The organism is Acinetobacter sp. 1000160 (genome assembly GCF_000588715.1).
Lineage (GTDB): Bacteria > Pseudomonadota > Gammaproteobacteria > Pseudomonadales > Moraxellaceae > Acinetobacter > Acinetobacter courvalinii.
The window spans coordinates 115,344-230,686 of record NZ_JFWP02000001.1; the positions used below are offsets into that span (position 1 = coordinate 115,344).

119 protein-coding genes, 2 pseudogenes and 1 riboswitch (2 of these 122 cut by a window edge) are annotated in these 115,343 nt (G+C 41.8%); of the genes and pseudogenes, 76 read left to right on the forward strand and 45 right to left on the reverse strand.

The genetic code is table 11. From position 1 onward, the window contains the following. From J699_RS17730 to J699_RS17665, 14 genes are all read left to right on the forward strand, one after another. A protein-coding gene (locus tag J699_RS17730) for a PP2C family serine/threonine-protein phosphatase (protein ID WP_032882664.1) crosses the window boundary here: on the forward strand, nucleotides 1–581 show its final stretch. Its footprint begins 1,228 nt before the window's first position; 581 of the gene's 1,809 nt are visible here — the last part of the coding sequence; its start codon lies beyond the left edge, outside the window; its stop codon occupies nucleotides 579–581. Beyond that, nucleotides 574–2,103: a helix-hairpin-helix domain-containing protein gene (locus tag J699_RS17725; RefSeq protein ID WP_032868985.1), complete on the forward strand. Its 1,530-nt coding sequence runs from the start codon at nucleotides 574–576 to the stop codon at nucleotides 2,101–2,103. Before J699_RS17730 ends, J699_RS17725 begins: the two co-directional genes overlap by 8 nt. Next, a complete protein-coding gene (locus J699_RS17720; protein WP_079281805.1) occupies nucleotides 2,100–3,152 on the forward strand; it encodes an ATP-grasp domain-containing protein in 1,053 nt (350 codons plus the stop codon). The genes J699_RS17725 and J699_RS17720 overlap by 4 nt, the downstream gene beginning before the upstream one ends. 42 nt (nucleotides 3,153–3,194) lie before the next feature. Further along, entirely contained in the window at nucleotides 3,195–4,334 is a 1,140-nt protein-coding gene (locus J699_RS17715) for a phosphoribosyltransferase domain-containing protein (protein ID WP_032868987.1), read from the forward strand. Continuing rightward, nucleotides 4,327–5,148 (forward strand): HAD hydrolase family protein, encoded by an 822-nt coding sequence (locus J699_RS17710; protein WP_032868988.1) that lies wholly within the window; start codon nucleotides 4,327–4,329, stop codon nucleotides 5,146–5,148. The genes J699_RS17715 and J699_RS17710 overlap by 8 nt, the downstream gene beginning before the upstream one ends. Then, nucleotides 5,132–6,283 (forward strand): cysteine protease StiP, encoded by a 1,152-nt coding sequence (gene stiP, locus J699_RS17705; protein WP_032868989.1) that lies wholly within the window; start codon nucleotides 5,132–5,134, stop codon nucleotides 6,281–6,283. Before J699_RS17710 ends, stiP begins: the two co-directional genes overlap by 17 nt. A 4-nt stretch (nucleotides 6,284–6,287) precedes the next feature. Beyond that, complete coding sequence (locus J699_RS17700; RefSeq protein ID WP_032868990.1) at nucleotides 6,288–7,169, forward strand: HpcH/HpaI aldolase/citrate lyase family protein; 882 nt, start codon at nucleotides 6,288–6,290, stop codon at nucleotides 7,167–7,169. 23 nt (nucleotides 7,170–7,192) lie between these two features. Beyond that, complete coding sequence (locus J699_RS17695) at nucleotides 7,193–8,392, forward strand: TerD family protein (RefSeq protein ID WP_032868991.1); 1,200 nt, start codon at nucleotides 7,193–7,195, stop codon at nucleotides 8,390–8,392. A gap of 103 nt (nucleotides 8,393–8,495) precedes the next feature. Beyond that, complete coding sequence (locus tag J699_RS17690) at nucleotides 8,496–9,074, forward strand: TerD family protein (protein ID WP_032868993.1); 579 nt, start codon at nucleotides 8,496–8,498, stop codon at nucleotides 9,072–9,074. Nucleotides 9,075–9,133: 59 nt separating this feature from the next. After that, nucleotides 9,134–10,204, forward strand: a complete 1,071-nt coding sequence (locus tag J699_RS17685; RefSeq protein WP_032868994.1) for a DUF475 domain-containing protein — start codon at nucleotides 9,134–9,136, stop codon at nucleotides 10,202–10,204. A gap of 87 nt (nucleotides 10,205–10,291) precedes the next feature. Then, nucleotides 10,292–10,867 (forward strand): TerD family protein, encoded by a 576-nt coding sequence (locus tag J699_RS17680; RefSeq protein WP_032868995.1) that lies wholly within the window; start codon nucleotides 10,292–10,294, stop codon nucleotides 10,865–10,867. 79 nt (nucleotides 10,868–10,946) lie between these two features. Then, nucleotides 10,947–12,242, forward strand: a complete 1,296-nt coding sequence (locus J699_RS17675; RefSeq protein WP_032868996.1) for a VWA domain-containing protein — start codon at nucleotides 10,947–10,949, stop codon at nucleotides 12,240–12,242. A 12-nt stretch (nucleotides 12,243–12,254) separates the two neighbouring features. Then, nucleotides 12,255–12,974, forward strand: a complete 720-nt coding sequence (locus J699_RS17670; RefSeq protein ID WP_032868998.1) for a TIGR00266 family protein — start codon at nucleotides 12,255–12,257, stop codon at nucleotides 12,972–12,974. Between the two features lie 32 nt (nucleotides 12,975–13,006). Beyond that, nucleotides 13,007–13,585, forward strand: a complete 579-nt coding sequence (locus tag J699_RS17665; protein ID WP_032869000.1) for a TerD family protein — start codon at nucleotides 13,007–13,009, stop codon at nucleotides 13,583–13,585. Between the two features lie 76 nt (nucleotides 13,586–13,661). Here the strand turns inward: J699_RS17665 and J699_RS17660 are convergent, their stop codons facing one another. The 3 genes from J699_RS17660 to J699_RS17650 form a co-directional block, all read right to left on the reverse strand. Continuing rightward, nucleotides 13,662–14,096, reverse strand: coding sequence for an acyl-CoA thioesterase (locus tag J699_RS17660; protein WP_032869001.1), 435 nt, complete (start codon nucleotides 14,094–14,096; stop codon nucleotides 13,662–13,664). After that, nucleotides 14,093–15,253, reverse strand: a complete 1,161-nt coding sequence (locus J699_RS17655) for an iron-containing alcohol dehydrogenase (protein ID WP_032869003.1) — start codon at nucleotides 15,251–15,253, stop codon at nucleotides 14,093–14,095. Before J699_RS17655 ends, J699_RS17660 begins: the two co-directional genes overlap by 4 nt. Before the next feature lie 315 nt (nucleotides 15,254–15,568). Next, nucleotides 15,569–15,826, reverse strand: coding sequence for a PAAR domain-containing protein (locus J699_RS17650; RefSeq protein WP_032869004.1), 258 nt, complete (start codon nucleotides 15,824–15,826; stop codon nucleotides 15,569–15,571). 295 nt (nucleotides 15,827–16,121) lie between these two features. Between J699_RS17650 and J699_RS0218295 the strand changes: the two genes are divergently transcribed. The 4 genes and pseudogenes from J699_RS0218295 (at nucleotide 16,122) to arsH (ending at nucleotide 18,685) form a co-directional block, all read left to right on the forward strand. After that, nucleotides 16,122–16,445 carry an ArsR/SmtB family transcription factor gene (locus J699_RS0218295; RefSeq protein WP_032869005.1) on the forward strand — a complete coding sequence of 108 codons (324 nt, stop codon included), beginning with the start codon at nucleotides 16,122–16,124 and terminating at the stop codon, nucleotides 16,443–16,445. A 5-nt stretch (nucleotides 16,446–16,450) separates the two neighbouring features. Further along, complete coding sequence (locus J699_RS17645; RefSeq protein WP_032869006.1) at nucleotides 16,451–16,924, forward strand: arsenate reductase ArsC; 474 nt, start codon at nucleotides 16,451–16,453, stop codon at nucleotides 16,922–16,924. Between the two features lie 7 nt (nucleotides 16,925–16,931). Continuing rightward, entirely contained in the window at nucleotides 16,932–17,969 is a 1,038-nt protein-coding gene (arsB, locus tag J699_RS17640) for an ACR3 family arsenite efflux transporter (protein WP_032882666.1), read from the forward strand. Nucleotides 17,970–17,980: 11 nt separating this feature from the next. After that, a pseudogene (arsH, locus tag J699_RS17635) lies at nucleotides 17,981–18,685 on the forward strand (arsenical resistance protein ArsH). A 221-nt stretch (nucleotides 18,686–18,906) separates the two neighbouring features. Here the strand turns inward: arsH and J699_RS19710 are convergent. Further along, entirely contained in the window at nucleotides 18,907–19,242 is a 336-nt protein-coding gene (locus J699_RS19710; RefSeq protein ID WP_032869228.1) for a hypothetical protein, read from the reverse strand. A gap of 547 nt (nucleotides 19,243–19,789) precedes the next feature. Here J699_RS19710 and J699_RS17630 point away from each other — a divergent pair. Together J699_RS17630 and J699_RS17625 are read left to right on the forward strand one after the other, a co-directional pair. After that, complete coding sequence (locus J699_RS17630; RefSeq protein ID WP_005285387.1) at nucleotides 19,790–20,239, forward strand: BLUF domain-containing protein; 450 nt, start codon at nucleotides 19,790–19,792, stop codon at nucleotides 20,237–20,239. 39 nt (nucleotides 20,240–20,278) lie between these two features. Next, complete coding sequence (locus J699_RS17625) at nucleotides 20,279–20,746, forward strand: BLUF domain-containing protein (protein WP_032869008.1); 468 nt, start codon at nucleotides 20,279–20,281, stop codon at nucleotides 20,744–20,746. A 46-nt stretch (nucleotides 20,747–20,792) separates the two neighbouring features. On the opposite strand, the gene J699_RS17620 is transcribed toward J699_RS17625, so the two are convergent. The 4 genes from J699_RS17620 to J699_RS19440 form a co-directional block, all read right to left on the reverse strand. Further along, on the reverse strand, nucleotides 20,793–21,053 hold the full coding sequence (locus J699_RS17620) for a hypothetical protein (protein WP_032869009.1): 261 nt from the start codon (nucleotides 21,051–21,053) through the stop codon (nucleotides 20,793–20,795). A 200-nt stretch (nucleotides 21,054–21,253) separates the two neighbouring features. Next, nucleotides 21,254–22,048 carry an alpha/beta fold hydrolase gene (locus J699_RS17615; protein WP_032869010.1) on the reverse strand — a complete coding sequence of 265 codons (795 nt, stop codon included), beginning with the start codon at nucleotides 22,046–22,048 and terminating at the stop codon, nucleotides 21,254–21,256. A gap of 142 nt (nucleotides 22,049–22,190) precedes the next feature. Then, on the reverse strand, nucleotides 22,191–22,316 hold the full coding sequence (locus J699_RS19880) for a hypothetical protein (protein ID WP_005285396.1): 126 nt from the start codon (nucleotides 22,314–22,316) through the stop codon (nucleotides 22,191–22,193). Nucleotides 22,317–22,536: 220 nt separating this feature from the next. Further along, nucleotides 22,537–22,707: a hypothetical protein gene (locus J699_RS19440; protein WP_165569266.1), complete on the reverse strand. Its 171-nt coding sequence runs from the start codon at nucleotides 22,705–22,707 to the stop codon at nucleotides 22,537–22,539. 421 nt (nucleotides 22,708–23,128) lie between these two features. Here J699_RS19440 and J699_RS17610 point away from each other — a divergent pair, with 421 nt between their 5' ends. The 7 genes from J699_RS17610 to J699_RS17580 all read left to right on the forward strand — a co-directional run bounded on the left by J699_RS17610 (nucleotide 23,129) and on the right by J699_RS17580 (nucleotide 28,898). Further along, the gene (locus J699_RS17610; RefSeq protein WP_032869011.1) at nucleotides 23,129–23,638 is read left to right on the forward strand and encodes a low molecular weight protein-tyrosine-phosphatase; all 510 of its coding nucleotides are present in this window, start codon (nucleotides 23,129–23,131) and stop codon (nucleotides 23,636–23,638) included. 13 nt (nucleotides 23,639–23,651) lie between these two features. Next, a complete protein-coding gene (gene murB, locus J699_RS17605) occupies nucleotides 23,652–24,686 on the forward strand; it encodes a UDP-N-acetylmuramate dehydrogenase (RefSeq protein WP_032869012.1) in 1,035 nt (344 codons plus the stop codon). Between the two features lie 8 nt (nucleotides 24,687–24,694). Further along, nucleotides 24,695–25,828 carry a YdcF family protein gene (locus J699_RS17600; protein ID WP_032882667.1) on the forward strand — a complete coding sequence of 378 codons (1,134 nt, stop codon included), beginning with the start codon at nucleotides 24,695–24,697 and terminating at the stop codon, nucleotides 25,826–25,828. Next, nucleotides 25,828–26,856 (forward strand): alpha/beta hydrolase, encoded by a 1,029-nt coding sequence (locus J699_RS17595; protein ID WP_005230055.1) that lies wholly within the window; start codon nucleotides 25,828–25,830, stop codon nucleotides 26,854–26,856. Before J699_RS17600 ends, J699_RS17595 begins: the two co-directional genes overlap by 1 nt. A gap of 81 nt (nucleotides 26,857–26,937) precedes the next feature. Continuing rightward, entirely contained in the window at nucleotides 26,938–27,456 is a 519-nt protein-coding gene (locus J699_RS17590) for a hypothetical protein (RefSeq protein ID WP_032869013.1), read from the forward strand. Nucleotides 27,457–27,515: 59 nt separating this feature from the next. Beyond that, complete coding sequence (locus J699_RS17585) at nucleotides 27,516–28,244, forward strand: hypothetical protein (protein WP_032869014.1); 729 nt, start codon at nucleotides 27,516–27,518, stop codon at nucleotides 28,242–28,244. Next, nucleotides 28,245–28,898 carry a hypothetical protein gene (locus tag J699_RS17580; RefSeq protein WP_032869015.1) on the forward strand — a complete coding sequence of 218 codons (654 nt, stop codon included), beginning with the start codon at nucleotides 28,245–28,247 and terminating at the stop codon, nucleotides 28,896–28,898. A gap of 56 nt (nucleotides 28,899–28,954) precedes the next feature. Here the strand turns inward: J699_RS17580 and J699_RS17575 are convergent, their stop codons facing one another. After that, on the reverse strand, nucleotides 28,955–30,625 hold the full coding sequence (locus tag J699_RS17575) for an FMN-binding glutamate synthase family protein (RefSeq protein WP_005230063.1): 1,671 nt from the start codon (nucleotides 30,623–30,625) through the stop codon (nucleotides 28,955–28,957). Nucleotides 30,626–30,919: 294 nt separating this feature from the next. Here J699_RS17575 and J699_RS17570 point away from each other — a divergent pair, with 294 nt between their 5' ends. From J699_RS17570 to J699_RS17560, 3 genes are all read left to right on the forward strand, one after another. Beyond that, the gene (locus J699_RS17570; RefSeq protein WP_009511604.1) at nucleotides 30,920–31,372 is read left to right on the forward strand and encodes a hypothetical protein; all 453 of its coding nucleotides are present in this window, start codon (nucleotides 30,920–30,922) and stop codon (nucleotides 31,370–31,372) included. Nucleotides 31,373–31,528: 156 nt separating this feature from the next. Continuing rightward, complete coding sequence (locus J699_RS17565) at nucleotides 31,529–32,008, forward strand: hemerythrin domain-containing protein (protein ID WP_032869016.1); 480 nt, start codon at nucleotides 31,529–31,531, stop codon at nucleotides 32,006–32,008. Nucleotides 32,009–32,248: 240 nt separating this feature from the next. Continuing rightward, nucleotides 32,249–32,794 (forward strand): glycine zipper domain-containing protein, encoded by a 546-nt coding sequence (locus tag J699_RS17560; RefSeq protein ID WP_005230070.1) that lies wholly within the window; start codon nucleotides 32,249–32,251, stop codon nucleotides 32,792–32,794. A gap of 163 nt (nucleotides 32,795–32,957) precedes the next feature. Here J699_RS17560 and J699_RS17555 read toward each other — a convergent pair whose 3' ends face one another. Further along, the gene (locus tag J699_RS17555; protein ID WP_032869017.1) at nucleotides 32,958–33,425 is read right to left on the reverse strand and encodes a hypothetical protein; all 468 of its coding nucleotides are present in this window, start codon (nucleotides 33,423–33,425) and stop codon (nucleotides 32,958–32,960) included. Nucleotides 33,426–33,671: 246 nt separating this feature from the next. Continuing rightward, nucleotides 33,672–33,854, reverse strand: a complete 183-nt coding sequence (locus tag J699_RS17550) for a hypothetical protein (RefSeq protein WP_032869018.1) — start codon at nucleotides 33,852–33,854, stop codon at nucleotides 33,672–33,674. A 324-nt stretch (nucleotides 33,855–34,178) separates the two neighbouring features. On the opposite strand from J699_RS17550, the gene J699_RS19445 reads away from it, so the two are divergent. From J699_RS19445 to J699_RS17530, 5 genes are all read left to right on the forward strand, one after another. Continuing rightward, on the forward strand, nucleotides 34,179–34,340 hold the full coding sequence (locus J699_RS19445) for a hypothetical protein (RefSeq protein WP_005230075.1): 162 nt from the start codon (nucleotides 34,179–34,181) through the stop codon (nucleotides 34,338–34,340). A 91-nt stretch (nucleotides 34,341–34,431) separates the two neighbouring features. Further along, on the forward strand, nucleotides 34,432–34,623 hold the full coding sequence (locus J699_RS17545; protein ID WP_032869019.1) for a hypothetical protein: 192 nt from the start codon (nucleotides 34,432–34,434) through the stop codon (nucleotides 34,621–34,623). A 58-nt stretch (nucleotides 34,624–34,681) separates the two neighbouring features. Next, nucleotides 34,682–34,948: a hypothetical protein gene (locus J699_RS17540; RefSeq protein WP_032869020.1), complete on the forward strand. Its 267-nt coding sequence runs from the start codon at nucleotides 34,682–34,684 to the stop codon at nucleotides 34,946–34,948. 273 nt (nucleotides 34,949–35,221) lie between these two features. Next, nucleotides 35,222–35,650 (forward strand): hypothetical protein, encoded by a 429-nt coding sequence (locus J699_RS17535; protein WP_032869021.1) that lies wholly within the window; start codon nucleotides 35,222–35,224, stop codon nucleotides 35,648–35,650. A 58-nt stretch (nucleotides 35,651–35,708) separates the two neighbouring features. Continuing rightward, a complete protein-coding gene (locus J699_RS17530) occupies nucleotides 35,709–35,936 on the forward strand; it encodes a hypothetical protein (RefSeq protein ID WP_005230079.1) in 228 nt (75 codons plus the stop codon). Between the two features lie 71 nt (nucleotides 35,937–36,007). On the opposite strand, the gene J699_RS17525 is transcribed toward J699_RS17530, so the two are convergent. From J699_RS17525 to J699_RS17510, 4 genes are all read right to left on the reverse strand, one after another. Further along, complete coding sequence (locus J699_RS17525) at nucleotides 36,008–36,685, reverse strand: DUF421 domain-containing protein (RefSeq protein ID WP_005230081.1); 678 nt, start codon at nucleotides 36,683–36,685, stop codon at nucleotides 36,008–36,010. 103 nt (nucleotides 36,686–36,788) lie between these two features. Beyond that, nucleotides 36,789–37,109 (reverse strand): hypothetical protein, encoded by a 321-nt coding sequence (locus J699_RS17520; protein WP_032869022.1) that lies wholly within the window; start codon nucleotides 37,107–37,109, stop codon nucleotides 36,789–36,791. A 94-nt stretch (nucleotides 37,110–37,203) separates the two neighbouring features. After that, nucleotides 37,204–37,401, reverse strand: a complete 198-nt coding sequence (locus J699_RS17515; protein WP_005285424.1) for a hypothetical protein — start codon at nucleotides 37,399–37,401, stop codon at nucleotides 37,204–37,206. Between the two features lie 242 nt (nucleotides 37,402–37,643). After that, nucleotides 37,644–38,120, reverse strand: a complete 477-nt coding sequence (locus J699_RS17510; protein ID WP_005285426.1) for a CinA family protein — start codon at nucleotides 38,118–38,120, stop codon at nucleotides 37,644–37,646. Between the two features lie 230 nt (nucleotides 38,121–38,350). Between J699_RS17510 and J699_RS17505 the strand changes: the two genes are divergently transcribed. Further along, complete coding sequence (locus J699_RS17505) at nucleotides 38,351–39,760, forward strand: iron-containing redox enzyme family protein (protein ID WP_032869229.1); 1,410 nt, start codon at nucleotides 38,351–38,353, stop codon at nucleotides 39,758–39,760. A 10-nt stretch (nucleotides 39,761–39,770) separates the two neighbouring features. Continuing rightward, nucleotides 39,771–41,960 (forward strand): catalase HPII, encoded by a 2,190-nt coding sequence (gene katE, locus J699_RS17500; protein WP_318533237.1) that lies wholly within the window; start codon nucleotides 39,771–39,773, stop codon nucleotides 41,958–41,960. 55 nt (nucleotides 41,961–42,015) lie between these two features. On the opposite strand, the gene J699_RS17495 is transcribed toward katE, so the two are convergent. The 3 genes from J699_RS17495 to J699_RS17485 form a co-directional block, all read right to left on the reverse strand. Then, nucleotides 42,016–42,984 (reverse strand): methyltransferase, encoded by a 969-nt coding sequence (locus J699_RS17495; protein WP_032869023.1) that lies wholly within the window; start codon nucleotides 42,982–42,984, stop codon nucleotides 42,016–42,018. Nucleotides 42,985–43,038: 54 nt separating this feature from the next. After that, nucleotides 43,039–43,917: an SDR family oxidoreductase gene (locus J699_RS17490; protein WP_009515456.1), complete on the reverse strand. Its 879-nt coding sequence runs from the start codon at nucleotides 43,915–43,917 to the stop codon at nucleotides 43,039–43,041. Between the two features lie 147 nt (nucleotides 43,918–44,064). Beyond that, the gene (locus tag J699_RS17485) at nucleotides 44,065–44,493 is read right to left on the reverse strand and encodes a hypothetical protein (RefSeq protein ID WP_032869025.1); all 429 of its coding nucleotides are present in this window, start codon (nucleotides 44,491–44,493) and stop codon (nucleotides 44,065–44,067) included. A gap of 378 nt (nucleotides 44,494–44,871) precedes the next feature. Here J699_RS17485 and J699_RS19885 point away from each other — a divergent pair, with 378 nt between their 5' ends. Beyond that, nucleotides 44,872–46,248, forward strand: a complete 1,377-nt coding sequence (locus J699_RS19885) for a KGG domain-containing protein (protein ID WP_032869027.1) — start codon at nucleotides 44,872–44,874, stop codon at nucleotides 46,246–46,248. 257 nt (nucleotides 46,249–46,505) lie between these two features. On the opposite strand, the gene J699_RS17475 is transcribed toward J699_RS19885, so the two are convergent. Continuing rightward, on the reverse strand, nucleotides 46,506–47,720 hold the full coding sequence (locus tag J699_RS17475; RefSeq protein WP_032869029.1) for an iron-containing alcohol dehydrogenase: 1,215 nt from the start codon (nucleotides 47,718–47,720) through the stop codon (nucleotides 46,506–46,508). 505 nt (nucleotides 47,721–48,225) lie between these two features. Here J699_RS17475 and J699_RS17470 point away from each other — a divergent pair. Next, nucleotides 48,226–48,468, forward strand: coding sequence for a hypothetical protein (locus J699_RS17470; RefSeq protein WP_032869030.1), 243 nt, complete (start codon nucleotides 48,226–48,228; stop codon nucleotides 48,466–48,468). A 46-nt stretch (nucleotides 48,469–48,514) separates the two neighbouring features. Here the strand turns inward: J699_RS17470 and J699_RS19685 are convergent, their stop codons facing one another. Continuing rightward, nucleotides 48,515–48,748, reverse strand: a complete 234-nt coding sequence (locus J699_RS19685) for a hypothetical protein (RefSeq protein WP_032869031.1) — start codon at nucleotides 48,746–48,748, stop codon at nucleotides 48,515–48,517. 187 nt (nucleotides 48,749–48,935) lie between these two features. On the opposite strand from J699_RS19685, the gene J699_RS17460 reads away from it, so the two are divergent. From J699_RS17460 to hppD, 3 genes are all read left to right on the forward strand, one after another. After that, nucleotides 48,936–49,901 (forward strand): 5'/3'-nucleotidase SurE, encoded by a 966-nt coding sequence (locus J699_RS17460; RefSeq protein WP_032869032.1) that lies wholly within the window; start codon nucleotides 48,936–48,938, stop codon nucleotides 49,899–49,901. 11 nt (nucleotides 49,902–49,912) lie between these two features. Next, complete coding sequence (locus J699_RS17455) at nucleotides 49,913–50,557, forward strand: hypothetical protein (RefSeq protein WP_032869033.1); 645 nt, start codon at nucleotides 49,913–49,915, stop codon at nucleotides 50,555–50,557. Nucleotides 50,558–51,091: 534 nt separating this feature from the next. Then, on the forward strand, nucleotides 51,092–52,147 hold the full coding sequence (hppD, locus tag J699_RS17450) for a 4-hydroxyphenylpyruvate dioxygenase (RefSeq protein WP_005230119.1): 1,056 nt from the start codon (nucleotides 51,092–51,094) through the stop codon (nucleotides 52,145–52,147). A 65-nt stretch (nucleotides 52,148–52,212) separates the two neighbouring features. Here hppD and J699_RS17445 read toward each other — a convergent pair whose 3' ends face one another. The 4 genes from J699_RS17445 to fahA all read right to left on the reverse strand — a co-directional run bounded on the left by J699_RS17445 (nucleotide 52,213) and on the right by fahA (nucleotide 55,753). Continuing rightward, complete coding sequence (locus J699_RS17445; protein WP_032869034.1) at nucleotides 52,213–52,992, reverse strand: IclR family transcriptional regulator; 780 nt, start codon at nucleotides 52,990–52,992, stop codon at nucleotides 52,213–52,215. Between the two features lie 269 nt (nucleotides 52,993–53,261). Then, a complete protein-coding gene (locus J699_RS17440) occupies nucleotides 53,262–53,810 on the reverse strand; it encodes a VOC family protein (protein WP_005230124.1) in 549 nt (182 codons plus the stop codon). Nucleotides 53,811–53,829: 19 nt separating this feature from the next. Next, a complete protein-coding gene (gene maiA, locus J699_RS17435) occupies nucleotides 53,830–54,462 on the reverse strand; it encodes a maleylacetoacetate isomerase (RefSeq protein ID WP_032882668.1) in 633 nt (210 codons plus the stop codon). After that, nucleotides 54,449–55,753, reverse strand: a complete 1,305-nt coding sequence (gene fahA / locus J699_RS17430; RefSeq protein WP_032882669.1) for a fumarylacetoacetase — start codon at nucleotides 55,751–55,753, stop codon at nucleotides 54,449–54,451. The genes maiA and fahA overlap by 14 nt, the downstream gene beginning before the upstream one ends. Before the next feature lie 353 nt (nucleotides 55,754–56,106). Between fahA and J699_RS17425 the strand changes: the two genes are divergently transcribed. Then, a complete protein-coding gene (locus J699_RS17425; RefSeq protein ID WP_032869037.1) occupies nucleotides 56,107–57,495 on the forward strand; it encodes an amino acid permease in 1,389 nt (462 codons plus the stop codon). A gap of 161 nt (nucleotides 57,496–57,656) precedes the next feature. Then, nucleotides 57,657–58,829: an MFS transporter gene (locus J699_RS17420; RefSeq protein WP_212771455.1), complete on the forward strand. Its 1,173-nt coding sequence runs from the start codon at nucleotides 57,657–57,659 to the stop codon at nucleotides 58,827–58,829. A gap of 1 nt (nucleotide 58,830) precedes the next feature. Here the strand turns inward: J699_RS17420 and J699_RS17415 are convergent, their stop codons facing one another. Beyond that, on the reverse strand, nucleotides 58,831–60,321 hold the full coding sequence (locus J699_RS17415) for an amidase (RefSeq protein ID WP_032869038.1): 1,491 nt from the start codon (nucleotides 60,319–60,321) through the stop codon (nucleotides 58,831–58,833). A gap of 202 nt (nucleotides 60,322–60,523) precedes the next feature. Here J699_RS17415 and J699_RS17410 point away from each other — a divergent pair, with 202 nt between their 5' ends. Continuing rightward, entirely contained in the window at nucleotides 60,524–61,003 is a 480-nt protein-coding gene (locus J699_RS17410) for a hypothetical protein (protein WP_032869232.1), read from the forward strand. Between the two features lie 47 nt (nucleotides 61,004–61,050). On the opposite strand, the gene accC is transcribed toward J699_RS17410, so the two are convergent. The 5 genes from accC to J699_RS17385 all read right to left on the reverse strand — a co-directional run bounded on the left by accC (nucleotide 61,051) and on the right by J699_RS17385 (nucleotide 65,671). Further along, the gene (accC, locus tag J699_RS17405; RefSeq protein WP_005285498.1) at nucleotides 61,051–62,415 is read right to left on the reverse strand and encodes an acetyl-CoA carboxylase biotin carboxylase subunit; all 1,365 of its coding nucleotides are present in this window, start codon (nucleotides 62,413–62,415) and stop codon (nucleotides 61,051–61,053) included. Between the two features lie 17 nt (nucleotides 62,416–62,432). Then, nucleotides 62,433–62,855, reverse strand: coding sequence for an acetyl-CoA carboxylase biotin carboxyl carrier protein (accB, locus tag J699_RS17400; protein ID WP_004771941.1), 423 nt, complete (start codon nucleotides 62,853–62,855; stop codon nucleotides 62,433–62,435). A gap of 27 nt (nucleotides 62,856–62,882) precedes the next feature. Next, the gene (gene aroQ, locus J699_RS17395) at nucleotides 62,883–63,332 is read right to left on the reverse strand and encodes a type II 3-dehydroquinate dehydratase (RefSeq protein WP_009515629.1); all 450 of its coding nucleotides are present in this window, start codon (nucleotides 63,330–63,332) and stop codon (nucleotides 62,883–62,885) included. 725 nt (nucleotides 63,333–64,057) lie between these two features. Then, nucleotides 64,058–65,080 (reverse strand): ABC transporter substrate-binding protein, encoded by a 1,023-nt coding sequence (locus J699_RS17390; RefSeq protein WP_032882670.1) that lies wholly within the window; start codon nucleotides 65,078–65,080, stop codon nucleotides 64,058–64,060. Next, nucleotides 65,081–65,671, reverse strand: a complete 591-nt coding sequence (locus J699_RS17385; RefSeq protein WP_032869040.1) for an ANTAR domain-containing response regulator — start codon at nucleotides 65,669–65,671, stop codon at nucleotides 65,081–65,083. Nucleotides 65,672–66,206: 535 nt separating this feature from the next. Here J699_RS17385 and J699_RS17380 point away from each other — a divergent pair. From J699_RS17380 to J699_RS17360, 5 genes are all read left to right on the forward strand, one after another. Beyond that, nucleotides 66,207–67,559: an MFS transporter gene (locus J699_RS17380; protein WP_032869233.1), complete on the forward strand. Its 1,353-nt coding sequence runs from the start codon at nucleotides 66,207–66,209 to the stop codon at nucleotides 67,557–67,559. 28 nt (nucleotides 67,560–67,587) lie between these two features. Next, the gene (gene nirB, locus J699_RS17375; protein WP_032869041.1) at nucleotides 67,588–70,134 is read left to right on the forward strand and encodes a nitrite reductase large subunit NirB; all 2,547 of its coding nucleotides are present in this window, start codon (nucleotides 67,588–67,590) and stop codon (nucleotides 70,132–70,134) included. A gap of 11 nt (nucleotides 70,135–70,145) precedes the next feature. Then, nucleotides 70,146–71,780: a nitrite reductase small subunit NirD gene (gene nirD / locus J699_RS17370; protein WP_032869042.1), complete on the forward strand. Its 1,635-nt coding sequence runs from the start codon at nucleotides 70,146–70,148 to the stop codon at nucleotides 71,778–71,780. A 270-nt stretch (nucleotides 71,781–72,050) separates the two neighbouring features. Beyond that, nucleotides 72,051–74,831, forward strand: coding sequence for a nitrate reductase (locus J699_RS17365; protein WP_032869043.1), 2,781 nt, complete (start codon nucleotides 72,051–72,053; stop codon nucleotides 74,829–74,831). Beyond that, a complete protein-coding gene (locus J699_RS17360) occupies nucleotides 74,828–75,436 on the forward strand; it encodes an NTP transferase domain-containing protein (RefSeq protein ID WP_032869044.1) in 609 nt (202 codons plus the stop codon). The genes J699_RS17365 and J699_RS17360 overlap by 4 nt, the downstream gene beginning before the upstream one ends. Nucleotides 75,437–75,451: 15 nt before the next feature. On the opposite strand, the gene J699_RS17355 is transcribed toward J699_RS17360, so the two are convergent. Further along, entirely contained in the window at nucleotides 75,452–76,606 is a 1,155-nt protein-coding gene (locus J699_RS17355) for a YbfB/YjiJ family MFS transporter (RefSeq protein ID WP_032869045.1), read from the reverse strand. Between the two features lie 258 nt (nucleotides 76,607–76,864). Between J699_RS17355 and J699_RS17350 the strand changes: the two genes are divergently transcribed. Next, a complete protein-coding gene (locus tag J699_RS17350; protein WP_079281806.1) occupies nucleotides 76,865–77,764 on the forward strand; it encodes a LysR family transcriptional regulator in 900 nt (299 codons plus the stop codon). Nucleotides 77,765–77,874: 110 nt separating this feature from the next. On the opposite strand, the gene J699_RS17345 is transcribed toward J699_RS17350, so the two are convergent. Beyond that, on the reverse strand, nucleotides 77,875–78,324 hold the full coding sequence (locus J699_RS17345) for a hypothetical protein (protein ID WP_032869046.1): 450 nt from the start codon (nucleotides 78,322–78,324) through the stop codon (nucleotides 77,875–77,877). A gap of 595 nt (nucleotides 78,325–78,919) precedes the next feature. Here J699_RS17345 and J699_RS17340 point away from each other — a divergent pair. The 4 genes from J699_RS17340 to J699_RS17325 all read left to right on the forward strand — a co-directional run bounded on the left by J699_RS17340 (nucleotide 78,920) and on the right by J699_RS17325 (nucleotide 83,186). Beyond that, nucleotides 78,920–79,135, forward strand: coding sequence for a hypothetical protein (locus J699_RS17340; protein ID WP_005285532.1), 216 nt, complete (start codon nucleotides 78,920–78,922; stop codon nucleotides 79,133–79,135). Between the two features lie 169 nt (nucleotides 79,136–79,304). Next, nucleotides 79,305–79,754, forward strand: coding sequence for a hypothetical protein (locus J699_RS17335; protein WP_005230167.1), 450 nt, complete (start codon nucleotides 79,305–79,307; stop codon nucleotides 79,752–79,754). A 344-nt stretch (nucleotides 79,755–80,098) separates the two neighbouring features. After that, the gene (locus J699_RS17330) at nucleotides 80,099–81,553 is read left to right on the forward strand and encodes a SulP family inorganic anion transporter (RefSeq protein ID WP_032869048.1); all 1,455 of its coding nucleotides are present in this window, start codon (nucleotides 80,099–80,101) and stop codon (nucleotides 81,551–81,553) included. Between the two features lie 442 nt (nucleotides 81,554–81,995). After that, nucleotides 81,996–83,186 (forward strand): MFS transporter, encoded by a 1,191-nt coding sequence (locus J699_RS17325; protein WP_032869049.1) that lies wholly within the window; start codon nucleotides 81,996–81,998, stop codon nucleotides 83,184–83,186. 60 nt (nucleotides 83,187–83,246) lie between these two features. On the opposite strand, the gene J699_RS17320 is transcribed toward J699_RS17325, so the two are convergent. Both J699_RS17320 and otsB read right to left on the reverse strand, forming a co-directional pair. Next, entirely contained in the window at nucleotides 83,247–84,683 is a 1,437-nt protein-coding gene (locus tag J699_RS17320; protein WP_032869050.1) for a trehalose-6-phosphate synthase, read from the reverse strand. Continuing rightward, nucleotides 84,671–85,532, reverse strand: a pseudogene (gene otsB / locus J699_RS0218305) (trehalose-phosphatase). Before otsB ends, J699_RS17320 begins: the two are co-directional and overlap by 13 nt. 253 nt (nucleotides 85,533–85,785) lie before the next feature. On the opposite strand from otsB, the gene J699_RS17315 reads away from it, so the two are divergent. The 9 genes from J699_RS17315 to J699_RS17275 all read left to right on the forward strand — a co-directional run bounded on the left by J699_RS17315 (nucleotide 85,786) and on the right by J699_RS17275 (nucleotide 94,843). Continuing rightward, nucleotides 85,786–85,974 carry a hypothetical protein gene (locus J699_RS17315; protein WP_005230176.1) on the forward strand — a complete coding sequence of 63 codons (189 nt, stop codon included), beginning with the start codon at nucleotides 85,786–85,788 and terminating at the stop codon, nucleotides 85,972–85,974. 475 nt (nucleotides 85,975–86,449) lie between these two features. Continuing rightward, nucleotides 86,450–87,325, forward strand: a complete 876-nt coding sequence (locus tag J699_RS17310; RefSeq protein WP_032869053.1) for a MaoC/PaaZ C-terminal domain-containing protein — start codon at nucleotides 86,450–86,452, stop codon at nucleotides 87,323–87,325. Nucleotides 87,326–87,351: 26 nt separating this feature from the next. After that, complete coding sequence (locus J699_RS17305) at nucleotides 87,352–89,628, forward strand: molybdopterin-dependent oxidoreductase (protein WP_032869055.1); 2,277 nt, start codon at nucleotides 87,352–87,354, stop codon at nucleotides 89,626–89,628. 289 nt (nucleotides 89,629–89,917) lie between these two features. After that, a complete protein-coding gene (moaA, locus tag J699_RS17300) occupies nucleotides 89,918–90,949 on the forward strand; it encodes a GTP 3',8-cyclase MoaA (RefSeq protein ID WP_032869057.1) in 1,032 nt (343 codons plus the stop codon). A 24-nt stretch (nucleotides 90,950–90,973) separates the two neighbouring features. After that, nucleotides 90,974–91,225 carry a MoaD/ThiS family protein gene (locus tag J699_RS17295; protein WP_032869058.1) on the forward strand — a complete coding sequence of 84 codons (252 nt, stop codon included), beginning with the start codon at nucleotides 90,974–90,976 and terminating at the stop codon, nucleotides 91,223–91,225. Nucleotides 91,226–91,227: 2 nt separating this feature from the next. Further along, entirely contained in the window at nucleotides 91,228–91,743 is a 516-nt protein-coding gene (locus tag J699_RS17290) for a molybdenum cofactor biosynthesis protein MoaE (protein WP_032869059.1), read from the forward strand. 17 nt (nucleotides 91,744–91,760) lie between these two features. After that, on the forward strand, nucleotides 91,761–92,684 hold the full coding sequence (gene moaCB, locus J699_RS17285) for a bifunctional molybdenum cofactor biosynthesis protein MoaC/MoaB (protein ID WP_032869060.1): 924 nt from the start codon (nucleotides 91,761–91,763) through the stop codon (nucleotides 92,682–92,684). Then, the gene (locus tag J699_RS17280) at nucleotides 92,684–93,913 is read left to right on the forward strand and encodes a molybdopterin molybdotransferase MoeA (RefSeq protein WP_032869061.1); all 1,230 of its coding nucleotides are present in this window, start codon (nucleotides 92,684–92,686) and stop codon (nucleotides 93,911–93,913) included. The genes moaCB and J699_RS17280 overlap by 1 nt, the downstream gene beginning before the upstream one ends. A 447-nt stretch (nucleotides 93,914–94,360) precedes the next feature. Continuing rightward, entirely contained in the window at nucleotides 94,361–94,843 is a 483-nt protein-coding gene (locus J699_RS17275; protein WP_009515465.1) for a winged helix-turn-helix transcriptional regulator, read from the forward strand. Here the strand turns inward: J699_RS17275 and J699_RS17270 are convergent, their stop codons facing one another. Beyond that, nucleotides 94,844–96,235 (reverse strand): PLP-dependent aminotransferase family protein, encoded by a 1,392-nt coding sequence (locus J699_RS17270; protein WP_032869062.1) that lies wholly within the window; start codon nucleotides 96,233–96,235, stop codon nucleotides 94,844–94,846. A gap of 122 nt (nucleotides 96,236–96,357) precedes the next feature. On the opposite strand from J699_RS17270, the gene J699_RS17265 reads away from it, so the two are divergent. Next, nucleotides 96,358–97,221: a DMT family transporter gene (locus tag J699_RS17265; RefSeq protein ID WP_032869064.1), complete on the forward strand. Its 864-nt coding sequence runs from the start codon at nucleotides 96,358–96,360 to the stop codon at nucleotides 97,219–97,221. Nucleotides 97,222–97,229: 8 nt separating this feature from the next. Here J699_RS17265 and J699_RS17260 read toward each other — a convergent pair whose 3' ends face one another. The 4 genes from J699_RS17260 to tusD are packed head-to-tail and all read right to left on the reverse strand — an operon-like array spanning nucleotide 97,230 to nucleotide 98,639. Further along, on the reverse strand, nucleotides 97,230–97,541 hold the full coding sequence (locus J699_RS17260; protein ID WP_005230193.1) for a TusE/DsrC/DsvC family sulfur relay protein: 312 nt from the start codon (nucleotides 97,539–97,541) through the stop codon (nucleotides 97,230–97,232). 39 nt (nucleotides 97,542–97,580) lie between these two features. Further along, complete coding sequence (locus J699_RS17255) at nucleotides 97,581–97,865, reverse strand: DsrH/TusB family sulfur metabolism protein (protein WP_032869065.1); 285 nt, start codon at nucleotides 97,863–97,865, stop codon at nucleotides 97,581–97,583. Nucleotides 97,866–97,876: 11 nt separating this feature from the next. Then, nucleotides 97,877–98,227, reverse strand: a complete 351-nt coding sequence (locus tag J699_RS0218310; protein ID WP_032869066.1) for a hypothetical protein — start codon at nucleotides 98,225–98,227, stop codon at nucleotides 97,877–97,879. Between the two features lie 43 nt (nucleotides 98,228–98,270). Beyond that, nucleotides 98,271–98,639 (reverse strand): sulfurtransferase complex subunit TusD, encoded by a 369-nt coding sequence (tusD, locus tag J699_RS17250; protein WP_005230196.1) that lies wholly within the window; start codon nucleotides 98,637–98,639, stop codon nucleotides 98,271–98,273. A 67-nt stretch (nucleotides 98,640–98,706) separates the two neighbouring features. On the opposite strand from tusD, the gene J699_RS17245 reads away from it, so the two are divergent. The 4 genes from J699_RS17245 (at nucleotide 98,707) to J699_RS17230 (ending at nucleotide 103,484) form a co-directional block, all read left to right on the forward strand. Further along, nucleotides 98,707–99,714 carry an SDR family NAD(P)-dependent oxidoreductase gene (locus J699_RS17245; protein ID WP_032869067.1) on the forward strand — a complete coding sequence of 336 codons (1,008 nt, stop codon included), beginning with the start codon at nucleotides 98,707–98,709 and terminating at the stop codon, nucleotides 99,712–99,714. A 114-nt stretch (nucleotides 99,715–99,828) separates the two neighbouring features. Continuing rightward, nucleotides 99,829–101,223, forward strand: coding sequence for a class II fumarate hydratase (gene fumC / locus J699_RS17240; RefSeq protein ID WP_005230200.1), 1,395 nt, complete (start codon nucleotides 99,829–99,831; stop codon nucleotides 101,221–101,223). Between the two features lie 118 nt (nucleotides 101,224–101,341). Beyond that, nucleotides 101,342–101,833, forward strand: coding sequence for a hypothetical protein (locus tag J699_RS17235; protein WP_165569276.1), 492 nt, complete (start codon nucleotides 101,342–101,344; stop codon nucleotides 101,831–101,833). Between the two features lie 137 nt (nucleotides 101,834–101,970). Further along, a riboswitch (glycine riboswitch) is annotated at nucleotides 101,971–102,060 on the forward strand. Nucleotides 102,061–102,239: 179 nt separating this feature from the next. Then, complete coding sequence (locus J699_RS17230; RefSeq protein ID WP_009515563.1) at nucleotides 102,240–103,484, forward strand: D-amino acid dehydrogenase; 1,245 nt, start codon at nucleotides 102,240–102,242, stop codon at nucleotides 103,482–103,484. Nucleotides 103,485–103,536: 52 nt separating this feature from the next. Here J699_RS17230 and J699_RS17225 read toward each other — a convergent pair whose 3' ends face one another. After that, the gene (locus J699_RS17225) at nucleotides 103,537–104,184 is read right to left on the reverse strand and encodes a hypothetical protein (protein WP_032869070.1); all 648 of its coding nucleotides are present in this window, start codon (nucleotides 104,182–104,184) and stop codon (nucleotides 103,537–103,539) included. Between the two features lie 98 nt (nucleotides 104,185–104,282). Between J699_RS17225 and ispF the strand changes: the two genes are divergently transcribed. Continuing rightward, nucleotides 104,283–104,774 carry a 2-C-methyl-D-erythritol 2,4-cyclodiphosphate synthase gene (gene ispF, locus J699_RS17220; protein ID WP_032869071.1) on the forward strand — a complete coding sequence of 164 codons (492 nt, stop codon included), beginning with the start codon at nucleotides 104,283–104,285 and terminating at the stop codon, nucleotides 104,772–104,774. Here ispF and J699_RS17215 read toward each other — a convergent pair. From J699_RS17215 to glnL, 5 genes are all read right to left on the reverse strand, one after another. Next, complete coding sequence (locus tag J699_RS17215; protein ID WP_032869073.1) at nucleotides 104,762–105,286, reverse strand: protein tyrosine phosphatase family protein; 525 nt, start codon at nucleotides 105,284–105,286, stop codon at nucleotides 104,762–104,764. The two genes, ispF and J699_RS17215, sit on opposite strands and share 13 nt — an antisense overlap. 145 nt (nucleotides 105,287–105,431) lie before the next feature. Then, entirely contained in the window at nucleotides 105,432–106,352 is a 921-nt protein-coding gene (gene argF / locus J699_RS17210; RefSeq protein WP_032869074.1) for an ornithine carbamoyltransferase, read from the reverse strand. Nucleotides 106,353–106,464: 112 nt separating this feature from the next. Next, nucleotides 106,465–107,106 carry a TetR/AcrR family transcriptional regulator gene (locus J699_RS17205; protein WP_005230212.1) on the reverse strand — a complete coding sequence of 214 codons (642 nt, stop codon included), beginning with the start codon at nucleotides 107,104–107,106 and terminating at the stop codon, nucleotides 106,465–106,467. Nucleotides 107,107–107,244: 138 nt separating this feature from the next. After that, entirely contained in the window at nucleotides 107,245–108,738 is a 1,494-nt protein-coding gene (glnG, locus tag J699_RS17200; RefSeq protein ID WP_032869075.1) for a nitrogen regulation protein NR(I), read from the reverse strand. After that, nucleotides 108,725–109,834, reverse strand: a complete 1,110-nt coding sequence (gene glnL / locus J699_RS17195; protein WP_032869076.1) for a nitrogen regulation protein NR(II) — start codon at nucleotides 109,832–109,834, stop codon at nucleotides 108,725–108,727. The genes glnG and glnL overlap by 14 nt, the downstream gene beginning before the upstream one ends. Nucleotides 109,835–110,162: 328 nt before the next feature. Between glnL and rimO the strand changes: the two genes are divergently transcribed. From rimO to ispC, 6 genes are all read left to right on the forward strand, one after another. Continuing rightward, nucleotides 110,163–111,506: a 30S ribosomal protein S12 methylthiotransferase RimO gene (gene rimO / locus J699_RS17190; protein ID WP_005230215.1), complete on the forward strand. Its 1,344-nt coding sequence runs from the start codon at nucleotides 110,163–110,165 to the stop codon at nucleotides 111,504–111,506. Nucleotides 111,507–111,558: 52 nt separating this feature from the next. Then, complete coding sequence (gene pyrH / locus J699_RS17185; protein ID WP_004772000.1) at nucleotides 111,559–112,287, forward strand: UMP kinase; 729 nt, start codon at nucleotides 111,559–111,561, stop codon at nucleotides 112,285–112,287. A gap of 77 nt (nucleotides 112,288–112,364) precedes the next feature. Then, complete coding sequence (gene frr / locus J699_RS17180; RefSeq protein ID WP_004653307.1) at nucleotides 112,365–112,919, forward strand: ribosome recycling factor; 555 nt, start codon at nucleotides 112,365–112,367, stop codon at nucleotides 112,917–112,919. 4 nt (nucleotides 112,920–112,923) lie between these two features. Next, nucleotides 112,924–113,673 carry a polyprenyl diphosphate synthase gene (gene uppS, locus J699_RS17175; RefSeq protein WP_005285589.1) on the forward strand — a complete coding sequence of 250 codons (750 nt, stop codon included), beginning with the start codon at nucleotides 112,924–112,926 and terminating at the stop codon, nucleotides 113,671–113,673. A gap of 2 nt (nucleotides 113,674–113,675) precedes the next feature. Next, nucleotides 113,676–114,500: a phosphatidate cytidylyltransferase gene (locus J699_RS17170; RefSeq protein ID WP_005230217.1), complete on the forward strand. Its 825-nt coding sequence runs from the start codon at nucleotides 113,676–113,678 to the stop codon at nucleotides 114,498–114,500. Then, nucleotides 114,501–115,343 carry the 5' portion of a 1-deoxy-D-xylulose-5-phosphate reductoisomerase gene (gene ispC / locus J699_RS17165; protein ID WP_032869078.1) on the forward strand. It continues 354 nt past the right edge of the window, so 843 of the gene's 1,197 nt are visible here — the first part of the coding sequence; the start codon lies at nucleotides 114,501–114,503; its stop codon lies beyond the right edge, outside the window.

The following is a 115,343-nucleotide window of genomic DNA, read 5'->3' on the forward strand; positions in this document are numbered from 1 at the left end:
CACAGCAGATTTATAAAGATTTTCACGATACCTTCTATAAAACAGCCCAAGTGGCGATTGAGACCATTGAGCAGGAAGCCAATTTAAAGCAGGTTGCAGCTAAGGCCTATGCTACGACTTTGTTGGTGGCTGTGGTTAAACAATGCGAGCAAAAAACCTTTATCAGTACTTTCTGGATCGGTGACGGTGCGATTGCTGTATATGCCAAAGATAAAGTGCGTTTAATGGGCAAACCTGATGGTGGAGAGTTTGCTGGACAGACACGTTTCTTAGATCGCAGTTTTGCACAGCAGTTTGCTAGTCGCGTCAATATTGGCTATTACGATGATTGTGAAGCTGTGATTTTAATGACAGATGGTATTTCCGATCCACGCTTTGAAACGGATGCTGGACTCGCGAATCATGAAAAATGGCAAGCATTATGGCAAGAAATTGAACCACAGTTACAGCAACTGCATCCAGATCAGGCTTTATTGGAATGGTCAAAGTTCTTTAGTGCAGGACATCATGATGATCGTACTTTGGCGATTTTATGGAATAAGCCTGTGATTACGGATGTGGAGGATGTTGTCCATGACTAAGATTATCCAATGTCAAACTTTAGATGGTCGGCCAGTCGCATTCGTTGATGAAGTCATTGGCTCAGGAGCAATGAAAGATGTCTATTTTTCACCGGATAAATCTTATGTGGTATGTTTTTTTAGCAAAGAAAAAAACCATTTTTATCAGTCGCATGCTGAGCTGGAAAGACAGAAGGACCGCTTAAAAGAAATTGTCGGCAATAAATGGCAAGGTATTTTCAACAGTGCAGGTGGGGATTACTGGAAAAATGTCTTTTGCTGGCCCGATGGTTTGATTGAATATAATGGTTTATTGGGTATTACAGCCCCAACATACCAAAAACAGTTTTTCTTTGAATATGGTTCTAAAAATAATGACTTTTTAGATATTAAAGGTAAGGAAAAAGAAGGGAAATGGTTTGCCAGTGCCAATAACCAAAATCGGTTTTTAGATGAAAAAGAAAAAGGCAATTGGTCGAATTATCTGCGTATTTGTATTTTGATTGCCCGTGCTGTGCGCCGTATGCATGCAGCTGGTTTGGCACATTCAGATTTATCCTATAAGAATATTTTGATTGACCCAGTAACTGGACGTGCTTGTGTAATTGATGTTGATGGTTTGGTTGTGCCAGGCAAATACCCACCGGATGTGGTGGGGACGCCTGATTTCATTGCGCCTGAAGTGGTGAAAACCAATTACTTTAAAAAGGATGATCCGCAGCGAAGTCTCCCGAATATCATGACTGATCGCCATGCCTTGGCGGTATTGATCTATATGTATTTGCTGTATCGGCATCCGTTGCGTGGTGGTAAAGTCCATGATGTGAATGATCCGCAGCGCGATGAAAATCTGGCAATGGGTGAAAATGCCTTATTCATTGAGCATCCAACTGATTTAAGTAATCGGGTAAAAGTCAGTCAGGTACGTCCAAGTGCTTTACCGTGGGCCGATCCAGAAAAAATTCCATTCACCGTGACAGGTCCTTATTTAAAAGAACTGTTTTTACAAAGCTTTGTAACGGGTTTGCACCAGCCACAACAACGACCTTCAGCCAATGATTGGGAAACGGCTTTAGTTAAAACGGTGGATTTGATTCAACCATGCTTAAATAGTGATTGCGGACAAAAATGGTATGTATTTGATAATACAACAAAACCGGTATGTCCATTTTGTGGCACAGCCTTTAAAGGCAAGCTACCTGTATTGAACCTCTATTCGGCACGTCGAGAAGGCAGCTTTAGACCCGATAACCACCGTTTAATGGTCTGGACCGGGCAATCGCTTTACTTGTGGCATGCCAATAATCTGATTGCGCCGAACGAGCGTCTAACCCCAGAGCAAACTAAACGTGTTGGCTACTTTATTTTTCACCAAAATCAGTGGTGGCTAGTCAATGAAAATCTGCCCGACCTCATGGATGTAGCAACCAAAACAATGATTCCAATTGGCGAAAAAATCGAATTGCTGGATGGAAAACAAATTTTACTTTCGCGTCAGGATGGAGGCCGCTTAGTGGTGGTACAAATGGTGGAATGTGTATGACACAACTAGTGAATGATCCTACTCAGGTTGGCATTGCAGAAAACTCAATCGGGATTTGGTTTACCCAAGCACATTCTTGTCAACGTGATTTAATTTTGGCAGCAAAAACCGCGCCTTTTGATACCCGAATTCATGTGGTGGCATCACATGCAGACGATCGTCCTGAAATTACGTCTGTTGCCGATATTGCTTTACAAGAACCACCTTTGTCAGAGCGAGTCGAGTGGGTTTTACAGCAAGCACAACGCTTAAACGTCAAATTGATCATCGCTGGGCATCATGCTGCAATGTATCTGGCTCAAAAACATCGCTTCGAGCAATTGGGTATTCGACTGATGGCGGGCTGTGATACGGTTGAGCAGATCGAGCAACTGAATGACAAATCCCTGTTCACTCAAATCTGTGTGACTCACGGCTTAGCGGTTGCACCGGCAACCATTGTTGAAAATGCCGAACAATTACAGGATGCATATCATGACTGGCTGCAAAAAGGTGATGTGTGCGTCAAGCCTGCCAAAGGAGTTTTTGCTTCAGGATTTTGGCATTTAGATCCTCATGCGGATGCTTTTGATGTTTTTGCCAATAGCATGAGATTCAAGGCAAATCCTGTAAGTTTTATTGAGAGTTATCGCCAGTTAGAACACCCTCCTGTGTATTTGGTCATGCCATTTCTTGCTGGACTAGAGTGCTCAGTGGATATGTTGTGCATACATGGTCAGGTGCAGGGTGCGATTGCGCGTTATAAACAAAACAATGGTTGTCAGAGTTTGACATTCGAAGATCCTGCGATTGAGTTGGCCTATCAGGTGGCTGCATTATTTGGTTGTGATGGGCTAGTGAATATGCAAGCTCGATATAATGATCAACAGCAGTTGTATATTTTGGAGGTCAACTCTCGGCCGTCAGGTGGCATTGCACATACCTTTATGAGCGGTATGAATTTGGTACATTTGGCGATTGCTCAAGCTTTAAAGCTCAATTATCAACCTGAAAAGATGCAAAGTTCGATTACTGTACGCAGCATAAGTCAGAGTATTTGTGTAATATAAAGACCATTATGTATATTATTTTAACCTAGATTTAAGAATTATATGATTGAGATTGAATTACAACGCGGTAAATTGGATTTACAGCCCGATGAAAATAGCCATTGGAAATGGCAGGATTTACTCGGTTTTGCTGAGCGAATAAATCCGAAAAGAGCTTTTTTATTTGTTTCAAAAGTCTTGGGAAGACATATTCCGGTTAGCCCTCAGGTGATGCGTCATGCGTTTACTGATTTAGCCCAACTGGTCCCGAGCGATTTACCAGAGCCAATCTTGGTGATTGGGATGGCAGAAACTGCGGTGGGTTTAGGTGCAGGTGTACATCAAGTCCTGCAAGAACGCTATCCAGATGCATTTTATGTCACCACGACGCGTCATCCGGTTGAAGGTGCACCGTTATTGGCGCGCTTTTTAGAAGAACATAGCCATGCGCAAGATCAATTGCTGTATGGATCTCCTGATACTGATATCCAAAAGAAAATTTTAGCCAGCAAAAGTATTGTATTGGTTGATGATGAAGCTTCTACAGGAAAAACTTTCATCAATTTAGTGTCTGCATTACAGGCAGCTGGTTTTGATCAAATTTCCCATATTGTGACGGCCACATTGGCAGATTGGTCATCAGGTATTCATATTGCTGGATTACATTGTCAGTCCGTGGCATTGATGACAGGTAAATGGCAGTGGCAGGATGCCGAAAATCCGCCACAGATCAACATGCCCAAAGTTGATACCGTGGCATTTGGTGAGTATGCAACCTTGTCTGAACCGACTTGGGGACGGTTACCGATTCAGGATACGTCTGCCTATATTCGTTTGAAGGTCGAACCTCAGCAACGGATTTTAGTGTTGGGAAGTGGTGAATATGTCTGGTCTTCATTCTTATTGGCTGAAGATTTGCAACGTCAGGGCGCAGAGGTAAAATTTAGTGCAATCACTCGCTCACCGATCGCCGTAGGCCATGCAATTCAGTCTGCTTTGGCTTTTTCAGATAACTATGGCTTGGGGATTCAGAACTTTGTTTACAATATCAATCCATTAGAGTATGACCGAATCTTGATTACAGTGGAAACCTGTGCTGATTCAGTTGCCAATAGCCTATTAGACGCAATTCCAAATGCTGAAGTCATCAGCGCAGTAGAATTTCCACATCAAACTTTTAATCTGTGTAGTGCAAATGACTAATTTCTTATTTGACGCGCAAAATATTGCAACGCCACTGATGCTGGTTGATCTGGATGATACTCTATTCCAGACCCATCGCCGTATTGTTCCCCAAGCTGACTTTAAAATGGTCACCACGGACAAACAGGGACAAGCATTGGCGTATATGAACCCAATTCAGCAGCATTTTGTGCAGTGGTTGTTGCATAGTACTCATCTGATTCCTGTCACGGCACGAAGTGCCGAAGCATTATCTCGGGTACACTTACCTTTTCAGTATGGGGCAGTCTGCTCTCATGGCGGCACCGTACTGAATGCAGATTTCAGTGTAAATCTGGATTGGCATGCACAGATGCAACATGCATTGGCCCCTTATCAAGCACGACAACAGGCTTTGATTGAGGTGGTACAACAACAGGCAACCCATTTTGGTTCTATCCGTACTTGGGTGGTCGAAGAGCAAGGTTTGGGCTTATACGTGGTGGCCAAGCAAAATACCGAAAATGATAATCCTTATGCACCGAATTTCTTACCAGAACTATTAAATAGCTTAAGCCCAGATGTATTGGATGGGTTCTATTTTCATTTAAATGGCAATAATTTGGCTTTGATTCCAGAACCGGTAAGTAAAGCCAATGCAGCTCGTTTTTTATTGCAACAGTTTGCGTCTCAACAACGCCCGATTCTCGGTTTTGGCGATAGTCTGTCCGATGTAGAGTTTTTAAATCTTTGTCATTGGTGGGGCATGCCAAACCACAGTCAATTGAATCGTTGGGTAAAACATAATTTGACGCAGCAATATAAACAAGAAGGATATTATGGCGATTATCAATAAAGATAAAGCAAATGAATTAATTTTAAAACAAGGGTTTAGCGGTAGTTACCAATCGGAACAAGTGACTTTTTTACTTAAAAGGACGCATATTGAACCAACCGATACCATCGAAAAAGAACGCCTGATTCAATCTGGCGAGAAGCATTATTCGCAAATGATCAGTTTGGAGAGTGCACCGACCGAACGTCATTTACAGTTGTTTGAACAGGCCATGCAGCAAGGGCAACTGCGTTTGGCCCAAGAAGTTCAGCAATTGGCACAAAGCTTGATTGCACAATTCAAGGAGCCAATTGTATTGGTGAGCTTTGTACGTGCAGGCGTACCCTTAGGTGTACTGCTTTATCATGCAATACAGGATTTAGGCTGTGACTGTGTACATTATGGCATCAGCATTATTCGAGATCGTGGCATCGATTTTGCGGCATTGGAAACCATTATTGCTAAACATGGACACGAATCGATTGTATTTGTGGATGGTTGGACGGGTAAAGGCGCAATTCGTCAGGAATTACAGCGTAGTCTAGGCAATGATGCTCGTTTTGCAAGTCGACCTTTACCGTTGGTGGTGTTATCTGATATTGCTGGTTGTGCATGGTTGGCGGCCAGTGGTGAGGACTGGCTGATTCCATCTGGTATTTTGGGTTCGACTATTTCAGGTCTTATTTCCCGCAGTATTTGTGAAGGCGAAACCTTGAGTGCCGAGGAAATCACTGCCGAGAATATCGATCAATGGCATCGTTGTATCGAATATAGCCATTTAAAAGAATTTGATATTTCACAACAGTTTATTCAGCGAATTAACCAGATTCGCACACAGCTTAATCCACAACCTAATGCAGTCTGGGCGGAAACACAACAACAGGCACAACAAGATCAAAGCCAGCAGGTGGTACAGAAACTGGCCCAAGAATACGACATTCAAAATATTAATCGGATAAAACCGAGTATTGCTGAAGCAACCCGAGCAATTTTAAGACGGGTGCCTGATCTGGTGTTACTTCGCGATGCCGATGATGTAGATACCCGCTTATTACGTCATTTAACTCAAATCACAGACACGCCAGTACAAGTGGTGGGTGATCAAATTGCGCCGTATAGAGCGATTACATTGATTCAAAAATTGGGGAAAGGATAATTTTATGTTATCTGCATTATCTTTAGGGGCAACATTATATATGCCTGCCACACGTCCAGATTTATGGGCTGTGGTGAAGGGTGAAAAATATCCAGAGCTACGTTCCTTGGTGATTTGTCTAGAAGATGCCATTACTGAGCCGGAAATAGAATTTGCCAAACAAAATCTCAAACAGCTATTACAGCAAATTCAGCAGCAACAGCGCCTTGAACACCATCCGAGAGTTTTTATCCGACCACGTCATATTGCAATGGCCGCGGAGTTGGCCGAATGGAATGAAATTACGGCCCTAGATGGAATGGTCTTACCTAAGTTCGGCTTAGCCAGTTTTAAGCAATGGCTTAGCGTTCTTCCGCCAGATCTTCATTATATGCCTACGCTTGAAACTGCTGATAGTTTTGATATGGGGCAAATGAAAGAGCTGAGACAAGCCTTGCCAGAATTCCATAACGTATTGGTACTTCGGGTCGGAGGGAATGACTTATTGAATTGTTTGGCTTTGCGTCGCCCAACTGATATGACCTTATATCAAACTCCAGTCGGCACACTCATTGCGAATCTGGCAGGTCAGTTTTTACCTTATGGTTTTGCACTGAGCGCGCCTGTGTGTGAGCATTTTAGTCAGGTGAAATTGTTGCAGGATGAATTATATCTGGATTTACAGCATGGTTTATCGGGTAAAACCGTGATTCATCCTGCACAGATCTCGATTGTACATCAGGCTTATCAGGTCAATGAAATCGAGTTAAAACAAGCGCAAGGTATTTTACTCGATGGCAGCAAGGCGGTATTTGCCTGTCATGGCAGTATGCTTGAACCCGCAACCCATCGTCGTTGGGCGGAAAGGATTTTAGAACGGGCAAGAGTGTTTGGTCTAAAAGTATAAAATCAAAAATATAGGAGTAATCGATGCAACAACTGATTACAGGGGCCAATCTGGCATTAAGCCAGTCACAGTGCCAAGTGAAAATTAAAACCACGTTAGCCGCTCATATTGGTTTAGATGTCACCGCTTATGTCTTGAATGCTCAGGCGAAGGTTCGTGGTGATGCAGACATGATCTTTTATGGGCAAAAGCAGACACCGAACCGTAGTGTAGAATTGGTTGAGGCGACAACAAAAGCACCGTATATCGCGCAATTTAATCTGAACACACAATTGTTTGATGCGGATATCAGCAAACTTGCAATGTGTGCAACGATTGATGGACAAGGTGCAATTAATGCGATTCAAGATATTCAAATTGAATTATGGGAACATGGACAGCTCACGGCTACAGCAACGGTAAAAAGTGCTGAAAAGACTGAAAAAGCACTGATTTTGGCCGAAGTTTATCGTCATAAAGACCAGTGGAAATTCCGCTTCGTTAATCAAGGCTTTAATGGTGGTTTACAACCGCTAGCTGAACATTTTGGGGTAGAAGTTAGTGATCAAGCTACGATGCCTGAGCCTGTACCTCAACCTGTACCTGCACCAGCCCCTCAGCCTAAAATTAATTTAAGCAAAATTACCCTAGACAAACGCAACAGCCAGATTAATTTACAGAAACAGGCTCAAGGTTTTGGTGAGATTAAAATTAATCTCAACTGGAATCAGCGGACTCAACCGGCACAATCAGGTGGTTTCTTTAAAAAATTGCTTAACCAGAATCAAGGTATTGATTTGGACTTAGGTTGCCTATTCGAGATGCAAGATGGTAGCAAGTCGGTGATTCAGGCCTTAGGAGGGAAATTTGGTGATTTTAATGATTTTCCCTTTATCCAGCTTTCTGCCGATGACCGTACTGGTGCATTAAAAGAAGGTGAGTGGCTCAGAATTAATGGCCAACATTGGCAGCAGATTCGCCGTGTGGTGTTATTTGCCTTTATTTATGAAGGCGTGCCGAACTGGGCTGAAACTGATGCCGTGGTCACGATTTATGTTCCCGATCAGCCACCGATTGAAATCCGCTTGACCGAAGGACAACCTTTGGGAATGTGTGGCATTGTTGAGTTGGTGAATCAAGGCGGCAGTATTCAAGTACAACGTCATGTGCGTTATGTGCCTGGCCATCGTGAATTGGATCAAGCCTTTGGCTTTGGTCTACGCTGGGTTGCAGGCAGTAAATAAAGTTGATATTTGAGTATAGATTAGATAACAACAATTTTGATACCTAAGTAGACATCATTGAAACTATTGAATTTTAAGTGTTCAAACGAGGAGAAAAAACAAAATGGCAATTAGTTTAAATAAAGGTGGAAATTTATCCCTAAGCAAGACAGATCCAAATTTAGTTCGCATTTTAATTGGATTGGGCTGGGATGAACGTGCAACTGATGGCGCAGCATTTGACTTGGATGCGAGTGCATTCTTATTAACCGCAACAGGTAAAGTACGTGGTGATCATGACTTTATTTTCTATAACCAACTGAAATCTCAAGATGGTTCTGTAGAGCACACAGGTGATAACCGTTCGGGTCAAGGTGATGGCGATGATGAAACCTTATTGGTTGATCTGTCAAGAGTTTCTGCTGAAATTGAAAAAATTGCGATTACCGTGACGATTCATGATGCGCAAACACGTGGTCAGAATTTTGGACAGATTGCCAATGCCTTTATTCGTGTCGTAAATCAAGACACCAATGTAGAAGTGGTTCGTTTTGATTTGGCAGAAGATTATTCAACTGAGACAGCCATGGTGTTTGGCGAGGTCTATCGACACAATGGTGAGTGGAAATTTAAAGCTGTTGGTCAGGGCTATTCTGGTGGGCTTGCTGCAATGTGCCAACAATATGGTATTCAGGTCGGCTAAGGTTCTCATTTCAACATATAAATGATGAATAGCTTCATGCTGTTTAAAAAAGGAAAAAAATGAAACACTTTCGTTTCTCAATTATTTTTACCGTAATCTGTCTCGGGTTATCGGCATGGTGGGGCTTTACGCATGGCCCGAATGCTGGTTTCTCGATGATGCTCAAAGTATTGGTGATTACGACTGTACTGGCAGTTATGGAAGTTTCCTTGTCTTTCGATAATGCTGTTGTGAATGCATCAGTACTCAGAAACTGGGATGAGTTCTGGAAAAAACTATTCCTTACTGTCGGGATTTTAGTTGCTGTATTTGGTATGCGTTTGATCTTCCCACTTTTGATTGTTGGCGTAACTGCTGACATGGGCATGATTGAAGTGGCAAAACTGGCACTGAATGATCCAAAAACCTATTCAGAAAAGTTACTTGCTCACCATGCTGAAATTGCAGCCTTTGGTGGAATGTTCTTACTTTTAGTGTTCTTAAACTTCTTGTTTGATGACGGTAAAGATACTCACTGGTTCCATTGGCTGGAAACACATTTATCCAATCTTGCCAATATTCCTGCCATGTCAGTATTCGTAGCACTGATTGCTTTATTGATCATGGCTGCATTTGTTCCTGAGCAGCAAAAGCTAATCGTAATTGTCGCTGGGATCTGGGGCATTGTGGTCTATATCGGCGTGCAAGTGCTGGGTCATTTACTTGAGGGTAGCAGTGAAGAGGATGAAGCTGACGAAAAACAGGCTTCTGGTGCTTCAACTAATATCATAAAGGCTGGTATTGGTGGTTTCCTCTATCTCGAAGTATTAGATGCTTCGTTTAGTTTTGATGGCGTGATTGGTGCGTTTGCGATTACAAGTGATGTGGTTGTGATTATGTTAGGTCTGGCAATTGGGGCAATGTTTGTACGTTCGATGACGATTTATCTGGTTGAGAAAGGCACATTGGAGGCTTTTATCTATCTAGAGCATGGCGCACATTATGCGATTGGTGCTTTGGCAGCAATTATGCTTTATACCGGAACAGGTGGTCATGTGCCTGAAGTGGTCACAGGCTTGATTGGTATTGCATTTATCATTTGGGCTGTATTGTCTTCGATCGCTTACAGTAAACAACAAACACAAGCTTGATAAAAATGCATGGATACATCATTTATATGATATCCATGATCTAAATGAAATAAACAATGAGTTGAAATTTAATAAGGAGAAACTCAAATGGCAATTAGTTTAACCAAAGGTGGTAACGTTAGCTTAACTAAAGAAGCGCCTGGTATTACCAAAACAACTGTTGGTTTAGGTTGGAATCCACGCGTGACTGATGGTGCTGCATTTGACTTAGATGCAATTGCATTCTTAGTCAATGAAAGTGGTAAGGTTCGTGCCGATAATGACTTTATTTTCTTTAATAACTTAAAGTCATCTGATGGTTCTGTGGTTCACAATGGTGATAACCGTACAGGTGAAGGCGATGGTGATGACGAAACCCTAAGTATCGATTTAAGCAAAGTTCCTGCTGACGTTGCAAAAGTGATCTTTGCGGTTACGATTTACGAGGGGCAAACCCGTAACCAAAACTTTGGACAAGTTGCGAATGCCTACATTCGTGTAATTAACGATGCGGGTGGTACTGAAATTGCACGTTATGACTTGTCTGAAGACAGCAGCACTGAAACTGCAATGATCTTTGGCGAACTTTATAAACACGGTAGCGAGTGGAAATTCCGCGCAATCGGTCAAGGTTTTGCTGGTGGCTTAGGGCCATTAGCGGCTTCTTATGGTGTTTCTGTTTAAGATGCCTGTGGAAGATAGTGTTTAGGCACTATCTTCTTTTTCGATATTTATAAATGATAAAAATAGGTTATTCCTTAATATGTTGAATTTAGTTCGCGGACAAAAAATAAAACTAACTGATGTTTTACAGGGGCAATCCTCTTTTTATATCCAGATTCAATACCAAGCAGCTTTTGATTTAGATATCGCCAGCTTTGGACTTGATCCGCAGTATCGTTTAAGTGATGAGCGATATATGACCTTTTACAATCAGCCTGAAACGCCATGTCAAGCTGTTAGGCTGATTGAAAACCAAAATAAATGCAGTCGCTTTTTAGTTGATTCTGCAAAATTACCTGCAAGTATTCAACATTTGGTTTTGACCGCTGCAATTGATGGCCAGAATGTCATGTCGCAATTACAGCAAGCCACGATTCAAATTCTTAACTTGCAGTTACAGCCGATTGCTGAACTGAAGTTAGATGGCGGATTCTTTGATCAAGAACGTGCCACCATGCTGATCGAGATTTATCGAAAAGACGGTATTTGGCGTTTGGCTGCAATCGGGCAAGGTTTTAATGCCGGACTTGCTGCTTTAATTCAACATTTTGGTGGAGAAGTTGCTGAAGAGCCAGCAACACAGACTGCACCAGCAGACCCGCAATCGAATATAGATTTAAAGAAAAAATTATCTTTACAAAAAGCTGAAAAAACGGGCAATGCTTCCATTATCGATCTGACCAAAAAGTCACTGGTTCAGTTGGAAAAGAAAAACTTGCTGGGCGTGACTGCACGTGTTGCGCTGGTCTTGGATGCCTCTGGATCAATGGATGGCCAATATCGCCGTGGCGATGTACAAAAGGTGGTAAATCGCTTAATGCCACTGGCTATTCATTTTGATGACGATGGCAGTTTCGAATGCTGGGCTTTTGCCGCTAAGACGACACAACTGGATGATGTTACTCTTAACAATGTCAATGATTTCATTAATACCACCCAACGCGGTTGGAAGAACTGGCAAGTTGGGGCTCGTTATAATGAGGAGATTCCAGCGATTGAAGCTGTGATTAACTATTTCCAGAAATTCAAAGATCAAATCCCGACCTATGTTTTATTCATTTCAGATGGTGGCGTGGGTAGCCGTCGACAAATGCAGAAAATATTATCGCAAGCGGCCAAACTCCCAATTTTCTGGCAATTTGTCGGCATTGGTGGACGAGACTACGGTGCGTTAGAAAAACTAGATGAAATGTCGGGACGGATTGTCGATAACTGTAATTTCTTTAGTCTGGATCGGATTGATAGTGTTTCAGATGAACGTCTATATGAATTGTTATTACAAGAATTTCCTGATTGGTTAAAGGCTGCGAAGCAACATCAGATTGTTAGAAATTAAAAGGAACAAACAATGGCACAGTTTAGCTTAGTCGGTTCACCCGAACCGTTCCTGCATGTATCCATGCGTCGTGGCGACAAAATCTATTGCGAAAGTAATGCCATGGTGATGATGGAAGCTCCTCTGGAGTTAAAAGGACGTTTGCAGGGTGGTTTGATGCAATCCTTATTACGTCGTTTCGCCAATGATGAATCGTTGTTTCAGCAACATATTGAAGCAGTACGCGGTGATGGCGACTGTCTGTTATCGGCAGCGTTGGATGGCGATATGCAGATTCTGGATGTGGGAGCGACTCAGTATGTACTCAGCGATGGTGCTTTCGTAGCAGCGCATGATTCAGTTGAAGTCAAAGCGCGTTTAAACAGTAGTATTGGCGGTGCATTTTTTGGTAATACAGGCGGTTTTCTAGTAATGGAAACCAGCGGGCAAGGCCAAGTGGTGGTCTCTGGCTGTGGCACCTTGTTTGAACTAGAAGTTGAACCAAACAAAGAAGTCATTATTGATAATGGCCATGTGGTTTGTTGGGATGCGCGTCTAAATTATAATTTATCTGTATCCACCTCACAAAATAGCGGTTTTCTTGGCAATTTGGTCAATAGCGTGACCAGTGGCGAAGGCATGGTGTTACGTTTCTCAGGTCAGGGTAAAGTGGTGATTTGTTCTCGAAATCGCAATAATTTCCTGCAGTGGTTAACATCAAAGTTAAACTTAAACCGTAGTCAATCCAATTAAAAACAATCATTTTATCCAGAGGAGTAAAAAGTATGGGAATCAATTTAGAAAAAGGTCAGAAAATCAGTTTGCAAAAAGCTGATGGCAGCAGCTTACAACAGATCTTTTTAGGTGTGGGATGGGACGTTGCAAAAAGCAAAGGCTTTTTCGGTTTTGGTGGTGGCGGAGATATTGACCTTGATGCTTCTGTAATTTTGTTTGATGATAATAAACAAGTCGTAGATGTGGTTTATTTTGGTCAGTTACGAAGTAAAGATGGCAGTATCCAACATTCAGGTGACAATCTGACTGGCGATGGTGAGGGCGATGATGAGGTGATTCGTGTTAACCTCAACCAGATTCCTGCACAAGTAAAATCTTTAGTATTTACCGTAAGTAGCTTCCGTGGCCAGACCTTCGAGAAAGTTGAAAATGCATTCTGCCGTTTGGTTGATCAATCAAACAATCAGGAAATTGCCAGTTATAAACTATCTTCACAAGGTGCCCATACAGGCTTGATCATTGCCAAAATTTATCGCCATAACGATGCATGGAAAATGCATGCGATTGGTGAAAATGTACATGGTCGTACTTTCCAGGATATCGTGCCTTATGCTTTACCACATATCTAATGATTTAGATTGATCAGGGCATGCCTCAACATTGTTTTGAACGATGTTGAGGCATGCTTATTTCTACGATCTGAAATTAAAATACATAGTGCTTTAAAACTTCCCGCATTTTCTCTGGAATGGCGGTACTTTTTCGATTTTTACGATCAACGAAGACATGCACAAAATGACCTTGTGCCGCTGCTTGCGGCTGACCTTGTTTAAAAATCGCCAGCTCATAGCGAAGTGATGAATTGCCAATTTTGCCAATCGCCACACCCACTTCAATCATTTCCGGAAATGACAGTTCCTGTAAAAAGCTACAAGCCGAATCTACCACCAGACCAATAATTTCACTGTTGTGAATATCAAATCCGGTTTTTTGAATCAGCAATGAATTGGCAGCGGTATCGAAATAACTATAGTAAGTGACATTATTGACGTGACCATAGATATCATTATCAGCCCAACGGGTCTGGATCGGAAAAAAGAATTTAAATTGTTTTCGTGTTTTTAAAACGGGTTTACTCATGCGTAGATCGCCTGATAAATCTGTAAAGCATCTTGTTCGGTCATTTCTCTTGGATTATTTTGCAAGAGGCGGGTTTGTAGCATGGCATCTTTCGCCAATTGGACCAGTTTGGCCTCTGGAACATCCAGATCTTTTAATTTCAGAGTCAGGCCACTTTGATCCAGATGGTTTTGCATATGATCAATAAACAGGTCACATAAGCCATCGGTACATCCCGTACTGCGTGGGTCCAGAAGTTGCATGAGCTCGGCATAATGCTGTTTGGCTTTGGGCGCATTGAATTTTAACACTTCTACCAGAACCAACGCATTGGTATGCCCATGCGAAAGATGAAAATGTCCACCTAATGGATAAGCAAGCGCATGCACTGCGCCAACGGGTGCATTGGCAAAAGCCTGACCTGCCAGCATTGAACCTAGCAGCATATTCTGGCGTGCTTCCAGATCGGCACCATTCTTGAGGACTTTTGCCAGATTCTGATTCAGTAATTTGAGTGCATTCTTCGCCAGCATATCGGCATAAAAGTTTTTCTTAATATTCGAGGTATACGCTTCAATCGCATGCACCATGGCATCGATACCCGTTGCCGCCGTGATATGGGCAGGGAGTCCTTGTGTGAAAGTAGCATCTAAAATGGCAACATCGGCATAGAGAATCGAAGAAACCACGCCCATTTTGGTAGTGGCTCCTGTGGTAACAATCGAGATAGGAGTCACTTCTGAACCGGTACCTGCCGTGGTTGGAATCAAGATAAGAGGTAAGCGCGGTGCTTTTGCCTGGTTCACGCCATAGATTTCACTCAGCTGCTGTTGCTGCGCTGGATGTGCAAGCAAAGCGATGATCTTGGCCACATCCATGGAACTACCGCCACCAAAACCTATGATGACATCGATCTTTTCCTGTTTGGCAAAATCCACGGCTTCCAGAACAATATGTTCAGGGGGATCGGCCTGAATATCTGAATAGATGAGATGTGCCAGATCAATTTCTTTTAAAATCTCAAGAATAGGTTGATGCAACTGATGCTGAATCATGCCGGCATCGGTCACGATCAGGGCGTTATGATAGTTGTGTTGGGTTAAAATATTTTTAAGTTCTTGTATCGAACCTAGCCCCGCAATGATGTTGGGAACGGTTTGAAATTGAAACGGGTTCATACATACATCCTTATTTTTTCATCATACATACATCATTTTTTATAATGTGACTTTAGGTCATTGCTCCAATAAATTAACATAAGATGCGTTTGAACAGTGTAATTTTAAACGCTACCTGTCTTCCCGAATAAGGAATGTATTCTATAAATTTAGGGTTTTAAATAATTGAAAAATATTTATTTTTAAGATTTTTGTGACTGAGAAACTGACTGGTTCGAATAAAGAGTAGTCTATTCGATAAATGAGAGTGATAAGCGCATCTTGTTCAGGATCTTGCTTGGTCGTGAAATTGAGAGAGGTATCAGCGCCTTTACATCAAGATGAGGCATTTTCAAGCTGTAGCAATTTACAACCGCAAGAGAGTGAGTCATGAATACGAGCAACCGATCGACCACCAAGCTGAGTTGTGGCGTCACCTGTAATAATGATAGATACACAACTGTGTTTGGGGCAGGTTGCCTCATCGCCAATACAGGCAATCGCTTGGCCATTGATTGAAAAGTTTTGATTGCCTGTGATGACTTTACCGCCACCAGTTGTAGGACACCCTACAACGATATATCGCGTTGGCATAATAAACTTTACTCACAGTAGCAATTTTCCACGGCATATTATCAAATAAGTATAGACAGTTCTGTCTATTGACCAGCCAGTCTAGAACATTCTGATGCGAGTAGGTTTGAGGTTGATAGACTGTAATCGGGTAAATAGCTGAGATTTAATCATTTAACTTTTTAAAAGAAGATAAATTTAAAAAATTAATGTTAAGCAGTGGGCATTTTATGAAAGCAAAATATTTAGCTTAAATGAGTTGTTTGTATATATGGATATGCGTATATTTATATGAAAGTATGTATTGAGCTTGAAAATGAATCAAACTGATTTTTTTAAATGTCTTTCAGATCAAACCCGCTTGGATATTTTGAGGTTAGTTGTCGCTAAAAACAGTATTTGTGTCTGTGAACTCACAGAACAACTTGAACTGAGTCAACCGAAAATTTCTCGACACTTAGCCCTATTAAGAAACCTTTCCATATTACTAGACGAAAGAAAAGGGCAGTGGGTGTATTACAGCTTAAATCCGGATCTGCCTGAATGGGCACTGTCTGTTCTAAGCGTTATTGCGAATCAGGATGACGAGAAAATAATAAATGCAAACGTTAATTCGACTCAGTTAATTCAATGTGAGTAAACACAATGAAATTTTTATTCCTATGTACCGGTAACAGTTGCAGAAGTATCCTTTCAGAAGTTTTATTTAACCACCGCGCAGCTGATGGCTGGAAGGCATTTAGTGCTGGCAGTAAACCATCCGGACAAGTTCATCCCCTAACAATCGAAACGCTTGAGAATATGGGGATTTCCACACAGGGATTGTGGAGTAAAACCGTAGATGACTGTGAGCAATATCAAGCTGATGTGGTCATCACAGTTTGCGACGCAGCAGCACAGGAAGCTTGTCCGCTTTATTTGGAGGGGGCAATCAAAGCTCATTGGGGCCTAGCTGATCCTTCACATTTGGATTTACCGAAAGAACAAAAGCTAAAAGCATTCCAAGTGACTGTGGATCATATCAATCGTCGTTTAGATGCTTTATTCGCACTGGACACAGTAAATATGACACGCCCTGAATTGATTTCCGCAATCAATCACATCTCAGATATTGAATGAGAAGCTCATGGCTCAACCCAGATTATCATTTTTAGATCGCAATCTTACGCTATGGATTTTCATTGCCATGGCCTTAGGGATTGCGATAGGTGGGTTGTTCCCACAAGCTTCCGTTACTTTGGATCAAATGAGTGTGGATTCAGTCAATATCCCGATTGCAATAGGGTTAATTCTGATGATGTATCCACCTTTGGCCAAAGTGGACTATGCGGCTCTACCACAGGTCTTTAAAGACAAGAAAACATTGACACTTTCCTTAGTGCAAAACTGGGTGATTGCACCTGTTTTAATGTTTTTATTGGCTGTCATTTTTTTGCATAGTTATCCTGAATATATGACCGGCTTAATTCTTATTGGATTGGCACGCTGTATCGCCATGGTTCTGGTATGGAACGGTTTGGCCTGTGGTGATCATCAATACGTTGCTGCCTTGGTCGCTTTTAATAGTCTCTTCCAGATTTTATTTTTTAGTACATATGCTTGGTTGTTCTTGACGTTGTTACCACCTTTTTTTGGTGTGGCAGGGCAAGTGATCAATGTTGATTTCTGGACAGTCACCCATGCGGTACTGGTTTATCTAGGTACCCCTTTTTTCCTTGGCTTTATAACACGATTGACTATGGTTCGAGCTAAGGGCTTAGATTGGTACCAAAATGTCTTTTTGCCTAAAATCAGTCCACTGAGTTTATTGGCTTTATTGTTTACGATTGTGGCGATGTTTAGCTTGAAAGGTGGGGAAGTTGTGAGTCTGCCTTTAGATGTCATTCGTATTGCGATCCCGCTCACAATCTACTTTGTGATGATGTTTTTTATCAGCTTTTTTATGAGCAGGGGGATGGGGAATGACTATGCTAAAACCACAGCAATTTCTTTTACGGCCACAGGGAATAATTTTGAGTTGGCGCTGGCAGTAGCGATTGCAACCTTTGGCTTAGCTTCGCCAGTTGCTTTTACCACAGTGATTGGTCCATTGGTTGAAGTGCCTGTTTTGATTGCTTTAGTCAGTGTGTCTTTGTGGCTTAGAAAAAAGTTTTTTAAAGAATAGGTGTAATTTTTATGACTCTCCCAAATGTAGATATGAATCTTCTTGATTAACCTACTTTAGAAAATGTACAAGCTAAAAAGCTTGATCATCCACCACGTATTTTGCTGTTGTATGGATCTAACCGCGAACGTTCATACAGCCGATTAGCGGTGTTGGAAGCAGGACGGATTCTGGAGCAGTTTGGTGCTGAAGTAGAAATCTTTCATCCTAAAGGCTTGCCTTTACCTGAAGATGCGGACACTGAGCATCCAAAGGTTAAAGAGTTACATGAGCTATTGGCTTGGTCAGAAGGTATGGTGTGGTGTTCACCTGAACGGCATGGTTCTATGAGCTCAATTTTTAAATCACAAATTGACTGGATTCCGCTTGCTGGCGGTTCGATTCGTGCAACTCAAGGCAAAACGTTGGCATTGATGCAAGTCAGTGGAGGGTCTCAGTCGTTTAATAGCGTGAATCAGATGCATATTTTGGGGCGCTGGATGCGCATGATTACGATTCCAAACCAATCTTCGATTCCTAAAGCATTTTTGGAATTTGAAGAGGATGGACGTATGAAAGCTTCTTCTTACTACGACCGCATTGTGGATGTGATGGAGGAACTCTATAAATTTACGTTACTTACGCGTGGACAAAGTCAGTACCTCACAAATCGTTATTCAGAGAGAAAGGAATCTGCTGAACAGCTTTCACAAAGGGTGAATCAGCGCGCGCTATAAGTTGATAACTTCAAATTAATTATTTAAACGCTCTTTTCAATCTTATAAGAGCGTTTTGATTTTAATTATTGATGTTCAACAATTTATCCCATCTGCATGGATTTTTATTTAATTTATCTGTATGCATACATCACTTCTATTGGCTATGAAGTAGCAGGACTTTGTCCATCTTTAGCTAATCCCGTAGGATGGATGGGATCGTAATTGATATGTGGATAAATTTATAAGCTATTGATCTTATAAAACGATATGAGGACATCTTTCTTGAGTTTTGGCATTACAAATTCAATTAAAATGCATGTCGAGAGTGAAGTTAAAAGCATCCAAAAAACTTCTAATGAATCAGTCAGTAGGAATAATAGCGAGTAATATGCAAACACGCATAATAAACTGATGGCAATATGCTTAAAATATAGGGTAATAAAAACTGAATATAGAACGGATGAAAATAACAGATTGAAGTTTTTATTCATTCCGATTTTATCAAACAAGATGATCAATACAGAAATAACGATTACCGAAACAGCAAAAATAAAAAAATTCTTGATTATATTCATCGTTTTACCTCTATTACTGATCATAAGAAAATCCCTACCTTTAAGGGCCTCATCTCAAAGGTAGGGAGTGGGTCTACACCATTATTTAAAGTAAGCCTTTATATGGGTTTTTATCGTTTAAAATGATCATGGCTATTATCTTAAACTCAATAAAAATAATGGATTATCGAAATGCCGGTGTATGAGAAAATTATAGGGATTGGAAAATGGATCGGTATAAGCTTTGGCGTACATGATTATGAGAAATATCGTACATTTGATTAAAAAATAACCATAATGTTTCAGCAAATATTCATTAATTCATAGTGAAATCAATTTTTTATTTTTAATCGATAAATTTCTAAAAAAAATCGATTAATATTTTTTAACAGAAGGCTGGTAGATGACATACAGAAAGCTGGAAAAAATAAAAATAGCATTAAAAAACAAAAGCCTGTATGGTGGTTATTAAGCTTTGTATACGTGGACATAAAACACTATAACTCCCTCATTTAAGTGAATTATTTGTCTATCTCCCTTTAATTTTTTAGATGTGAGCACGTCCCAGATGGAATTCGTTAGAGTTTTATATGCAAGTAAGGCGACAAATATCTATCCTGACCTGAAACAGGATTTATTAACAATTCTTGATACAGCAGTTGATTTTAATTCTCGTAATGATATTACGGGTGTTCTTTACTATGGCCATGGATATTTTGTTCAATGCTTGGAGGGGCGTAAAAGTAAAGTAGATGAACTTTTTTATCAGAAAATTTTAAAAGATGATCGCCATAAAAACTGCGAAATTTTATTTTATCAAAACTGCGATTTCGGACTATTTAAGCACTGGAATATGAAATTTGCACCCATCAATAAAAGATTGAGTGATTTTTTCCTGGAACATCATAGAGACGATTTTAATCCATTTTTACTGACCACAGACTCAATATCTTCATTCATAACGCTTCTTGCTGCCGAATATGCAACCGAACCCTATGCCTTTGAGCTAAATGATTAAAAGTCAATTGATTCATAGCATGCAATAGGTAAGAAAAACATGAAAATTCAATTGTGCTATGCAAGTTCACGACAAGGTCTGGCTGACGATTTGATTGATGATCTCAGTAATATCCTGACCAGAGCCAGAGACTTTAATGCAAAAAATCTGGTGTTTGGCGTACTGTATTATGCAAATAATGCATATTTCCAATGTCTGGAAGGGGAAGATTTTATTGTTTTACCTCTATTTGAAAGCATCAAAAGAGATCCAAGACATCAGGATATTGTTGAATTTGAAATCAAAAAAATTAGGAGGTACAGCTTTAAGAACTGGTCGATGAAGTATGTTCAAAAAAGCTCAAAGGTTGATATTTTCTTTCATGGTTTAGGCTGTGAAGAATTCATACCTTCAGTGCTGAATGAGCAAAATGTGCAGGGCATGCTAGAAGCACTTCTGTATGAAAATCAAAGTTATATTCGTAAAAGAGCAGGACTAAACCAGCGCGGTATTCATCCTTATCTTTGAAGTGATTTTTATTAAAAGCCGGAAAGTTTCCGATCAGATAGAGGGTTCAAGAATAACGGATCTTATCTGTCGGGTCGATTTCAATTACTTTATAAAACTTGTTTTTATAATGAATGACTTTATTGAGATAAGCATTGTCCAACTCTTCCCAGATATGGAAATTGAAAAATTCTGCCGTTTCAGCATAAATCCATAGCCAGGTTGAGACTTTGCTTTTTTTGGCAGCATCATAAACTGAATCTTGAACTTTCCGGAGTTTATGTAATTTTAATTCTTCGTCCTGAAGAACAACGGCTTTAATCTTCAAAAATAACACCTTTAACAATAGCTGAGCTGATTAGTTTGTATTTTATACAATTCAAACGGCTGCTCACATTTCAGAATGTAAAGTTAATCTAATAAAAGTTAATGCTACACACTATTTTATGCTGCACATACTTCAATACATCAGATCAAGATTCATCATTGCTAGTGTGTAGTCAGACATTTGATTTTTAACTCTACTGATCATGAATCCTGAGTGAGGGTGTTAAGGAAATTATCTATGACCTGATTGACCTGTTCGGCATGGGTCAGATTCGCTGCATGCCCAGCTTCCCGAATCACGGCCAGTTCTGAATTTAAGCGTAAAGCCATATCTTTAGCGCGGTCTAGCCCAATTGCGATATCGTTTTCTCCATGAATAACAATTGCAGGCAGCTTAAGCTTTGCAATATCTTCAGAAATATCTTTGCGATCTAGCAGCGCATTAAAGGCAGCGGCTAAATTATGCGGTTGCCAGCTTTTCCACTTTTCCTGCCATACAAATCTTTCAGGTGCATCTGCTCCGAGTATGACACGGGCGATAAAGTCAGCGATATCTTGTGTCAGGCCATGATCAATCCACTGCTCAAACAAAGGTTTGTAATTCATTAATTTTTCAGGGTCTTCTAACTGGGCCTGTGTATCTATCAACACCAGAGCACTTACCCGATTACGATGCTTTAAAGCACAGCGCAGTGAAAGATAGCCGCCCTGGCTCATGCCAACAAGGATGGCTTTCTGTATATTTAATTCATCCAGAATAGCAACCAGATCATCTGCCGAATCATAGTAATTGAATGCTTCAATTGAATCACTGGCTGTTTGACCATGCGCTCTTTCATCCCAAGTTATACAACGATATTTCTCTTTAAAGAATTCAATCTGCTGATTGAACATTTCATTGTCCATCAATAAACCGTGGGAAAATATCAGGGTGATCGGACCGCGGCCTGAATCTGTATAGTATAACGATTGGCCATTGTGTATCAGCTTTGGCATGGTTAATTCTCTTGGTGGCTAGATCATATATAAATAAATGAAACTTATACTTTGATTGTCTTTTTTGATTTTGACGAGTGGTAAAAGCCCTCTAATGAGGGCCTTTACTGGCTGTGCTGAGGTTGTATATTAATTTTAAATGTTAGTGGCCACAGCTAAAGCCACAACCACCGCCGCGAATCGTGTCATGCTTCGGACTGAGATCAGTTGCCATTGCACCAGTAGAAATTGCCAGTAATGTAGTGAATGTAAGCAGTATCTTTTTCATGGGAAAACCCTCAAGTTTAGATTTTTAAAGTAATAATCAGATTTATAAAAAGGTATAAATCATGTGATATATATTGCAATTAAAATGAAATTGTATTGTTACATTTTATGGTAATTGATGATTGGGTTTGTATACAGACCTGTATGTATATTTAATGATTTAGTCAGGGCTTTACTTCAACTTTAATCTTATAAATGCAAGAGCAGGACATTTTTAGTACTTATCTCAGATAGAAACCAATTGCCAAGCTCAATACGCTGGGCAGCATACATAAAAAGCTGATGGCTTTGGCTTCCTGGATATTTGTTATGTGCTTAGCAAATAGATGCGGTCCAAAGATCATTCCGGACAAAGCCAGAATAAATCCAATAATAATTAAAAATGCTGACATCTCTGTTATATCCTTTAAGTTTTTTCTGATCAAAATAAGAACTCAAAGACCTAGCCTTATTTGGCTTAACTCAAGAGATATTTTCTGAGCATAAAAGTGATTTCTTGAGCTTTCAGATGATCATAACCGATCTTTAGAAATAAAATTGGTTGATCTGTCTGGTGATTATGAATGGCTTATGCAGACTGGTTGATTACGATTGTGTATTACTCATTCCGAAAAAGAACATATTCATACAGAATATTCAAAAGAGATCAACACTATTTCCTTTCAAATCAACGCAATTTTTGACAGAATAGCCTGAGATCAACGTGGTCAGCTCATGCAGAATCACATTGAACAGGTTTGCCTTTATTTTGCAGGAATTTTGCATGCAATATTTTAATCTCCTTATACAACAGTATGTTGGAATGTATAGCTAATGACAGCACAATATAAGGTGTTATGTGTCTGTTTAGGCAATATTTGCCGATCTCCCACTGCAGAGGCAATTCTCAGACATTATTGTCATGCCCATGGCTTGGACGTGGTGATCGATTCGGCAGGCACCAGTAATTATCATCCCAACAAGGCACCTGATGCACGCAGTCAGCAACATGCAATGCAACGTGGTTATGATCTGTCAGCATTGCGTGCAAGACAAATCCAGTTAGATGATTTTGTGGAGTTTGATCTGATTCTGGCAATGGATCATGAGAACTTTGATGATATTCAGGCACTCATGCAAAAAGCAACCCAGCAATTTGGTGCAGCGCAGATTCGGGCAAAAATTGCCTTGATGAGTGAACATGATCCTCAATTTGGCCAGCAGGCAGTTCCAGATCCTTATTACGGCGGTGCAGACGGTTTTGATCGGGTGCTGGATCAGTGTGAATCGAGCAGCCAAGCATGGGTTGATATTTTTAAAAAGCAATTAAAAGCAGGGTTATAGGATTTAATTTAACATGCAAGTACAACAGCAGGTTTCGCTTAAGCGTTTAAATACATTAAATCTTAATGCTATTGCTTCACATTATGTCCAGATCAATCAGGCAGATGACATCATTGCAGCGCTGGATTTTGCTGAGCAGCACGGGCTCAATGTGCTGGTACTGTCTGGCGGGAGTAATGTATTACTGCCACATCATATACAGGCCCTGGTGGTTCATTTGAATATTCAGGGCATTGAAGTTGTTGCTCAGGATGCCGATACGGTTAGTGTTAAAGTGGGTGCAGGTCAGGTCTGGCACGACTTTGTTTTATATAGCACCGAGCAGCAGTGGTTCGGTTTACAAAATCTGGCTTTGATCCCGGGTCTGGTCGGTGCCTCGCCAGTCCAGAATATTGGTGCTTACGGGGTTGAAGCAGGAGAGTTTATTGACTCTGTTCAGGTTTATGATCGTCAACTGAAGCAGTTTGATTCGATTTCTGCTCAGGCATGCCAGTTTGCCTATCGTCATAGCATTTTCAAAGATGATCCTAACCGTTACATCATTGTGAGTGTCACTTTTAAATTACTGAAAAAAGCAGATCTCAGATTGAATTATGGGGATTTAAAACAGGCAGTAGGTGATCAGCTCAGTGCAGAAAATTTGCAAAATCAGGTCATCCTGATTCGTCAAAGCAAATTACCCGATCCTAAAGAATTTCCTAATGTGGGCAGTTTTTTCAAAAACCCGATCTTGTCGCAACCCGAATTTGACAAAATTACTCAACAATTTCCAAACATACCGCATTATCCACAGCCGAACAGCAATGTTAAAGTGGCAGCAGGCTGGTTGATTGACCAAACAGGCTGGAAAGGTAAGCAATTAGGGCCAGTTGGCATGTTTCATAAACAGGCCTTGGTCTTGGTCAACTATGCCGACGCCGCACTCACTGACGTACAAAAAACCTATCAGGCTGTACAAAGTGATGTAAAACAAAAGTTTAGTATTCAGCTAGAGCCTGAACCTGTGTTATATAGTGAATGTGGTTTGATTCAAGCCCATCGTGGATGAGGAGATTTATGGCTAAAGTGCATTGGATGGTCAGTTTAGTACGGGTAATTACTATACTCTTCGTGCTATTGGGCTGTTTTGTACTTTTTTTATATTCGCCTTTTTATTCACAACTGGTGGTGAAAGGGCTGAACCGCTTTGTGCCTGTCGACGTGAATGAAGTCGCTGCACAAAGCCAAAAGCCGGCCGCTTTGAGTGAACATGAGACTTTGGAACCGGGTTCGAATCTGTGGATTGCACGCCAAGCCTACCTCAAGCTGATGGAAAAGTCCTTTCAGTCTGAACAATCTGAAGATTTAAGGTTAATTCAGGCCCGTTATAAATTGCTTCAACAGCTGATTGCTGAAGAGCAGGAAAAAGAAAGTGCTGAAGAAAAGAAGCAGCCAGCTATTCCATTGATGGGGGAGCGAGCTGATCAGGATCAGGCCAGTTCAGCGGTGACCATCACTACACCATTAGACTTTTTGCAGTGGAATACCCCGGACAATCAGGCGCTGATGGGTAAATATATGGCTTTTCTTGAGACCTATCCTATTGAGTTACCCGTGAATGAAGAGGATAAGGATGAAACCAATAAAGATCTGGTTGAGCTGAAAAAGAATAAAGATGGTGTACCTGAACCACAAAATATGTCTCAGCCCAATGCCATTGTGGTGCTGGGTGGTGGTTTAACACTCGGCGCGAACGGTAAAGATATTGTGGTCAATAATTACACCCGTTTGCGTCTGGAGAAAACCCTGGAAGTCGAAAAGCAATATGCTTTACCAATTGTGTTGAGCGGCGTTGAAGCACCCTATATGCAGGCATGGCTCAAAGAGCGGGGTATAGAAGCCAAGCTACTTGAAAATAGAAGTATGAATACCTGTGAAAACACCAGATTCAGTTCGTTATTGCTGCAAAAGAAAGGCGGAGCGCCAACGGTGATTCTGATTACCGATGAATATCATATGCCGCGTCCCCGCCGTTTATTTGCCTTAAGCGGTATTGAAACGGTTCCTGTGATTGCTCCTATGCCAACCACCTTGACCGACTGGCGTCCGAGCGAACAAAACTATGACCACAGTCGCCGTGCGAACTACGAAATGCTGGCCACGATTCGTGATATGTTGATTGGTTCAAGTGATTGTCGAGAGATACCCTAATGTCCAATATTCCATTTTTAAATCCGACAATTCTAAAACAACTGGATTTACCTGTACCAAATCGGGAAACCACGCCGCAGGTGCTGGAACCCTTGGATTTATCCGTTATTGCTGAACCATCTAAACCACTACAAGCCTATCGTAAACTCTATGGTTTAAATGTGCTGGATTGCGAGCATTGGCAGGGTTATGTGGAAATGCCATTGTTCCGTTTACATGTACAGGTGTTCCAGCCTAAGCAGCAAAAGATTCAGGGTACCGTTTGCCTGTTGCATGGTTATCTGGAACATAGTGGCATCTATCAGCCGATTATCAAGGAAATTCTGGATCAGGGCTTTAGCGTGCTGACCTATGATCTTCCTGGGCATGGGCTGAGCAATGGTTCACCAGCCAGTATTCAAAACTTTGATCATTATCAGCAAGTCTTGCATGCGGTTTATGATGCAGTACGTGGCGCCAGACAATTACCGAAGCCGTGGCTGGGAATTGGTCAAAGTACGGGGGGTGCCATCTGGATGCATCATTTACTGGAATTTGCTGAGCGGCGTGAAGACCCGATTGTTGATCGGGTATTATTGCTCTCTCCATTGATCAGGCCTGCAAAAACGGCATGGTGGCATAACTCGGTCGGGCTGGGCATCATTCGCCGTATCAAGAGTCAGGTACCACGCCATTTCCGTCGTAATAATCACAATCCCGAGTTTCTGCGTTTTATCCGTTTAACCGATCCTTTACAGCCTCGTATGATGGGTATGGACTGGATTCTGGCGATGTCGAAATGGATGCTGGAAATGGAGCAGCGACCTGCTTGCCGTATTCCGGTGTGGCTGGCGCAGGGAGCGCTCGATCAAACGGTGGACTGGCGTTATAACATTGAATACATCCGCCGTAAGTTTAGACTACAGACCTTGTTGATGTTGGAAGAAGGCTCACATCAGCTGATCAATGAACGGGCAGATATTCGTGCTGCGCTCACAGGGCTGATTCCGGCATTTTTGCATGCCAAACCTAACCATTATTATTATTGATTTCGCTTTTTTAGCCATTATTTAAGTGATAGAATCTCGAATATTATAAAAATATCAATGAATTAGATATTCGGGGAAATCATGAAAAAAGGTACATTAAGGGGTTTTTGTGTCTTGATTCTGCTCGGTACTACCTTTCCGGCTGGTGCCCAAGAGCTGTATAAATGTGTAACCCGTCAGGGTACAGCCTATCAAAGTCGGCCATGTGCGATTCAGGCGAGCCAGAAAACAGCGTGTACAGGTTCGGCGGCTGATGGCTTTAGCGGCGATTGCCGGCAGCTGCAACAACAACGGCAGCAAGCCATCATGCATGAGAAAAATGCTTATACGCAGGATCTGGCAAGCAACAAGACCAGAACAGTGACGTCGAGATCCGAATTTCAAAAAACCATACTTGAGTTCAGCCAATGTAAACAACGCATTCAGGCATTGCAGAGATTCGCCCGTTATACAGATCGACCAGCGCAATTACTGGAAAATAATCCTCAGCTGTATGTCGCAAGCGTGTGTACTGAAGATGGGGGAATTTATCTCAGTTGCCATGCCGCTACCAATACTTTGGTGACGCAGACCAGTTCCGCCTGTTCAATTAAACGTTAATGACGTTTTGATCTTAAAGTAATTTATTTTCACATATTAAAATAACAAGGAAATGCGCAATGAGAGCAGCATTGATGGTCATCGGGGTAATTTTCGCCGTTTTCTTTTTGTTAAATCGTTGTTCACAGCACGAGTTAACATCAGGACAAGTTGTACAGAACAATCCAGTTGAACAACGTCAGAACCTTCTGGATCAGATTGTTTTACTGCAGCCACTGAAACAACATGCAATTAAAGATTACGAAACGATTCAGCAAACGGCCAATGCGACCGTTCAACCTGAAGAAATGCTGACTGCAGTTAGCAGCACCTTGTGGTGGAAGCTTCGAGAAATAGTTGAAAAGCAGGCAGATGATGAAGGGCAACGGTTATGGACAAAAGCTTATTTACAGCAACTTTATGATGCCAAACGCAAGGGTAATTGCTTTCCTATCGCGTTTCCTCTGTATGCTAAAACCACAATCGATCAACGAAGAAATTTACTCAGTAATGCTACGCAGCAACAGACCGCTGCCGCACTGAATTATATTTTAACCCATCAAGGTTCACGTTCAGTGATCGATCGTATGCAAGCGCCACCAGAATGGATTCAAATTGCAGAAAAGTTAAGACAGGATTATGCGATTGATGCCGATCTGCTCAATGCCGGTGAGACTGCGCCAGACAAAAATAAACAGTGTGAAGTCGTGATACGAACGTTCGAATATATTTTGTCTTTACCTGTGGAAAAACAAGGCCCGGTGATTCGCTGGATGCTGGATCGTCATATTGCGGTGAGTGTATTTTAAATGCAAAGATTTGGTAAACATGCTCATCTCAATTTGCATATGAATTGGATTCGAATTTTATTAATAGTGAGTATCAGCGTCATTATCACCGCATGTGGTCAGGTGAAGCATGCGCCTAAAGCTGGAGAATATGACGCAAAGCTGGTGAACTCGATTCTACTCACCCCGAGTGAGATTCAGGCCTTAAACAAGGCAGTCAGTGATCCTCCAAAAGACACCTTTCAAAGACCGAATGTCGGAATCAGCTTTCAGGCTGATGCAGCCCAAAATCCTTATCGTTTTGTGCTGGTTGTGAAAGGTAGCACCGTGCAAGCCGGAGAAACCGTGTTGAAGTGGATTGGGGGTGTTCAAAGTGAAAGTTCAAATGGCTATCATCCTGAAGTCTTTCAAAGCAATGATTCGCATCATTACGATGCCAATGAGTCGATATTGCTGGTGATGAGCTCAGATCCATTTTCAGTAAGTGAGTCAAATAACGGAAGCAATTATGCGGTGCATGCTGAATTGATGGAAGCCTCAAACCTGCAGTTCCAGTCTGTAGAAGTACAAATCTGGCAGGGTAAGGGCTCACAATACAACTGGACTGCTTATCTGAAATTTCTGCTGATCCTGATGCTTGCAATCTTTGGCATTTATCGCTTGATTAGCCGGTAATTGATTTTTATACAAGCCATAAAAAAGCCACTCTTGAGTGGCTTTTTTTACATAAATTAGAAATGATTTGGGTCGGCAAGTTTCCACATCCGATAGTAGAAATTGTCTTCATCTTTCAAATCGCCCAGCAACAACTCGTTTTCTTTTAAGAAGAAATGGATCTGTGCATAGTTTTTAATTTCACGATCATTCATACGTTGAGCTAAATGGTGTGCCTTGATTTCTGAAGGATGATTTAAGCCGGCAGCTGCAATCATTTCAGAAAGAGCATGCAGGGTATTTTTATGAAAGTTAAAAACACGTTCGGCTTTACTTGGTACATCCAGTGCTTTTTGACGGTCTTTATCTTGGGTGGCAACGCCAACTGGACATTGGTTGGTATGACAGCTTTGTGCCTGAATACAGCCTACCGCAAACATGAAACCACGTGCTGAATTGACCCAATCTGCGCCCAAGGCAAAAGTGCTGGCAATATCAAAGGCACTGATCATTTTACCACTGGCACCGATCTTGATCTGATCACGTAAACCGGCACCGACCAGGGTATTATGTACAAAACGCAAGCCTTCTCTTAACGGTGTACCAATATAGTCGCTGAACTCGATTGGTGCGGCACCGGTACCGCCTTCTGAACCATCAACCACCACAAAATCAGGAACAATTTTAGTTTCCAGCATGGCTTTGACAATGCTCATAAATTGCCACGGCTGTCCGATACATAGCTTAAAGCCAACCGGTTTACCACCCGACAGTTCACGAAGCTGCTGGATAAAATGCATCATTTCAATCGGGGTGTTAAAGCTTGGATGCTTAGATGGTGAAATACAGTCATGCTCACGCGAAATACCACGGATTGCAGCAATTTCCTCAGTAATCTTATGCTTTGGCAAAATACCGCCATGACCCGGTTTTGCACCTTGAGACAGTTTCACCTCGATCATTTTGATCTTTGGGTTTTTCGCCTGCTCAGCAAACTTTTCCGGTGAAAACAGCCCTTGTGGAGTACGGCAGCCGAAATAGCCGCTGGCAATTTGCCAGACAATGTCACCACCATTTTCTAAATGATAAGGACTTAAGCTGCCTTCGCCTGTGTCATGATAAAACTTACCCAGCGCAGCACCTTTATTGAGGGCACGAATTGCATTGGCACTTAAACTGCCAAAACTCATCGCAGAAATATTCATAATTGATGCGCTGTAGGGCTGGCTACATTGTGCATTACCAATCTGTACGCGGAAGGTCGCTGGATCAGAGGGAGGACAAGGTGCAATCGAGTGAACAATAAAACGGTAATTTGGATCGTACACATCAATGATTGAACCAAATGGTTTATCTGCATTCTCATTCTTGGCACGTTGATAGACCAGACTACGTTGCATGCGTGAAAAGGGTAATGCATCCTGATCGGACTCAATAAAGTACTGACGGATTTCCGGGCGGACATCTTCAAAAATAAAGCGGAAATGCCCAAGAATCGGATAGTTTCTTAAAATGGCATGTTTCTTTTGTAATAAATCATGCAGGCCGACCAGGCTGAGTAAACTGCTTACTAGCCAGAGTCCGTTTAACAAGGTGTCTGAAATAAAATAATAAATACTATGCGGGGTATAAATTGTTTTGAACCAGGTAATACTTAAAGCAATGAAAATACAAAGAAACCAAACAGAATGTCTTGAAAAGAAAGTGTTAAGTAATTTATGTCTTATCGCTTGTGCTGGACTAGCCATTGGCAGGAGATTCCTAAAAATAAAGCAACTGACAAACGATGCCAAGAACCTGCCTGAACCACAAGTAACGAATTGTTAGATATGAGAATTATTCTCTTATAAAATAAGTGCGATACCTCTTTATTTGAAGATAAAACGCAAGCTTTAGTAAAGCTAAGATGACTTATTTATGACAAAATATGAATCTGTAGCAAAGCAGCAATAAACAACACAATAAATGTAAGAATGATTACAAATAGAAAAACTGAATTTTAGATAATAAGCAAGAATACAAAAAAGTGGAGGACCCTCGAAATGCCACAATATTTGCGTATTGCTGAAAAAGTTTATAAGAACCTTAAAGACGAAAAAAAGTTTACGCAAGCTCCAGTCGAATATATCAATGATTTACTCAAACAAATCCGTAAAGAGCTGAAGGGTACCGATATGAAGCTTATTTACAATTTTATTGAGTTTAATTCTGGTTTTAAGAACCAGCTTATAGATGGTTACCTGAATATCGATGTCAGTCTGATTCCAAATTATAAATATCAGGATGAATATGTGCTCTGGCTGGCAGGATTTATTGAAAAAATTACCGTCGGTGGGAAAAAAAGGATTCCTCCTATCGTCGATAATATTCCGCCTGAATTTACCGTCACTAGTGATCTCAGGCAGATCAATGTGATGAGCCCAGATAAAAACAGTGAGCAAATTATCTCCTATTTCAAGAGTGGAGATTTTCTAAATGGCTTCAATCAACACTAATTTCAGTGTTACGATCATGAAGGAGTATTGAACCCGTTCAATACTCCTTTCATAGATAAAAATCAGTTACAGATAAGAAATAGAGCAAGCTTGTAGAATCTTATATCTGGCTGATTTTTAGTGTAAATTTTTCACTATAGCCCAAAGAGACCAACAATGCCAAAACGTGAAAAAGTATTAACCATATTTGAAGCTTTACGAGAAAGCCATGAAAAGCAAAGAGAGTTTTCTGAAAAGTTAGTGAAAACTTCGGGCGATAGCCCTGAAAGAAGAGAGCTTTTTGATTTATTAAAAAATGAACTATTTGCTCATGCGGTTGCTGAAGATCGCTATCTTTATATTCCATTAATGATGTCTGATGCGGGGCTGAATATTACCCGTCATGCTTTAGCAGAGCACCATGAAATGGATGAGTTGCTCGAACAGCTTACAGAGACCGAGTTTAGTAATCCGGGATGGCTGGCGATAGCCAAGAAATTATCTGAAGTGGTTCATCATCATCTTAAAGAGGAAGAACATAGTTTTTTCCAGCAAGCGGGTAAAATTTTAGTAGATGATCAAAAACTGGAGCTGGCAGAAAAATATCAGGCCGAATATATAAAATATTTAAATAAAGACAAAGATAGTCTGACCTAAATGTAAAAAAGTTAATGTATTAAGACCCTCTTTATGAGGGTTTTTATTTCATTAAGTTTCTCGATCTATTTCAATATATTTCCTGCTTTACTTTAAATCATCGTCATTAACTTAAAAAAAATTCTTATAACGGTTTTTAACAAAGAAGTTATCTAGTCTAAAACTGTAAAGCGTACATGAATTGAAACTTCTATTTAAGCATAAGGTTTCAAGTAAATTATTTTTTTAAGGAGAATAACCATGACAAATAATGACCAATATGATCGTGAGCGTATTAAGAACTCATCTGATGAAGTAAAAAAAGAATTAAATGCTGATCCAATTACCGGTGAACCAGGTTCGCATCCGGTTGGAACAGGTGTTGGTGCAGCAGGCGGTGCGGTAGCAGGTGCGGCAATCGGTAGTGCAGGTGGTCCTGTGGGTACATTGGTGGGTGGTGCCGTAGGTGCCTTTGTCGGTGGTTTAACCGGTAATGCGGTGGGTGAGGCGATTGATCCGACTGTAGAAGATGCCTACTGGCGCGAAAATTACCTGAATCAGCCTTATTATAATGAGGCCAAAGCCAAGTATCCTGATCTGGACTATGATCGTGATTATCGTGGCGCTTATCGTGTGGGCTATGAAAAACGTTATGGTTATGAGCCAGACGTGGCCTTTGAAGACGTTGAGCCAGAGTTAAGAACACACTGGGATCAAGAAGGTAAAGCGGACTCACGCTTATCTTGGGATGAAGCACGCCATGCTTCACGAGATGCATGGAACCGGACGACAGATCTATCCAAATAATGGTTTAAAGTTGAAGTCTCCAAGCCCTGTTCTTTAAGAACAGGGTTTTTTATGTAAAGTGCTATGCGTAGAAAAAGAAAACCGCCCGTACAGGCGGTAGCTGAAACTGGTCAGCAAATCATAGAAGTGTGAACGGTCAAGAGCCCACTTCTATTTTCTTGAATTAGTGGCTTTTATTAAATGCTTCCATAAATTCATCTGATTTAAAATATGAATTAATCAGCTCGCCACTTTTAGAGTATTCTGGCTGGACAGGTGCAGTTTTCTGAGGTGCTTTGGGTAAGCTGTATTTAAATTCTGGAGGAATCTCTTTACGAATAGGCGGGAGCTTTCTCTTTCCGTCGGTGGTAATTCTTTGGATAAAACCTGCTAACCACAAGATGAATTCACCTTCATTTTTTATCGCCGGAATAAGGCTTACATCCAGTTTAACCTTACATTCAGCATTGGGCCTGTTCAGACATTCTTCAAAGTCAATAAAGTTATAAAGTAATTTTAATTTAGACCCTTTGAGTTCTTTTCGGATCTCAATCATTAAATTATTTAAATTTTCTAATGGATCCTGCTGGAAGTCTTTATTTTCCTTTACTTGTCGATAAACTGTTTCAGCTATACGTAAATATTGTGGCATATCTTACTCTCCCAAAATCCAAGCTATGTAGAGATTATGAAGAGTTTTAGGTTTTTTATTGTGAGTGTTGTGCCTGTTCTTGTGAGTAATAGGAGCTTTATGCAACTAAATAACAGAATAGGAAGAATAACTAGATTTGCTCAAGGTGCTGTTCTGTTTTTATCTCTTATCTAGCTTTTTATAATATATAACCCAACAAGATCTAATATTATTTTTCGCAATATTAGACCTTGCGGTTGTGCTTATTTAGCAATATTCATAAACAATCAATGCTGTAAATTTTTGGTCATTTTCACTGCCATATGAATGACTCATAAACTTAATATTGACCTGATGATTATTCTGGGTAAGTTCATTTCTCAGCCAGTCATTGATGGTGTGTTCTAATTTTTGAATTGAACCCGCTTCAAAAGCTTTGATTTTAGCCATTATTATTTCTCCTTTCCCAAATACTTATGAAAGTATGAGCATATATGCATCGAAATTAATTTCTTTATATCATTTGTTTTGGTTTGAAAGTTGTTATACCTTTCTATTAACTTGTTTCGAGATATATATTGAATAATATGGAAACACATAGGTACTAAATTTAAAATATATTTTTCAATAGCTTAAAATGATATTTAGTCGTTAGACGTATTTTTTATAATTACATAAGATTGCATTTCTTAAGAAAAGTAAAAAAAGTAACAGGGAAATTTACATGATTAATCTTCAGTATAGAGGTTGCTTAAATACATTAAGAGGTGCCACATGTTAAAAACGATTTTGACTTTAGGAACTGGTGTTGCTCTAGGTTGTTATTATAAGTCTCATAAAGATAAAAATAAATTATCTGATGAGAAAAAAGATGATGATCTGAGCATGGACGATAGTGTAAAAGGCAAGAAAGTGCTGAGCAAGTTCCTGAAATAATTTGAAAGGGAAGCTTGTGATCAAGCTTCCCTTATATTAAGCCTAAATTTTGCTAAATATAAAGTCGAGTATAAGTATAAGGAAATAATAGATGAGTACCAAAGATAATCAATTGATCGGTTCCAAGCCCCATTATAACGCTGAATATGTCCTGGACAGCATGATGGATATTGATGAGTGGGAGCGAGATTCAGCTAAACATCACAAACATTTATCTGAGCGTCGAAAAAGCCGATTGCAGCAGGAACGTAAAAAGAAGTGTGTGTGGATGATGGATGAATAGAGCAGTTCTTTAAGATTCATCTGAGTTACTCAATTAACCAAGTGAGAGGTAATGAAAAATGAAGAATTTATACGTGAAAAGTCTAGCATTATGTTGTGTATTTGCCTTTGCTGGCTGTGATAAAAACCGGGATGCCGATGATCCAATGACCAAAGGTGAAACCACCACACCTCATTCTATGGAGGCAGCACCTGTAAGCCCTAATAATGACATGCATGATGATATGCAGCATTCATCAGCACCAGCAATGATGAACGATCAAGGTACATCAGGTGTGCAGACAGGTAATACGACTTCAAATTCAGGACAATCCCCAGCCTCATAAGTTAAAAGACCCGTTGGGAAAAATGACTAAAGTATCGAGCTCATACTTTAGTCATTTTTATTATTTATAGCGGATCAAAAAATAAATAATAGCCTAGATAGTTTTTAATGTGATTTTAATCACATTAAATTAGGGTAATGCATTTTAAATCACTTATCATGTAGTGTTTATGTATATGAAGCTTAAGGGATATTTCATAACTTAAAACAATATTAACAATTGATTACTGTAAATACTGCAAAATTCCTAAATAGAATATAAAGGAATAATGTCATGCATCAATATTTAAAAATAGCAGAACAAATTTATGATCAGGTTCAAACAAAATATGGGTTTACTGACGATCATGTAGAAGATCTTAATAATTTAATGATTGAGTTAAGGAATGCTGCCAAAGATTCAGATTTTAAAATGCTTTATAATTATATTAATTTTGAAGACTTGTTAATGAAGTCCAAAGCATTATCGATTGATCTGGATGTGAGTATTTTACCGAAAAGTAAAAATAAAGGTGAATACATACTGTGGCTATCAGGCTTTGTGGAAAAACTGGTCGTTTCTACCAAGAAGACTGAAACAAAACTAAAAAATAAGGTAGTGATGCCGAATTATTATTATGATGATTCAGGCAATATTGTGAGTAAAACTAAAAATAGTGGTGAAGAAATTATTTCATACTTTAAAGATAAAGAACCGATTTAATGAAATAAAATAATCTTTCGTATTTTGCCACGATTATTTTGAAACAGGAGTTTTTAAGATGTCGAAACAATATATGTTAAAAGAAGTTGATGCGAGTAGTGAAGCAGGAGATAAAATTATTGTGGAGCAGATTTATGAAAAGCTGCCCCCGCTAGATGTAAATATAAATGATTTTTCCTGGTCACCTTTATTTAAAGTGGTCATTACCGATAAAGTGATCCCGCTGAATGATGACTTAACCTTTACCCATCCACGGACTGGAAAAGTTTTTCGTATTGGCAGCTGAAAACATGTGCTGCCCCGTACCGCAAACAAGGCGCCATATTGCAAGTTGCACGCCAGTGTGAAGGTTCTTCGCTAGTTGATGTGAGGCGTGTTTAAAGCCTCTGCCCAATCTTTTCCTTTGCAACGTGGGCATTGTTGCTGCAGATGATTTAAATGTTGGGTCATACCACAGTACATACAAGAATAAAAAAGTGCCGGATTTAATTGATCTGTCTTTTTATAATGGTTTGGAAAGAGTGGCAATCCCCATTTTGTGTCGTCATTGGCATAGAACAGCAGACTTAAACAGCCATCAGTTTCAAGCAAAGCGACTTTGACTTGTCCGAGATGTTCAACACTTTGCTGGCGCATTTCTGCAAAAAATTCATCATGGGAATATTTTTCTTTTCTCATATCCTGTATCACCATCAAGCCATCTTCGACAATACAAAGTGGTTTTCCTTCCAGCAGGATTTCCACTTTCTTGCTTTTCATCATGGCCCACGTCACCAGGCGATATAAAATAATGATAGTACACATGACCACGAAAGCTTGGGCAATCGGTGCATCATCAACAAACATCGGATCGCCGGCGGCACTGCCTAAACTCAGAATGATAGCGACCTCAAAGATTGAAAGTTGTCTAATGCCGCGTTTCCCGGACAGTTTTAAAAAGATCAGGATAAGCAGAAACATGACACAACAGCGAATGATGATTTCTACGACCAGTTCCCAAGTCGTATCGTGGATGAAAACACCGATAAGATCCATTATTGATTTACTCTTTCTTATAATTTGTAAGTGCTTATATTCTATGCAATAAAAATGAGCTTATGTTTTAAATAAGCTCATTTTTTTTATAGGAGAGCAGGGACTACATTTTATCCCAAGCATCTTTGATGGCTTGTTTGGCCTGTTCCCATTTTAATCTTGATTCGGCTTTCAGCTCTTCCCAAGATTCTTTAAGATTGCCTTCTACATCTTCGAACTGGGTATTACGATCGTGTTCAGATCGTGCGCGGCTGCCTAACTCATATGCTTTGGAAAAGTCCCGGTCGTAATCGAGGTCTGGTGTATCCAGTGAAGCTTCCTGATAATAAGGACGGGTCACATAGCTTTCACGCCAATGATCATTTGGATCGATACTTACACGTGAACCTTGATTATTTTGATTAGTAATATTCTGATTTGTCATTATCGTTCTCCAGCAAATTTTCCAATGTATATAAAATTTAGGAGAATATTAATTTATTCTCCTAAATATTTACGGATCTTAAAATAATCAAAGCTTATTTCTGCTGATTATTCTGGTTTGATCCTTGGTTGTTAGAATCTTTTTGATTAGATCCTTGTTGCTGACGGTTGTCATTTTGCTGCTGTTGCTGCTGACGGTTGTCATTATTTTGGTTTTGCTGATTTTGCTGGTTTTGTTGCTGCTGCTGTTGGTTATTGCGCTCTTGATTGCTTTGATTATTTGTATTACTCATGATCGTACACCTCATTTGGTTATTGATATTATCTGAGTAAATCAGATGATTTAATTAAAACATATTTTTATTGGAAGAATAGGGCAAGCCTGTTTCACTTTATTTAAATGTAATATACAAATTTTCATTAAATAATGCTTTTTTAAGAGCTTAATGCTTCTAATCAAGTTTTAATGAAAACAGTATTAATATAAGTTGATATCAAAGTAACATAAAGCAACATAAAAGAGGGTTTCTCCTTTTTATATATCTTTTTTCTTGATAATTTTAACAAGATTTGTGCATATATCTTTGAGTAATCTTTCCAGCTTTTTTTCAGGGCTGCCTTTATATAGGTTTCTGAAATTATAGTTTTTATTTTTATAGTTTATGCAGTAAAAGAATGTTCCGACTGGCTTCTGTTTGGTTTCAGATCCTCCTGGCTTAAGCAAGCCGGTACAGGAAATATAAATATCAGATTTAAAGATATGTTTGCCTTTATTAATCATTTCTTCAGTAATTTCACTTGATTCGGCACTATATTTTTTAATCATCGCAGGAGAAATTTTAAGTACTTTTTCTTTTACTTTGAGATCATAGCAAACCAGACTTCCGGTCAGAATATCTCCAGAAAATGGACTCAAAGAAAACTGGTAAGATAAATAACCAGCTGATGCACTTTCCAGAAAAAAGATAGAAAGTTTTTTTTGCGCGAGTAATTCGCAGGATTTCTTAAACATAGCTCTCTCGAATAAAAATCATTCATTAAATTATTAATTATTTTGAAATCTATTTTATGGATAAATAATTCAAAATATTAAAATGTAAAAATATACTTTTTATATGTGGTTGATATGAAAGGTTTTTAAATTTTACGTGTTTCAATATTAACCTGTTTTAACAAAATGTTGGTAGGAATAAAGGATGAGCAAAGTAAGGTGATTTTATAGTTTCGATTCGGAGAATGGAAATGTCTGTTGTCGTAAAAAAAAGATTACTTGATTTGTTGCAGGACGATCATAAAAATTATTACGAGTTAGTTTCTTTCTTCCTCGATGGGGATATATCTAACTTTGAAAAAGAGAAAAAAGCCGTTAATTTTTTAAAACAAGAATTTGAGATGATGAAACCGAGCAAGATTTCTTTGCCCAATCAAATTGAAGAAATCCGTGCTTGGTATAACAATGAAAATCGAAAAGTATGCCAAGACTATCAGGAATATTTGAGCCAGCGTAATGCGGGAGGCGAGCGAGAATATTTTAAAAATATCGGGCAGGCGTTTGAATTTCTACTTAAAGTTGCCCCAGTTAAAAAGGTAGATGGTTCCTGGCTATACAGCATTGTCAATTACTGGAATGATCCGGTCTTTCATGATCTGATTCTGATCTATCTGGAAGAGCTTGGCTTGGGGCAGGCAAAAGCCAATCATGTCTGCATTTATGATGATTTATTGCGTGTATTGGGACTGGATGATTTTGAGCTGTTTCTGGATGATGAATATTACCATCAATCTGCAGTTCAACTTGCACTCGGTTATGCTCCGCCAGAGTATATTCCTGAAATCATTGGCTTTAATCTCGGCTATGAGCAGCTGCCTTTACATCTTCTTATCACCAACTATGAACTTAAAGAATTAGGAATTGAAGCCAAGTATTTCAATTTACATATTACCATTGATAATCTAGACAATGGTCATGCACATAAATCCCTGAAAGTCTTTGAAAATGTTTATAAAAAATATAAAGATAAAGATGTTTTCATGCAGAAGGTAAAACGTGGTTATGCACTCAATCAGCAAGGCATATCATCCCGGCAAATTATTAAAAACCTGAATCTAGAAAACTTTGTTTATAAAATCTTAAAGCGTAAGGCACTCATCGGACAACTGGTGCATAACGAAAAACAGTTTATTGGGTGTAAATCCATTAATCAGTGGTTGGCCAATCCTCAAGAAATTGGCAGCTTCATCAATCAACTGGTTGAAAAGCGGTGGATTAAATTTAATTGTGATCCGGAAGAAAGTGTGTTCTGGCGCATGATCAGCCATGAAGACGGAAAAATGTATGGGGTGTTTACCCCAGCCGAAAGACAGATTATTCACGACTGGATTGCAGGCGAACAATACGAAACCCATGTATTGCCGTATAAGAATAGCCTAAGTAAAGAACAACCCTTACATGACTATTTATTTAGTTATATCTCGGATGGCGAACTGGAACATTTACAAAACAGAGTCAGCCAGACAGACAATTTTGCACTCAAGCTTTGTAAATTGACGCCTTTTCTCGCCCCCGAATCCCATCACAAAAGCATCGGTTTATGGAGTACGCAGAAATATGCAGAACTTTTATTTCCTTATCTAACCGCTTCACCGCGTTAAATAAGGAAACATGAGCAAAACATCTCATCATTTTTATATAGCCAACAATAAACAGGGTAGCCCAATGAATGACGATCTTAAAGAGAATAATAGCCAAAGTGCTTTAGCTGGGAATACACCAGACAAAATGAATCAAACTGATAAGACCAGACAGCTTGATCAGGTCAGAAGTGATGCGACCAATGAAGCGCTCACCACCAATCAAGGGGTCAAGATTTCAGATAACCAGAACAGTTTGAAAGCGGGCGTACGTGGTTCGACTTTACTTGAAGACTTTATTTTACGTGAGAAAATTACTCACTTTGACCATGAGCGCATTCCGGAACGGATTGTACATGCACGTGGTGTGGGTGCGCATGGCTATTTTCAGGCCTATGAAGGTAATGAACGTTTTACCAAAGCCGGCTTCCTGACTGATCCAAGCATACAGACGCCTATTTTTGTGCGTTTTTCTACCGTTCAGGGACCTCGTGGTTCAGCTGATACGGTACGTGATATTCGCGGTTTCGCCATCAAGTTCTATACCCAAGAAGGTAACTTTGATCTGGTGGGGAATAATGCCCCGGTATTTTTTGTTCAGGACGGGATTAAATTTCCAGATTTTGTTCATGCTGTTAAACCTGAACCACATAGAGAAATTCCGACTGGTGCCACTGCCCATGATACCTTCTGGGATTTTGTCTCACTAGTGCCTGAATCTGCGCATGCAGTCATGTGGGCCATGTCAGATCGTGCAATCCCGCGCAATTTACGCTCGATTCAGGGCTTTGGTGTGCATACATTCCGTCTGATTGATGCACATGAAAAAGCACGCTTTGTGAAATTTCACTGGACGCCTAAACAAGGTTTAAGCGCGCTGGTCTGGGATGAAGCACAAAAGCTGGCAGGTAAAGATCCGGATTTCCATCGACGGGATCTGTATGAAGCCATTGAGCAGGGCCTGTATCCTGAATGGGAACTGGGAGTGCAGATTGTCGAAGAAGAAGATGAAATGAGCTTCGATTTCGACCTGCTGGACCCGACCAAAATTATTCCAGAAGAGCTAGTCCCGATTACCCCGATTGGCAAGTTCGTATTGAACCGTAATGTCGACAACTTTTTTGCGGAGACCGAGCAGATCGCATTTTGCCCGGGTCATATCGTACCAGGACTTGATTTTACCAATGATCCGTTATTACAGGCGCGCTTATTCTCTTATACCGATACCCAGTTAAGTCGTTTGGGTGGACCGAATTTCCATCAGATCCCGATCAATAAGCCAGTCTGCCCATTCCATAATAACCAGCGTGATGGCATACACCAGCATCAAATTCATAAAGGTCAGGCCTCTTATCAACCTAATTCGATTGATAATAACTGGCCAATTGAGATTCCGCCTGCTGCGCAGAATGGTGGCTTTGAAAGTTATCAGGAGCGCATTGATGGACATAAAATTCGCCAGCGCAGTGAATCTTTTTCGGACCACTTCTCACAAGCCCGTTTGTACTATCAAAGCTTGGCACCGCATGAGCAAAAACATGTGGTAGATGCCTATACCTTTGAATTGAGCAAGGTACAGCGCCCACACATCCGTGAGCGTGAAGTACAGGAAGTGCTGGCCAATATTGATACTGATCTTGCCAAGCAAGTCGGGCAAAATCTCGGGATTGAAGTGCCAGACTTAAAAGAAAACTTCAAGCATGCCAGCATTGAAAAATCTGAAAAACTGTCTATGCAGGCATTTATTCCAGAGGATATCAAGGGCCGTAAAATAGCGGTACTGATTCATGACAAAGTCCATGCCGAGAGTTTACGTAGCATTATCAACTGGTCGATTCAGGAAAATGCCATTGTGCATTTACTGACCCCAATGCTGGCGCCTGTAAAAGGCTCACGTGATGAAGTGATTCCTTCAGACGGTATGCAGAAAGCCGAACCCTCGATTATCTATGATGCGGTGGTGATTGCCGATGGTGACAATCTGGATGCCGTTTTAGCCGATGGTGTGAGCAAGCATTACTTGCTGGAAGCCTATAAACATTTAAAACCGATTGTGTTGCTGGGTGACAAAACTGAGTTACTGGATCAGTTGGGTTTAAAACCGGATGAAGGCACGCTCTTACAGGATGATTTCCTGCAGGTCGCCGACACGCTTAAACACTTACTGCGCCATCATCGTGTTTGGGATAGGGAAACCGTAGCCGAAGCCATACCTGCCTAATACTAAAAAAGCTCCTACATGGAGCTTTTTTTATATCCGTTTAATAAAATATTGTTCAGGCGGCAGAAAGCTTGACCAGCACTATGGCAATGCGCTCAATATGCTGATAGGCAGGTTGTTCCAGCTCTTCTCCGAACACATCCGGATCAATTTCTTCATAACTGTATTTAAAGTCTGGATAATGTTGCATCCAGTGATCGACGGCTTGTAAAAATTTATTGCCGTCTTGGCTGATTGCAATGCCTGTATATAAAAATAACGTGCCTTGAGGCGTAAGTCTTTTTATGCCTTCTGTGAGAATATTAAAGGATAGGTCCGTGCCATCCAGTGTATTGCCGCCGTGGCGGTATTGACGTTCATGCAGATCCATCAGATAAGGTGGATTGGCAAAAATCAAATCGAAATCACCTTCCAGAGCAGAGAACAAATTACTGTGGGTAGGAAAAATATTAACGGCACCCAAAAATTTTTTATTTATCTGGCTATAAAACAGAGCTTTGGGATTGATGTCGGCCGTGAAAATTTCTGTCGTTTCAGGAAATAAGCGGGCAACCGCAATAGCCACCGGAGATGCACCACAACACAGTTCTACACTGCGTTTTACCGTCTGGGGCTGGGTGAGCAAATATTGTTTAAGATGATAATAAAAGCGATAGGTGTCGGGACCAAAGAACACCGCATCGGTTTCAACGGTTGGAAAAGCGGAATGAATAAATAACTGATCATCCAGAGAGGCGACCCGAACAAGACTCAACCACTGCTGGTTTTCAATACGGATCAGGTGGGCATTTTTTAATATCAGGAATAGACGTTGATCAAGATCGTGTGGATAAAAGGGCAGATTCCAGCCAAAGATATCCTTTAAGCTTCGAAGTTCATTGGGTAAATTTTGCTTACGCATAAAAATCCGTTCATGGCTGAGCGGAGTAATCACAGTAAAACGGTAATGTTTTTGTTTTAGAAAATTAAGTAAATACAGTAAAGCCCTCTGCTGTACAAGTTCCATATTCACGTGCTGATCCATGTTTTAGCCTCTTGTTTTTATTAAAAAACCTCCCGAAGGAGGTTCTGTGCTAACTTAGCCATTTACGATTTCACCACCATTGACATGGATGACCTGTCCGGTGATATAACTGGCATCATCAGACGCCAGAAACAAGTAGGCTGGCGCAACTTCACTCGGCTGGCCCATTCGTCCCATTGGCGTGTCCTGACCGAATTTTGCGACAGTTTCTGCATCGAAACTACTTGGAATCAGGGGCGTCCAGATCGGGCCAGGGGCAACACCATTGACTCGGATGCCTTTTTTCTGCTTCATCAGATTATTGGATAAACTACGGGTAAACGTGGTAATTGCACCTTTGGTACTGGCATAATCCATTAATTCATCATGTCCATGATAACTGGTAATACTGGTGGTATTAATAATACTGTCTCCTTCTTTTAAATGAGGCAGTACGGCTTTGGTTAAATGAAACATTGAAAATATATTGGTTTTAAATGTTTTTTCCAGCTGTTCGGTACTAATATCGCCAAGATCTTTTTGTTGATACTGTACACCGGCATTATTAATCAGGATATTAATCTTTCCGAACACCTTAAGGGTTTCTGCGACACATTTTTCTGAACTTTTGGGATCGCTAATATCTTCCTTGAGCAGTAAACAGTGCTGACCTTCTTGCTCAACCAATTGTTTGGTTTTTTCTGCATCTTGTTGTTCTTCAAGATAAATAATTGCGACATCTGCACCTTCGCGGGCAAATAACACCGCGACGGAACGGCCTATACCGCTATCGCCACCACTAATCAGCACCACTTTATCTTTAAGTTTATGACTACCCAGATGGGTGGATTTAATGATTTCAGGTTCTGGATGCATGACCTGTTGCTCTCCAGGCTGGTGTTGTTGTTCTTGCGCCGGTGCAGCTGTTGGATATTGATTCGGGTTATTGCTCATCTCTAACGTCCTTTGCTTCGATTATTTTTCATCATCTTGGAAAAAGATGTTATTTTCGGTAAGGACAATGTTTTGATTAGTTGGAATTGTATTTTTTCCGTAGAAGGTGGTAAAAAAATATAAATTCTAACGATTATAAAATGACATTTAGACAATCGCTAAAATCTTAATATGGTTACTGGCAATAATATCTTCAACAAGTGTTCTGTTTTCAGTATCTTGAGTCCAGTTTTCAATGGGTGTGGTATCTGCCAGGTTGAGGATTGCTCGGATTGTTTTTTCGGCTATTGCCAAAGTGCTATCACTGGATGCAGCTTGTTGAGCGTCTAACGCCTTGGAATACTCCTGTTCATTACTGCAAATTTCAATATTTTTCATATTGTTGGTCATGTGCAGGATGCGCTGGAACGGCAAGGTAATGTCTTTTTTTTCTACCTTATAAAACCAGTCCGAGTCATAGGCAATCCAGTCATTATGATTAATGTCGAGATGAGCCAGCAAAATTTCAGGACTGAGCAAACGGATAAAGGTCGATTGCAGTTCTATCACTGAATCTGTCTCTTGTTTTTTATTCATTTTAACTCTCCTAAAATTTTTTCTCTGCTCAATTTTTAATGTCTTCAATTCAATTGTTTTTTTAAACATATGCTTTGTATTTTTTTATGTAAACTTTAACTATTTGGATGAGGGTTGTAAATGAATGTTTATTTGTTGACTTTATTAATGCTTTTATCACTGTGTGATTTAAAGCGTAAAAAGCAGCGGGTAATTTAAAAAAATATAATTTAAAAAAATCACAGATAACATGAAGATATGAATTTTAGAAAAAAATAACTGAGAAACATTTAAAAGTATTGAAACATAGCGGGGTTACAGCAAAAGCATTTTATCTCTTATGGTGAATATAGCCGCTATATAACGGCCTATATAATTTTAATAGAGGAAGAGATAATCATGGCTACTCAAGATTCTAGAAACGATGATCAAGATAATAACTCAGGTATCTCAAACCGTGGATTCGCGAGCATGGATCCAGATCGATTACGGGAAATCGCAAGTAAGGGTGGACGTGCAGCCCATGCAAGCGGAAATGCGCATGAATTTACCACAGAGGAAGCCCGGGAGGCAGGGCGTATTGCCCATTCCCGCGGCAATGCGCACGAATTTACCTCTGAAGAAGCACGTGAAGCAGGCTCATTAAGTCACAGAAATGGTCGTCGTTCTAGCAGTCGTGACGATGAGGACGACGATTATGATGATCGTGGTGGTCGCGGCCGAGGTCGCAGCCGCAATGACGATGACGACGATGATTATGATGATCGCGGTGGTCGTGGCCGAGGTCGCAGCCGTCGTGATGATGACGATGAAGATGATCGTGGTGGCAGCCGTTCCGGTGGCCGAGGTCGTAGCCGTCGTGATGACGATGATGAAGATGATCGTCGTGGCGGTAGCCGTTCCGGTGGTCGTGGCCGTAGCCGTCGTGATGACGATGATGAAGACGATCGTCGCGGTAACCGTTCAGGTGGTCGTGGCCGCAGCCGCAACGACGATGACGACGATGATTATGATGATCGTCGCGGTAACCGCTCCGGTGGCCGAGGTCGTAGCCGTCGTGATGACGATGATGAAGATGATCTTGGTGGCAGCCGTTCCGGTGGTCGTGGCCGTAGCCGTCGTGACGACGATGATGAAGACGATCGTCGCGGTAACCGTTCAGGTGGTCGTGGCCGCAGCCGTCGTGATGACGATGACGAAGATGATCGCGGTGGCAACCGTTCTGGTGGCCGAGGTCGCAGCCGTCGTGATGACGACGATGAAGATGATCGCGGTGGTAACCGTTCTGGTGGTCGTGGTCGCAGCCGCCGTGATGACGACGATGAAGATGATCGTCGTGGTGGCAGCCGTTCTGGTGGCCGAGGCCGTAGCCGTCGTGATGACGATGATGAAGATGATCGTGGTGGCAGCCGTTCCGGTGGTCGTGGCCGTAGCCGTCGTGATGATGACGATGAAGATGATCGTAGTGGTAACCGTTCCGGTGGCCGAGGCCGTAGCCGTCGTGATGACGATGATGAAGATGATCGTGGTGGCAACCGTTCTGGTGGTCGTGGTCGCAGCCGTCGTGATGATGACGAAGATGATCGCGGTGGCAACCGTTCCGGTGGCCGAGGTCGCAGCCGTCGTGATGATGATGATGAAGACGATCGTCGCGGTGGCAACCGTTCCGGTGGTCGAGGCCGTAGCCGTTATGATGACGACGATGAAGATGATGATCGTGGTGGCCGTGGGCGCGGCAATCAAAAACGCGATGAATACGGACGCTTTACCAGCTAAATCCAGCGGTTTGATTGCATTCAATAATGGCCAGCGCTTTTTTAGCCTAAACCGTTATTGAGTCACTCTTAAGGGATATTGAGTAAGTCTTTTACTCAATATCCTTTTTTAATGGGTATTTCATTTTTTGACCGCTCAACAGGTTCTAGCAGCTCTAAAACTTTCGATCGAACTCAATATTCGCAGATCAATTGTTGATCGCTTATTGCATAATCGTGTGGCAGATAAGTGAGCATGATTAGCCTTTTAGATCAGTTCTATGTGTAGCTTTTTTCGGTAAGTTTATTCTCGTAAATCAGTGCTGGTTTTGGTTCTTGCCAAAGTTGTTGGTAAAGCGTGATGATCTGTTCAATCGTGGGTACAACAGGATTATTTAACGGTGAACCTGAAGCCAATGCTTGCTCAGCCATAGTCTGTACCACCTGATCAAAATCAATTTTATTGACGCCAAATTCAGCTAAGCTGGGTACCGCCAAATCTCGATTAATTTCAATGAGCGTAGCAATGAGCTTTTGATTGGCGACCTCATCCGGGTCATCATAATCCGCACAGCCGATCGCTTTGGCACATTCTGCATAGCGTTCAGGCGCGGCTTGAACTGAAAATGCCGTGACGCTAGGTAATAACATGGCATTCGACAGGCCATGAGGGACATGGAAAAAAGCACCAATCGGGCGGCTCATGCCATGCACTAATGCAACAGAGGCATTGGAAAAGGCAATGCCTGCCAACGTTGAGCCAAGCATCATCTTTTCACGCGCAGATTCATTGCCAGGCTGGTGATACGCTTTTTGCAAATTTGGGCCGATCAGTTTCATTGCAGCGATTGCTTGCGCATCACTATAGGGACTGGCTTTTTTACTCACATAGGCTTCCATGGCATGGGTCAGTGCATCAATTCCTGTATCTGCCGTGGTTCGGGCAGGCAGTGACATCGTCAGTTCATAGTCGATAATCGCTGCAACAGGTAAAAAGCCTAAACCCGCACAGAGCATCTTTTCGCTGGTCAAATCATTGGTAATGATAGTGAAACGTGTACATTCAGAACCTGTTCCTGCTGTGGTCGGGATGGCAATAATCGGAAGGCCTATTTCATTGACTTGGCGGGGAAATTTATAATCAGCGATGACACCACCGTGTTTGCTTAAAATGCTGATTGCTTTTGCACTGTCTATCGGGCTGCCGCCACCAATCGCGATAATGGCATCATAAGCATGGTTTTTGACATGCTCAACACCTGCTTCAATCGAGCTCGAGGTGGGTTCGGGAATGGTTTCATCAAAGTAATCACTGTCGATCTGTTCGGCCTTTAATATCGCTTGAATCTGGGCGATGTATCCTAGGGAAACCATCATCTTATCAGTAATGATCAGCGGTTTTTTTGCACCTAAACTTTTCAGAATCAGCGGAAGCTTGCTTCGTGCATTTTTGCCAATTTCCATAATCCTTGGCAGATTAATTTGATGAGACATTGTTATAAATCCTATTCTTGATTCTTGTATTTTTATATCGTGATACAACCTGTATCATTATTTATGTATATATTTTACCCGTACGCAAGTCAAACAAAAAAAGGCGTGGACTTTTCTAGAAACCAATCCTATGTACTCACTTCTATTTTTGACTTCGTGATTCAATTATTCATTATCTCGATCATTTAAAGCTGAAAAAATTCGTCTCCAACTGCCTGGTAGCAAAGTAATTTATCTGAAAAAGAGTCATCAATGACCTCATCGCATACCCATCAAAAATGCTCAACAACATCGTGTAGAAATCTAAGCTGATGAAAAGGGAATGGAAAGGCATCTGATCCGTCATAGAATTGTCATCACCTCAGATTATGCTGGTTCTACAACAACAAGAAATGGTTGGTTAGAGCATAAAAATAATAATTTTGATGTTCTCTAACACAACATACTGATGGTTTCTGAACCCACTTCGGTGGGTTTTTATTTCCCAAGGAGTAATGTCTAGAGCATGTTTGAGCCAGAAAATAGAGTACGCTTGAGAAGGCAGAAGATGCATAAAAATGAGCAACTCTTAGTCGCATACAAAAAGTTTTTGCAAGAAAAGAAGCGTCAGAATGATGAAAATAGCCGCCTGATTTTTATTGTCAATTATCTGGAAAAAATCAATTTTGCTTTATACGGCATGGATGGCAAAGAACAGTTGATTACTGAACTGGAAAAATATTATAACGAAAATGAAATTTTGATCTGACTGCATAGATGGCAGATAGAAACAGCAGTATTTTCAAGCGGGAAGCTTATTCCAGCTCAAGTTGATAATCATCTTTAGTGACTTTGATTTTTATCTTTTTATATCTTCTTTTATTTGGATTTAAGGCTGAATCGGTGACTTCTGTGGCAAAGTTTGAGTTTCCCATAAGATGATAATAGGCCTTATAGCCAATTAAAATTTTTTGCGGTCTGGCCCCATGTTCATGACTATACGCATCCAGCAGTTGGGTCAGTTTTTCGAAGGTTGATATCTCGTTCATGACTTAGTGATCTCTTCAGTCCGCATGTATTGTTTATTTAAACTAATCGAACTTTGTTAAGAAATTAAGACAGTAACCCGAATTTGAAGCCGTTTGTTTTCTAAGGCATTTAAAGGAGATGGGTCATAAAATTTTCATATTCCAGCACTATTGTTTCTAGCAAATATTTTTGAATAGTGATCGAAGGATGAACAAGCATTTTTGGGGTGGATTAATTTTAGCGGGCTGTAGCATGCAGACCTTTGCTTTAAATATTTTAATCGTCAACGATGATGGTTTAACCAGTAATGTCAAAGCGCTGTATGACGAGTTAAAGTCCAATGGTCATAGTGTATTGGTCTCTGTGCCATGTTCACCGCAAAGTGGGCGTGGCGGGGCGATCGTGATGTACAGCGCCAGCGTAATTTCTGCAGACAATGATAAGCAGATTGCGGCTGAAAACGGCTGCCATAATGGAGCAGCAGCGATTGGCGCACCAGCCGCAGGCCTATTTAGCAAAGCCGGTTATAACAATGGCGACTGGAACTATGTGCATGGTACACCGGTTATGGCCACTGCGTATGGTCTGGATGTGGTTGCCAACAAGCGCTGGGGCAAAGCTCCTGATCTGGTCCTGTCTGGACCCAATGAAGGGCAGAATGTTGGTCGGGTGGTGGTTCATTCTGGCACGATTGGTAATGTACAGTTTTCGGCAGCCCGGGGCATTCCATCGATTGCCTTAAGTGCAGACTCCAATACGGTGGATGACAAGACCTTAAACAATGCCAATTCCGTGATTGTGGCAAAACAGACAGTCGTATTATTGAAAGAGCTGCAAAATAAAGCCGGACAGGGTGCTTTGTTACCGAAAGGCATTACATTGAATGTCAACTTTCCAAAGAACTTAAGCACCAGCACGCCGTTTGCGTTTTCAAAAATTGGTAACTATGACCTGTATAACTTTAATTTTAAAGTCAGCAAAGATGATAAAGGTACCAATCAATACGGTTTAGGTTTTGGCATAAATTCCAGTGCCCCGACAGCAACTCAAGCAACAGATGAAAGTGCGGTGGTGCAAAGCAAGATAGCAGTGACAGCAATGCAAGTGGCCTATGACCATCGTCCTGCAGCGCAACAATGGCTCAAGATCCGTCTTAAAAACCTGTTTAAATAAGGGGAAGGCCAATGCAACGTTGTTTATGGATATTACTTCTTGGCTTAGCCTTGAGCGCTTGTCATGATGACAACCATGACCGGCAAGAACAGCCCGTCGAGAAGCCGGAGCCAATGCCTGCTTTAGCGGTGGGTACTTATTCGGTCAGTATCGAAACCGATCAGGAATTGCCGACGGTGGGTAAATACTATTCAGGTGCGGATGGCAGCAAGCTGGTAGTTTTGAATGATGCGCAAGATCGTGCTCAGATCGTAATGCATTATGATGTAGCAACTAACACATGGTATAGCAATCAAAGCGATAAAAATCTTAGGCTTGAGTTTGCCCATTATGAAAAAATTGCTGATCAAAAGCTAAGTGTGAATGAGCTGGTGGGACGCTATACCTTGTCTTTGGCTGACGGCAGTTCGATTCCAGTTGAAGTGAAAGCGCAAGGGCAAATGCTTTCACTCGATCAAAACTGTCGCTTTACAGCAAAAATCAGTGAAAGCGTATTGGCAAATACCGCGAGTTATCAATTCACTGAAAATAAATGTTCAGCCTTAAAGAATAATGAAAAAGGCTATATCGTGGTCGATCAGGATCTGGAACCGGCTGCTTTCAGATTGTTATCAGATCGCATCGGTGTTCAGGATCTTTGGGCATTTCCATCCTAAAATGCGAGCATACCGATAAATGTGTGTTATCGGTATGCCTTCATCTTCTATATTCCTTATTTCTAGACCTTCTTGATTTTTATTCAAAATAATATTCTGCTTCTGAAGCGCTGATTTTCTGCTCTTGAGACCAATGTCTGATTTAGTTCATGGCATTTTTCTTTTTAAATTCTCTCTCCTGCAAGAATGAGCCCGAATGGAGCTTAAAAACAGCTGATGTTGGATAAGAAAAACCTCTAAAATTACACATAACATAATTTAATTATGTATTGCATAAATTCAATCTTTCTTGTAGCATGAATTTATGGTTGAGGGCCTATGCAGAAAAAGTTCATACTTATGATTGCATGGGCTTACTTATGGAAGGAAAGGTTTCAACACGGATGCTTTTGACATACTTATAAAAACACCGGTGACCTTTTCTAAACGTAATGCATCGTAGTACCAGTTTGTTGAGTCAGCTTAGATTAGCCAAAACAAAACATGGGAATTTGCATTCACAACGGATGAATTTATCTAAATAAGGGAAACTAGATGGACATTTTAGATAACCCATTAGAACTATGTGGTTTTGCTTTTATTGAATTTGTTTCGACGGAAAATGGATTAGACCAGATCTTTGAAACAATCGGCTTTACCAAGGTGGCGAAGCATAAATCTAAAAAAGTTTATTTATGGCGCCAGGGTAATATCAATATCATTTTGAATTACCAGCCAGAATCCTATGCTTCATTCTTCTTTAAAGAACATGGTCCATCTGCATGTGCAATGGGTTTTAGAACCCGTGATGCAGCCAAGGCATTTAAAAATGCAATTGAACTGGGCGCAGAGCCGATGTACTCACAAGCGGGCCCAATGGAATTGAATATTCCTGCAATCAAGGGTATTGGTGGTATGCCAATCTTCCTGGTAGACCGTGATATTTATGAAAATGACTTTGTTTTCTTTGATGATGTCGAGCGTAATCCAAAAGGCGCAGGCTTAAATGAAATCGACCATTTAACCCATAACGTTTATAAAGGACGTATGGAATACTGGGCGAACTTCTATGAAAAAATCTTTAATTTCCAGGAAATCCGTTATTTCGATATTAAAGGTGAATATACCGGTTTAACTTCGAAAGCTTTAACTGCACCTGATGGCATGATCCGTATTCCATTGAATGAAGATTCAGACAAGGGTAACGGTCAGATTGCCGAATTCCTTGCAGACTTTAATGGTGAAGGCATCCAGCATATTGCCTTTATTACCGATGACCTGATTTCAACATGGGACAAGTTAAAAGGTTTAGGCATGGAGTTTATGACAGCACCGCCTGAAACCTATTATGAAATGTTGAAAGAGCGTTTACCGGATCATGGCGAGCCAACTGAAGAGCTGCAAAAACGCGGTATCTTGCTGGATGGCAACACCAAAGATGGTCAGAAAAAATTGTTATTACAGATTTTCTCGCAAAACATGCTGGGGCCTGTCTTCTTTGAATTTATTCAACGTAAAGATGATGACGGCTTTGGCGAAGGCAACTTCAAGGCGTTGTTTGAATCAATCGAGCGTGACCAGATTCGCCGTGGTGTATTAGAAGCCAAATAAGCTAAAACTGGAAGAAACGAAAAAGCCAGAAAGTGAACTTTCTGGCTTTTTTTGCTGCCTAAAAATTAACGGGTTTGAATATATTGATTGATGGCAGCCACTTCGCGTTTAAACAGTTCCAGTTTTTCACTGCCTTCCTGCACCGAGAAGAACATTTCACTGTCCAGCGCCACGATACAGAACTCCATCGAGTGATGTGCATTAAAAATTGGTAAACCCACCGCATTGATGCCGACCAGCAGATCGCCTTGTGCTATGGCCATACCGTGTTGCAGTGTCGTTTGTTTAAGGGTAAGGAACTCATCCCAATTGCCCGGTTTGATCGGGTAATGGTTCTGTGCAGCTTTATCCCATTCAGCCAGCATCAGCGGCTTAATGATTGCCTCTGGCATATAAGACGCAAATATCCGTCCCGCAGCGGAGTTGATCAGAGGCATAACCGAACCCACTTTGGTGACAATTGAAATCGGATGGTTTGACTCAATGGACTGCACCACGAGCGGGCCTCTAGGCGACCATTTACTGATCTGGATGCCGCATCCAATCTTGTTTTGTAATTCGTAAATCAGATGCTGTACCAGTTGTAATACATCGGTATGCTGAATACAGTTTAGACCCAGACGCCATGCCTGATCACCCAAGGCATACTGACCATCTTCAAGCTGTTTGGCATAATTCATGCGGATCAGGCTGACCAGATAACGGTGAACCTTGGCAGGGTGCATATCCAGTCGGCTAGACAGTTCTTTTAATATAATCGGTTTGTTATGTTCCAAAAGGGCATTGAGTACGGCTAAACCGACCTCAAGTGATTGAACCCCACCAGATAACTTTTCTTCAATCATTCACTAACCCTTAATCTGCATACGTTCGCGATCCGTATTTCGTTTTACTGCAGTACATAATGCCTGAGCATAAGCTAAAATAGAAATCACCTTTTTAAATGATTCAAATAGGTGAATTGTATAAGCATACAATTGTTTTTAATCAGCTTACACGATATTTGTATGACAAGCATCGATCAGCCATGAACAGCCGATACCTGACTTAAATTCAGACAATAAAAATCGGCATTGAAGCGATAGATCCCCAATGCCGAGCGCTTGAACCTGAATTAGGCGCCTAATTCATCTTCATGCAGGAAGTGCGTATGATGTGGGGCACGTTTGGTTCGGCTCCATTCGTCCAGCATTTCCAGTTTCATTTCTTCGGTAATGCGTGCAATTTTTGCATCAGCATGGACATCATTGTAGGTCAGTTCCAGACGGTGACCATTAGGATCAAAGAAATAGATCGAATGGAAAATACCATGGTTGGTGACACCGAGCACCTTGACCCCGTTTTCTTCCAGATGTGCTTTTGCTGTCATCAAGGCATCTAAGTCTTCAACTTCAAAGGCAATATGTTGCACCCATTGTGGGGTGTTCTCATCACGTCCCATTTCCGGTTGGGTCGGAAGTTCAAAAAATGCCAGTACATTGCCTTGTCCGGCATCGAGAAAGAGATGCATATAAGGATCGAAGGCTTTGGTAGACGGCACATGGTCTTCTGCAAAGGCCAGAATGAAATCCATGTTGAGCATTTTTTTATACCATTCCACGGTTTCTTTGGCATCTTTACAGCGATAGGCCACATGGTGAATTTTTTTAATTGCAAAGCTCATGATAAAACTCCTTTTATCGCTATTCCCAATCTGGTTGTTGTTCTGGTGCAGCATGTAAAAATGCTGGAAGGGTTAGACAATGTTGATAAATCGATTCAATTTTTGGAAAAGCGCTTAACTCTATTTTGAAGCGCTTGGCGTTATAGACCTGAGGAATCAAGCAACAGTCAGCAAAAGTGGCTTTTGTGCCAAAACAGAATTGCCCATTGGAATGCTGCAACTGTTTTTCCAGACTTTTAAAGCCTTCAATAATCCAGTGCTGATACCATTGATTTTTTTGCTCATCGCTGACCGCAAGATCATTTTTGAGATATTTCAACACTCTCAGGTTATCCAGCGGATGAATGTCACAGGCGATGACCTGAGCAAAGGCGCGTACTTGAGCGCGTTCAATCACATCTTTAGGCAACAGTGTATTTTCCGGATACTGTTCTTCCAGATATTCCAAAATACTGAGTGACTGGGAAAGTGCCTGATCCTGATCAATCAGCGTAGGAACAAGTTGGCTCGGATTCAGCGCAACATAATTTGCCTGTTGCTGTTCATTTTTGACTAAATGAACAGGCTGGGTCTCATAGGCAATCTGTTTCAGGTTCAGCGCAATACGGACACGGTACGCGGCCGAGCTACGAAAATAGCTATACAGTTTCATAGCGCTCGTCCTTTTGTTCATTAAAGGCAAAGTGACGTGCGGGTAAAATGGTATTGGCAACTTCGCCAAAGCCCACGCGAATGCCATCTTTCTCACAATAGCCTTTCATGACCACGCGATCGCCGTCTTCAAGGAAACCACGTGTTTCACCGTTGGATAGCTGAAGTGGCTTGGTGGGATTCCAGGTCAACTCAAGCAAGCTGCCGTAAGAGTTTTCAGTTGGCCCTGAAATGGTACCAGAGCCCATTAAATCGCCAACCTGCACGTTACAGCCTGCAATGGTGTGGTGAGTGAGTTGTTGTGCCATCGACCAGTACATATATTTAAAGTTGGTCTGGCAAATCACTTCTGCTTGTTGTGCTTGAGGGGTTTGTACTTCAACACTTAGATGGATGTCATAGCTGTTGGCAACATTTTCCTGTAAGTAAGCAAGAGGTTGCGGTTGTTGTTCCGGGCCTTGAACTTTAAATGGGGCTAAGGCTTCCATGGTGACGATCCAGGGTGAAATCGCGCTGGCAAAAGTCTTGGCATTGAACGGGCCCAGCGGAACATATTCCCATTGCTGGATATCACGTGCTGACCAGTCGTTTAAGAGCACCATTCCAAAAATATGATCCCATGCATTTTCAATCGCAATCGGTTCACCCAGTTCAGTCGCTTTACCCACCACAAACGCCGTTTCCAGCTCAAAGTCGAGCTTGCGTGTTGCTGAAAAAACAGGACGTTCTTCATTCGGTAACTTGATCTGACCAGAAGGGCGGACAATATCTTTGCCACTGACGATTACAGAGCTGGCACGACCGTTATAGCCTACTGGGAGTTCACTCCAGTTAGGGAGCAGTGCATTTTTCGGGTCTCTAAACATCGTGCCCACATTGGTAGCATGTTCTTTAGATGAGTAGAAATCGGTGTAACCAGGCACATGTACAGGTAAATGTAGCGTAACGGCATCTTGTCTGAATAAGGCTTTCTGGCGTAAGTCTGCGTTATCGCGCAATGCCGGATTTTCAGCAGACAGTAAGCTTTGTAAGGTTTTACGAACGGCTTGCCAGTTTTGCTTACCGGTCTCGATAAATTTATTCAGTGTGGTTTGATTAAAACAGTTCGGCACACTGCTGTGGAGTAGGCCATCTGCTTCCAAGGCTGCAAGATCGAGTACCCAGTCACCAATCGCAACACCAACGCGCTGATTACCTTGGGCTGTTTCGCTAAAGATACCGTACGGCAAATTATGAATTGTGAAATCTGATTGCGGATCAATCTCAAGAAAACAGGTTAATTGTTGTGCCATGCTGTACCTTCCTTGTTTCTCATTCTGTAAAAACGATTAAATTTTTTATCTTGCTTGGTTCAAGCTTTTGAAAAAACGATAGATATTTTTCGTTTTATCCATTCAGCAGCTTGGGCTCAAGCAAGAAATATTGACTTTATGATTTCTATCATACTGAAAATAATTAATTACGCAATACATAATTTAATTACATTATTCATAATATTTGTTATTTATTGAATTTTCTGTTTATATGCGCGGTTATCTGAAAAGTAAATCAATTATTTTTTGATTTGAGGTAGGCATTGGTGATTAATTTATGATATACGTAATTTTAGACAAAAAAATTACGCGACAAGGACGAGAATAATCATATGTCAAATCAGGAACAAGGAAACCTGAAACATGGTCTGAGCAATCGGCACATCCAGCTTATTGCGCTAGGTGGTGCGATTGGTACAGGTCTGTTTCTTGGAATTTCCCAATCAATCAAGCTGGCGGGTCCCTCAGTCATATTGGGGTATGCGATTGCAGGACTGATTGCATTTCTTATGATGCGTCAGCTAGGTGAAATGGTGGTGCAAGAGCCAGTCAGTGGTTCATTCAGTCATTTTGCCTATAAATACTGGGGCTCATTTGCAGGCTTCATGTCGGGCTGGAACTATTGGGTACTCAATGTTCTGGTGTGTATGGCAGAGTTAAGTGCAATTGGTCTATATATTCAGTATTGGTGGCCTGAAATCCCGACCTGGGTTTCGGCACTGGCTTTCTTTATTTTAATTAACGGTATCAACCTGTTACATGTCAAATTTTTTGGCGAAATGGAGTTCTGGTTTTCCATTGTCAAGATTCTGGCAATTCTGGCCATGATCGCCTTTGGTTCCTATTTGCTTGCAACCGGCACAGCAGGACCACAGGCCAGCATCAGTAACCTTTGGGCATTGGGTGGATTCTTCCCGTTTGGTGTTGAAGGTTTAGTGATGGCGATGGCAGTCATTATCTTTGCCTTTGGTGGAATCGAGTTGTTTGGGATTACTGCAGCTGAAGCGCGTGAACCGGATAAAACCCTACCCAAAGCTGTCAATCAGATTATTTACCGTATCCTGATTTTCTATATTGCGACACTTTTCATTCTGTTTGCATTATTTCCTTGGAACCAGATGGCACAAGGTGGAAGTCCATTTGTGATGGTGTTTGCCTCACTGGATAGCCAGGGTGTAGCGACTTTGCTTAACTTTGTGATTCTGACTGCAGCCGTATCAGTTTATAACGGGACCAGTTATTGCAGCAGCCGTATGCTGTTAGGTCTGGCTCAACAAGGCAATGCACCGAAATTCCTCAAGCATATCAATAAGCGCGGGATTCCAACCAATGCCGTTTATCTTTCAGCTTTCGTGACGGTTTTGTGTGTATTGTTGAACTACGCATTCCCTGAAAAAGCATTTGGTCTATTGATGATGCTGGTGGTGGCTGCCATTGTGATTAACTGGGTGGTGATTTCGTGGACACATCTCAAGTTCCGTAAAACCATGCAGGCTCAAGGTGTTACAACCAAATTCCCAAGTATTGCCTATCCATTTAGTAATTATCTTTGCATGATCTTTATGCTAGGAATCTTGGTGGTTATGTCATTAACACCAGATATGCGTATTGCGGTGATGATGATTCCTGGCTGGATTCTGTGTTTAATGCTGGCGTATTATTTGAAGCAGCGTAAGTTAAAAAATGCGCAACATAGTGTTGCCTTGAATACAGATGCATAAATTTTGAATAAATGATGTAAATAAAAGGGCTGAATTTTCAGCCCTTTTTTATTGGTCATATCTAAAAAAATAGAGTCTTCATTGTTATTGAGCACGAATTAGATATCTAAATAAGATAAGATTCATGCATAGATCAAGTAATCAATCTTAAGGCTTTTGAATTGTTTCCATCTTTGAATATCCAGACCCGCTTAGGTGGTTTTTATCTGTTCTACTATGCCATCGTTGGGACGTTCATGCCGTACTGGAACCTGTATCTGCAAGATCAGGGGTTCAACTATCAAGAGATTGGCATTCTTTCTTCCATTGCCATTATTACCCGTTTCTTTGCACCGCTGATCTGGGGCTGGATTGCGGATAAGTCTGGCAAACGCATGTTACTGGTACGCATTGCCACCTGGATGGAAGCCTGTATCTGGTTCGCTATTTTTGTGATTCCAAATAGCTTTCAATCGGTTGCCTTATTGATGCTGATTTTTAGTTTCTTTCAAAATGCCATTCTGGCGCAGTTTGAAGGGGTGACCTTATTCTGGCTGGGCGAGAAACGAGCTGAACTGTATGGCAAAGTACGAAAGTGGGGTTCAGTCGGGTTTATTGTCGGGGTATTTGTGATTGGTGCCTTACTGGAGATTATTCCGATCGCCATGCTGCCAGTTTTACTTTTGGCGATTTCATTTCTGGCCTTTCTCTGGTCATTTAGCATTAAAGAACCAGAGCATGCGCCGAGCTCGCAAAAAAAATTACAGCCATTATGGCCTGTTTTGAAAAAACCAGTTGTAGCGGCATTCTTTAGCATTGAGTTTATTTTATTATTTTCATTGGCACCATTTTATAGTTTCTATAGCAATTTTCTCAAGGAAATCGGTTTCAGTACCACACAAATCGGTAGTTTATGGGCGATGGGAGTGATCGCCGAGATTGTCATGTTTGCGGTCGCGCAAAAAGTCTTTTTTACCCGCTTTTCTTGGCGGACACTGGTGGTGATTAGTCTGTTGCTCACCAGTCTGCGCTGGTGGCTGGTGGGGGTATTAGAGAGCAATTATATTGGACAATTACTCACACAATGCTTACATGCCTTTAGTTTTGGCCTGTTCCATCTGATCGCCATGAAAATCATTTTCCAGAATTTTTCCGCAGAGCAACAAGGCCGTGGACAAGCGCTGTATAGCACCATGTGGGGCTTAGGTGTTGCGTCTGGCAGTTTACTGGCAGGGCACTACTGGCAGATGCTTTCAGGCATGACCATCTTTTTCTGTGCCAGTGCTGTAGTGTTATTGGGGCTATTATTGGTGGTATGGCTACCGAATCAGCTTGAAACAGCAGCCAAAAGCTAGCTCAGAGCTGGATATGCTGATATTGAGGCATCCAGGGTTGTGCCTGTTCAAGCTGTGCTGCCAGTTGTAGCAAGCGATCTTCCCGTCCAAACGGCGCGATAAACTGGCTACCCAACGGCAAGCCTTGTTTATTCCAGTAGAGGGGAACTGACATGGCCGGCAAGCCGGTGACATTGGCTAACTGGGTAAAAGGGACCCAGCTCAGGTTGTCCTGTACCATTTTTTCGACCAGTTTACCTTGAGCGAGATAATGCGCTTTGCCCAGTTTTAACAAGCCTTTCAAAATAGGTTTCTGCCAGGCTGGGGTCGCAACTTCACCGTTCTTTGGCGCCACCGAAGCGGTGCTAGGGGTAAGATACAGGTCATATTGTTCAAAGAAAATATTCATCCGGGTGCTATAGAGGCCCCAATTATCAAGGGTATGAATATATTCTGTTGCCGTAGTTTTGGCTCCAAAAGCTGCCAATGCGATTGAATCCAGTTCAAAGTCCTGATCGGTTGCCCCATATTGCTGTTTGATTTGTGCCTGCATATAAGAAAACTGGCTAAACCATGTGGTCACGAAGTCTTTTGCCAAGGCCAAACCATCAATTTGGGGTTGATCTTCCACCACCATATGTCCCAATGATTCCAGCAATTTTGCAGTTTGTTGCACTGCTTGAATAGCATCTTGAGATACTTTGGTGCAAATCGGGGATCGGGTATTAAACGCGATTCTGAGCTTTTTAGGTGCTTGTTGAATGATGTCGCTGTATTTTTGTGCTGGCGCTTCAATTCTAAATAGTGAGGTTTGTTCAGGGCCTTGCTCGGCATCAAGCATGGCCGCACTATCACGCACAGTTTTGCTTAGAACATGCTGCATGGCTGCGCCGTGCATGGCTTCACTAAATTGTGGTCCCCACGGCGTACGTCCGCGACTTGGTTTTAAGCCAAACAGACCGCAATAAGAAGCGGGGATACGGATTGAACCACCGCCATCACCTGCACCCGCAATCGGGACAAGACCTGCCGCTACCGCAGAGGCTGAACCGCCTGAAGAACCGCCACTATTATGCTTTAAATTCCACGGGTTATGGCATGCACCCCATGCATCAGGTTCGGTAATGCCTTTAATGCCAAACTCTGGCGTGTTGGTGCGGCCAAAAGTGACAATACCGGTATTTTCCCAGCGATTGACAATTTCAGCATTAAAATCAGGGATGTAATTTCGATTTTTAAGGGCATGGCTACCATAGGAGGTCGGGATGCCTTGGTATTCCTGAAACAGATCCTTCACCAGAAACGGAACACCTGCAAATGTGCCAGAACGTTGTTGGCTTGCGCGCTGTTTTGCCTGTTCATACATGGGAATAATCACAGCATTGAGCTTGGGATTGACCTGTTGGGTGCGTTGTAGTGCAATGTCCAGCAATTCGGAAGCCTGGACTTGTTTTGTTTTGACTAATTGGGCCAGTCCAAGACCATCGTATTGCACATATTCTGAAAACTTCATGGCTTTTATCCCTAAAGCTAAATTGTTATAAAGTAAAAATAAATATAAGTTGTAAAATAGAATACCTGAAAAAATAACAGAACAATCAATTAAATTACATGCCAAAAATATTGTGTTTATATGGTTATGAATGCGTGTTTTTATCAAAAAATATGCTAATTTAAGCGCATGCACCGTTTTAGATGACGACTTAATTAAATCTATGAAAAATATTTATATTATTGGATTATTATGGGCTTGCTCAACATGGACTATGGCCGAGACGGTCGTAAATAACAAGACAGCACCAACGCCTCAGCAAGTGGCTAAAGCGAATGCGATTCGTGTAACCACGCGCCCTGAAATTATGGGGTTATGGGGAATGGAAATTCCAAATAATAAGAAATGCGTGGAATACTATAATTTTCGTGGTTCCAGCGATGTAGTGATTAAAAGCGGACAGGAGTGGTCGTACGGTTTATATGATTATCAACCTTCTGAAGATCATCAAGAGCGTTTACCCGCGCTGATCTTGCAGATCAAGTATGACAATAATGAAAAAGATTGTTCTGGCCAAGCTCAGGATCAAACAGGCGAGGTTTCCCAATATTTCGTGAAATGGTCCAACGATCACACCATTGATTTCTGTGCCAGCGAGAAGGGCGATAAATGCTTTGCAACCTTACGCCGTGTTTTACCTTAAAACCAGATAGATATAAAAAAGCCTCTTCAATGAAGAGGCTTTTTTATTTAAGCTTTTTCAGCTTGCGGTTCCAGCTGTTTGAGCAAATGTTTTTCGAGGTAATGAATATCCATTGCCTGTTCACAGAAGTTCTTATCTTGCAGGATAAGATCTTTATGCAAAGGAATATTGGTTTTAATTCCTGTCAAAATCATTTCATCTAAGGCTTGGCGCATACGGGCCAAAGAAGTTTCACGATCTTTACCATGGGCAATCAATTTTGCAATCATTGAATCATAGTAAGGCGGAATGCTATAACCTTGATAAATATGTGAATCTAGGCGAATGCCCGCACCACCCGGTGCATAGAAGCTTTCAATCTTGCCTGGTGAAGGCAGGAATGTAGTCGGGTCTTCAGCATTGATACGACATTCAATCGCATGACCTTTAACTTCGATTTGCTCTTGTTCAAGCGCTAAGCCTAAACCAGCCGCAATGCGAAGTTGCTGTTCAATAATGTCGACGCCTGTCACCATTTCGGTCACAGGATGTTCAACCTGAACACGTGTATTCATTTCAATAAAGAAGAATTCACCGTCTTCAAACAAGAACTCGAATGTTCCCGCGCCACGATACTGCATCAATTTACAGGCATTGACACATGCTTCCAGAATATCCGCACGCGCTTGTTCTGGTAAGTTTGGAGCAGGTGCTTCTTCTAGCACTTTTTGATGGCGACGTTGTAACGAGCAGTCACGATCATATAAGTGAATCGCATGGCCGTTACCATCACCGAGAACCTGTACTTCAACATGGCGAGGTTTCTGTAAGAAACGCTCCATATACACGGTATCATCACCGAACCACATTTCAGCATCACGCTGTGCAGCCTGAACTGATTCAAGCAGCGTATCGACACGTTCGACAATACGCATACCACGACCACCACCACCAGAAGCGGCTTTTACGATCAATGGAAAGCCAATTTCTTTGGCTTCAGCAAGTGCATTGTGAATGGTAACCGCATGATCACAACCTGGTACGGTTGGAACACCCGACTTTTTCATGGCAATAATGGCAGAAACCTTATTTCCCATGAGGCGGATATGTTCAGGGCGAGGACCAATGAAAATGAAACCTGAGCTTTCTACAATTTCAGCAAATTCAGCATTTTCAGACAGGAAGCCATAACCAGGATGGATTGCATCTGCACCTGTAATTTCTGCAGCAGTAATAATTGCAGGAATATTTAAATAGCTTTCACTTGTGGTACCTGGCCCAATACATACTGCTTCATCAACGAAGCGTAAATGCATCAAGTCTTTGTCGGCATCTGAATAGATACCTACTGTTTTAATGCCAAGAGTTTTACAAGCCCGAGTAATTCGTAAAGCGATTTCACCACGGTTTGCAATTAATACTTTTTGCAACATCGGAATCCCCAGACAAATTAAGCACGGTAGCGGAAAAGTGGTTGACCGAATTGGATCACTTCGCCGTTTTTCACTAAAATTTCTTCAATGACACCGCTCTTGGTTGCTTCGATCGGGTTCATGATTTTCATCGCTTCGATGATACCGAGTGTTTCACCCGCAGAAACTGTTTGACCTACATTTACAAATGGTGCTTCACCCGGGCTTTGTGCGGCATAGAACACACCTACCATTGGTGACGTTTCAACAGCACCGCGTGGTGTTTTTGCTGCTGGCGCTGCTGGGGCAGACGCTGCTGGCGCTGCTGCAACTGGAGCTGCTGCATAAACAGGTGTAGGACGAGTTAACGAGATGGACTGGTCACCTTCCTTAACTTCAATCGCCTGTAAGTCAGATTCAATCATCAAGTCGATGAGCTTCTTGATTTTACGGATATCCATGAGTGAGCATTCCTAATGTGTTTAAAATTAGTTAGAAGATTGAATTTTTTCGATAGCGTAATCGAGTGCAAAGGAATAACCCTTCGCACCTAAGCCACAAATCACGCCAATGGCCTTATCTGATAAATATGAGTGATGACGAAATGCTTCACGCGCGTGAACATTTGACAAATGAACCTCAATAAACGGGATTGCAACGCCGAGCAGGGCATCGCGTAAAGCAACCGATGTATGGGTCAGGGCAGCAGGGTTGATAATGATGAATTTTACCCCTTCAGCTTGTGCTTGATGAATGCGATCGACAATCGCACCTTCCCAATTGCTTTGAAAAGAATCTAATGTGAGGGATGCGTGTTTAGCCTGAGCAGTGAGTTGCTGGTTAATATCCTCTAAAGTGAGATAACCATAAACTTCTGGTTCGCGCTTTCCTAGCAAGTTCAAATTCGGTCCGTGAATCACCAAAATGGTTGAGCTCATTCAGCCTGCTCCAATTCTAAAACTGCAAATGTTTTTTGCAAGATGTCTGCAAAGTTTGCTTATTATGGCATAAAATTCTGCAATTTTTTTATAATTTGTTTTAATCAATGAAGAATGTTGCATACCAAGCATGGTGCATATAATGAAAACTTTGCAAGGAATTGGCAATGTTAAAATATGACAAATTTCAGCGTATTTTCGTTTTTTTGTATTTTAAACTGAAATACCCCAATTCGTTCATGGGATTTGTGTAACTCAGCAGTCAATCTGGCGGCTGGCTGTTGATTTTTATATCGTATTTTAAGCACTAAGGGGTAGTCGGGTTGCTTTGAAAAGCTGAATGCAGCTTTGGCTTTTATTTGTATAAGTTTATGTTTTTAAATTGTTTAATCTGGGTGTTTGGTCGTGCATTTTCCTGCTATTGGATCAGATAAAGATTGATTTTTCATATAATCAGCTGTGCCTGATCAAGTTGGAGATAAAGGCAGGATTTTTGATAGGCATACTGCTTATGGATTGAACATTAGGGTTGTGATGACCATTGGCAAAAATGATGAAAACACGGGTTTTAGATGGCAGTTAATGACATAAAAATGTCCGAAAAAGATATGCATGAGTTCCATATCATAACAATCACTTAAGAGCTGACTTTTGATTGGCGTCCGCTCTTATGGGTCTTTCAATGCTGTCTTGGAACTTCAAGACAGCTTTTTTTTGTCCTAGATTTAACTTGCTTGGGCTGCCTGATAAATCGATCCTAAGATACAGTGCTGTGCCTGCTTAAGATAAGTGCTTGGTTTTGGCTCCAAATCATTCCATTTATGCATTTGCTGAAACAGCCATTCAAAATCTTCTACTTTAGGTTGAGCGCTATCTTGCACTAAATTCCGGATAATCTTCTGAATGCTGAAATATTTCTCGACATGAATCTCCGCTGAACATGGAAATTGAATCACATCAAACTCCACCAGCATTTGCCATACCTGCCTAAAGTCTTGCAGTTCCCGTAATTCCTGTTGGGCTTTCAGAATGGCACGACTAAGTGCAATTAACGTATTAGGATGTTGTCTGGCCCAGTCCTGTGTCACGGCAAGCACCTTATCTGCAACACTCGGGATGATCTGTTGGCTGGAGCAGACAATATGGCTCAGGCCCTGAATTTCAGCTTGTGTATTCCAGGGTTCGCCCACACAAAATCCATCGATCAGATGATTGCTGATGGCTTCTACCATATACGGTGGCGGTAAGATTTTCAGCTGAATGGATTGTGCCAATTCAGGACTGGCCAGGGCCAACCATTCTCTTAAGCAGTAATGATGAATTGAATACTGAAATACATGCGCGAGGGATAAAGGGTGATTATTGTGGATATATTCAACGATTTTTTGCGCAGAAGACTCGGCCGAATCGTGAGAATCAATATTCAGTTGATAGCAGAGTTTCTGGCTGATGCTAATAAAAGCGCGATTTTCACTCAGTACCAAAGGTGTTTGCAACGGAATGCCAATCTGGTCAGCCCCGATGGCCGCCGCAGGAAGCATTGCCGATAAGCAATGCGCTGCATCCAGCAGGCCAAAGGCCAGTCGATCGCGTAAACTGGCCCAAGAAGCTTCTTTGACCAGATTTACTTCTAAGCCGATTTCAGCAAAAAAACCACGCTGCTTGGCCCACAGCAGGGCAACACAGTCGAGTAAAGGAATATAGCCCAGTTGTAATTCAGTTTTTTCTAATGCGACAGAATGAATCATTTACTCATCCTTTAATTGATTATTTAACAGTTGCTGGGCATCGAGCAGGCGCCGTGCCATTTCTCCGATGGTCATACGATGGCTCATGGCATTTTTTCTGAGCAGTTGAAAGGCGGTATCTTCAGTCAGCCCATGCAATTGCATCAGCAACACTTTGGCTTTTTCAATATCTTTGCGGTCAGCCAGTTTGGTCTTGGCATCTTTGAGGTCACCCTCCAGCTTTTTATGTTTTTTATATTGCTCAATTGAAATATCCAGAATGGTATGTAAACGACTGGGGTCAATACCATCAACGATATAAGCAGTAATACCTGCATCAATAGTTTGCTTAATGGTGTTCTTATCTGCATTTTTGGTGAACAAGACAGTTGGAAGGTCAAAGTTGCTGACACAGCTTTCAATCACATCGCGATGTGGATGTTCCATATCCAGCAGAATCACATCTGCCTGCAGGTGTTCCAGTTTAAATAGATTGAAGTGATCCAGCGTAAAACAAGCCACCACATCAAAGTCATGTTCAATCAAGCATGCTTTTAGGTATTCAGCCCGAGCCTGGTCGTCATCAATAAGAGCGATCTTGAGTTTCGGCATATGTATAAAGGTCAAAGGCTAAGTCAAAGCACATCTAAAGTCATGTGCGGTATAGGGTAGAGACGATTGTTTTGAAGCAAATTTAATGCCAATCAATAACGGGTTAAATTTGGAGATGCATTCATTGCCAGATGTTGCATAGATAGAAGTGTACTGCAATTAATAGAAAGAAAAATGAAAAAGCATTGACCCGCTAATACAAAATAAATTTGCACATTCGTGGTGCAAAAAAAGAGTTTTTTTGAAGCAATTTCAATGCTGCGTTAAAACAGTTCATTTCTTGTTTTTATAAATGGAGTGACAAAAAAGAATCAATTTTTAGAAGAGTGATTGTATTTTTAATCTATATAAAACAAATACTTGTATTATTAACAAAGTTCTATTATTAAAAGTTGGCATAGCAATTGCTAAATATTCCATGAGTCAAAGATGACTTATAAATGTTTAAGACGGCCAACGATGTCCGATCTGATCGATTTGTTGACACAACCTGATGTGTCAGCAGAGCAAATTACGTTCAGTATGGGAGATGGCAATGTCTATAGATTTATCTGCTAAAAAAGCAACTTCAATCAAGTTATTTAACTTTTCTGCACCAGCAATGCGGGCATTCCACATGAGCTGGCTGGCTTTCTTTGTTTGCTTCTTTGCCTGGTTTGCTTGCGCGCCGTTAATGCCGGTGATTGCTGGTGAATTTCATTTAAGCAAAGACCAGATCGCAAATATCAATATTGCTGCTGTGGCCATCACGATAGTGGTTCGCCTTATTGTCGGGCCGCTGTGTGATAAGTATGGCCCACGTAAAACCTATACTGCTTTGTTACTCATCGGCAGTATTCCGGTATTTGGTGTGGCCGCTGCCAACAGTTATGAATCCTTCCTGTTCTTCCGGTTGTTGATTGGTGCCATCGGTGCCAGCTTCGTGATCACGCAATACCATACCAGCATTATGTTTGCGCCCAATGTAGTGGGAACCGCCAATGCCACTTCAGCGGGTTGGGGCAATGCCGGTGGTGGTGCTACACAAGCTTTGATGCCATTGTTATTAGCTGCATTGGTGATGTTTGGTGTTGAACAAGCCATGGGTTGGAGAATTGCGCTGATCGTCCCGGGTGTGATGATGGTGATTGTCGGTATCCTTTACTGGAAACTGACCCAAGACAGCCCTCAAGGCGACTTTAAAGCATTGCGTGCACAAGGTGTGGTGGTTGGAAATGACAAAAAAGGCGGTGTTGCGATCTTGATGCATGCTGCACGCAACTATCGTGTCTGGATCCTGTTTGCCTCTTATGCCGCGTGTTTCGGAATTGAAATTTTCATGCACAACATCATTGCGATGTATTACGTCGAGCACTTCAATTTTGGCTTAAAGGAAGCGGGTCTGGCTGCGGGAATCTTTGGTTTATTGGCGCTGTTTGCCCGTGCGCTGGGTGGGCTGGTTTCAGACAAAGTTGCCCTGAAAAAAGGACTGGATGGCCGCACCAAAGTGCTGTTTATCCTGATCTTGGGTGAAGGCTTATTCCTGATGCTGTTTTCACAAATGAATAGCGTTGCGCTTGCCATGATCAGTATGACGGTTTTTGCGTTGTTTACGCATATGGCTTGTGGTGCAACTTATGCCTTGGTTCCTTTTATTGATCGTGATGCTTTAGGTGGTGTGGCAGGCATCATTGGCGCAGGCGGCAATGTGGGTGCAGTTGCGGCGGGTTTCTTGTTAAAAGGTATGGTCGATATTCAAACCTGCTTGATGATGTTAGGTGGTCTAGTGGTGTTTGCCGCAGGTTCAGTCATGTTGATCCGCTTTTCAGTCGAACATAAAGAAAAAGAACAACGCCTGTTTGAACAGGCCGTTTTAGAACGTGGCTCAGAACACAGCAGCATAGCTTAATCATTCGTCAGATTTTAGGAGAAACACAATGAAATTAGTGATGATTGGCCACGGTATGGTGGGACATAAATTCATCGAAGCCATCTTGGAGAAAGCTGATGATGAACTAGAAATTACCATTCTTGCTGAAGAACCACGTATTGCCTATGACCGAGTTCATTTGACTGAATACTTCTCTGGTAAAACAGCCAAAGACTTATCACTGGCGCGTTTTGATTTTGCCGATGCGCATGGGATTGACCTCCGATTAAATACCAAAGCGGTTGAGATCAATCCTGCCGAGCAAACGGTGACCACCAATTTAGGTGAAGTGATTCATTATGACAAACTGGTCTTGGCGACAGGTTCATATGCCTTTGTTCCACCAATTTCAGGCAATGACCGTGAAAACTGTTTTGTCTATCGTACCATTGAAGACTTGGATGCTATTCGTGCTGCAAGCTTAAATGCGAAGACAGGTGTCGTGATTGGTGGTGGTTTATTGGGGCTGGAAGCTGCCAAAGCATTACGTGATCTAAATCTGGAAACCCATGTGGTGGAATTTGCACCACGTTTGATGGCGGTACAGATCGATGATCTTGGTGGTAAAGTTCTACGCCGTAAAATTGAAAATCTTGGGGTAAAAGTCCATACCCAAAAAGCGACGCAATGTATTGAAGCGGGTGAAAGCGCAACACATGTGATGAAGTTTGCTGACGGTAGTGAACTGGAAACAGATATTATTTTATTCTCAGCAGGGATTCGCCCACGTGATGAATTAGCGCGTGTCAGTGGTTTAGCGTTAGGTGAACGTGGTGGGATTAAAATCAATGATTATTGCCAAACCTCAGATCAACATATCTATGCGATTGGTGAATGTGCGCTGTGGGATAACAAAATCTACGGTCTGGTCGCACCTGGCTATGACATGGCACGTATTGCAGCAAAACATATTCTAGAAGAAGAAACCCATTGTTTTGCCGGTGCAGATATGAGCACCAAGTTGAAGTTGATGGGGGTTGATGTGGCATCTGTGGGTGATGCGCATGGCATGACCCCAAACTCACTTAGCTATTTCTATGCGGATGAGGACGCACTGGTTTATAAAAAAATTGTGGTGGATGCAGACAAGACCAAGTTACTCGGTGCAGTCTTGGTCGGTGATGCCAAAGAATATAATGACCTGCTACAGATGATGCTGAATGGCTTGACGCTTCCTGAAACACCCGAAAGTCTGATTATGCCTGGCTTTGCCGATTCAGGTGCCAAAGCAGGCGGCAGTGGTGTCGATTTATTGCCTGATAGCGCCACCATTTGTTCATGTAATAACGTCTCTAAAGCCGATATTTGCCAAGCGATTTGTGATGGCTCAACCTCTTTGGGGGCATTGAAAAAATGTACCAAAGCGGCGACCGCCTGTGGTGGTTGTGCGCCCTTAGTGACGCAAGTATTGAAGTCTGAACTGCAACGCCAAGGGGTGACCGTCAATAACCATGTCTGTGAACACTTCCCATACTCACGCCAAGAAATTTATCACCTGGTTCGTGTCAATGAAATCAAGACCTTTGATGATCTGATTCAGCAACATGGTCATGGTCTAGGCTGTGATATTTGTAAACCGATGGCGGCCAATATTTTGGCATCGTGCTGGAATGATTTTGTACTTGAACCAAGTCATGCAGGTCTACAAGACAGTAACGATTACTACTTGGGTAATATCCAAAAAGATGGTTCTTACTCGGTGGTGCCGCGTATGGCAGGTGGCGAAGTCACGCCAGATGGCTTAATTGCTGTCGGTCAAATTGCCAAGAAATATAACCTGTATACCAAAATCACTGGTGGACAACGTGTTGACTTATTTGGTGCGCAAATCCATCAACTGCCGTTTATTTGGGAAGAGCTCAACGCAGCAGGTTTTGAATCAGGTCATGCTTACGGTAAATCCTTACGTACCGTGAAATCTTGTGTCGGTAGTACCTGGTGCCGTTATGGCGTCGATGATTCTGTGGGCTTGGCGATTGAACTTGAGAATCGCTATAAAGGCTTACGTTCACCACATAAACTAAAAATGGCAGTGTCGGGTTGTACCCGCGAATGTGCTGAAGCACAAGGTAAAGATGTCGGGGTGATTGCCACCGAGAAAGGCTGGAACCTGTATGTCTGTGGTAATGGCGGTATGAAACCACGCCATGCCGAGCTTCTGGCATCTGATCTGGATACTCAAACCCTGATTCGTTATATCGACCGTTTCTTTATGTTCTATATCCAGACTGCCGATCGTTTACAACGTACCAGTGTCTGGCGTGACAATATGGAAGGCGGTCTGGATTATCTCAAATCAGTGATTGTGGATGACTCATTAGGATTGGCTGAAGAACTTGAAAGCCGTATGCGCCATGTGATTGGGACTTACCAAGATGAATGGCGTACTGCGGTTGAAGACCCTGAAATCCGTAAACGTTTCCAAACCTATATCAACGCCAGTGCAGAGGAACAAGCTGATCCACATATTCAATTTACTCAAGTACGTGATCAGATTCGTCCTTTAAATGATGCTGAACGTTCAGTCGATCGTATCCCCATGGTTGAAGCATAAGGAGAACTCACATGACCAGTTTAAAGAACATCAATATGCTGCCAGAAAATCAATGGATTGAGGTCTGTGCGTTGGAAGATATCACACCGAATACGGGTGTCGGCGCATTGATTGAAGGTCAATCGGTGGCGCTGTTTCGTGTCGCTCACGAAAAGCGCATTTATGCGCTTAGCAATAAGGATCCATTCAGCCAAGCCAATGTGATGTGTCGTGGCATCATTGGCGATTTACAAGGTGAACGCGTGATTGCATCGCCGATTTATAAACAACATTTCAGCTTGGCGACGGGTCGTTGTCTGGAAGATAAAGATCAAAAGCTGTTGGTTTTTCCAACCAAAATTGAAAATGGCCGTGTTTGGGTCGGGTCTGTTCCGCAAAAAACCTATATTACTAATAATGGCGCTGCGCAAGAAAAGCTTAAACTGGTGTTGATTGGTAATGGTCTGGCGGGTATGCGCTGCCTAGAAGACCTACTGGATATGGCACCAGATCGCTATGAAGTCACGGTGATTGGCGAGGAGCCTTGGGGCAATTACAACCGTATTATGTTGTCACCCGTACTTTCAGGTGAAAAAACCATTGATGACATCATGTTGCATCCACATGCGTGGTACAGCGACAAAGGGATTCAATTTATTGCCGATGACCCTGCAATCAAGATTGATCGTACTCGCAAAGTGGTACATACCGAGAAAGGTGAAAGTGTTGATTATGATCGTTTGATTATTGCCACAGGTTCATCGCCGTTTATTCCACCTGTGCAAGGTGTAGACCTAAAAGGTGTGATCAGCTTCCGTGATATTTATGATGTCAACACCATGATCAAATATTGCGAAAGCAAGAAAAATGCGGTGGTGATTGGTGGAGGTTTGCTGGGTCTGGAAGCGGCCTACGGGCTGAAACAACGTGGTATGAATGTCACGGTTTTGCACCTGATGGATCGAATTATGGAACGTCAGTTGGATGGACGTGCCAGCCGTATGTTACGTCATAGTATTGAGCAAAAGGGTATTAATATTATTACCGAAGCCAATACCGAAGCATTGCTCGGTGAAGAAGGTCATGTCCGTCAGGTTCGCCTTAAAGATGGAACGGTACTGGATGCAGATTTAGTGATTTTTGCGGTTGGGATTCGCCCGAATATTGCATTGGCTCAACGTGCAGGACTGCGTTGTAACCGGGGCATCTTGGTGAATGACACCATGCAAACCTTTGATCCAAGTATCTATGCCGTGGGCGAATGCATCGAGCATCGTAATCAAACTTTTGGTCTGGTTGAGCCGCTATGGGGACAAGCCTTTATTTGTGCAACGCATTTGGCTGAACATGGCAGCTTAACTTTTAAATCACCGACCGTACCAACACAGTTAAAAGTCAGCGGTGTGGATGTATTCTCGGCTGGGCGAATTGATTTAGAAAATAGCGAACCGAAAGAGGATTATGAAGACATCATCCTTAATGATGATAAGCGTCAAATTTATAAACGTATCATTATCCAGAAAGACAAAGTGATTGGTGCAGTTCTGTTTGGTGATACGGAAGATGGCATGTGGTATGCCGAGCTGATCGCTGATCAAACCCCTGTTTCTAGCTTTAGAAATAAGCTGTTATTTGGTAAGGATTTTGCAATGAAAAAGGCAGGTTAATAGTTCTAAGAAATTAAATTCCTAAGTAAGTAATTTGATACTCGGAAGGGTCATCTGCAACCTGCATGGTTTTTGTAATAAATGTTTCTGCGATGAAGCTAAACAGGTGAAAGAAGAGAACAGGTTTTGCAGATGACAATGGTTTTGCCTACTTTTCCCGAATGAAAAGTAGGTCGAGCCGAAGGCTTAGCCTGAAAATAAGATGAGAACTCGGTAAGACTCCCGAGAGTAAGCATCTTTAAAAAGATTAACTAGGTAAAAGGGGCAGTCATGAACAGTATTCAAAATCTAGAACACAGTCGCTCCGATCAAGCAGAAACAATTATAACAAAAACAACATGTCCCTATTGTGGTGTGGGCTGTGGTGTGGATGTCAGTGTTCAACATAAAACGCATGGCACGACGGTACAAGTTGCAGGAGATCTAGAGCATCCTTCAAACTTTGGACGACTCTGCATTAAAGGCAGCAATTTAGCCGATACGCTAGGCTTGGAAACCCGTGTCTTGCATCCGATGTTTGGCCGTAAAAACCATCGTCAAGTGACGACATGGGATCAGGCGATTGAAAAAATTGCAGACCAGTTCCAAGCGTGTATTGATCAATATGGCGCTGACAGCGTTGCATTTTATGTCTCAGGTCAGCTGTTGACCGAAGATTATTATGTGGTGAACAAGTTTGTAAAAGGCTATTTGGGTACTGCCAATATTGATACCAACTCACGCCTATGTATGTCGTCTGCAGTTGCAGCGCATAAACGTGCCTTCGGTGAAGATATCGTCCCAGCCAGTTATGAAGACTTTGAACATACGGACATGGTGGTTTTAGTTGGTTCTAATACCGCCTGGTGTCATCCTGTCTTGTATCAACGCATCATGCAGGCCAAGAGCAATAATCCGGATTTATTTGTAGTGGTGGTCGATCCCCGTTTTACCAGTACTTGTGAGCAAGCGGATTTGCATTTGCCGATTCTACCTGGTCAGGATGTGGCCCTATTTAATGGCCTGTTTCAGCATCTTTATCATCATGATTACACCGACCATCATTTTGTAGAGACCTATACCGAAGGTTTAGCGGCATTGGTAGCTGCAAGTGAAAGCGAGCAAGATGTTAATGCCTTGGTGAAACGTACCGGAATTTCTGCAGAAAAATTACAGCTGTTTTTTGATAAGTTTGCGCAAACCGAAAAGGTGATCACCTTATTTTCGATGGGGGTCAATCAATCCTCTCAAGGCGTGAATAAAGCCAATAGCATTATCAACTGTCATTTACTCACTGGAAAAATTGGTAAATTAGGTGCAGCGCCATTTTCCATGACCGGTCAACCCAATGCTATGGGCGGTCGTGAGGTGGGAGGATTGGCCAATATGTTGGCTGCGCATCTGGAGCTGGATAATCCGTCACATCAACATCTGGTACAAAGCTTTTGGAACAGTCCTGTAATTGCCAAGCAAGCTGGCTTAAAAGCCGTTGATCTATTCCAAGCCGTGGAAAGTGGCAAAATCAAAGCGATCTGGATTATGGCCACCAATCCGGTGGTGAGCCTGCCCGATGCAGATCAAGTCAAACGTGCCTTGGAAAAATGTGAGTTTGTGGTGGTTTCTGATATTTGTGCAGATACCGATACCACGGCTTATGCCGATGTCTTGCTACCAGCATTAGCTTGGGGGGAAAAAGATGGTACGGTCACCAATTCTGAACGCCGTATTTCACGGCAACGTGCCTTTTTAAATCCACCCAAGCAAGCCAAAGCGGATTGGTGGGCTGTGGCAGAGGTTGCAAAAAAACTCGGTTTTACTGGTTTCGAGTTTAGCAATGCCTGTGACATTTTTAATGAACATGCGGCTTTATCGGCCTATCAAAATGCCAGTGTTGATCAACGTGAGCAAGTTGAAAATTTCCGTTATTTCAATTTAAAAGGCCTAATGAATTTAAGTCTGGATGAATATGAGCATCTACGTCCAATCCAATGGCCTGTATGGCAGAAAGGTCAAAGTGTTGCGGTGGAACAGCTATTTGATCGGGGCAGTTTTAGCCATAAAAACCAAAAAGCTAAACTGATTCCAACCGTTGCCATTGATCCAGTGCATGCCATCTCCGAAGATTATCCATTGGTGTTGAACACGGGACGGATTCGTGACCAATGGCATACCATGACCCGTACCGGTTTATCGGCAAACCTGACTACGCATCGTGCTGAACCCTTTTGCGAGATTCACCCGAATGATGCGTTAAAATTCGGTATCCTTGATAAAGCTTTGGTTGAAGTTCGTTCGGAATGGGGGCGTTGCGTACTGCGTGTGACCTTGGCACAAGGCGTACGCCGTGGCCAAATCTTTGCGCCAATTCACTGGACTGAGCAAGTCGCTTCGGATGCGCGGATTGGTAAAGTGGTCAATCCTGTGGTGGATGCGATTTCTGGAGAGCCTGAGTTTAAACATACCCCTGTGGCGATTCAGCCTTTCCATACCACTTGGCAAGGGGTGCTTTATGTCCGTGAAGGCTTTGAACATCAGATTAAAGCATCCTTACAACGTTGTGCTTGGTGGACCAAGATCAAAACGGCAAAAGCCATCCGTTATGAACTGGCCGATCGCCAAAGTCTTGACCAAACCCAAAAGAATTTAAAAAGCTTGTTGCCTTTTGTCGATGAAACCTATGAATGGTTAAGCCTTGAAGATATTTCATCGCAACTCAGTCATAGTGTGATTTTAAAAGACGGTATCCTGATTGCCAGTTTATATATTGCACCGGCTGAGTTATTACCCGATCGGGAGTGGGTGGCGAGTCTGTTTAAACGTGAACGATTAAGTGCCTTGCATCGTAAAGCCTTGCTGGCGGGTATGCCGATGTCTGCTGCAAATAATGATGGACCGCTGGTTTGTAGTTGCTTTAAAGTGGGTAAAAATAAGATTATTGAAGCCATTAAAACGCAAAACATCACCCATGAAAAACAAGTCACAGCCTGTTTAAAAGCAGGTGGCAATTGTGGTTCTTGTTTACCTGAGATTCGCGGCTTGATTAAAACCTGTCAATTGGAGGCAGAAGCATGAATATCGAATATCCCGCTACAGATCTGGTGATCTTGGCGGGAGGGCAAGCGCATCGTATGAATGGCATGAACAAGCTGCTGCAACAGTTTGATGATCAGATTCAACTGTTAAAAATTTCTGAGCACTTTAAGCATCAGGTCCAGCAGATCTGGGTGAATAGTCATCGTGATCGTTCGATTTACCAGCAAATTGCAGCTGATATTCACTGTTATACGGATGATCAACCAGGGTTTTTAGGTCCATTAATGGGCATGAAAAGCGCATGGTCGCATGTTAAAGCTGACCATGTATTATTTATCCCATGTGATATCACCTATATTCCCAATCAGGTTTTAGCCAAATTGCATCGAGCTTTGCACAAGACTCCTCAAGCACAGGTGGCCTACGTCACCATCAATGGAGATGGGTTATATCCATTTTGTTTGCTAAAGCGTGACAGTCTGCCTGTGCTGGAACAAGCAATCACTGAGAATAAACTCAGCTTGCGACCTTGTTTCCAACAACTGGAGGCGCAGACGGTGGCATTTCAGAAGCAGAGCCTGTTTTGTCATAGCATTAACTCCCTGGATGAGCTACAACAATACAAGCAGATGAAAGTTTTTTAAGCCCTCTGTTTCAGCTTAATGAATAGTCTTAGTTGATTTAAGACTCATTAGGGTTGCAATCAATAATGCAGTCGCTGCGGTGATGAGTGAACTGTTGAGCGTATGGTAGATGGTGAATAGGGCATTTGCTGTGATTGGACCAATGATCTGACCGAGGCCATACACCACAGTCATAATGGCAATTAAATTACTTTTGCTTTGACGTGTGATTCGCTGTGCCACCGGCATGGCAATGGTCACCGTTCCCATAAAGGTTCCACCCACCAGTAACGCGCTTAACAGATAACCCAAAGCAGTGGGGATAATGATGGGTAATACTACACCGATGGCCTGCAATCCCAGATTAGAAGATAAAGCGACTCGTGTCCCCAGTTTGTTATGGAGATAATGCCAGAAAAAACAGGAAGGAATCGCACCTAAACCGAAGATTGCCCAGATGTGTGCCGCCTCAATATTTGGTAAAGCCTGTCTGACCAGCAAGGGTAAATAGGTCGCCGTGATAATATAACCAAAGCCTGCCAAGGCATAGATCATAATCAATGATATAGCTTTGGGTGTTTTAGCATAGCTATGAGATAGATTCGATTCGAAAGCTGATCGGGGCTGAGCTCGGGATAACCCTACAATAGCAACGAAACCCAGTATCAAACTCGATGCGCCAAGAAATAACCATAAGCTTTTACTCTGCCAATCCAGTTGTGTACCAAAAACCAAAAGTTCAGCGGACAAGGCAATCCCAAGCCCTACACCAGCATATAAAATAGGGGCTTGATGGCTTTGTTTCTGTTGTTCTAATAGCCATAACGAGGCTGAAACCATGGCGAAGGCACTCAATACACCGGCAAGACCACGAATAAAAATAATCACCGAAGCTGAATCCACATAAGCAAGCAGGATGAGGCAAAGTGTCGTACCTATAGTGGCAAATACTGAGGTGGCATAGCTATGCTGTGACTGAATCTTAATCGCGAATAAAGCCCCGAATAAATAGCCTGCATAATTGGCCGATGCCGCGATACTGGCACTATGTAAACTCAAGATGCCTTCCGCAATCATATGTGGATAGACTGCCGTAAATGCAAAGCGGCCAAAACCCATGCCAATCGCCATTATTAGTGCTGCACTGAATGCTGATTTAAGCGGGCCTTGCTTGGAGATTGCTGTATTCATCCTGCTCATTTTTTCAATACCACGATTTAATCACGAGAGTTGAGGTGATCTAAGGGCCGTGCTTTGCCAAACACTTTGGTGTCCACTAAAAACAGCCCATAGCTCAAACCGCTTAAAATACAGATTAAAAATATAAGTTTAGAAGCGTTCATGCTGTATCTTCTCTAGATCCCGAAAAATTCAATAAGATTTAAACAACAGAAGTTAATCATGTAAAATGATTTGAATTGATACCAACTATCTTTAATAGTGATAGCGATGCAGATTAAGTCTTTAGAAATATTTATGCGGGTGGTAAAGCTAGGTAGCTTTTCTGAAGCGGCGAAGGTCCTGCATACGGTGCAGTCCAACGTCACCAGCCATATCAAAAAACTGGAAACAGAACTGAAGGTTGAGCTGTTACATCGGCAAAATCCGGTGCAGCCCACCCGAGCAGGTATGCAGTTATATGGCTATGCAGAAAAAATGCTCCATTTACAAAAAGAGCTGCTGGATACATTTGCTCATCATCAGCTTGCTGCCAATTTCCCTTTAGAGATTGGTAGTATGGAGACAACGGCGGCGGTCAGGCTTCCAGCCTTATTTCGGGACTTACAAGAATCTACGCCTGATTTTCCTTTTGCCTTATCAACTGCACCCAGCAGGGAACTGATTGATTTGGTGAAAGCTTCAAAGCTGGATTGTGCATTTGTTGCCAATCATGCCCCGATTGAAGGCATGTTTAATTTTCATGTCTGGACCGAGAAGCTGGTGTTAATTTCTTCAAAAAAAGCACCCCCACAACTTTCTAAAGAATATCTGCTGCAAAAGAAATTTATTGCCTTTAAGCAAGGTTGTAGCTATCGCAAAGCAATAGATTTGTTTCTGTCTTCATGGCATCTTCCGGCAGTCAACATCATTGAAATGGGGAGTCTGGATGGCATTGTGAGTTGTGTCAGTCTGGATGTGGGACTTGCGATTTTACCGATCAGTTATGTACAGCAATCGCATTTTGCCCAGCGGGTGCACATTCACGATATAAATTTGCTTGAAGACATGCACACTTATCTTATTGCCGATCTTGATACAAACAAATGGGCAAGCAATATGCATCAATTCTTTGAGCATTTACAAATGATGTCTTTGCCGGATCAGCAAAGTGAAATAGTTCGCTCTTAGCGTGGCGCTGATATTTGTTTTTAATCAGGCTTTGAATAAGTTGAGGGTTATTCGAGTATAAAATAACATCATCTCGTTTTATACTCGAATCGCTTATTTGAAAGTTGAAGCTATTTTCTTTCCAGATATTTTACCACCTGGTCATAAATAGACTGTAAGTAAGGATTTAATGGAATCAAATCTTGTCCCGATTTACTGCGAACATATTTAAAATAAGGGGTTAAAGGATACTGTGCACTTTCACAAACAATCACTTTAGGGAACCATTCTTTATGAAACTGATCGGCGGTAAGATCAAGAATGACCCCATTAACCACTAGGTAACAGTGCGCGATTTCTGGTGTACGTGAAGAAATCTGAACTTTTCCCACCCGATAATCAGACTTGATATAATGGACATTAAGTAAATAATATTGCAACAGCTCACAAGCATCCGAACCACATTCCTTCGGAAATTTACTAAACGCACCGGTAATAAAGCCATTGGTTACGTGATCCAAAGCTTCGCGAAAGGTGGTAGCAAGATGGGTTAAAGTCTGTATTTCATTTTGATATGTCATTGTAGCTTATTCTTCAAGTCATCAGCATTATCTCTAGTAAAACCTGAATAAATGTAAGATTTAACTAAATTTATTTGTTAAATTGTTAACACTATTATCACATGTAACTTCAAAGTTGTTCCGGCAAATTCTTTGTTAGGTGCTACTCAGCATTGAGCGAGAATTAGCTTGGTTGTCTCATCTCTCTATAAGCTATACGCTTCACCATGTGTTTTACCCAGATAGGAGCGGGATTGTTTTGGCTCATCCTTTGCTAAAATTTTTGCTGATTTAGAGCAGCTGTTGCAGGTACTTCAACAGTAGCAGCAATCGGGTTTTAATAAACGTATTTATTATCAATCTGACTTTACGAATATAAATTATGTTTATAAAAAATTAAAATCGTTATGTGGTTTTGTTGAGGCTACCTTATAGCCGATTTAAACCAATATAAAAATTATTGGGCTGAATTATTTGAAAATGTTTTTTTGTAAAGTTACACGTCCTAATGATTATACTTGAATATGAGTTGTTAATAAAATGTACAAGCCGTATTTTTAATTGATCTCTTTGTCCTATTATATAAATAAAGCTGGTTTATGGATTGGAGAGGATAATGAATAATATACAAAAGCTTGAACAGAGTATAACCCGGCTGGGTATAGGTGAGTTTTTATTCATCGGATACGGCTATGGCATCGATGAGATGCAAAATATTCTTCATTTTCTAAAAAATTTAGAAAGTCAGCAAATATTACAAATTGTTTATCAACATAAAGAACAGGAAAGCGGAAATAACCTAACCGATATCATAAAGATCCAAAAGTGTTAAAAGAGTCACTGTTTAAAGTGTGGTTCTAGCCGAATCCTGAGTCAGCCGCTCAGGATTTTCCTTATACATTACAGTTACATAGTAAAAATAAAACTAAACAATCATTACAAATGATAACTAGGATATCTCCATAATTTACCCTGTGTAGAAAATATGGAGGAGATAACAAATGCCACAATATTTGCGTATAGCGGAAAAAGTGTATAACAAGTTTAAAGATGAAAAAAAATTTACGCAAAAACCTGTTGAGTATTTAAATTTTTTAATTAAAGAAGTGCGCGAGGAAATCAAGGGGACAGAAATGAAATTGCTGTACCAGTATATCGATTTTCAGGAAGGTTTCCAAAAGCCGCTACGTGAAGATGCCCTGAATATTGATGTTAGCCTAGTGCCACATCATCAACATCGGGATGAATTCATTTTATGGTTAGCAGGTTTTATTGAAAGAATCACCATTGGCGGTAAGAAAAAACTTCCTCCAATTCTGGAAAATATTCCACCTGAATTTACGGTTCATTATGAAATTCAGAAACCGGTTCGTCCGCAGCCAGAGGATTGCTATGACGAATTGGTCTCCTATTTTAAAAGCGAAGAGTTCAAACAACATTCAATGAGTTAAACAAGTTGTGCTAAAGAAGTATGAGGCTCCGAACCCCTCATACTTCTGCAATCGCTGGACTGCAGCGTACCGTCTTTATAGGCGGTATTTTTTTGCTTAAATAGACGGAAGGTGGTCATTGAAGGACGTGAAGATACGGTTAGACATCATTTTATCCCTATGTTAGGCTAGCGCCACAATTCATTCTGATCTGTTCATTCATCTTATGCAGCTTACGCCACCCTAGTTGATTTCTCTTGCTTGAAAATTAACTCATCACTTTGACTAGTGATGTGGTGTAGTCGTGTGCATGTATATATCACATCACTGGCCTTTATTTAAAAATATACCAATAGGCTATTTCTATGTTATCCAATGTTCGGGAACAGTGGTTCTCCAATATTCGCGGGGATATTTTGTCCGGGCTTGTGGTCGGTCTGGCACTTATTCCAGAAGCGATTGCATTTTCCATTATTGCGGGTGTCGATCCAAAAATTGGCCTGTATGCTTCTTTCTGTATTGCGGTGGTGATTTCATTTGTCGGCGGTCGTCCGGCCATGATTTCTGCTGCAACAGGTGCCATGGCTTTACTGATGGTCACATTGGTCAAGGAACACGGACTACAGTATTTACTGGCAGCCACCATTCTGACAGGTGTATTCCAGATTATTGCGGGCTATCTCAAACTGGCCAAGTTGATGCGTTTCGTTTCTAAATCTGTGGTTATCGGTTTCGTCAACGCCTTAGCCATTCTGATTTTTATGGCCCAGTTACCGGAACTGATGCATGTGACATGGCATGTATATGCTTTTGTTGCCCTCGGTTTGGCCATTATCTATTTATTTCCCCTGATTCCAAAGCTTGGAAAGCTGCTGCCATCGCCGCTGGTGTGCATTATCATCATTACCCTGATAGCAATGTCTATGGGGCTGGATCTCAGAACAGTTGGCGATATGGGTGCATTACCAGATACGTTGCCGGTATTTTTGTTACCTGATATTCCTTTAAATCTTGAAACATTGATGATCATCCTGCCTTATTCCATTCCCATGGCGGTAGTCGGCCTGCTGGAATCGATGATGACCGCAACGATTGTCGATGAAATGACCGATACGCCCAGCGACAAGTTTCAAGAGTGTAAAGGGCAGGGTATTGCCAATATTGCCTCGGGCTTCATGGGCGGCATGGCCGGTTGTGCCATGATTGGTCAATCCATGATTAATGTAAAATCAGGTGGACTGACCAGATTATCGACCTTTTGTGCGGGTGTGTTTTTACTCATTCTGGTGGTGTTTCTGAGTGACTGGCTCAAAGTCATTCCGATGGCGGCTTTGGTGGCTGTGATGATCATGGTTTCGATCAGTACCTTTGAATGGAAGTCAATTACCCAGTTCAGTACCAATCCAAAGAGCAGTAATGTGGTGATGATCGCAACAGTTGCCGTAGTGGTGGCCACGCATAATCTGGCTTTAGGGGTATTAACCGGTGTGCTGCTATCGGCATTGTTCCTGGCCAACAAACTGGAAAATGACATTCATGTGAAGACCTCATTTGAAGGTCCGGCACGTTTATATGTACTGCATGGACAAATCTTTTTTAGTTCATCCGAAAAGTTCTTACACTGTTTTGACTTTAAAGAAGGGGTAAAACAGGTGGTTATTGATTTAACCCATTCGCATATCTGGGATGTGACTTCAGTGGCAATGCTGGATACTGTAGTGAATAAATTCCAGAAAAATGGCGTCGATGTCACCGTTCGCGGATTGAATGAAGCCAGTTCAATCATGATTGATCAATATGGCACCCATTCCAAAATCTAAATGGGTGTGGTTAAAATAAACAAATAAAACCTCTGCGCTGGCAGGGGTTTTTGCTTTTCAGCGGCAGATTTTTATCTTTTAGAAAAATAAAGCTTTGTAAGGTTGATCTGAAACTTTTCGTATACAAACAACATGCTTCGTAATTTTATATAAATACTAATTAAGCCATGAATATGCTTCGATTTATTATTGAAATTTTTTTGAAAAATCAAAAAGACCTTAGAAATAAGCAGTTTAATTTTATTGTAAATATGAAATTAAGTAATTGAAATTTAATAATTTTATATTTGTAAAAAAAGATGTTTTTCATGTAATTTTGTGTATAATTTCGCCATAAAAGCCTCTGTGAATTTATAGAACTGCTCTATAGATCCACAGGGGTTTTTCTATGGAGATTTATCTGAGATGGAAGATCTGAGTTAATTTGTGTGGATGGTATTAAATGATCCTTTTTTCCAGAGCTGCCCTTGTTGATCCTGAAATTCAATTAAGTGCTCAACGTCTTTCAACTCGCTTCAGCTTTTTCGGCTTGGGTTTTGCTACGGCTGCCTGGGCGCCGCTGATCCCTTTTGCGCAACAGCGTCTGCATTTTAATCATGCAGATTTCGGCTTATTGTTGTTATGCGGTGGCTTAGGCGGCATGCTGGCTATGCCTGCGACGGGCAAAATCGTCCAGCGTATTGGCTGCCGTGTACCGATTGGCTTTGCTTTATTGTTGCTCGCCGTTTTGCTGCCAAGCTTGAGTTTATGCGGTACCCCTTTAATGATGGCTATCTCCTTATTCTTATTTGGTACAGCCTCAGGAAGCTTGGGTGTTGCGCTTAATATCCAGGCTGTGGTGGTCGAGAAGAACAGCCTGAAATCGCTGATGTCCGGCTTTCATGGGATGGCCAGTCTGGGCGGGTTGGCCGGCGTACTGACCATTACTGCATTACTGGCCTTGGGTGTTTCACCGCTGGTCAGTGCGCTGGCAGTGAGCTTGCTGTTGATACTTATCGCTGTTCTTTTAGCGCCACTCAGTATCAAAGCGGTGGAAAATACAGTACCAGAAGCATCGTCGACCGTTAAAAAGTCGCTTCTCCAGCGTTTGCCACAACCTTTGATTGTGCTGATCGGGTTGGCTTGCTTTATCATTTTTATGATGGAAGGCGCAGCAATGGACTGGAGCGGGATTTATTTAACCCATGAATATGGGGTAAATGCTGCCTTTGCAGGATTGGCCTATACCTTTTTTGCGATTGCCATGACCACAGGACGTTTTACCGGACACACTCTGATCCGCTACTTCGGTGAGAAAAAACTGCTTAGCTATAGCGCGATTTGTGCCGCCTTGGGTTTGGTACTGGTCAGTATTGCACCGCATTGGTGGCTGGTATTACTGGGCTATACTTTAGTGGGTGCTGGATGTTCCAATATCGTACCGATCATGTTTTCACGTGCCGGACGTCAGACCGTCATGACAAGCGCAATCGCACTGTCTTGTGTGTCAACATTGGCCTATACAGGCATACTGGTCGGGCCTGCTATGATTGGAATGATTGCTGAGCTGTTCGGTTTAAGTACAGTTTTTATGGCGTTATCAGGCGTATTATTGCTGATAGTGGCATTAAATCGTTGGACTTACGTGAAATAAGATACAGGTAAAATTGAACTGGCAATATCTGGATATTGCCAGTTGCTTGCAGAATGGCTGTTATAAATTTTGATAAATCGGATTAACGTTACGCATTCCCATAAATCTGAAATCCTGTAAAGCGGTTTTGTACTGTAAGTCACTAAGAAATGCATTGCGCCAGTCATTAATATCAAAATCTTTTAAACCTTTCATCAGTTGTTTGTAGCGTGAAATACGTTCTTGACGCGGCATTTCCAGCGCTGTTTTTAAGGCATTGACCATCGCTGTTTTATCGGTGGGGTCTACCAGAATTGCTTCTGACATGTGTTCGGCGGCGCCTGCATATTTGGATAGGATCAGTACGCCTGGATTAGACGGATTTTGTGCCGCAATATATTCTTTTGCGACCAGATTCATGCCGTCACGAATTGAACTGATCCAGCAGACATCGGCCTGACGATAGATTTGCATCAAGTGATGATGTTTCATTGCATCATAGATACATTCCACCGGTTGCCAGTCTTCTTGGGCAAATTCCTGATTAATCATCTCGATCTTAATTTTAAAACGCTCAAATAAACGTTGATAGGCAGGGACTTCCAGACGGCATGGGCAAGCAATCTGCAAATGTTGAATATGTTGATGATATTCAGGATATTGCTCTAAAAATTCTGCATAGGACAGGAAACGTTCCAGCAAACCTTTTGAGTAATCGATCCGGTCGACGCCAATAATGGTTTTCGCGGCATTCAGTTCCACAGGACGGGTAATGAAATCCTGAACATCGATAAACTGTTGGGCTGCTTTTTGGATGGCTGTTGGATTGACCCCGATCGGATAGCATTTAATCATGGTTAAACGTTGATGGTAACTTAATAAAGTTTGCTGAATTTTTTGTGCTTTCAATAAGGATGTGCAGACTTGCATACATACTTTCTGATCTTTCTCTGTTTGCAGACCCACCACATCGTACTGGCACAAGTCTTCAATCAATGCCTGTGCACACGGAATTTTTTGCCAGATAAATAAAGGAGCAAAAGGGATATGCAGGAAGAATCCAATCTTGTTTTGTATACCCAATTCACGGCAATATTTTGCCACGCTCAAGAAGTGGTAGTCATGCACCCAGATGGTATCCTCGGGTTCTGCAATTTCTGCAAGTTTTTGAGCGAATAAATAATTAACTTGCTGATAACCTTCATACTCCGATGATTTATATTCAATCAGGTCAGAACGATAATGCATGGCTGGCCAAAGTGTATTATTGGCAAATCCGGCATAATAATCTGAATATTGCGACTCAGTTAAAGGGCAGGTGATATATTCAACGTCATCTTTACGAAGTAAATTAAACTGTACCTCATCTGGTGTATCGACTCTTTCTCCGTTCCATCCAAGCCACACACCGCCAATATCATCTAAAGCATCTTGTATTGCCACAGCAAGTCCCCCTGCCGAAGCCTTTTGCCCGTTTGGAATACTGACACGATTGGATAAAATAATTAATTTAGACATATTTTCTCTCCACCTAAGTTGTTGTTGCCCTTAATGTTGTTGATATTGTTGTCATGGTTTTGAACATGCTCTAAAAATAATTCTAAAAAATCATGAACTTGTTTTGTGTCTTCAAGTTGGTATCTGGCATGGGTCAATCCTTGGCCTACTTTGATTGAAATGCCTTGTTCAATCTGATTGACAACATAAAAGCCATCTTCATCCGTAAGGTCATCGCCAATAAAAATGGGTGCATAAGCATCTTGTTGCTTGAGGTGCGCTAAAACTTCCTTAATTGCCAGACCTTTATTGGCTTGTGCGGGAATTAACTCATAAAAGAATTTGCCTTGAATTAATTTTAGCTGAGGAAAAACTTGCTGGGGTTTCCAATATTATTTTTTTTGCAATATTTTCCAGTTCAGGCGCTTTTCTATAATGTAAAGCGATTGAAGAGCTTTTATTTTCAATCAGTAAGTCAGGATAAGAGCTACATGCTTTAGTTAATATGTTGTAAATATAAGAAATTTCTAAAAAATTGTTCGATGTTTTTAATTTTTTTTCTTTACCTAGATATATTTCTAAGCCATGTAATGCAGCAATCGGAAGATCAATCGTTTCAAATAGTTTACGTGCAGATTCAATATCTCGTCCAGTTACTGCGACCACCGGAATTTGTTCTAATATTATTTTATTTATAATATCTAAAGTGCTCGATGGAATATAGCAATCATTAGGATCTAATTGGAAATCCGATAAAGTCCCATCTATATCCAGAAACAGGCATGGCTTATTATTATTCGAGCTAAGCTTATCTCTCAGACAGGTTAAATAATCTGATGCTGAACTTATTTTATCTGTTCTATTGTTCAATTTTAATATCTCTTATTACCATTTTATTTTATTATAGAGCGATAAAAAATTTATAATAGTTGAGTTGTCAATAAGCAAACATAAGCAGAACGTAATTTACATTAGTAATGTTTGTAATACATCGTAAATTTTTCTTACATTTCTCATATAGAATGTTTTGGTATTTAAGATTTATATAGTGCATGGCTCTGTTGTAGTACATACTTCAATATATTAATTTTTAATAAACTGTATTGAGTCTAAGGAGATGAATATGCAAAAAGTATCTGACTATTATGATGATTTTCCTGAATTTAATCCTGCCAATTATGATCAGGAAGGAAATTACAAACCTGAGTATATGATTAAAAGAAGCAAAATGTTTCAATCAAAAGATATTAATGAAAAGCTATATAATGAGAAAAAAGACCTGTTGGTAAAACATAAGAAGTTAATATATTGATGAGTATTTTGTGATTGAGTAATCATTTTTAGGTCAGTTTGTTATTATATGTCTCATATAAAAGGGCTTTTACATAAAGATGAAAAGCCCTTTTTATTTTGGATTAAAATACTTTTGTGAGAGTTTAATTGCATGAATTTTAATAAAATTTTATTTTTATAATGCTGAGTTGAGTTTTGTTTTATTTAAATTTTTATAAAAAATAATAAACCTCAATATATTAATGCGTGGTTTGTTATCATAATTGTAACTTAAATTGTCTTATATTAAGTTGTTATAAGCTTGTCATCTCAAAGTCATGCGGCTATCCATAGATTTTTTGAATTCAGATAAAAGGTCTTGACCTTCGGCTTAACGAGTTCTATTTTAGAACTTGTTTGAAATTTAAGCGCGGCAAGAGTACTGCAATTCAGATCATCTATTGCCTTATTGTCGTTTACCTCATGAAAAAAATAACAGGAAAAAGGAGTTGGAGATGCGGACAGTTCATTATCAGCAGATTCCCTTGCAATTTTTATTTGAGCATCAGGCAACCTTGACTGGGCTTGGAAAAATATTCTTACGAAGCTTTAAAAAAGCCAAAGCAGTGCAAAGTGATTGGCAAGCACTTGCACCCATTAAAGAAATTATTAAAGCGCCGAGTGATGAATTGGTGAATCACTATATTCAATGGAGCGGGGCGCCGCTCAGTAAATATTCCAATACAATTCCGGCACATATGGTATCCCAGTGGGGGCTGTCATTTGCGACCCGTCTACTGTTACAGACTGCTTATCCGCTCAGTCAGGTGATTAATCAAGGGGTGAGTTTAAAAATTTATGGTGATATTCCAAGAAATGAAAAGCTGCTGATTCAGGCCAAGATCGCCACTGTGGATGAACGAAATGGTCTGGCACGTCTTTCCGTGCAAATCATTACCGGAACGATTACCCAGCCAGAATTAGTCGAAACGGTATTACACATGGCATTTATGTTGCCGCATTTTAAGAAAAGCAAACGTACAGAATCTCGTGATGACAAAACCTGGCAATCTGTGGGAGAGTGGTCTGCGACAGCGGATGATGGTTTTAAGTTTGCCTTGCTGACGGGTGACTTTAATCCGATTCATTGGATCGGGCCGTTAGCGAAAATGTCGAGCTTTGGACAAAAAGTTTTACATGGCTTTGGTATGTTTGCACGCAGCTTTGAATTACTTCCTGAACCGATCCAGCAAATTGATGTGCGCTTTTTAAAACCGGTTAAATTGCCTGCAGAACATAACCAAGTCGAAATCAGCAGCGAGCAGGGGCAGAATCATGTCCGTTTAGTGGGAGCAGCAGGACAAATCTGCTTAACAGGTCAATATTCATAAAACAATAAATATTAAGGTGGAAAATAATGACTGGCATGGTACCCAGACAGGATGTCACAGCTTGCATACTATGTTCACGTAACTGTGGACTGAGTGTGGACATTGAAGATAACCAGTTTAAAAAGATCAAAGGTGATGTAAACCATCCTTTTTCAGAAGGTTATATCTGTCAGAAAGCAGCACGATTGCAACATTACCAGCAACATGCAGACCGTTTGACAGCACCATTAAAGCGTCAAGCTGATGGTTCCTTTCAGCAGATCAGTTGGGATCAGGCGATTCAGGAGATTGCCGAACAACTGGTCCAGATTCGGGATACCCATGGTGGAACTGCATTCGCTACTGTCGGTGGCGGTGGGCAGGGCAATCATTTGGGCGCTGCTTATGGTCGGCAACTGTTATATGCTATGAAAAGCTTTTATGCTTATAACTCCTTAGCCCAGGAAAAAACAGGAGATTTCTGGGTCAATGGTCGTTTGTTCGGTAGCCAGGCCTGTCATACCACCGAGGATGTGGAGCATGCCGATTATGTGCTGTTTATTGGGACCAACCCCTTTCAGGCACATGGCATTCCCAATGCCAGAGACACCTTGAAACAGATTAAAAAAGATCCGGATCGCACCATGGTGGTGTTCGATCCGCGTGTCACCGAAACAGCCAAACAGGCGGATATTCATGTACAGCTGAAACCGGGAACGGATGCTTATCTGATGTCTGCCATGATTGCGATCCTGTTGCAGGAAAATCTTTATGACCAGCAGTTTATAGATCAACATACTCATGGTTTTGATGAAGTAAAGCAGGCTTTTGCGGCGATTTCGATAGAACAATATATCCACAAAGCAGACGTTCCGGTTGGGTTGATTTATCAGATCGTACGTGACTTTGCTCAAGCCAAACGTGGTTGTATACGTATTGATTTGGGAATTCAACATACCTTAAATACCACCTTGAATGGCTATTTAGAGAAACTTCTCTATCTCCTGACAGGACATTTTGGACAGCAGGGAAGCAATAATCTGCATAGCATGTTTATTCCGATCCTGAGCCATACCGATGAGCGCAATCCCAAGTATCGGCGTACAGTTCACCATAAAATGTTTCCCATTTCCGGTTTCTTTCCGCCGAATATCTTGCCAGATGAGATTCTAAAGGCAGGAGAAAAACGGATTCGTGCCGTATTTGTGGATAGTTGTAACCCTTTACTGACTTATCCTGATACGAACGCTTATGAGCAAGCCTTCCGGTCACTGGAGCTTCTGGTCGTGGTGGACGTTGCGATGACAGAAACTGCACGTCTGGCCGATTATATTTTGCCGGCGCATAGTCAGTTCGAAAAATGGGAATTTACCGGATTCAATTTGGAATTTCCTAAAAATGGCTTTCATTTACGCCATCCACTTTTTAAAGCCCAAGGGGATACTTTGCCTGAGGCCGAAATTTATACCCGATTACTCGAAGCCATGCAGGTGATCCCACGACAGTTTCCCATCCTGAGCAGAATTGCGCAAAAAGGCAGTGCAAAAACGGCTTATCTTGCCTATTTCGGAGCGATGGGGGCCAGTTTTGTTCAAAATAAGCAACTGATTCCTTATGCTGCCTCTATCGTTTATCGAACTCTAGGTAAAACATTGCCGGATGATGCCGCCTCGACCGCTTTATTGTTGCCCTTATGCATGCAATATGCGGCACAGCATTTTAAAGCGGTGAAGCGGGCGGGCTATGCAGGCAATCGTCTTAATCTTGGGGTCAAGCTGTTTCAGGCCATTTTGCAACAGCGTTCAGGCGTGGTGCTGTCGCAGCATGATTATGCCGATGTCTGGGAGCTGATCGCCTATAAAGATAAAAAGATCCGTTTAGCAATTCCGGAAATGTTTATCGAGCTGGCGCAGTTACAGCATCAGAAATTTGCAGCCACGGCAGAATATCCTTTTATCTTGCTGGCTGGTGAGCGACGTAGCTACAATGCCAACCAGATCTATAGAGATCCCGCCTGGCGTAAAATCGATGCAGAAGGACGTTTAAGAATCAATCCTGAAGATGCCGTGGCGTTAGGCGTTGAAACAGGGCAAATGCTGCAATGTATTTCTGAGCATGGCCAGATTCAGGTAATGGTGGAACTGGATGAAGGGATGCGCAAAGGCGTGGTGTCATTACCGCACGGTTATGGTTTAAGTTATGCTGGCGCTGCTCCGGTTGGACCACAATTGAACCGTCTGACCTCGACACGGCATTGTGACCCGTTGTCCAAGACGCCCTACCATAAATATGTACCTGTACGTTTGCAGCCAGTAATGGTTTAGACGATCAGGGTATTGATTTTATTATAATGATGCACCAAATTTAATCACTGCTGAGCAAATTGCTTGAAAATAGTGCATGCAATTTTGAACAAAAATATGCAAGACATCAGATATTTTTATGCGTAAATTGAATGTGTTGCTGATTTGTATGAATCAGCAGCAGCAAGCTTGAACACAGGATGTGATTGGAATAATTATTGCTGTAATAAAAAATACTTTGATTCAATACATCAACAAACCTGCACAGAACTTGTGCTGGGCCAGTTAAAAGATCTACAAATGAGTGCGTATGATGAAGCATGAAAAACTTGAAACGACTTTACCGGTTCTTCAGGACCAGTATGGTCGTATTAAGCGTAAGTTACGGATTTCCGTGACGGATCGCTGCAATTTCAAGTGCATTTATTGTATGCCTGAGCATCCTGAATGGATGAAAAAACAGGATTTGCTTAGTTTCGAAGCCTTATTTGCCTTTTGCCAATATATGGTCGGGCAAGGGATCGAGAATATTCGTATCACGGGTGGCGAGCCGTTAATGCGTCAGGGCATGGTGCATTTTATTGCTGATTTACAACGGCTAAGAGCGTTCGGCTTAAAACGGATTTCAATCACCACCAATGCCCATTATCTGGCGAAGTATGCACAAGCTTTAAAACAGGCGGGTTTAGACGATCTTAATATCAGTCTGGATAGCCTTAATCCGGCCCAGTTCAAGCAACTGACCAAAAAGGAACTTGCACCCGTACTCCATGGTATAGAGGCCGCAAGAAAGGCTGGGCTGCCATTTAAACTCAATTGTGTGTTAATGAAAGGTCAAAATGATGACCAGATTTTGCCGATGGTACAGTGGGCAAAACAACAGAACATTCCATTGCGCTTTATCGAGTTTATGCCTCTGGATGGTGATCGGCACTGGACGAATGATACGGTGGTCACTGAAGCGGAAATTTTAGCGCAACTCCAGCCACATTATGAGGTTCAGCTTTTACCACAGCAGCATGAGCCTGCGCGGATCTATCAACTCGATGGCGATTATCCACTTGGCATTATTTCGACCATTAGCCATTCATTTTGTGGCGATTGCGATCGAATCCGTTTAACGGCTCAAGGTGAACTGTATAATTGCCTATTTGCTCAACAGGGCTTAAATATCAAGCCTTATTTACAGGATATACTTCAACAGAATAATGAATTAAAGCAGCTTGCATTACTGCAACTCGAACAACAGCTTAAACCTTATATCTGGCATAAAGCCCAAGGTTATCATGCCATACAACAGCAACACACCCGTAAAATCAGTATGCATATGCTGGGTGGTTAAACCCGCATGTGATCTGGAGTAAATATGCAAACCATTGAGATTAAAATTGAAGCTTTTGGCGCAATTGAACGATTGTTACCCAAGGCGCTAGCATTCGAGTTTGCAGAAAATCAAAGTGTCAAAGATGTATTGACCCGAATTGTAAAGCTTTATCCAGCAGCAGATCAGGCGATGGAAAAATGTGCCTGTGCAATAGGAGAAGATATTGTGACGCGTCAAACAGCATTAGATAGATCTTGTACTTTAGTACTGTTGTCGCCAGTAGCAGGAGGCTAAATATGCGTGAATTTGCCCGAGTACAGGATCAGGCGCTAAGCCTTGACAGCTTTGATCCCATTCAATCCTTTCCTGAATGTGGGGGGATTGATATTTTTATCGGCACAGTGCGTAACCATCATGAAGGTAAAGCGGTCAAGGCCTTGAAATATACCTCATATACGCCCGTTGCTGAAAAGATGATTCGTGAAATTGAACAGCAAGTCAAAGACAAATATCAGGTTTCTTATGTGCGGGTGATGCATCGTATCGGTTATCTAGAGGTCAGCGAAACGGCAATTATTGCCATTGCCTATGCCGCCCATCGCCGTGAAGCTTTTCAGGCCTGTGAAGAAGCTGTAGAACGGGTCAAACATGAGGTTCCAATCTGGAAAGAAGAGTTTTTCATGGATGGTACCAGTCACTATGTGGAAGGCTGTTGTATCCGCAAAGATACGGCTGAATCAACGTCTCAGGCTGAGCGGCATCAACATGTTCATCATTCAGAAAATTGCACGCATGCGCATACACACGAATAAAGTCTTAGGAAGTTAATATGAAAAATGTTGGGATGAAACCCGAAAGTTACCGTGTAGCAGAAGCACAAGCAATTTTACATGCACCCGCCCATTGTATTCAGTTACTTCGTGATGGAAATACCGAAAAAGGCGATGCCCTAAAAACCGCGCGTATTGCGGGCATCCTGGCAGCGAAACGTACAGACGAGCTGATTCCGCTGTGTCATCCCTTACCGATTTATCGTGCTGATGTGGAATATGAGCTGCAGGATGATCATGTGGTGATCTTAACCACAGTTGAAACCATCGGACCGACAGGTGTTGAGATGGAAGCTTTGACGGCTGCCAGTCTGGCCGGATTAACCCTGTATGACATGCTGAAACCGCATTGTGAACCTGAAGAGCTGTGTCTGGATCAATGCAAGTTACTGAAGAAAAAAGGCGGTAAATCTCATTTTAAACGCACTTTGCGTCAGCCTGTTTCTGCGGCTGTGATTGTGCTTTCAGATACCGTGGCTGCGGGACGTAAACCGGATACGGCCGGTAAATCTGTGGTCGAGACTTTGACCGAAGCGGGCTTTGATCCGATTCATTATCAAATTCTGCCTGATGAAGCTGACCAGTTAAAAGATCTGGTTCTAGAACTCACTCAATCCTATGCCTGCATCATGACGGTTGGTGGAACGGGGATTGGCAAGCGGGATATTACGGTGGATACGCTTGAGCCATTGCTGGAAAGAAAACTGGATGGCCTGATGGAAGCGGCACGTTCGTTTGGTCAGAAACGCACACCTTATGCGGCGATGTCACGTGGTGTTGCAGGGTTTATTGATCGTTCGTTGGTGGTGACTTTGCCGGGCAGTCGCGGCGGTGCCAGTGAGTCCATGGCAGCGATTTTACCTGCATTGGTACATATTTTTGATGTCTGCCGAGACTTACCACATCCGGGAGGTTATGAATAATGTCTGGATGTGGTGCTGAAAAAGGCTTGATCAGTATTGATGATGCATTCGCACTGATTCAAGCTCAAACCAAAATCTTAGCCACTGAGACCTTGCCTTTGGGCGAGTGTCTCAATCGTTATCTGGCTCAAGTGATCACTTCTCAGGTGAATTTACCGAGCTTCTCACAAAGTGCAGTGGATGGCTATGCAATCCATAGCGTTAGTGAAAACTTGCAAGATGCGACTTTCTCGGTGATTGGCGAAATTAAAGCGGGCAGTGAGTCTGATGTAGAGCTTAGGGATGGACAAGCCGTTCGTATTTTTACTGGCGGGAAAATCCCGGAAGGAACCACTCATGTGGCTCGACAAGAAATTGTACATGTTGAAAGCGAGCACCTGATCAGTTTGACTGAACATATCAAGGCTCAGGCCGATATCCGTTTTACCGGAGAAGAAGTGCAGTGTGGGCAACAACTGGCGGCGCCTGGTCAACGCATTAATATCGGTGCTTTGGCCGCTTTAAGTATGGCAGGCGTGAAAACACTTGAAGTATTTAAACAGCCCAAAGTTGCTGTGGTGATTACCGGTGATGAAGTTGCTGAAACTCCCGATGATCTACAGGCTGGCAAAGTGTTTGATGCCAATGGTCCGTTGTTAAAAGCCTGGTTGCAGGACTATGGGCTAGCGGTAGAAATACGTCATATAGCGGATGAAGCAGAACAGGTGACACAATGCTTTGAACAGCTCAAACCGCATTATGATGTGATTATTACCACAGGCGGTGTTTCTGTAGGGGACTATGATTTCGTCCGTCCTTGTGCCTTTGAAGCAGGCTTTGAACAGGTGTTCTGGAAGGTCAAGCAAAAACCAGGCAAGCCTTTATTTTTTGCTGAATATACGGCTCCCAATCATCACTGCTATATACTCGGTTTGCCCGGTAATCCGGCAGCTGTGTATGTGTGTATGCAAATGTATGGCAAGGTTCTATTCGATGCCTTACAAAATCAGACTCGATCTCTGGAATGGTTTAGCGCAATACTGACCCATGATTTGAAGTCGGATGCACGTGAGCGATTCTTACGCATGCATGCCTATTTTGAACAAGGCCAACTCAAACTAAAAAGTCTTGCCAAGCAGCAATCGCATATGCTGAGTAATCTGATGCAGGCCAACTGTCTGGTACGTATTCCTGCGCATATCCAGCCTGAAGCAGGAATGGAAATGAGCGGAGTATTCATTCGCAATTAAAGGTTCAGCAGAAATGAGTAAAATTTGTGAATATTGTCACTTTTCGCCAAGTGCCAATATTGCATCTGATAGATAAGGTAGTTTAGTGTATATTTTATATTGTTGGGTTAGGGTCTGTTGACATTTCATCCATGCATTGCGTTATCGGCTAAAACGACTTAAACAAGGCATGAAATGCAGACAATGGCGGCCCCCTTGGCAAATTTTATAACGAAGTTTGAGGAAGTTTTAGCCATAACCCTTTGGGACAGGGACATTTTTTGCTGCCACTGCGTTACATTTCGCTCATTTAGAATGACTAAATTTCGCCAAATGTGCCTTGTGCCATCTAAAAAATGTCCTCTGTCGCAAGCATCTGTGAAATCTCCACAGACCCTATAAACATGACGGTTCAAGACATAGATTCCATGTCTGCAAAAACTTTAAAAAAATGATTAGGTGATAATAATGAAATGGGAAGAAATTGGCGATCAGCCATGTTCAGTAGCTCGGACGCTTTCAGTATTAGGTGATCGTTGGACAATGCTCATCTTACGTAATGCATTTATGGGTGTACGCCGTTTTGATGACTTTCAGCGAAGTCTGGGCTTAACCCGTCACGTCCTTTCAGAACGTTTAAAACGTCTGGTCGAGCACGAGATTTTAATCAAGGTGCCGTATGTCGACCGACAGGAACGCTTTGAATACCAACTGACTGAAAAAGGTTTGGATCTGTATCCGATCCTTCTGGCGATGGTGCAATGGGCAGATAAATGGATGGATATGGGACTGGGCAAGCCGCTTGAATTTACGCATAAAAGCTGTGGCAAGAAAATTAGCCCGAAAGTGATCTGTTCAGAATGCGATGAGCCCATCCATGTCAAAGATGTGCGGGTGGCTGCTGGTCCGGGCTATTTTGCTTTTATCGAACAGAAACAAAAAAGTGCATAATTAACCATGCTGATGTGCTATCTGAATCGCATGCGATAGCACCTCGAAAATTTTTGGGTTCTGGCATTGCGCCACATTAAAACGAATAAAATTTTTAAACTTCTGGCTTTGACTAAAGGCATTGCCGGGTGCCAGAATCACGCCTTGTTCCAGACAGTATTGAGCAATTCGTGCTGTATCCAGATGTTCAGCTAATTCACACCATAGAAATAGACCTGCCTGAGGTTTCACCCACGGCTTGATGCCCAGTTTCTCTAACTGTTTGATGGTTGAATCCATGGCTTTTGCCAGATCTATTTTCAATTCATCCAGATATTTACGATAGCTACCATCAGTTAAAGCTGAAAATAAAATTTCTGCGCAAAGGTTATTGCCGCCAAAGCTGGTTGCGATCTTGATGTCCGTTAAATCCTCGATCCACTCCGGTTTGGTTGCGATATAACCTGTGCGGACTGCACCCGACAAAGTTTTAGAAAAACTGCCAATATGAATGACACGAGACAGGCCATCCAGTGCTGCAAGTCGTGGTGCGGTGTGGAGTTCCAGATCTGCAAAAATATCATCTTCAATCACAATCAGGTTGGACTGCTCAACCAGTTTTAATACCTGATAGGCTTTGGATGCGGTGAGTACGGCACCGGTCGGATTATGAATGCCTGAATTGGTAATGTATAAGCGGGGATTATGCTTGTGAATCGCTTCCGAAAATGCCTCAATATCAGGTCCGGTTTGCGTATAAGGCACGCCAATGATCTGAATCTGGTGAACTTTGAGTAAGGCGTGAAAATTAAAATAACAAGGATCATCCACCAGTACCACATCATTGGGTTTCAGGAAATAGCGGCAAATTAAATCAATGGCCTGGGTGCCGGAGTCTGTCAATAGAATCTGATTAGGAGTGGCTTCAATTCCTTTGGTCAAAATTTTACGCGAAAGCAATTCACGTAACGGTGCTAAGCCCAGTGGGGTGGAATAATCAGTCAGAATATGTGAATGGGCTCTGGAGACTTTGCGCATTGCTTTGCGTATATTTTTATGCGGCATCCAGTTATCGGGTAACCAGCCACAGCCTGGTTTGAGTACCCCTTGTTTTGCTTCCAGTGCTTGTCTGGAAATCCAGAGCGGATCAATATTGCGGTCAATTTTAGGGTGAATTTCCGAGATTGATAACGGCGCCAGTGGCCCGGCTACAAAGAAGCCTGAACCTGTTTTTGCTTCGATCAGGCCTTGTGCCGCCAGGCGTTCGTATGCTTCTACAATGGTCGATACAGACAGGTTCAAAACAGCAGCCAATGCACGCACGGAAGGAAGACGCGAGCCAGGCACCAAAGAGCGAGTTTTAATCTGATCATGAATATGTTGTATCACAGAATCAATTTTCGTGCTTTTCATAGGTTTGAGCCTGACTGTGTTGGATTTTATACCAGTACAGTTATTTAAAATTGTACTGTAGTGTGTATGGTGCATTCACCTTAGCACAGTTTAAATTCTGCATATAGATCTGGAGAATTTAAATGAAGTCTTTAAGCAGTGGCTGGATCAATGGCTTTATTGGCGTGGTCATATTTGCAGGTTCTTTACCTGCCACCCGTGTGGCGGTCATGGATTTTAGTCCGACCTTTTTAACTGCGGCAAGGGCTGCGATTGCAGGACTTTTAGGCTTGGCACTGCTTCTATTGTCACGACAAAAATTACCTGAGAAAAAACACTGGCTGCCCTTATTTTATGTCGCCCTTGGCGTGGTGATTGGATTTCCCTTATTTACTGCGCTAGCTCTTCAATATGTCAGTGCTGCCCATACCATTGTATTTGTGGGGTTATTGCCGTTGGCGACTGCGATTTTTGGTGTATTGCGGGGTGGAGAAAGACCCAACCTCGCATTCTGGTTGTTTGCGATATTAGGCGGAGCGCTGGTTTTTGGTTTTATGATGTTTCAGACCGGTGCCTGGTCATTTGGTTATGGTGATGTTTTCATGCTATGTGCCATATTACTCTGTGGTTTTGGCTATGCAGAAGGCGGGCAGCTATCAAAGTATTTAGGGGGCTGGCAAGTGATTTGCTGGGCACTGATCATAACCTTACCGATCATGTTGTTACTTTCCTATCTCTACTTACCAGTCAACTTTGCACAGGTTTCAGTTTCTGCAAAGCTGGGTTTAGCCTATGTCTCGTTATTCAGTATGCTGATCGGTTTCTTTTTCTGGTACAAAGGTCTGGCGCAAGGCGGGATTGCCACTGTAGGGCAATTACAACTCCTGCAACCGATATTTGGCCTAATCATTGCTGCGGTACTACTGCATGAACAGGTCAGCATCGCCATGTTTGCGGTTACGGTTGCTGTAATTATATGTGTAGCCTGTGCCAAGAAATTTGCTTGAAAAGGTGATTATAAACAGTTTGCCGGTTTGGGCACGCCCGCTAAACGGCTTAAATGGCGGGCAACCAGACCGGTATTAAATCGTTGCTGTAACTCGGCATTATTAATCTCGGGACCGACGGTCTTCATTAAAAACTTAATCAATGGGCGGGTCGCTGGTGAATGCCCAAATTGCTGATAAAACTGACGTACGGCATGGAGGACCTCAAAATGCCAGTCGGTCAGTTCCAAATCCAGTGTTTTCGCCAGTTCCTGAGCCACCTCAGGGTTCCAGATGGTGTAATCGACCAGATGACCGTCTTGATCTAACTCTAATTGCATAAATAGCCTAAGTAAATTTTAAATAAATCCGATTAAAAATTATTTTAAGGTAATACAGCGTTTAAATTGCAAAACTAAATCTGCAAATGCTGCGTAATCAATCACTTTAATATGTTCGCGATTCTCAATACTCAACAAGCCCAGCTCATTTTCAAGACAGTAGAGATGAGCATGACTGCTAAAAACTGTCGCTGGAATAGCCAAGCTAGCATCACCCATAATCACGATATGGTCATCAGATTGTGCCATTTGTGCTAACTGCTCCCAGATTTTATCGAGATTGTTATAGGACGATTGGATTAAAAATAAAGCACTATTTTCCATAGTAAAAGTCCTTACCAATACAAGACATGATCAAAAGAATGGATGAATTCAGGGCTCATATTGATAAATTCAATTTCCTGATCGGTGTTTTCTATGATGCTAAGTTTTTGATTTTTATATTCAACCAAAATTGGGGTTAAATCATAGAATTCAAAACTGTCGACCATGTTGGCGGCGATTTTAAAGGCGTGTTTGAGCTGGTCAAATTCTAATTTATTATTCAATAAACTCAATCCGGCGTCTCTTAATAATACTTTGACAGAAATACCAAAGGTTGCTAAAACCATAGTTGCAGACAGACTTTCATTGGTCTGCAAATTCGTTAAATTAGGCTGCGTTAGGATGACAAGTACAGATTTCACACAATTTACCTTTTTAAAGCAACACTCTATTAAAGAACTTAAATTAAAATTGAATTAAACGAGAACAGCTTTGCACTGCATCAGCAAGCTCTCCAAGCCCAACCAGCTCAAAACCTTGTGCCAAGTTGTGATGTTGAAGTGAATGACGCTGTGCATTGCCAGCATCAGTGATACCCCGAGCAAGGGCAGCACTGACACAGACAGGGAGTCGAATGCTCAGTTTTTGCCATTCCTGTTTCAGGTTGCGTTGATCGTCAGGAAACCACTGTAAATCGTTCGCAACGTGAACACCGTCTTGGTAAAAGAAAACACGAAAATCTTCATGCTTATTTTGTAATGCTTGGGCTAAACCGAATGCATGCCATGCAATCACAGACGTAGGCGGAGAAGTAATTAACAGTAGTGTACTCATTGAACATTCACTATGGTCATAGTAGGCAAAATGATGATGGACAGATTAAAAAGAAGGTAAGTATACAATGATTTTGGTGACAGGTGGTTTAGGCTTTATCGGTTCACATATTGCCTTGAGTTTATTGGCTCATGGGCAAGAGATTGTCATTGTTGATAACCTGGCTAACTCAACTTTACAAACTCTGGAACGTCTGGAGTATATTTCAGGCATGTATATTCCTTTTGCGAAACTGGATGTACGGAATACGCCTGCATTAAATAAAGTATTTGAACAATATTCAATTGATACCGTCATTCATACGGCAAGTTTTAAGTCTTTGGAAGAATCTACTTTAAAACCACTCGAATATTATAATGATAATGTCAGTAGTATCATGAGCTTATTACGTGCCATGCAACGGATGGGGGTGAGACAGTTAGTCAATATTTCCAGTCTGGCTGTCTATGGTCAGTCTGATCCAGCACTTTCAGAAGAAACAGCGTTTAATCATAACTCTGCCAATCCTTATATACGCTCGCAGCAAATGGTCGAAGATATTATTGCGGACACCTATAAGGTCGATCCTGAATGGAAGATCGTCAATCTACGTTTATCTAATATTGTGGGTGCATTCGAGCACGGCGTTCTGGGGGAGTATGTCACCCAGTTACCTAAAAATATTGTACCTTTGGCGCTACAGGTGGCTGCTTTGCAACGTGATTGTATTGAATTGCAAAATCAGGCTCAAACGCAGGATGGCACCGTTGAACGTAGCTTCTTACATGTTCTGGATGCGTGTGATGCGATTTTAATGACCTTGAATTGGCTAAAAGCTCAGACTGGATGTCTGGAATCATTCAATATTGCGCATACACAACTGACCTCAATTCAACGTTTGCTGGACGAGATTTCCAAGGTCACTCAGGCTGAGGTCCGTGTACAGCCTGCAATCTATCAACATGATGAATTAGCTCAGCTGGGTGCCAATATCGAGAAGGCGCAGCGTATTTTAAACTGGACACCGAAACGGTCTTTGGCACAAATGATTGAAGATGAATGGCGTTTTTATCTAAATACTCTAAAAGGTAATTAAGATAATGATTCTTATTTACATGTTTGACTGGTTTGATTAGGATAAGCTGACCAGCCAAAGCATTACTTTGCTTCAGCCCGTGAAAATTTTAACCAGATAGAGCAGAGGTTGTTTATGCAAATGCGAATTGAACACGACACCATGGGTGAAATCGAGGTTCCGAACGAAGCCTTGTGGGGTGCGCAAACGCAAAGAAGTTTACAGAACTTTAAGATTGGTCAGGAGCGTTTGCCACGTCCGATGATTCGTGCGATGGGCTTAGTCAAAAAAGCGGCCGCGATCACCAATGCTGAATTAAAACAACTTCCTGAAGATTTAAGCCAATATATTGTCGGTGCTGCGGAAGAAGTGATTGCTGGGCAGTGGGATTCACAATTTCCACTGGTAGTCTGGCAAACCGGTTCGGGTACGCAAAGCAATATGAATTGCAATGAAGTGATTGCCAATATTGCCAACCAGAAATTAGGACAGGTATTGGGTGCACAAAAACCTGTTCATCCGAATGATCATGTCAATCGCGCACAATCAACCAATGATTCTTTTCCGACCGCGATTCATGTTGCTGCCAGTCTGCAAATCAATGAACTCCTGATTCCTGCGGTTGAAAAGTTGAAACAGACCTTACAGCGCAAATCAGAAGAATTTGATGATATTGTCAAAATTGGTCGTACGCATTTACAAGATGCAACGCCTTTAACTTTGGGACAAGAGTTTAGCGGCTATGTATCGCAACTGGAACATGGTTTAAAACGCTTGCAACAAGCATTGGCTGGACTGTACGAGTTACCTTTAGGTGGTACCGCAGTCGGAACCGGTTTAAATGCTCATCCTGATTATGCGGTGAAAGCGGCTGAGCAATTGGCTATCTTGACGGGTCTGCCGTTTGTGACCGCGCCAAACAAGTTTGAAGCTTTGGCTGGTCGTGATGCAGCGGTATTTGCATCGGGTGCGTTGAAAACCTTGGCTGCAAGTTTAAATAAGATTGCCAATGATATTCGCTGGTTAGCGAGTGGGCCACGTTGTGGTTTTGGTGAAATCCGTATACCTGAGAACGAACCGGGCTCGAGTATCATGCCGGGTAAAGTTAATCCCACTCAGAGTGAGGCCATGACCATGGTAGTCGCTCAAGTTCTAGGCAATGACACCACCATTAACGTTGCGGGTGCATCTGGGAACTTCGAGCTGAATGTATTTATGCCCGTGATTGCTTATAACTTATTGCAATCGATTCAGTTGCTGGGCGATGCATGTAATAGTTTTAATGATCATTGTGCAGTAGGGATTGAACCGAATCGTGACAAGATTGATCATTTCTTACATAATTCATTGATGTTGGTGACTGCACTCAATCCTGTGATCGGTTATGAAAATTCTGCCAAAGTGGCGAAAACTGCTTACAAGGAAAATAAAACCTTGAAACAGGTCGCTGTGGAGCTGGGTTTGGTTACTGCAGAACAATTTGATGAAGTGGTGAAGCCTGAAAATATGGTTTCTCCAAATAGTAAATAAAAATCTTCAATTACTAAGATAAAAAATCCTTCTGCTTGTGGAAGGATTTTTTATGAGTAGTTTTTATAAAGTGAACTGCGTACAATACAGTTTTGATTTATCTGACTGTTGCTTCATTATGCTCAATATTTATTTAACGGATACTAAAACCAACATCCAGTTTTCTGATTTACCCAATGAAAATCCTGTTAAGTTTCTGTTGAATTTAAAGAAAATTTTTCCAAGTACCGCTGATTTACTATTACCGGTATTGCCAGAAGACAATAATCTGGAAAATGTAACTTGGGAAGCAACCTCAAAAGATTTTGACGTGTTTAAAAAGTTACTGGAAGGTTGGGGTGTGATTGAGCTTCGTCTAAGTGCAATTACCACCTATAAAGATAAGAACTTTGCCAATGAGCTGGTGAAAAAAGCACAAGTTAAGCGGAAGCAGATTGCCCAGACACAACCTCAATTGTCCTTGATTGCACTGGATTATGTGCTAATGCATGAGATTCATGCCTTGATTGATGCTGAACTGGTCATGATTGGTGAAAAATTCTATTTACCTACATTGCGTGAACTTTGGAAAGGTCAATTCTCCGAGCAAATTTTGCAATGTAAATTCTAAGATTTAAAAGCAGACTTCGAGTCTGCTTTTTTATACTCGATGAATAAATGCAGACGCATAAATCTTGATCTACAAACATTTACAAGATTTTAGTGTGCGTATTTTGGAGCGGCATATATATTGCTTATAGGAATATAAATATTATTGCGGGAGAGAAGTTCTTCAATGAACTCGCCGAAGGAGCAACGACCCCGGAAACTCTCAGGCAGAAGGACTGTAATAATAGACATAAAATCTGGAGAGCAGTGCTCAATTTGTAGGAACACAGGACTAATTTCTTCTACGATAAACACTCACCGAAGGGGAAGGCTTCATGATTAATTGGTAATCATCTGCCGAAACTCTCAGGTACCATGACAGATGGGGCTAAGCATTATGAAATGTTATACATTTCAGGGAGTTTGCTATGCCACATGTTGTTGTAATTGGTGCGGGGATTACGGGTGTAACGTCTGCTTATGAATTAATTAAACTGGGCTATGAAGTGACGGTGATCGATCGCCATCTTTTTCCGGCCATGGAAACTTCATTCGCCAATGGTGGACAATTGTCTGCCTGTAATGCAGAAGTCTGGAACCAGAAAGCCACAGTGCTGAAAGGCATTAAATGGATGAGTAAAAAAGATGCACCGTTATTGCTCAACCCATCCTTTAGCGCCCATAAATATCGCTGGTTGATTGAGTTTTTAACCCATATCAAAAATTACAAAGCCAATACCATTGAAACCGTGCGTTTGGCATTGTTGGCCAGACAACGATTATTTGAAGTGGCTGAAAAAGAAAGTCTGTCTTTTGATCTGGAAAAACGTGGCATTTTACATATGTATCACACCAGAGAAGACTATGAGATTGCCAAGAAGGTCAATGATGTGCTGGTTGAGGGCAAATTGGAGCGCAATGCGATTACTCCAGAGGAAATGAAGGCGATTGAACCAACTTTAACGGGTGACTATTTCGGTGGTTATTATACCGCTGGGGATGCAACAGGAGATATTCATAAATATTCCGTAGGGCTGGCAGAACGGACGCAACAATATGGGGCAAAATATTGTTTTGGCCTGGATGTGGTTGATATTCAATTCAATCAAGATAAAGCAATTGTTCACTGCAAGAACAGTTCAGAAAATGTAAATCCAACTGCGGATGGGATTACCGAAATTATTGCAGATGTTGTACTGGTCTGTGGTGGAGTCGGCAGTTATCAATTGGCAGATATGTTAGGCGATAGTGTCAACGTCTATCCGGTAAAGGGTTACTCGATTACAGTGCAGCTTAAAGATGAGCGCAGTGTCAATAATGCACCTTGGGTTAGTTTACTGGATGAGAGTGCAAAAATTGTTACCTCGCGCTTAGGTGCAGATCGCTTACGGGTTGCGGGAACAGCTGAGTTTAACGGTTATAATCGGGATATTCGTGCTGACCGTATTCAACCGCTGATTAACTGGGTCAACCAGAATTTTGATATTTCGACTGAACATGTGGTGCCATGGGCAGGATTACGTCCAATGATGCCGAATATGTTGCCTGTGGTTAAACAAGGCAAACAACCACGCGTATTTTATAATACCGGACATGGGCATTTAGGCTGGACCTTATCGGCCGCAACGGCAGTGCTGATCAGTCAGGAAATTGCGCAAAAATTTCCAAGCTAAAACGAAAAAAGCCTGTGTGATCACATCGGCTTTTTTCTAAACGGTTGATAGCTTAGTCGTAAGGACGGTAAATCCCGGTAAAACGTTCGCATCCTTTTTGCGCAGATTTGATCACCAGTAATGCTTTTTGAAAATCAAACTGATATTGGCACTTTTTTTCATTATCGGTGATCTGGTTGCGTTGTTCTGTTGTGCTATAAGCAAGTAATGATAAGGTTTGAGTTTCTGGTCGGTTATTCGGATTGCGGTAAGCGATGCCTTCAATTTTTAACTTGTCTTTATCCAGTTGATGAATTTGCAGATGAACAGGTTGAGCTGCGATTTTGCCATGTTCATATTTTAAATAATGTTGGGTCAGGGTCTGGTTCATCGAGGTATAAAAATTCAGGTCATCCAGACGCACCTCAAATTGCTGTTCATAGCAGGCTTTGCTTTTGCATTGCTGAATATGGTTGAGCCACTGGGTCTGAGTATCATGTAACAATTGCAAGGGCGCATCCGTCACCAGATACGCCGTTAAGAATTTGCTATTCAGCTTTTGGCGCTGTTCTTTGTATTGCTTGGTGCATATTTTTTGTGCTTGCAAAGCAGTGCTATTGCAGTCAATAGATTTCGCATAGGCAAATGTTGAGCAAAAACAACTCAATGTGATGATATAACCAGATTTCTTTAATTGATTTCTTACAGTGTTAAACAGCATAATCACTTATACTTTCAGTCTAATTTGCTCAACGTACTATAGCGAAATAGAAAGCCTGAATACAAGATTAGTTCGGTATATTGTAAAAGGAAAATCATATGGTTGCTCAAATCCGTATTGGACAAGGGATTGATGTACATGCATTTGAAGACGGTGACTTTGTTACTTTGGCTGGGGTTAAAATTCCGCATACGCATGGTTTAAAAGCGCATTCAGATGGAGATGTGGTATTGCATGCGTTGAGTGATGCTTTACTGGGTGCTTTAGCACTCGGGGATATCGGACAGCATTTTCCAGATACGGATCCAGAATATAAAGGCGCAGACAGTCGTGTGTTATTGAAACATGTATACCAGCTGATTTTAGATCGTGGGTATCATCTCAATAATGCAGATATTACAGTGGCTTGTGAACGTCCAAAGTTAGCAAAACATAATCTGGAAATGCGTCAAAGTATTGCAGATGTATTAAAAGTGGATGTGACTCAAATCAGTATTAAAGCCACAACCACAGAGAAACTTGGGTTTACCGGCCGTCAGGAAGGCATCCTGGCAACGGCAATCGTATTGGTTTCACATCAGGCAAAATGATTACTGTTGATGAGTGACTGTTCTAATTCTTGTGTTGCTTTACGGCCTTGCAGTTGTAAAGTCAGACTATGAATGAGTCCAGTCCAGGTCTCATTCGGCTCCCAGATCTGGTGAAGTAGTTCTTGCGCGCTAGGCAGATCCACATTCATATAAAACTGGCGATATAAATACATCAAGCTACTGACCCGCTTGTTTTTCGCACAATGTAGCCAGACGATCTCGTTTTGAACCAGATGATCAATCAGGTCCAGAATCAGTAAGCATTGTTCAGAGCAGGGCACATCCCAGTCAATCGGGATGTGAATATAGTTCAGGCCTAAATCCAGACAGATTTGATCCTGTTTGGCAAAGTAATTTTCTGATTTGCTGGTTGCAAGGTTAATGACCGTACTGCAACCATATTCCTTGATCTGTTGCAGTTGTTCAGCCGATGGTTGAGCTGAGCTAAACAGATGCTCATGCACCAAAGAGAAACTTGGTATTTGAGATAATGCTTGTTCGAGTGAAGTCATGACGTCCGCTGTGTATTGAGTGAGGTTCTCATATAATGAGAAACTTATTCTAAAAGGCTTAGCCTACTATAATTGTTTTTATTTCACTGTTCAATTTGGAATACATAAATAAAAACAGCATCATTTGATGCTGTTTTTGGATGACTTAATCTTTTTTGAGATTCTCATTGAGTAAGAATTCCATCAATGCTTTTTGTGCATGTAAGCGGTTTTCAGCTTCATCCCAAACCACAGCATTTTTGTGATCGAGCATGTTTTCTGAAATTTCTTCACCACGATGGGCGGGTAAGCAATGCATAAACAGGCAGTCAGGATGTGCCAGGTCCATCAGTTTTTCATTGACCTGAAAATCTGCGAATGCTTTCTCACGCAGCTTTTGCTCTTCTTCCTGTCCCATGCTTGCCCAGACATCAGTCACGATCAGGTCGGCATTAACAGCGGCATCTTCGGCTTTATTGAAGACTTCAACACAGTCTGCAAATTCAGCTAAAAATTCAGGTTTTGGTTCATAGCCTTCAGGCGAAGCAACTTTAAGTTTGAAACCCATTAAATGTGCAGCTTCAATATATGAGTTACACATATTGTTGCCGTCACCAATCCAGGCAACGGTTTTGCCTTCGATGCGACCACGATGTTCCTGGAAGGTTTGCAAGTCTGCGAGTAACTGGCAAGGATGATGATCATCAGTCAGACCATTGATGACAGGAACTTTTGAATATGATGCAAAACGTTCTACGATGTCATGACCGAAAGTACGGATCATCACAATGTCTAGCATGCTTGAGATGACACGAGCCGAGTCTTCAATTGGCTCACCACGTCCTAATTGTGTATCACGTGGAGAAAGAAAGATCGCACTACCACCAAACTGGCAAATGCCTGCTTCAAAAGAAATACGGGTACGGGTACTCGATTTCTCGAAAATCATTCCTAAAACTTTACCTGAAAACGGCTGATATAGCGTATGACTATGCTGCATGCGTTTCAGTTCTTGCGCACGGTCTAAAATGCGTTGCAGTTCTAGAGTGGATAGGTCACGTAAAGTTAGGAAATGCCGAAGCGCCATAGCTACTCCTACAATAATTATTGAGAGAAATCAATAATTAATTGTTGTTTGACGAGTGGTGGATAAAAAAGAATTGACTACTATACTATAGCTTCAGAAAAATGCAAAAGAATTAGACTTTCTGATGAGCCTTTAAAAACAGGTCTACAGAATAATCAATATAATCAATAATTTCGATATCATCCTCTGGTACATCCAAGCCCATTAAATTGCGCCATTCAACATCTCTGAGCGTGCCAAAATACATCATGGCAGAGAATTTGGGTTGGGCACAGAAAATTTCATTGTTGGCGTGAGCATGCTCTAAGGCATAGGCAATGGTGTTCTGGATATTTAAGGCGCATTGATCATAGAAATAATGAGCAAGCTGGATATCTTTTTGTGTTTGTTCGGTAAACATGCGCATAAAGGCAATGTTTTCAGGCTGAATAATATGTTGATAAAACCGGTATAAGGTCTGGGTCAGATAAGTCCTGAGATCGGTTTTTTCCGGAGTGTAGGGTAAGCACACGCCCTTAAAGAAAACTTCACGACGATAATCACAAATGGCAGTGAACAGCCCTTCTTTATTACCAAAATATTTATAAATCGAGGTTTTGGAACCTCCGGCATGATTGACAATATCATCCAGAGACACTGCCTCATAACCTTTCTCAAGAAATAAATCGGTTGCGCACAATAATAGGGCAAGACGACGTTCTTCTCCACGACGAGTTTGAGGTTTGGCACAGCCTGGATAGCAAATATCAGTCATTATCTACTTTGAGGTAATCGGGTTATGCTTAGTATAGCAAAAACCATATCACTTGTATGGCTATGAAATTTCGGAGTGTTTCAAAAGATATCAAAATGATTAAAAAAGCGAGTCATTTTAGACTCGCTTTTTAGGGGGTTAAGCTGTGCGACTTTCTTCTTCTTCATCGTCATCCGCAGAATCCATACCCAGCTCTTTGAGTTTTCGGGTCAAGGTGTTCCGTCCCCAGCCCAATAGCTCTGCTGCATGGCGTTTACGACCGCGGGTCTGCTGGAGTGCTGCATTAATTAGCGTGCGTTCAAACATGGGGGTGGCAATATCAAGAATTTTCATTTCGCCATTTTTAAGTTTCTGGATGGCCCATTGACCTAATAATTCATCCCAATGATGGACTGCAATGCGTTCAACGAGTGCAGGGCTCGAGCTTGGTGCAGCTTGAGCATCACTGGTCTTGTGGACAGAGGCTTGCTTAAGTTCTGCTGGCAGGTCTTCAGGATAAACTTCACGACCCGTAATCATGACAGTTAACCAGCGACAGGTATTCTCTAGTTGACGCACATTTCCAGGCCAAGGCAGTTGCTGCATATAGTCAGTGGTTTCAGTACGCAAGATTTTTGGACTGACACCAAGCTCTTTGCCTGCGCGTGCCAAGAAATGCTGTGCCAGCATCGGAATGTCTTCGCTACGATGCGACAGTTTTGGAATGTGAATGCGAATCACGTTCAGGCGGTGGTAAAGGTCTTCACGGAAACGGCCTTCATTGACCAGTTTCTCAAGATCTTGATGGGTTGCCGCAACGATACGGACATCGACCTTAACCGGAATATGTCCGCCGACACGATAGAATTCACCATCTGCCAAAACACGAAGTAAACGTGTCTGGGTTTCAAATGGCATATCACCGATTTCGTCCAGGAATAAGGTACCGCCATTGGCTTGTTCAAAACGACCTTGATGTTGGGTGTTGGCGCCAGTAAATGCACCTTTTTCATGGCCAAATAATTCGGTTTCGATCAGGTCTTTGGGGATTGCCGCCATGTTCAGCGCAATAAAGGGTTTGGCCCGTCGCGGTGAATGCTTGTGTAAAGCATGCGCCACCAATTCTTTACCCGTACCGGATTCACCATTAATCAGGACAGTAATATGTGATTGCGATAAACGACCGATGGCACGGAACACTTCCTGCATGGCAGGCGATTCACCGATGATTTCGGTCGACTGCAATGGTGAAGCGGCTTTGGTGGCTTCTTGTTGCTGTAATTTATTAATATGCAAAATGGCACGATTAACCAGCGCTAAGGCTTCATCAATATCAAAAGGCTTAGGTAAGTATTCAAATGCACCAGTTTGGTAACTTGAGACAGCAGATTCTAGATCTGAGTGTGCAGTCATGATAATGACAGGTAAGTCGGGATGGGTATTTTTAACCTTCGATAAGAAGGTTAGACCATCAATCCCTGGCATGCGAATGTCGGTCAAAATGACATCTGGTGCATCGTCATGCAAGCGTTTAAGTGCAGTTTGGGCTTCTTCAAAGTTGGTGACATCGAAACCTTCCTCTTTAAAGGTTTTCTCCAGTACCCAACGCATGGCACGATCGTCATCTATTACCCAAATTTTATTTCGTGACATGGTTTAACTCCCAAGGTAGATATAGGCTAAATACGGTTTTTCCCGGAACTGACTGACACTCAATCATTCCGTTGTGTTGATGCATAATATTTTGAGCAATACTGAGTCCCAGTCCTGTCCCTTTAGCACGCCCTGTTACTAATGGATAGAAAACCGATTCCAGAATACTTTCGGGTACTCCAGGGCCATTGTCTTCAATATCAATACGTACGGTTGAACGATTAAGGACGCCATTAATGGTCACAAGGCGTTGGATTCGGGTTCTCAGCAGCAGTTCTGGTTCTGAGTCGGTAAAAAAGTCTTTATTTTCGGTCATGGCCTGTGCGGCATTGACGCTAATATTCAGCATGACCTGAATCAGCTGATCACGATCAGCCATGACATCGGGTAAAGACAGATCATAATCGCGGGTAATCTTAATTTTCTTTTTGGTCTGGTTGGCAATCAGCGAGCGAACCCGTTCCAGAGGTTCATGTACATTGACATGTTCATAGCTCGGTAATTGACGTGAACCGAGCATGGTGTCTGCCAGATTGGTCAAACGATCGACTTCACTAATAATAATGTCAGTAAATTCGCCGTAACGGTCATCATTTAAGCTGCGTGCCAGTAACTGGGTTGCACCGCGGATGCCCGCTAACGGATTTTTGATCTCGTGCGCCACGCCACGGACCAGTTGACGTGCTACTTGATGTTGTTGTACCAGATTTTCTTCTTTGGAAATCTTTAACATGCGGTCAATCGGGTTCAGTTCAATCAATAAAAGCGGGTGATAGCTTTTGCCTGCATTCAGTTGAGAAGCGGTATAATCCACATGAATCGCTTTAAAGTTAACATTGATGACAGCCTCACGTCGGGTATAGTGTTGGCCGCTTTCTAAAGTGTTTAATAACGCTTCATGTGTGTTGAAGGTATCGTCGTGTGCATGTAACAAGTTAAGAACAGGCTGGCCTGATGCGCGCAGCAGACTGATATCAAATAATGCTTCACAAGCAGAATTTAAATAAAAAATATTCAGCTGACTATCGACCAGTAAAATGGCAGTGCTCAAATTATCTACTAAGAGCCGATAGTCGATAATGTTCTGTTGATCCATTTGTGAATCATCCTGTTTTAAAATGGCGCAATAAATATAAATTTTAATGAATAGCCATTAACTTCTAAAATGTACTTTATGCAAAATACAAGCCAACTTTGTATTAATGAAATTTCAACAACTTAATTCTTAAAAAAGGGATTTATGCAGTATTTTTCACATACATGCAGGGATTTCAATAAATTATTATGTTCCAAAATAGTGCGCTTGTGGATTTTATTTAAAATTTTGGTTGTATTTTGGTGCATTACACAAAGAGATGGCTTTGCAGCTATGCGTAAGCCAAGAAAAGTCATACAATACGCCGATTCAAGTGGAGCGCAGATTCATGAAGACCCCCAAAGTCGGTTTTGTATCTTTAGGTTGTCCTAAGGCATTGGTAGATTCTGAACGAATTTTAACTCAGTTAAAGACTGAAGGTTATCAAGTTGCATCAGATTATGATGGTGCGGATCTGGTCGTTGTAAATACCTGTGGTTTTATTGAATCTGCAGTACAAGAGTCTTTAGACGCGATTGGCGAAGCCATGAGCGAAAATGGCCGAGTTATCGTTACAGGCTGTTTAGGTAAAGACGAAGACAAAATTCGCCAGATGCACCCAAATGTCCTTAAAGTGACAGGTGCAGCAGCCTATCAAGATGTAATGGAAGCAGTACATGAATATGTACCGGCACCGCCAAAACATAACCCATTTATTGATTTAGTCCCTGAGCAAGGTGTTCGTTTAACACCGAAGCATTATGCTTATTTGAAAATCTCGGAAGGCTGTAATCACCGTTGTACATTCTGCATTATCCCGAGTATGCGTGGCGACCTTGTGTCTCGCCCGGTCGGAAAAGTGCTGGATGAAGCCGCTGCACTGAAGCGTGCAGGTGTAAAAGAAATTCTGGTGATTTCTCAGGATACCTCAGCTTATGGTGTGGACACCAAATATAAGCTGGATTTCTGGAATGGCCAGCCGGTTAAGACCAAATTCTATGACATGTGTGAAGCGCTGGGTCAGTTAGGCATCTGGGTGCGTTTGCATTACGTTTATCCATATCCACATGTGGATGCTGCCATTGATTTGATGGCGCAGGGTAAAATCCTGCCATATTTGGATATTCCTTTTCAGCACGCCAGTCCGCGCATCTTAAAATTGATGAAACGACCAGCACATAGTGAAAATACGTTAGAGCGCCTTAAGTTGTGGCGTGAAAAATGCCCTGAATTGGTGATTCGTTCAACATTCGTGGTGGGTTTCCCGGGGGAAACTGAAGAGGATTTCCAAATCTTGCTGGAATGGTTAAAAGAAGCGCAGTTAGATCGTGTCGGCTGCTTTACCTATTCACCAGTTGAAGGTGCAACCGCAAACGATCTTCCTGATCATGTACCAGAAGAGATCAAGCAAGAGCGTTATGAACGCTTCATGGAAGTGCAACAAGCCATTTCAGCAGCAAAACTGCAAAAACGTATTGGTCAGAAAATGACAGTACTGGTGGATAGCCTGGAAGATGAGTTTCCAGTTGCTGTTGCCCGTTCTTATGCAGATGCCCCGGAAATTGATGGCAACGTTTTTGTTGAAGATATTGATAAGAGTGTGATTAAAGCAGGTGATCTGCTTGAAGTCGAAATTACCGATGCAGATGAATACGATTTATTTGCAAAGTTAATCCAGATTAAATCTGCTTGATGTTGAATTAAATTTAAGAAAATTTTGAGATTGGTCGGTTTGGAGTAAAAGTATGTCAGCTTCTAAAAATCCACGTTATGCACGAATCTTGCTCAAGCTTTCTGGTGAAGCTTTAGCAGGTAATAAAGATATGGGTATTGATGCCCAAGTGTTAGATCAGATGTCACTTTCAATTGCGCACTTGGTTGGTTTGGGCGTGCAGGTCGGTATCGTTGTCGGCGGTGGTAACTTATATCGTGGTAGCCAGCTTCAAAAAGATGGTCTGGTTGGACGTGTAACTGGTGACCAGATGGGTATGTTGGCGACTGTGATGAACGGTTTGGCAATGCGTGATGCATTAGTACGCCGCAATATCAAAACCCGTTTAATGTCGGCGTTATCAATTGGTACAGTGGTTGAGCCATACTCAAGCCGTGACGCAATTCGTCATTTAAGCCAGGGTGAAGTGTGTGTGTTTGTTGCGGGTACAGGCAATCCATTCTTTACCACAGATACTGCGGCATGTTTACGTGGTATCGAGATTGAAGCGAACCTGATCTTGAAAGCGACTAAAGTGGATGGCGTTTATAACAAAGATCCAAGCAAATACGATGATGCAGTTAAATATGACAATTTAACTTTCGACCAGGTGCTTGATGAAAAGCTTGGTGTGATGGATCTTACGGCAATTTGTTTGTGCCGCGACCACAATGTGCCATTACAAGTTTTTGATATGAACAAATCTGGCGCATTACTTTCTGTCGTCATGGGCGAAAAAGAGGGTACTCACGTAACGAATTAATGTACGTGAGCCAGAAAGCTCTTTATACTATTGTTTAAATATTTTGTAATACCTAATGAATAAGTAAGGAAGATCATATGATTAACGATCTCAAACAAGATAGCGAACAGCGCATGCAGAAGTCGCTTGACTCTTTAGAGTTAGGCTTTGCCAAAGTTCGTACAGGTCGTGCGCACCCATCTATTTTAAATGGTGTGATGGTTTCTTACTATGGCTCTGATGTTCCATTGAATCAAGTGGCAAATATCGGGCTTGAAGATTCACGTACACTGTTGGTTCAACCATTTGAACGTTCAATGGTTGCTGCGATCGATAAAGCGATTCGTGAAGCAGGTTTGGGCTTGAATCCTATTACTGCTGATGCAATCCGTGTACCAATGGCTGCGTTAACAGAAGAAACTCGCCGTGATATGCAGAAAGTTGCGCGTGCCGAAGCTGAAAATGCCAAAGTTGCGATTCGTAATATTCGTCGCGATGTATTAGGTGATCTCAAGGCATTATTGAAAGAAAAAGAAATTTCTGAAGATGATGATCGCCGTGCATCGGATGATATCCAGAAAATCACTGATAAATATGTTGCAGAGGTTGATAAACGTCTTGCAGCAAAAGAAGCAGAATTGATGAAGGTCTGATTTTATGACCTCGCAAGAAGAACAGCTTCTTCCTCAACATGTTGCCATCATCATGGATGGCAACAATCGTTTTGCCAAAAAAAATCAAATGCAAAAAGGCGATGGGCATCGTGAAGGCAAGAATGTCTTGGATCCGATTGTCGAGCATTGCAAGAAAGTTGGCATTCGCGCTTTAACCGTTTTTGCATTTTCAAGCGAAAACTGGAACCGCCCTCAATACGAAGTAGATTTGTTAATGAAATTGTTGGAAGAAACAATTCATGAACAACTGCCGCGTATGGAAAAGTTCAATATTGCACTGCGCTTTATTGGTGACCGTTCTCGGTTGTCCAGCCAACTACGTGATCTGATGCAATATGCCGAGCAAAAAACAGCAGCCTATGGCTCCATGACCCTGACTATTGCGATTAGTTATGGTGGAATGTGGGATATGGCGCAAGCTGCGAAAATGATTGCTCAGGATGCGCTTGCAGGAAAGCTTCAAGCAGATCAGATAAATGTTGATTTATTTGATAAATATGTCAGTCTAAATGATCTTCCAGCGGTAGATTTATTGATCCGTACCGGCGGGGATTATCGTTTGTCTAACTTCTTACTCTGGCAAGCTGCTTATGCAGAACTGTATTTTACCGATACTTTATGGCCAGAATTTAGCATAGAAGAGCTAGATCATGCCTTTCGTGTTTTTTCAGGACGTGAACGACGCTTTGGCAAGACATCAGAACAGATTCAACAAGCGAAAATAGAGAATTAATAATGTTAGAGCGGATTATTACCGCATTGGTGTTAGTTGCTGTTGTTTTAAGTTGCATGTTTGCAACGCAATCACATTATCCAATGTTTATGCTTATGATTTTAGCTGCAGGGGTTGCAGGCTACGAATGGTTTAAGCTTATGCCACGTAGTGTAACCGCTGTTTCAAAGCCGAAGGCTTGGGTATATGGGGGCTGTGTTGCAGCAGTATCAACACTGGCATTATTTTTTGATGATGTTGCGCTTTTACTTTGGGCAGCATCGATTCTCACATGGCTGGGAAGCATCTATTGGGTCAAGAACTATCCTGAATCGGATAACTGGTACAACCCGTCTCTACATCTGATTGGATTTATCCTGATTTCTGCTGCCGTCACTTCGCTCTATGCGGTCTGGCATAGTTCGCCTTGGTGGCTCATGTATCTATTCCTGCTGGTATGGGGCGCGGACAGTGGTGCTTATTTTGTTGGACGTAAGTTTGGCAAGAAAAAACTTGCTCCTTCTGTGAGCCCGAATAAATCGGTTGAAGGCTTTTATGGTGGTGTGGCAACAACCGTGATTATTATGCTGGTTGTGCAATATTTCTATTTAAACTTAACCGCAATACAGCTAATCTTATTCTTAATTCTTTCGATCATTACCGTGTTCGCATCTGTGCTGGGTGACTTGTTTGAGTCCATGATTAAGCGCCGCGCTGGAATTAAAGATTCTGGTCGCGTACTTCCAGGACATGGTGGTGTGCTTGATCGTATTGATTCTTTACTTGCTGCTGCACCGATCTTTGCAACAGGTATGTATATATTAAAACTTATTGGTGTAGATCTTTAAATGACTCAAGCTGTTTGTATATTGGGTGTTACTGGTTCAATTGGTCAAAGTACTTTAAAAGTGTTGGAACAGCACCCAGACCAATACACCGTATTTGCAGTCTCTGCATATAGTCGTTTAGATGAACTTTTAGAAATTTGTAAAAAATATCATCCAAAAATTGTTGTTGTGCCCAATGAAAAAGCACTGGAGTTGCAACAACGTCTCAAGCAAGAAAAATTAAACCATATTGAAATCCTCACAGAGGAGGCTGGCCTAATTGCAATTGCCGAGCATGCTGATGTTGATATCGTTATGGCTGCTATTGTAGGTGCGGCCGGTTTGTTACCGACGTTGGCCGCAGTAAAAGCGGGTAAACGTGTCTTATTGGCCAACAAGGAATCATTGGTGATGTCGGGTGACATCATGATGCAGGCAGCACGTAAGCATAATGCCTTATTGTTGCCAGTAGATTCTGAACATAATGCGATTTTCCAGTCTCTACCGCATGACTATCTCAATGCAGAACGGACGGGGCAGCCACAACTAGGCGTGTCCCGTATTTTATTGACGGCATCAGGCGGACCTTTTCTCAATCATTCTTTGGCACAATTGCATGAGGTTACACCACAACAGGCATGCAAGCACCCAAACTGGTCAATGGGACAAAAAATCTCGGTTGATTCGGCGACCTTAATGAATAAAGGTCTGGAATTGATCGAAGCTTGCCATTTGTTTTCAATATCAGAACATTTTGTTACAGTTGTTGTTCACCCACAAAGTATCATTCATTCCATGGTGCAATATGTGGATGGATCAACTTTGGCGCAAATGGGTAACCCAGATATGTGTACGCCGATTGCA

Coding starts and splice junctions, on each gene's coding strand:
- J699_RS17295 (WP_032869058.1), top strand. CDS start 90,974: ATGCAAACCATTGAGATTAAAATTGAAGCTTTTGGCGCAATTGAACGA.
- J699_RS17445 (WP_032869034.1), bottom strand. CDS start 52,992: ATGATTGAAGAAAAGTTATCTGGTGGGGTTCAATCACTTGAGGTCGGT.
- J699_RS17265 (WP_032869064.1), top strand. CDS start 96,358: ATGAAGTCTTTAAGCAGTGGCTGGATCAATGGCTTTATTGGCGTGGTC.
- J699_RS17440 (WP_005230124.1), bottom strand. CDS start 53,810: ATGAGCTTTGCAATTAAAAAAATTCACCATGTGGCCTATCGCTGTAAA.
- J699_RS17460 (WP_032869032.1), top strand. CDS start 48,936: ATGAACAAGCATTTTTGGGGTGGATTAATTTTAGCGGGCTGTAGCATG.
- J699_RS17290 (WP_032869059.1), top strand. CDS start 91,228: ATGCGTGAATTTGCCCGAGTACAGGATCAGGCGCTAAGCCTTGACAGC.
- J699_RS17540 (WP_032869020.1), top strand. CDS start 34,682: ATGAAGAATTTATACGTGAAAAGTCTAGCATTATGTTGTGTATTTGCC.
- J699_RS17270 (WP_032869062.1), bottom strand. CDS start 96,235: ATGAAAAGCACGAAAATTGATTCTGTGATACAACATATTCATGATCAG.
- J699_RS17355 (WP_032869045.1), bottom strand. CDS start 76,606: ATGAATACAGCAATCTCCAAGCAAGGCCCGCTTAAATCAGCATTCAGT.
- J699_RS17655 (WP_032869003.1), bottom strand. CDS start 15,253: ATGAACCCGTTTCAATTTCAAACCGTTCCCAACATCATTGCGGGGCTA.
- J699_RS17680 (WP_032868995.1), top strand. CDS start 10,292: ATGGCAATTAGTTTAACCAAAGGTGGTAACGTTAGCTTAACTAAAGAA.
- J699_RS17685 (WP_032868994.1), top strand. CDS start 9,134: ATGAAACACTTTCGTTTCTCAATTATTTTTACCGTAATCTGTCTCGGG.
- J699_RS17215 (WP_032869073.1), bottom strand. CDS start 105,286: ATGACTTCACTCGAACAAGCATTATCTCAAATACCAAGTTTCTCTTTG.
- J699_RS17330 (WP_032869048.1), top strand. CDS start 80,099: ATGTTATCCAATGTTCGGGAACAGTGGTTCTCCAATATTCGCGGGGAT.
- fumC (WP_005230200.1), top strand. CDS start 99,829: ATGCAAATGCGAATTGAACACGACACCATGGGTGAAATCGAGGTTCCG.
- katE (WP_318533237.1), top strand. CDS start 39,771: ATGAGCAAAACATCTCATCATTTTTATATAGCCAACAATAAACAGGGT.
- J699_RS17525 (WP_005230081.1), bottom strand. CDS start 36,685: ATGGATCTTATCGGTGTTTTCATCCACGATACGACTTGGGAACTGGTC.
- pyrH (WP_004772000.1), top strand. CDS start 111,559: ATGTCAGCTTCTAAAAATCCACGTTATGCACGAATCTTGCTCAAGCTT.
- J699_RS17665 (WP_032869000.1), top strand. CDS start 13,007: ATGGGAATCAATTTAGAAAAAGGTCAGAAAATCAGTTTGCAAAAAGCT.
- J699_RS17425 (WP_032869037.1), top strand. CDS start 56,107: ATGTCAAATCAGGAACAAGGAAACCTGAAACATGGTCTGAGCAATCGG.
- tusD (WP_005230196.1), bottom strand. CDS start 98,639: ATGAGTACACTACTGTTAATTACTTCTCCGCCTACGTCTGTGATTGCA.
- murB (WP_032869012.1), top strand. CDS start 23,652: ATGCAAGTACAACAGCAGGTTTCGCTTAAGCGTTTAAATACATTAAAT.
- J699_RS17550 (WP_032869018.1), bottom strand. CDS start 33,854: ATGGCTAAAATCAAAGCTTTTGAAGCGGGTTCAATTCAAAAATTAGAA.
- J699_RS17225 (WP_032869070.1), bottom strand. CDS start 104,184: ATGCTGTTTAACACTGTAAGAAATCAATTAAAGAAATCTGGTTATATC.
- J699_RS17595 (WP_005230055.1), top strand. CDS start 25,828: ATGTCCAATATTCCATTTTTAAATCCGACAATTCTAAAACAACTGGAT.
- J699_RS19710 (WP_032869228.1), bottom strand. CDS start 19,242: ATGAATATAATCAAGAATTTTTTTATTTTTGCTGTTTCGGTAATCGTT.
- stiP (WP_032868989.1), top strand. CDS start 5,132: ATGGCGATTATCAATAAAGATAAAGCAAATGAATTAATTTTAAAACAA.
- J699_RS17630 (WP_005285387.1), top strand. CDS start 19,790: ATGGAATTCGTTAGAGTTTTATATGCAAGTAAGGCGACAAATATCTAT.
- uppS (WP_005285589.1), top strand. CDS start 112,924: ATGACCTCGCAAGAAGAACAGCTTCTTCCTCAACATGTTGCCATCATC.
- ispF (WP_032869071.1), top strand. CDS start 104,283: ATGGTTGCTCAAATCCGTATTGGACAAGGGATTGATGTACATGCATTT.
- J699_RS17560 (WP_005230070.1), top strand. CDS start 32,249: ATGACAAATAATGACCAATATGATCGTGAGCGTATTAAGAACTCATCT.
- J699_RS17535 (WP_032869021.1), top strand. CDS start 35,222: ATGCATCAATATTTAAAAATAGCAGAACAAATTTATGATCAGGTTCAA.
- J699_RS17490 (WP_009515456.1), bottom strand. CDS start 43,917: ATGAGCAATAACCCGAATCAATATCCAACAGCTGCACCGGCGCAAGAA.
- J699_RS17305 (WP_032869055.1), top strand. CDS start 87,352: ATGACTGGCATGGTACCCAGACAGGATGTCACAGCTTGCATACTATGT.
- J699_RS17600 (WP_032882667.1), top strand. CDS start 24,695: ATGGCTAAAGTGCATTGGATGGTCAGTTTAGTACGGGTAATTACTATA.
- J699_RS17545 (WP_032869019.1), top strand. CDS start 34,432: ATGAGTACCAAAGATAATCAATTGATCGGTTCCAAGCCCCATTATAAC.
- J699_RS17380 (WP_032869233.1), top strand. CDS start 66,207: ATGTCTATAGATTTATCTGCTAAAAAAGCAACTTCAATCAAGTTATTT.
- J699_RS17650 (WP_032869004.1), bottom strand. CDS start 15,826: ATGCCAACGCGATATATCGTTGTAGGGTGTCCTACAACTGGTGGCGGT.
- J699_RS17565 (WP_032869016.1), top strand. CDS start 31,529: ATGCCAAAACGTGAAAAAGTATTAACCATATTTGAAGCTTTACGAGAA.
- aroQ (WP_009515629.1), bottom strand. CDS start 63,332: ATGAGCTCAACCATTTTGGTGATTCACGGACCGAATTTGAACTTGCTA.
- J699_RS17515 (WP_005285424.1), bottom strand. CDS start 37,401: ATGAGTAATACAAATAATCAAAGCAATCAAGAGCGCAATAACCAACAG.
- J699_RS17360 (WP_032869044.1), top strand. CDS start 74,828: ATGAATATCGAATATCCCGCTACAGATCTGGTGATCTTGGCGGGAGGG.
- J699_RS17475 (WP_032869029.1), bottom strand. CDS start 47,720: ATGTCTCATCAAATTAATCTGCCAAGGATTATGGAAATTGGCAAAAAT.
- nirD (WP_032869042.1), top strand. CDS start 70,146: ATGACCAGTTTAAAGAACATCAATATGCTGCCAGAAAATCAATGGATT.
- J699_RS17385 (WP_032869040.1), bottom strand. CDS start 65,671: ATGCCGAAACTCAAGATCGCTCTTATTGATGACGACCAGGCTCGGGCT.
- J699_RS17340 (WP_005285532.1), top strand. CDS start 78,920: ATGAATAATATACAAAAGCTTGAACAGAGTATAACCCGGCTGGGTATA.
- J699_RS17615 (WP_032869010.1), bottom strand. CDS start 22,048: ATGCCAAAGCTGATACACAATGGCCAATCGTTATACTATACAGATTCA.
- J699_RS0218295 (WP_032869005.1), top strand. CDS start 16,122: ATGAATCAAACTGATTTTTTTAAATGTCTTTCAGATCAAACCCGCTTG.
- J699_RS17390 (WP_032882670.1), bottom strand. CDS start 65,080: ATGATTCATTCTGTCGCATTAGAAAAAACTGAATTACAACTGGGCTAT.
- J699_RS17670 (WP_032868998.1), top strand. CDS start 12,255: ATGGCACAGTTTAGCTTAGTCGGTTCACCCGAACCGTTCCTGCATGTA.
- J699_RS17315 (WP_005230176.1), top strand. CDS start 85,786: ATGCAAAAAGTATCTGACTATTATGATGATTTTCCTGAATTTAATCCT.
- J699_RS17590 (WP_032869013.1), top strand. CDS start 26,938: ATGAAAAAAGGTACATTAAGGGGTTTTTGTGTCTTGATTCTGCTCGGT.
- nirB (WP_032869041.1), top strand. CDS start 67,588: ATGAAATTAGTGATGATTGGCCACGGTATGGTGGGACATAAATTCATC.
- accC (WP_005285498.1), bottom strand. CDS start 62,415: ATGTTGCAAAAAGTATTAATTGCAAACCGTGGTGAAATCGCTTTACGA.
- J699_RS17725 (WP_032868985.1), top strand. CDS start 574: ATGACTAAGATTATCCAATGTCAAACTTTAGATGGTCGGCCAGTCGCA.
- J699_RS19685 (WP_032869031.1), bottom strand. CDS start 48,748: ATGAACGAGATATCAACCTTCGAAAAACTGACCCAACTGCTGGATGCG.
- accB (WP_004771941.1), bottom strand. CDS start 62,855: ATGGATATCCGTAAAATCAAGAAGCTCATCGACTTGATGATTGAATCT.
- frr (WP_004653307.1), top strand. CDS start 112,365: ATGATTAACGATCTCAAACAAGATAGCGAACAGCGCATGCAGAAGTCG.
- J699_RS17660 (WP_032869001.1), bottom strand. CDS start 14,096: ATGAGTAAACCCGTTTTAAAAACACGAAAACAATTTAAATTCTTTTTT.
- J699_RS17580 (WP_032869015.1), top strand. CDS start 28,245: ATGCAAAGATTTGGTAAACATGCTCATCTCAATTTGCATATGAATTGG.
- argF (WP_032869074.1), bottom strand. CDS start 106,352: ATGGCGCTTCGGCATTTCCTAACTTTACGTGACCTATCCACTCTAGAA.
- J699_RS17235 (WP_165569276.1), top strand. CDS start 101,342: ATGCTCAATATTTATTTAACGGATACTAAAACCAACATCCAGTTTTCT.
- J699_RS17205 (WP_005230212.1), bottom strand. CDS start 107,106: ATGACTGATATTTGCTATCCAGGCTGTGCCAAACCTCAAACTCGTCGT.
- J699_RS17255 (WP_032869065.1), bottom strand. CDS start 97,865: ATGGAAAATAGTGCTTTATTTTTAATCCAATCGTCCTATAACAATCTC.
- J699_RS17320 (WP_032869050.1), bottom strand. CDS start 84,683: ATGTCTAAATTAATTATTTTATCCAATCGTGTCAGTATTCCAAACGGG.
- fahA (WP_032882669.1), bottom strand. CDS start 55,753: ATGGCACAACAATTAACCTGTTTTCTTGAGATTGATCCGCAATCAGAT.
- arsB (WP_032882666.1), top strand. CDS start 16,932: ATGGCTCAACCCAGATTATCATTTTTAGATCGCAATCTTACGCTATGG.
- J699_RS17690 (WP_032868993.1), top strand. CDS start 8,496: ATGGCAATTAGTTTAAATAAAGGTGGAAATTTATCCCTAAGCAAGACA.
- J699_RS17530 (WP_005230079.1), top strand. CDS start 35,709: ATGTCGAAACAATATATGTTAAAAGAAGTTGATGCGAGTAGTGAAGCA.
- moaCB (WP_032869060.1), top strand. CDS start 91,761: ATGAAAAATGTTGGGATGAAACCCGAAAGTTACCGTGTAGCAGAAGCA.
- J699_RS17700 (WP_032868990.1), top strand. CDS start 6,288: ATGTTATCTGCATTATCTTTAGGGGCAACATTATATATGCCTGCCACA.
- J699_RS17625 (WP_032869008.1), top strand. CDS start 20,279: ATGAAAATTCAATTGTGCTATGCAAGTTCACGACAAGGTCTGGCTGAC.
- J699_RS17720 (WP_079281805.1), top strand. CDS start 2,100: ATGACACAACTAGTGAATGATCCTACTCAGGTTGGCATTGCAGAAAAC.
- J699_RS17350 (WP_079281806.1), top strand. CDS start 76,865: ATGCAGATTAAGTCTTTAGAAATATTTATGCGGGTGGTAAAGCTAGGT.
- J699_RS17310 (WP_032869053.1), top strand. CDS start 86,450: ATGCGGACAGTTCATTATCAGCAGATTCCCTTGCAATTTTTATTTGAG.
- J699_RS17715 (WP_032868987.1), top strand. CDS start 3,195: ATGATTGAGATTGAATTACAACGCGGTAAATTGGATTTACAGCCCGAT.
- J699_RS17170 (WP_005230217.1), top strand. CDS start 113,676: ATGTTAGAGCGGATTATTACCGCATTGGTGTTAGTTGCTGTTGTTTTA.
- moaA (WP_032869057.1), top strand. CDS start 89,918: ATGATGAAGCATGAAAAACTTGAAACGACTTTACCGGTTCTTCAGGAC.
- J699_RS17275 (WP_009515465.1), top strand. CDS start 94,361: ATGAAATGGGAAGAAATTGGCGATCAGCCATGTTCAGTAGCTCGGACG.
- J699_RS17325 (WP_032869049.1), top strand. CDS start 81,996: ATGATCCTTTTTTCCAGAGCTGCCCTTGTTGATCCTGAAATTCAATTA.
- maiA (WP_032882668.1), bottom strand. CDS start 54,462: ATGAAACTGTATAGCTATTTTCGTAGCTCGGCCGCGTACCGTGTCCGT.
- J699_RS17245 (WP_032869067.1), top strand. CDS start 98,707: ATGATTTTGGTGACAGGTGGTTTAGGCTTTATCGGTTCACATATTGCC.
- J699_RS17520 (WP_032869022.1), bottom strand. CDS start 37,109: ATGACAAATCAGAATATTACTAATCAAAATAATCAAGGTTCACGTGTA.
- J699_RS19885 (WP_032869027.1), top strand. CDS start 44,872: ATGGCTACTCAAGATTCTAGAAACGATGATCAAGATAATAACTCAGGT.
- rimO (WP_005230215.1), top strand. CDS start 110,163: ATGAAGACCCCCAAAGTCGGTTTTGTATCTTTAGGTTGTCCTAAGGCA.
- J699_RS17345 (WP_032869046.1), bottom strand. CDS start 78,324: ATGACATATCAAAATGAAATACAGACTTTAACCCATCTTGCTACCACC.
- J699_RS17260 (WP_005230193.1), bottom strand. CDS start 97,541: ATGCAATTAGAGTTAGATCAAGACGGTCATCTGGTCGATTACACCATC.
- J699_RS17485 (WP_032869025.1), bottom strand. CDS start 44,493: ATGAATAAAAAACAAGAGACAGATTCAGTGATAGAACTGCAATCGACC.
- J699_RS17585 (WP_032869014.1), top strand. CDS start 27,516: ATGAGAGCAGCATTGATGGTCATCGGGGTAATTTTCGCCGTTTTCTTT.
- J699_RS19880 (WP_005285396.1), bottom strand. CDS start 22,316: ATGAAAAAGATACTGCTTACATTCACTACATTACTGGCAATTTCTACT.
- J699_RS19440 (WP_165569266.1), bottom strand. CDS start 22,707: ATGTCAGCATTTTTAATTATTATTGGATTTATTCTGGCTTTGTCCGGA.
- J699_RS17280 (WP_032869061.1), top strand. CDS start 92,684: ATGTCTGGATGTGGTGCTGAAAAAGGCTTGATCAGTATTGATGATGCA.
- J699_RS17495 (WP_032869023.1), bottom strand. CDS start 42,984: ATGGATCAGCACGTGAATATGGAACTTGTACAGCAGAGGGCTTTACTG.
- J699_RS17410 (WP_032869232.1), top strand. CDS start 60,524: ATGAAAAATATTTATATTATTGGATTATTATGGGCTTGCTCAACATGG.
- hppD (WP_005230119.1), top strand. CDS start 51,092: ATGGACATTTTAGATAACCCATTAGAACTATGTGGTTTTGCTTTTATT.
- glnG (WP_032869075.1), bottom strand. CDS start 108,738: ATGTCACGAAATAAAATTTGGGTAATAGATGACGATCGTGCCATGCGT.
- J699_RS17510 (WP_005285426.1), bottom strand. CDS start 38,120: ATGTTTAAGAAATCCTGCGAATTACTCGCGCAAAAAAAACTTTCTATC.
- J699_RS17505 (WP_032869229.1), top strand. CDS start 38,351: ATGTCTGTTGTCGTAAAAAAAAGATTACTTGATTTGTTGCAGGACGAT.
- J699_RS17610 (WP_032869011.1), top strand. CDS start 23,129: ATGACAGCACAATATAAGGTGTTATGTGTCTGTTTAGGCAATATTTGC.
- J699_RS17470 (WP_032869030.1), top strand. CDS start 48,226: ATGTTTGAGCCAGAAAATAGAGTACGCTTGAGAAGGCAGAAGATGCAT.
- J699_RS19445 (WP_005230075.1), top strand. CDS start 34,179: ATGTTAAAAACGATTTTGACTTTAGGAACTGGTGTTGCTCTAGGTTGT.
- J699_RS17575 (WP_005230063.1), bottom strand. CDS start 30,625: ATGGCTAGTCCAGCACAAGCGATAAGACATAAATTACTTAACACTTTC.
- J699_RS17415 (WP_032869038.1), bottom strand. CDS start 60,321: ATGAAGTTTTCAGAATATGTGCAATACGATGGTCTTGGACTGGCCCAA.
- J699_RS17455 (WP_032869033.1), top strand. CDS start 49,913: ATGCAACGTTGTTTATGGATATTACTTCTTGGCTTAGCCTTGAGCGCT.
- J699_RS17710 (WP_032868988.1), top strand. CDS start 4,327: ATGACTAATTTCTTATTTGACGCGCAAAATATTGCAACGCCACTGATG.
- J699_RS17675 (WP_032868996.1), top strand. CDS start 10,947: ATGTTGAATTTAGTTCGCGGACAAAAAATAAAACTAACTGATGTTTTA.
- J699_RS17365 (WP_032869043.1), top strand. CDS start 72,051: ATGAACAGTATTCAAAATCTAGAACACAGTCGCTCCGATCAAGCAGAA.
- glnL (WP_032869076.1), bottom strand. CDS start 109,834: ATGGATCAACAGAACATTATCGACTATCGGCTCTTAGTAGATAATTTG.
- J699_RS17335 (WP_005230167.1), top strand. CDS start 79,305: ATGCCACAATATTTGCGTATAGCGGAAAAAGTGTATAACAAGTTTAAA.
- J699_RS17555 (WP_032869017.1), bottom strand. CDS start 33,425: ATGCCACAATATTTACGTATAGCTGAAACAGTTTATCGACAAGTAAAG.
- J699_RS17230 (WP_009515563.1), top strand. CDS start 102,240: ATGCCACATGTTGTTGTAATTGGTGCGGGGATTACGGGTGTAACGTCT.
- J699_RS17695 (WP_032868991.1), top strand. CDS start 7,193: ATGCAACAACTGATTACAGGGGCCAATCTGGCATTAAGCCAGTCACAG.
- J699_RS17570 (WP_009511604.1), top strand. CDS start 30,920: ATGCCACAATATTTGCGTATTGCTGAAAAAGTTTATAAGAACCTTAAA.
- J699_RS17645 (WP_032869006.1), top strand. CDS start 16,451: ATGAAATTTTTATTCCTATGTACCGGTAACAGTTGCAGAAGTATCCTT.